Origin of the sequence: Methylocystis sp. ATCC 49242, from assembly GCF_000188155.2 — a bacterium.
Classification (GTDB): domain Bacteria; phylum Pseudomonadota; class Alphaproteobacteria; order Rhizobiales; family Beijerinckiaceae; genus Methylocystis.
The window spans coordinates 3,806,864-3,920,155 of sequence record NZ_KE124774.1; the positions used below are offsets into that span (position 1 = coordinate 3,806,864).

General features: G+C 64.9%; 100 protein-coding genes and 1 tRNA gene (1 of these 101 running past the window's edge). 51 read left to right on the forward strand and 50 right to left on the reverse strand.

The window, feature by feature from the left end:
* The 6 genes from MET49242_RS20750 to MET49242_RS25320 form a co-directional block, all read right to left on the reverse strand.
* Nucleotides 1-387, reverse strand: a protein-coding gene (locus tag MET49242_RS20750; RefSeq protein WP_371212559.1) for an IS3 family transposase whose coding sequence is annotated in 2 segments (ribosomal slippage) — nt 1-135 and nt 135-387 — 1,188 coding nt in all; it reaches 800 nt to the left of the window's first position. Because the reading frame shifts where the segments join, the coding sequence is not laid out codon by codon here.
* 26 nt (nt 388-413) lie between these two features.
* Nucleotides 414-614 carry a transposase gene (locus tag MET49242_RS26700; RefSeq protein ID WP_371212536.1) on the reverse strand — a complete coding sequence of 67 codons (201 nt, stop codon included), beginning with the start codon at nt 612-614 and terminating at the stop codon, nt 414-416.
* Nucleotides 615-633: 19 nt separating this feature from the next.
* Nucleotides 634-828: a hypothetical protein gene (locus tag MET49242_RS26705; protein ID WP_371212537.1), complete on the reverse strand. Its 195-nt coding sequence runs from the start codon at nt 826-828 to the stop codon at nt 634-636.
* Between the two features lie 94 nt (nt 829-922).
* The gene (locus MET49242_RS26710) at nt 923-1,297 is read right to left on the reverse strand and encodes a transposase (protein WP_036280265.1); all 375 of its coding nucleotides are present in this window, start codon (nt 1,295-1,297) and stop codon (nt 923-925) included.
* 460 nt (nt 1,298-1,757) lie between these two features.
* Nucleotides 1,758-1,985 (reverse strand): hypothetical protein, encoded by a 228-nt coding sequence (locus MET49242_RS20775; protein WP_036289002.1) that lies wholly within the window; start codon nt 1,983-1,985, stop codon nt 1,758-1,760.
* 503 nt (nt 1,986-2,488) lie between these two features.
* Nucleotides 2,489-4,390, reverse strand: a complete 1,902-nt coding sequence (locus MET49242_RS25320) for a hypothetical protein (RefSeq protein ID WP_144259733.1) — start codon at nt 4,388-4,390, stop codon at nt 2,489-2,491.
* A gap of 690 nt (nt 4,391-5,080) precedes the next feature.
* Between MET49242_RS25320 and MET49242_RS20785 the strand changes: the two genes are divergently transcribed.
* The 4 genes from MET49242_RS20785 to MET49242_RS20800 all read left to right on the forward strand — a co-directional run bounded on the left by MET49242_RS20785 (nt 5,081) and on the right by MET49242_RS20800 (nt 6,817).
* Nucleotides 5,081-5,431 carry a hypothetical protein gene (locus MET49242_RS20785; RefSeq protein ID WP_036285769.1) on the forward strand — a complete coding sequence of 117 codons (351 nt, stop codon included), beginning with the start codon at nt 5,081-5,083 and terminating at the stop codon, nt 5,429-5,431.
* A gap of 225 nt (nt 5,432-5,656) precedes the next feature.
* A complete protein-coding gene (locus MET49242_RS20790; RefSeq protein ID WP_036285770.1) occupies nt 5,657-6,004 on the forward strand; it encodes a hypothetical protein in 348 nt (115 codons plus the stop codon).
* Nucleotides 6,005-6,063: 59 nt separating this feature from the next.
* Nucleotides 6,064-6,246, forward strand: a complete 183-nt coding sequence (locus tag MET49242_RS20795; protein ID WP_051134372.1) for a glycine zipper domain-containing protein — start codon at nt 6,064-6,066, stop codon at nt 6,244-6,246.
* Nucleotides 6,247-6,481: 235 nt separating this feature from the next.
* Nucleotides 6,482-6,817 carry a hypothetical protein gene (locus MET49242_RS20800; RefSeq protein WP_144259735.1) on the forward strand — a complete coding sequence of 112 codons (336 nt, stop codon included), beginning with the start codon at nt 6,482-6,484 and terminating at the stop codon, nt 6,815-6,817.
* Between the two features lie 25 nt (nt 6,818-6,842).
* On the opposite strand, the gene MET49242_RS20805 is transcribed toward MET49242_RS20800, so the two are convergent.
* Nucleotides 6,843-6,919, reverse strand: a tRNA-Asp gene (locus MET49242_RS20805).
* Nucleotides 6,920-7,109: 190 nt separating this feature from the next.
* Here MET49242_RS20805 and MET49242_RS20810 point away from each other — a divergent pair.
* From MET49242_RS20810 to MET49242_RS20825, 4 genes are all read left to right on the forward strand, one after another.
* Nucleotides 7,110-7,412 carry a succinate dehydrogenase assembly factor 2 gene (locus MET49242_RS20810; protein ID WP_244430864.1) on the forward strand — a complete coding sequence of 101 codons (303 nt, stop codon included), beginning with the start codon at nt 7,110-7,112 and terminating at the stop codon, nt 7,410-7,412.
* Entirely contained in the window at nt 7,409-10,954 is a 3,546-nt protein-coding gene (gene mfd, locus MET49242_RS20815) for a transcription-repair coupling factor (protein ID WP_036285776.1), read from the forward strand. Before MET49242_RS20810 ends, mfd begins: the two co-directional genes overlap by 4 nt.
* Before the next feature lie 181 nt (nt 10,955-11,135).
* On the forward strand, nt 11,136-12,071 hold the full coding sequence (locus MET49242_RS20820; protein WP_036285778.1) for a Spy/CpxP family protein refolding chaperone: 936 nt from the start codon (nt 11,136-11,138) through the stop codon (nt 12,069-12,071).
* A 271-nt stretch (nt 12,072-12,342) separates the two neighbouring features.
* Nucleotides 12,343-12,630: a hypothetical protein gene (locus tag MET49242_RS20825; protein ID WP_036285780.1), complete on the forward strand. Its 288-nt coding sequence runs from the start codon at nt 12,343-12,345 to the stop codon at nt 12,628-12,630.
* 77 nt (nt 12,631-12,707) lie between these two features.
* Here the strand turns inward: MET49242_RS20825 and MET49242_RS20830 are convergent, their stop codons facing one another.
* Nucleotides 12,708-14,375: a multicopper oxidase family protein gene (locus MET49242_RS20830; protein WP_036285782.1), complete on the reverse strand. Its 1,668-nt coding sequence runs from the start codon at nt 14,373-14,375 to the stop codon at nt 12,708-12,710.
* 294 nt (nt 14,376-14,669) lie between these two features.
* Here MET49242_RS20830 and MET49242_RS20835 point away from each other — a divergent pair, with 294 nt between their 5' ends.
* Nucleotides 14,670-15,686: a TonB family protein gene (locus MET49242_RS20835; protein ID WP_036285784.1), complete on the forward strand. Its 1,017-nt coding sequence runs from the start codon at nt 14,670-14,672 to the stop codon at nt 15,684-15,686.
* Here MET49242_RS20835 and MET49242_RS20840 read toward each other — a convergent pair whose 3' ends face one another.
* From MET49242_RS20840 to MET49242_RS20865, 6 genes are all read right to left on the reverse strand, one after another.
* Nucleotides 15,687-16,463: a polyphenol oxidase family protein gene (locus MET49242_RS20840; protein WP_051134373.1), complete on the reverse strand. Its 777-nt coding sequence runs from the start codon at nt 16,461-16,463 to the stop codon at nt 15,687-15,689.
* 15 nt (nt 16,464-16,478) lie between these two features.
* Nucleotides 16,479-17,561, reverse strand: coding sequence for a class I SAM-dependent methyltransferase (locus tag MET49242_RS20845; protein ID WP_036285786.1), 1,083 nt, complete (start codon nt 17,559-17,561; stop codon nt 16,479-16,481).
* On the reverse strand, nt 17,558-18,382 hold the full coding sequence (lgt, locus tag MET49242_RS20850; RefSeq protein WP_036285788.1) for a prolipoprotein diacylglyceryl transferase: 825 nt from the start codon (nt 18,380-18,382) through the stop codon (nt 17,558-17,560). Before lgt ends, MET49242_RS20845 begins: the two co-directional genes overlap by 4 nt.
* A gap of 138 nt (nt 18,383-18,520) precedes the next feature.
* The gene (locus MET49242_RS20855) at nt 18,521-20,728 is read right to left on the reverse strand and encodes a 3-hydroxyacyl-CoA dehydrogenase NAD-binding domain-containing protein (protein WP_036285790.1); all 2,208 of its coding nucleotides are present in this window, start codon (nt 20,726-20,728) and stop codon (nt 18,521-18,523) included.
* A gap of 152 nt (nt 20,729-20,880) precedes the next feature.
* On the reverse strand, nt 20,881-22,089 hold the full coding sequence (locus MET49242_RS20860; protein ID WP_036285792.1) for an acetyl-CoA C-acetyltransferase: 1,209 nt from the start codon (nt 22,087-22,089) through the stop codon (nt 20,881-20,883).
* A gap of 57 nt (nt 22,090-22,146) precedes the next feature.
* On the reverse strand, nt 22,147-23,940 hold the full coding sequence (locus tag MET49242_RS20865) for an acyl-CoA dehydrogenase C-terminal domain-containing protein (protein ID WP_036289009.1): 1,794 nt from the start codon (nt 23,938-23,940) through the stop codon (nt 22,147-22,149).
* A 373-nt stretch (nt 23,941-24,313) separates the two neighbouring features.
* On the opposite strand from MET49242_RS20865, the gene MET49242_RS20870 reads away from it, so the two are divergent.
* The 4 genes from MET49242_RS20870 (at nt 24,314) to MET49242_RS20885 (ending at nt 31,571) form a co-directional block, all read left to right on the forward strand.
* Nucleotides 24,314-29,005, forward strand: a complete 4,692-nt coding sequence (locus tag MET49242_RS20870) for an SEL1-like repeat protein (protein ID WP_051134374.1) — start codon at nt 24,314-24,316, stop codon at nt 29,003-29,005.
* Nucleotides 29,006-29,107: 102 nt separating this feature from the next.
* Entirely contained in the window at nt 29,108-29,407 is a 300-nt protein-coding gene (locus tag MET49242_RS20875; RefSeq protein WP_036285794.1) for a hypothetical protein, read from the forward strand.
* A gap of 110 nt (nt 29,408-29,517) precedes the next feature.
* Nucleotides 29,518-30,693, forward strand: coding sequence for a lytic murein transglycosylase (locus MET49242_RS20880; protein ID WP_036285796.1), 1,176 nt, complete (start codon nt 29,518-29,520; stop codon nt 30,691-30,693).
* A gap of 152 nt (nt 30,694-30,845) precedes the next feature.
* Complete coding sequence (locus MET49242_RS20885; RefSeq protein WP_036285798.1) at nt 30,846-31,571, forward strand: sulfotransferase family 2 domain-containing protein; 726 nt, start codon at nt 30,846-30,848, stop codon at nt 31,569-31,571.
* A gap of 54 nt (nt 31,572-31,625) precedes the next feature.
* Here the strand turns inward: MET49242_RS20885 and MET49242_RS20890 are convergent, their stop codons facing one another.
* Both MET49242_RS20890 and MET49242_RS20895 read right to left on the reverse strand, forming a co-directional pair.
* The gene (locus MET49242_RS20890; RefSeq protein WP_036285800.1) at nt 31,626-32,786 is read right to left on the reverse strand and encodes an AI-2E family transporter; all 1,161 of its coding nucleotides are present in this window, start codon (nt 32,784-32,786) and stop codon (nt 31,626-31,628) included.
* Nucleotides 32,787-32,847: 61 nt separating this feature from the next.
* Nucleotides 32,848-34,563 carry a hypothetical protein gene (locus tag MET49242_RS20895; protein ID WP_144259736.1) on the reverse strand — a complete coding sequence of 572 codons (1,716 nt, stop codon included), beginning with the start codon at nt 34,561-34,563 and terminating at the stop codon, nt 32,848-32,850.
* A 147-nt stretch (nt 34,564-34,710) separates the two neighbouring features.
* On the opposite strand from MET49242_RS20895, the gene MET49242_RS20900 reads away from it, so the two are divergent.
* From MET49242_RS20900 to lptA, 4 genes are all read left to right on the forward strand, one after another.
* Nucleotides 34,711-34,965: a hypothetical protein gene (locus tag MET49242_RS20900; protein WP_144259737.1), complete on the forward strand. Its 255-nt coding sequence runs from the start codon at nt 34,711-34,713 to the stop codon at nt 34,963-34,965.
* Between the two features lie 67 nt (nt 34,966-35,032).
* On the forward strand, nt 35,033-35,647 hold the full coding sequence (locus MET49242_RS20905; RefSeq protein ID WP_036285806.1) for a ribonuclease D: 615 nt from the start codon (nt 35,033-35,035) through the stop codon (nt 35,645-35,647).
* Nucleotides 35,648-35,698: 51 nt separating this feature from the next.
* Complete coding sequence (gene lptC, locus MET49242_RS20910; RefSeq protein ID WP_036285808.1) at nt 35,699-36,409, forward strand: LPS export ABC transporter periplasmic protein LptC; 711 nt, start codon at nt 35,699-35,701, stop codon at nt 36,407-36,409.
* 8 nt (nt 36,410-36,417) lie between these two features.
* On the forward strand, nt 36,418-36,960 hold the full coding sequence (gene lptA, locus MET49242_RS20915; protein ID WP_036285810.1) for a lipopolysaccharide transport periplasmic protein LptA: 543 nt from the start codon (nt 36,418-36,420) through the stop codon (nt 36,958-36,960).
* Nucleotides 36,961-36,964: 4 nt separating this feature from the next.
* On the opposite strand, the gene MET49242_RS20920 is transcribed toward lptA, so the two are convergent.
* On the reverse strand, nt 36,965-37,465 hold the full coding sequence (locus MET49242_RS20920) for a lytic transglycosylase domain-containing protein (RefSeq protein ID WP_036285812.1): 501 nt from the start codon (nt 37,463-37,465) through the stop codon (nt 36,965-36,967).
* A 153-nt stretch (nt 37,466-37,618) separates the two neighbouring features.
* On the opposite strand from MET49242_RS20920, the gene MET49242_RS20925 reads away from it, so the two are divergent.
* Nucleotides 37,619-37,963: a DUF3175 domain-containing protein gene (locus MET49242_RS20925; RefSeq protein WP_036285814.1), complete on the forward strand. Its 345-nt coding sequence runs from the start codon at nt 37,619-37,621 to the stop codon at nt 37,961-37,963.
* Between the two features lie 274 nt (nt 37,964-38,237).
* Nucleotides 38,238-39,515 carry an acyltransferase gene (locus MET49242_RS20930; protein ID WP_158497346.1) on the forward strand — a complete coding sequence of 426 codons (1,278 nt, stop codon included), beginning with the start codon at nt 38,238-38,240 and terminating at the stop codon, nt 39,513-39,515.
* A 62-nt stretch (nt 39,516-39,577) separates the two neighbouring features.
* On the opposite strand, the gene MET49242_RS20935 is transcribed toward MET49242_RS20930, so the two are convergent.
* Together MET49242_RS20935 and ettA are read right to left on the reverse strand one after the other, a co-directional pair.
* Complete coding sequence (locus tag MET49242_RS20935) at nt 39,578-40,225, reverse strand: hypothetical protein (RefSeq protein WP_036285818.1); 648 nt, start codon at nt 40,223-40,225, stop codon at nt 39,578-39,580.
* Nucleotides 40,226-40,331: 106 nt separating this feature from the next.
* Complete coding sequence (gene ettA / locus MET49242_RS20940; protein WP_036285820.1) at nt 40,332-41,984, reverse strand: energy-dependent translational throttle protein EttA; 1,653 nt, start codon at nt 41,982-41,984, stop codon at nt 40,332-40,334.
* A gap of 133 nt (nt 41,985-42,117) precedes the next feature.
* Here ettA and purD point away from each other — a divergent pair, with 133 nt between their 5' ends.
* Both purD and MET49242_RS20950 read left to right on the forward strand, forming a co-directional pair.
* Complete coding sequence (gene purD, locus MET49242_RS20945) at nt 42,118-43,416, forward strand: phosphoribosylamine--glycine ligase (protein WP_036285822.1); 1,299 nt, start codon at nt 42,118-42,120, stop codon at nt 43,414-43,416.
* Between the two features lie 235 nt (nt 43,417-43,651).
* Complete coding sequence (locus tag MET49242_RS20950) at nt 43,652-45,619, forward strand: methyl-accepting chemotaxis protein (protein ID WP_036285824.1); 1,968 nt, start codon at nt 43,652-43,654, stop codon at nt 45,617-45,619.
* A 63-nt stretch (nt 45,620-45,682) separates the two neighbouring features.
* Here MET49242_RS20950 and MET49242_RS20955 read toward each other — a convergent pair whose 3' ends face one another.
* Nucleotides 45,683-46,930: an argininosuccinate synthase gene (locus MET49242_RS20955; protein WP_036285826.1), complete on the reverse strand. Its 1,248-nt coding sequence runs from the start codon at nt 46,928-46,930 to the stop codon at nt 45,683-45,685.
* 291 nt (nt 46,931-47,221) lie between these two features.
* Between MET49242_RS20955 and MET49242_RS20960 the strand changes: the two genes are divergently transcribed.
* Nucleotides 47,222-48,364 carry an acyltransferase gene (locus MET49242_RS20960; RefSeq protein WP_158497347.1) on the forward strand — a complete coding sequence of 381 codons (1,143 nt, stop codon included), beginning with the start codon at nt 47,222-47,224 and terminating at the stop codon, nt 48,362-48,364.
* Here the strand turns inward: MET49242_RS20960 and MET49242_RS20965 are convergent.
* Nucleotides 48,311-49,231, reverse strand: coding sequence for a hypothetical protein (locus MET49242_RS20965; protein WP_036285830.1), 921 nt, complete (start codon nt 49,229-49,231; stop codon nt 48,311-48,313). The two genes, MET49242_RS20960 and MET49242_RS20965, sit on opposite strands and share 54 nt — an antisense overlap.
* A gap of 96 nt (nt 49,232-49,327) precedes the next feature.
* Here MET49242_RS20965 and MET49242_RS20970 point away from each other — a divergent pair, with 96 nt between their 5' ends.
* The gene (locus MET49242_RS20970) at nt 49,328-49,828 is read left to right on the forward strand and encodes a hypothetical protein (RefSeq protein WP_036285832.1); all 501 of its coding nucleotides are present in this window, start codon (nt 49,328-49,330) and stop codon (nt 49,826-49,828) included.
* On the opposite strand, the gene MET49242_RS20975 is transcribed toward MET49242_RS20970, so the two are convergent.
* Nucleotides 49,829-50,290, reverse strand: coding sequence for a hypothetical protein (locus MET49242_RS20975; RefSeq protein ID WP_036285834.1), 462 nt, complete (start codon nt 50,288-50,290; stop codon nt 49,829-49,831).
* 265 nt (nt 50,291-50,555) lie between these two features.
* On the opposite strand from MET49242_RS20975, the gene MET49242_RS20980 reads away from it, so the two are divergent.
* From MET49242_RS20980 to typA, 5 genes are all read left to right on the forward strand, one after another.
* Nucleotides 50,556-50,990, forward strand: a complete 435-nt coding sequence (locus MET49242_RS20980) for a Fur family transcriptional regulator (RefSeq protein WP_036285836.1) — start codon at nt 50,556-50,558, stop codon at nt 50,988-50,990.
* 1 nt (nt 50,991) lies between these two features.
* A complete protein-coding gene (locus MET49242_RS20985) occupies nt 50,992-51,828 on the forward strand; it encodes a YgcG family protein (protein WP_036285838.1) in 837 nt (278 codons plus the stop codon).
* Nucleotides 51,828-52,436, forward strand: a complete 609-nt coding sequence (locus tag MET49242_RS20990; protein ID WP_036285840.1) for a TPM domain-containing protein — start codon at nt 51,828-51,830, stop codon at nt 52,434-52,436. Before MET49242_RS20985 ends, MET49242_RS20990 begins: the two co-directional genes overlap by 1 nt.
* A 70-nt stretch (nt 52,437-52,506) precedes the next feature.
* Nucleotides 52,507-53,832, forward strand: coding sequence for a TAXI family TRAP transporter solute-binding subunit (locus tag MET49242_RS20995; RefSeq protein WP_036285841.1), 1,326 nt, complete (start codon nt 52,507-52,509; stop codon nt 53,830-53,832).
* A gap of 211 nt (nt 53,833-54,043) precedes the next feature.
* Nucleotides 54,044-55,867, forward strand: a complete 1,824-nt coding sequence (gene typA, locus MET49242_RS21000; RefSeq protein ID WP_036285843.1) for a translational GTPase TypA — start codon at nt 54,044-54,046, stop codon at nt 55,865-55,867.
* A gap of 93 nt (nt 55,868-55,960) precedes the next feature.
* On the opposite strand, the gene MET49242_RS21005 is transcribed toward typA, so the two are convergent.
* The 3 genes from MET49242_RS21005 to MET49242_RS21010 all read right to left on the reverse strand — a co-directional run bounded on the left by MET49242_RS21005 (nt 55,961) and on the right by MET49242_RS21010 (nt 60,193).
* Nucleotides 55,961-58,138: a DNA methyltransferase gene (locus tag MET49242_RS21005; RefSeq protein WP_144259738.1), complete on the reverse strand. Its 2,178-nt coding sequence runs from the start codon at nt 58,136-58,138 to the stop codon at nt 55,961-55,963.
* Between the two features lie 377 nt (nt 58,139-58,515).
* Nucleotides 58,516-59,145 carry a type IIL restriction-modification enzyme MmeI gene (locus MET49242_RS23630; protein ID WP_051134376.1) on the reverse strand — a complete coding sequence of 210 codons (630 nt, stop codon included), beginning with the start codon at nt 59,143-59,145 and terminating at the stop codon, nt 58,516-58,518.
* 28 nt (nt 59,146-59,173) lie between these two features.
* Nucleotides 59,174-60,193, reverse strand: coding sequence for an RluA family pseudouridine synthase (locus MET49242_RS21010; RefSeq protein WP_051134377.1), 1,020 nt, complete (start codon nt 60,191-60,193; stop codon nt 59,174-59,176).
* A gap of 78 nt (nt 60,194-60,271) precedes the next feature.
* On the opposite strand from MET49242_RS21010, the gene MET49242_RS21015 reads away from it, so the two are divergent.
* A complete protein-coding gene (locus MET49242_RS21015) occupies nt 60,272-61,654 on the forward strand; it encodes a TIGR03862 family flavoprotein (protein ID WP_036285845.1) in 1,383 nt (460 codons plus the stop codon).
* Here MET49242_RS21015 and MET49242_RS21020 read toward each other — a convergent pair.
* Complete coding sequence (locus tag MET49242_RS21020; protein WP_051134564.1) at nt 61,582-62,055, reverse strand: DUF411 domain-containing protein; 474 nt, start codon at nt 62,053-62,055, stop codon at nt 61,582-61,584. The genes MET49242_RS21015 and MET49242_RS21020 overlap by 73 nt on opposite strands.
* A gap of 127 nt (nt 62,056-62,182) precedes the next feature.
* Here MET49242_RS21020 and MET49242_RS21025 point away from each other — a divergent pair, with 127 nt between their 5' ends.
* Genes MET49242_RS21025 through MET49242_RS25660 form a run of 3 tightly spaced genes read left to right on the forward strand, consistent with a single transcriptional unit; the run spans nt 62,183 to nt 63,700 of the window.
* Nucleotides 62,183-62,689, forward strand: coding sequence for a Spy/CpxP family protein refolding chaperone (locus MET49242_RS21025; protein WP_084679252.1), 507 nt, complete (start codon nt 62,183-62,185; stop codon nt 62,687-62,689).
* Nucleotides 62,690-62,746: 57 nt separating this feature from the next.
* Complete coding sequence (locus MET49242_RS21030) at nt 62,747-63,538, forward strand: creatininase family protein (RefSeq protein ID WP_036285847.1); 792 nt, start codon at nt 62,747-62,749, stop codon at nt 63,536-63,538.
* A gap of 18 nt (nt 63,539-63,556) precedes the next feature.
* Nucleotides 63,557-63,700, forward strand: a complete 144-nt coding sequence (locus tag MET49242_RS25660; protein ID WP_158497348.1) for a hypothetical protein — start codon at nt 63,557-63,559, stop codon at nt 63,698-63,700.
* Nucleotide 63,701: 1 nt separating this feature from the next.
* Here MET49242_RS25660 and MET49242_RS21035 read toward each other — a convergent pair whose 3' ends face one another.
* Nucleotides 63,702-65,261: a glucan biosynthesis protein gene (locus MET49242_RS21035; RefSeq protein WP_036289021.1), complete on the reverse strand. Its 1,560-nt coding sequence runs from the start codon at nt 65,259-65,261 to the stop codon at nt 63,702-63,704.
* A 750-nt stretch (nt 65,262-66,011) separates the two neighbouring features.
* Between MET49242_RS21035 and MET49242_RS21040 the strand changes: the two genes are divergently transcribed.
* Complete coding sequence (locus tag MET49242_RS21040; protein ID WP_036289024.1) at nt 66,012-67,157, forward strand: type III PLP-dependent enzyme; 1,146 nt, start codon at nt 66,012-66,014, stop codon at nt 67,155-67,157.
* A 162-nt stretch (nt 67,158-67,319) separates the two neighbouring features.
* Nucleotides 67,320-67,913, forward strand: a complete 594-nt coding sequence (locus tag MET49242_RS21045) for a GNAT family N-acetyltransferase (RefSeq protein WP_084679341.1) — start codon at nt 67,320-67,322, stop codon at nt 67,911-67,913.
* Nucleotides 67,914-67,919: 6 nt separating this feature from the next.
* Here the strand turns inward: MET49242_RS21045 and MET49242_RS21050 are convergent, their stop codons facing one another.
* Nucleotides 67,920-68,702: a GGDEF domain-containing protein gene (locus MET49242_RS21050; RefSeq protein WP_051134379.1), complete on the reverse strand. Its 783-nt coding sequence runs from the start codon at nt 68,700-68,702 to the stop codon at nt 67,920-67,922.
* A gap of 115 nt (nt 68,703-68,817) precedes the next feature.
* Here MET49242_RS21050 and MET49242_RS24555 point away from each other — a divergent pair, with 115 nt between their 5' ends.
* Entirely contained in the window at nt 68,818-69,009 is a 192-nt protein-coding gene (locus tag MET49242_RS24555) for a DUF2256 domain-containing protein (RefSeq protein ID WP_084679254.1), read from the forward strand.
* Here MET49242_RS24555 and MET49242_RS21060 read toward each other — a convergent pair.
* The 3 genes from MET49242_RS21060 to MET49242_RS21070 form a co-directional block, all read right to left on the reverse strand.
* The gene (locus MET49242_RS21060; RefSeq protein ID WP_036285849.1) at nt 68,988-69,593 is read right to left on the reverse strand and encodes a phosphatase PAP2 family protein; all 606 of its coding nucleotides are present in this window, start codon (nt 69,591-69,593) and stop codon (nt 68,988-68,990) included. The two genes, MET49242_RS24555 and MET49242_RS21060, sit on opposite strands and share 22 nt — an antisense overlap.
* 507 nt (nt 69,594-70,100) lie before the next feature.
* A complete protein-coding gene (locus tag MET49242_RS21065) occupies nt 70,101-71,915 on the reverse strand; it encodes an aminopeptidase P family protein (RefSeq protein WP_036285850.1) in 1,815 nt (604 codons plus the stop codon).
* A 91-nt stretch (nt 71,916-72,006) separates the two neighbouring features.
* On the reverse strand, nt 72,007-72,906 hold the full coding sequence (locus tag MET49242_RS21070) for a 50S ribosomal protein L11 methyltransferase (protein ID WP_036285851.1): 900 nt from the start codon (nt 72,904-72,906) through the stop codon (nt 72,007-72,009).
* A 93-nt stretch (nt 72,907-72,999) separates the two neighbouring features.
* Here MET49242_RS21070 and MET49242_RS21075 point away from each other — a divergent pair, with 93 nt between their 5' ends.
* Together MET49242_RS21075 and MET49242_RS21080 are read left to right on the forward strand one after the other, a co-directional pair.
* The gene (locus tag MET49242_RS21075; RefSeq protein WP_036285853.1) at nt 73,000-73,995 is read left to right on the forward strand and encodes a hypothetical protein; all 996 of its coding nucleotides are present in this window, start codon (nt 73,000-73,002) and stop codon (nt 73,993-73,995) included.
* A gap of 55 nt (nt 73,996-74,050) precedes the next feature.
* Nucleotides 74,051-74,845, forward strand: coding sequence for a hypothetical protein (locus tag MET49242_RS21080; RefSeq protein ID WP_036285855.1), 795 nt, complete (start codon nt 74,051-74,053; stop codon nt 74,843-74,845).
* An 85-nt stretch (nt 74,846-74,930) separates the two neighbouring features.
* On the opposite strand, the gene MET49242_RS21085 is transcribed toward MET49242_RS21080, so the two are convergent.
* Nucleotides 74,931-77,141 (reverse strand): hypothetical protein, encoded by a 2,211-nt coding sequence (locus tag MET49242_RS21085; RefSeq protein WP_036285857.1) that lies wholly within the window; start codon nt 77,139-77,141, stop codon nt 74,931-74,933.
* A gap of 177 nt (nt 77,142-77,318) precedes the next feature.
* Nucleotides 77,319-78,983, reverse strand: a complete 1,665-nt coding sequence (locus MET49242_RS21090; protein ID WP_036285859.1) for a hypothetical protein — start codon at nt 78,981-78,983, stop codon at nt 77,319-77,321.
* Between the two features lie 375 nt (nt 78,984-79,358).
* Here MET49242_RS21090 and hpnH point away from each other — a divergent pair, with 375 nt between their 5' ends.
* A complete protein-coding gene (hpnH, locus tag MET49242_RS21095; protein WP_036289039.1) occupies nt 79,359-80,510 on the forward strand; it encodes an adenosyl-hopene transferase HpnH in 1,152 nt (383 codons plus the stop codon).
* Here hpnH and MET49242_RS21100 read toward each other — a convergent pair.
* From MET49242_RS21100 to MET49242_RS21110, 3 genes are read right to left on the reverse strand one after another with little or no spacing between them, the layout of a single operon-like run.
* Nucleotides 80,451-81,182 carry a phosphorylase gene (locus MET49242_RS21100; RefSeq protein ID WP_036285861.1) on the reverse strand — a complete coding sequence of 244 codons (732 nt, stop codon included), beginning with the start codon at nt 81,180-81,182 and terminating at the stop codon, nt 80,451-80,453. The genes hpnH and MET49242_RS21100 overlap by 60 nt on opposite strands.
* 25 nt (nt 81,183-81,207) lie before the next feature.
* A complete protein-coding gene (gene shc, locus MET49242_RS21105) occupies nt 81,208-83,181 on the reverse strand; it encodes a squalene--hopene cyclase (protein ID WP_036285863.1) in 1,974 nt (657 codons plus the stop codon).
* 34 nt (nt 83,182-83,215) lie between these two features.
* On the reverse strand, nt 83,216-83,536 hold the full coding sequence (locus tag MET49242_RS21110) for a helix-turn-helix domain-containing protein (RefSeq protein WP_036285865.1): 321 nt from the start codon (nt 83,534-83,536) through the stop codon (nt 83,216-83,218).
* 187 nt (nt 83,537-83,723) lie between these two features.
* On the opposite strand from MET49242_RS21110, the gene MET49242_RS21115 reads away from it, so the two are divergent.
* The gene (locus MET49242_RS21115) at nt 83,724-84,476 is read left to right on the forward strand and encodes a hypothetical protein (protein WP_036285867.1); all 753 of its coding nucleotides are present in this window, start codon (nt 83,724-83,726) and stop codon (nt 84,474-84,476) included.
* A gap of 7 nt (nt 84,477-84,483) precedes the next feature.
* Here the strand turns inward: MET49242_RS21115 and hpnE are convergent, their stop codons facing one another.
* From hpnE to MET49242_RS21140, 5 genes are all read right to left on the reverse strand, one after another.
* The gene (gene hpnE / locus MET49242_RS21120) at nt 84,484-85,731 is read right to left on the reverse strand and encodes a hydroxysqualene dehydroxylase HpnE (protein ID WP_036285869.1); all 1,248 of its coding nucleotides are present in this window, start codon (nt 85,729-85,731) and stop codon (nt 84,484-84,486) included.
* On the reverse strand, nt 85,728-86,591 hold the full coding sequence (gene hpnD, locus MET49242_RS21125) for a presqualene diphosphate synthase HpnD (RefSeq protein ID WP_192815610.1): 864 nt from the start codon (nt 86,589-86,591) through the stop codon (nt 85,728-85,730). The genes hpnE and hpnD overlap by 4 nt, the downstream gene beginning before the upstream one ends.
* On the reverse strand, nt 86,588-87,466 hold the full coding sequence (hpnC, locus tag MET49242_RS21130; protein ID WP_036285871.1) for a squalene synthase HpnC: 879 nt from the start codon (nt 87,464-87,466) through the stop codon (nt 86,588-86,590). Before hpnC ends, hpnD begins: the two co-directional genes overlap by 4 nt.
* Nucleotides 87,467-87,549: 83 nt before the next feature.
* On the reverse strand, nt 87,550-88,722 hold the full coding sequence (locus tag MET49242_RS21135; RefSeq protein WP_036289048.1) for a glycosyltransferase: 1,173 nt from the start codon (nt 88,720-88,722) through the stop codon (nt 87,550-87,552).
* Between the two features lie 98 nt (nt 88,723-88,820).
* A complete protein-coding gene (locus tag MET49242_RS21140; RefSeq protein WP_036289051.1) occupies nt 88,821-89,039 on the reverse strand; it encodes a ChaB family protein in 219 nt (72 codons plus the stop codon).
* A 135-nt stretch (nt 89,040-89,174) separates the two neighbouring features.
* On the opposite strand from MET49242_RS21140, the gene MET49242_RS21145 reads away from it, so the two are divergent.
* Nucleotides 89,175-89,672, forward strand: a complete 498-nt coding sequence (locus MET49242_RS21145) for a hypothetical protein (protein WP_144259739.1) — start codon at nt 89,175-89,177, stop codon at nt 89,670-89,672.
* Here MET49242_RS21145 and pyrF read toward each other — a convergent pair.
* From pyrF to dnaK, 6 genes are all read right to left on the reverse strand, one after another.
* Nucleotides 89,665-90,369 (reverse strand): orotidine-5'-phosphate decarboxylase, encoded by a 705-nt coding sequence (pyrF, locus tag MET49242_RS21150; RefSeq protein ID WP_036285875.1) that lies wholly within the window; start codon nt 90,367-90,369, stop codon nt 89,665-89,667. The two genes, MET49242_RS21145 and pyrF, sit on opposite strands and share 8 nt — an antisense overlap.
* Nucleotides 90,366-90,983 (reverse strand): class I SAM-dependent methyltransferase, encoded by a 618-nt coding sequence (locus MET49242_RS21155; RefSeq protein ID WP_036285877.1) that lies wholly within the window; start codon nt 90,981-90,983, stop codon nt 90,366-90,368. Before MET49242_RS21155 ends, pyrF begins: the two co-directional genes overlap by 4 nt.
* A gap of 79 nt (nt 90,984-91,062) precedes the next feature.
* Nucleotides 91,063-92,181, reverse strand: a complete 1,119-nt coding sequence (dnaJ, locus tag MET49242_RS21160) for a molecular chaperone DnaJ (RefSeq protein ID WP_036285879.1) — start codon at nt 92,179-92,181, stop codon at nt 91,063-91,065.
* Between the two features lie 18 nt (nt 92,182-92,199).
* Entirely contained in the window at nt 92,200-92,577 is a 378-nt protein-coding gene (locus tag MET49242_RS21165) for a DUF86 domain-containing protein (protein WP_036285881.1), read from the reverse strand.
* On the reverse strand, nt 92,574-92,864 hold the full coding sequence (locus MET49242_RS21170) for a nucleotidyltransferase family protein (RefSeq protein WP_036285883.1): 291 nt from the start codon (nt 92,862-92,864) through the stop codon (nt 92,574-92,576). Before MET49242_RS21170 ends, MET49242_RS21165 begins: the two co-directional genes overlap by 4 nt.
* A gap of 121 nt (nt 92,865-92,985) precedes the next feature.
* Nucleotides 92,986-94,881, reverse strand: a complete 1,896-nt coding sequence (gene dnaK / locus MET49242_RS21175) for a molecular chaperone DnaK (RefSeq protein ID WP_036289055.1) — start codon at nt 94,879-94,881, stop codon at nt 92,986-92,988.
* A 353-nt stretch (nt 94,882-95,234) separates the two neighbouring features.
* Here dnaK and MET49242_RS21180 point away from each other — a divergent pair, with 353 nt between their 5' ends.
* The 8 genes from MET49242_RS21180 (at nt 95,235) to MET49242_RS21215 (ending at nt 106,979) form a co-directional block, all read left to right on the forward strand.
* Nucleotides 95,235-96,332, forward strand: coding sequence for an efflux RND transporter periplasmic adaptor subunit (locus MET49242_RS21180; protein WP_036285885.1), 1,098 nt, complete (start codon nt 95,235-95,237; stop codon nt 96,330-96,332).
* 13 nt (nt 96,333-96,345) lie between these two features.
* Complete coding sequence (locus tag MET49242_RS21185; protein WP_036285887.1) at nt 96,346-99,474, forward strand: efflux RND transporter permease subunit; 3,129 nt, start codon at nt 96,346-96,348, stop codon at nt 99,472-99,474.
* On the forward strand, nt 99,471-100,100 hold the full coding sequence (locus tag MET49242_RS21190; protein WP_036285889.1) for a TetR/AcrR family transcriptional regulator: 630 nt from the start codon (nt 99,471-99,473) through the stop codon (nt 100,098-100,100). The genes MET49242_RS21185 and MET49242_RS21190 overlap by 4 nt, the downstream gene beginning before the upstream one ends.
* Nucleotides 100,101-100,191: 91 nt before the next feature.
* Nucleotides 100,192-101,016 (forward strand): carbon-nitrogen hydrolase family protein, encoded by an 825-nt coding sequence (locus tag MET49242_RS21195; RefSeq protein ID WP_036285891.1) that lies wholly within the window; start codon nt 100,192-100,194, stop codon nt 101,014-101,016.
* Between the two features lie 258 nt (nt 101,017-101,274).
* Nucleotides 101,275-101,604: an integration host factor subunit alpha gene (locus tag MET49242_RS21200; protein WP_036289057.1), complete on the forward strand. Its 330-nt coding sequence runs from the start codon at nt 101,275-101,277 to the stop codon at nt 101,602-101,604.
* Nucleotides 101,605-101,691: 87 nt separating this feature from the next.
* Complete coding sequence (locus MET49242_RS21205; RefSeq protein WP_084679255.1) at nt 101,692-103,791, forward strand: ABC transporter ATP-binding protein/permease; 2,100 nt, start codon at nt 101,692-101,694, stop codon at nt 103,789-103,791.
* A complete protein-coding gene (locus tag MET49242_RS21210; protein ID WP_036285893.1) occupies nt 103,788-104,516 on the forward strand; it encodes an RlmE family RNA methyltransferase in 729 nt (242 codons plus the stop codon). Before MET49242_RS21205 ends, MET49242_RS21210 begins: the two co-directional genes overlap by 4 nt.
* A 111-nt stretch (nt 104,517-104,627) precedes the next feature.
* The gene (locus MET49242_RS21215; RefSeq protein WP_036285895.1) at nt 104,628-106,979 is read left to right on the forward strand and encodes a hypothetical protein; all 2,352 of its coding nucleotides are present in this window, start codon (nt 104,628-104,630) and stop codon (nt 106,977-106,979) included.
* 14 nt (nt 106,980-106,993) lie between these two features.
* Here MET49242_RS21215 and MET49242_RS21220 read toward each other — a convergent pair whose 3' ends face one another.
* From MET49242_RS21220 to map, 3 genes are read right to left on the reverse strand one after another with little or no spacing between them, the layout of a single operon-like run.
* The gene (locus tag MET49242_RS21220) at nt 106,994-108,400 is read right to left on the reverse strand and encodes a DHA2 family efflux MFS transporter permease subunit (RefSeq protein WP_036285897.1); all 1,407 of its coding nucleotides are present in this window, start codon (nt 108,398-108,400) and stop codon (nt 106,994-106,996) included.
* A 49-nt stretch (nt 108,401-108,449) separates the two neighbouring features.
* The gene (gene radC / locus MET49242_RS21225) at nt 108,450-109,184 is read right to left on the reverse strand and encodes a DNA repair protein RadC (protein WP_051134380.1); all 735 of its coding nucleotides are present in this window, start codon (nt 109,182-109,184) and stop codon (nt 108,450-108,452) included.
* Nucleotides 109,181-110,020: a type I methionyl aminopeptidase gene (map, locus tag MET49242_RS21230; RefSeq protein WP_036285899.1), complete on the reverse strand. Its 840-nt coding sequence runs from the start codon at nt 110,018-110,020 to the stop codon at nt 109,181-109,183. Before map ends, radC begins: the two co-directional genes overlap by 4 nt.
* Nucleotides 110,021-110,221: 201 nt before the next feature.
* On the opposite strand from map, the gene MET49242_RS21235 reads away from it, so the two are divergent.
* From MET49242_RS21235 to gpt, 3 genes are all read left to right on the forward strand, one after another.
* Complete coding sequence (locus tag MET49242_RS21235) at nt 110,222-111,337, forward strand: OpgC family protein (protein WP_244430865.1); 1,116 nt, start codon at nt 110,222-110,224, stop codon at nt 111,335-111,337.
* A 104-nt stretch (nt 111,338-111,441) separates the two neighbouring features.
* A complete protein-coding gene (locus MET49242_RS21240) occupies nt 111,442-112,206 on the forward strand; it encodes a molybdopterin-binding protein (RefSeq protein WP_036285901.1) in 765 nt (254 codons plus the stop codon).
* A 26-nt stretch (nt 112,207-112,232) separates the two neighbouring features.
* Nucleotides 112,233-112,742: a xanthine phosphoribosyltransferase gene (gene gpt / locus MET49242_RS21245; RefSeq protein ID WP_036285903.1), complete on the forward strand. Its 510-nt coding sequence runs from the start codon at nt 112,233-112,235 to the stop codon at nt 112,740-112,742.
* Nucleotides 112,743-113,292 lie beyond the last annotated feature (550 nt).

Genomic DNA, 113,292 nt, shown 5'->3' on the forward strand with positions numbered 1-113,292 from the left:
GCCGCTTCGAGATGTAGCGGACGGTCGCGCGATCGACGGCGACAATCTGGCAGGCCCGACGCTCCGACAGAGCCATGGCGGCTCGCAGATGCACAACGGCTGCGCGCTTGGCGGCGGGCCCTACCATTTTTTTGACAAAAGCTCCTTCAGCGCCGCGGCTTCCAGCATCTGATCGGCCAGAAGCTTCTTCAGCCGCGCATTCTCTTCTTCGAGCGCTTTCAACCGCTTGGCCTCGGAGACGTCCATGCCGCCATATTTGGCCTTCCAGTTGTAAAGCGTCGTCTCCGACACAGCATATTTGCGAGCCAGATCCGCCGCCTTCGCGCCCGCCTCGTGCTCCCGCAAAATCCCGATGATCTGCTCTTCCGTGAACCGCTTCTTCTTCATCTCGTCCGTCCCGATATGGCCGGACTCTAATCGCATCTGGTCGAGTTTCTCAGGGGCAGGTCAATGGTTCGCTGCTGCGCCTGTCGCATCCAGTGTTTGAGCTTGGAAAAGGTCTGTTCGATTGGATTGAGGTCGGGCGAATAGGGTGGCAGAAACCACAGTCTGGCTCCGGCGGAGCGGATCGCGCGTCGCACCGCCTCGCCCTTGTGACTGCCGAGATTGTCCATAATGACAATATCGCCCTGCTTAAGCGCGGGGACGAGTTGTTGTTCGACATAGGCGCGGAAACACGCGCCGTTGATTGGCCCGTCGAAGACGCAGGGCGCGTCGAGACGATCGCACGCGCAGCGCGCCGAGAAAGGTCAACGTGCGCCAATGGCCGTGCGGCGCGAGGCCGCGCAAGCGCTTGCCCTTGGGGTCCCAGCCGCGCAGCGGCGTCATGTTCGTCTTGATCCAGGTCTCGTCGATGAAGACCAGCCGCCTGGGATCGAGGCGCGCTTGCAGCGATTGCCAGCGCTTGCGCCGTCGCGCAATGTCAGCGCGGCCTTGTTCGAGCGCCAGCAGCGTTTTTTTTGAACCGCAGCCCCTCGCGGCGCAGGAACATCCAAATGGCGTTGTGCGAAACCTTGACCCCGCGCGCCAGCAGCTCGTCCTTGAGGCCATGCAACGTCAAATGCGGCGTCTGCGCCAGACGCTCGACAATGAAAGCGCGATGCGGCTCCAGCACGCGCTTGCGATAGCCGCCCATTTTCGCCGGCGCGACCGAGCCCGTCTCGCGCTGGCGCTGCGACCACTTCACGACCGATGACACGGCCACGCCAAAGCGCAAAGCCACGGCGCGGCAACTCTCGCCAGCCAAAACCGACGCAACCACACGCTCTCGAAGATCATTGGAGAGAGGTCGAACCATTGGATGCTGGCCTCCGCCCAGCCAGCATCTTGAATCACACTCCTGCTAAAACAGGAATCCCTCCCGATTCAGAAATACAGGGAAATGCTCTAATTTGGCGTTCTGATAAAGAAATGGCGTCAAGCGATGTTCTGTAGCGAACCCAACGGTCGCAAGGACAAAAGACCATCTTTTTCGGACAAAAGGGCCGAAGCTAAAACTGCGTAAATGCCTTATTTGAAGTCGTGTGACGTCGTGGTTTCAAACACAAGAACGAACGCAGGGGATACGGTCAGATTCGCATGACCATAAGAGGTGCTGATCATCGATTCCGGCAACATACGCCGGCGTCAATTTTAGCGCGATGGGGTTCAGGTGTGGTCTGTCGATGTTTGATTGGCCGTCGGCGGTCGCACTGCTCTTCGGCTGCCCACCATGCGACCGGGCCTTTCGTCGTGCGCCAGCGAATGCAGCGCGCTTACTAATCGCGCGCTGAAAGGATCATATCCAACTGCGCCAGCGCCCGGAGGAGAAAATCCCCAAATGGCAAACGCCCAAGAAATTCCTCGGTGCGTTGCGGCTGCTGACCCCACGCGATCAAGGCGGTCGCCAGCAGCAAAAACAGCACAGCCAGCCAACGGAACGCGAGGCCGGCAATAACTGCTACAGCTAAGGTGATCCCCCGTTTGGAGCGATTGCTCAAGTTCATGCTGGCCTCCTCGGTGCCGTCTTGGTCGCGGTCTTCCGTATAACACAGCCGTCGACAAATGGCCCAGTGACGACGGTGACGACGCTGTCGGCGCTCCCGCGCGGGCGAGGGCGAGCCGGTCCGCCTCATGGAGATCTCCGCTCCATTTCTCGTTTGCGCCGTTGAAGCTCCTCGAGCGGAATTTCACTCCCCAATGGCGCTTCCTGTTGCTTGATTTCGGGCGGAGGCGACCTTCCAGCCCCATCCGTCGATTGTTCGACGCCCTTGTTTTCGCCGCCCCATCCTGCCGGTGGCGTAGAGCCCGCCTGTGCAGGCGCGATAGCAATGAAGGCGCCTAAGCTCGCTGAAATGGGCGTCATTGAAAATATCGCAAGCGTTCCGGCATGCATCAGCGTTTTCCTTCACATTGAAAGCGGCGGGACGGCCGCCAAAAATGGCGTAGCCCCGTCGCTAACAAATCTCAGTTCTAATTGACTCGCTTCAGAGCAAGAGAATTAAGGGCGCTACCATGTTACGCGTCCGAACCGCGTTCCCCACACATTATTGCTGCAGGTCGTGCTCGTGCCGGAGGCGTATTCGCTATAGATCCATGTCCGCCTTTCGTCGGTGGGATCGAGTCCGATGCCGTTGTAGTCACCCCACCGATTGCGGCCCGAGGTATCGAGTCTCACGTAACACCCTTGCCCTGACGCCAAGTTTGCGCTTCCCTGCAACGTATTTGGCGGATCGGCTGAGCGCCTGCCGGTATACCTTGCGCCGGCATATTCAGTCGATCCAGACCGGTTAAAGACGATCGTGGCGTTGCCCGTGGCAGTGGCTGTGATGGCCGGATAATAATAATACGAGCCCGAATTGCCAAAGCTTCGCTGTTGCGAAATCACGTTCGTCCCAGGATTGATGTTGTACCAACGGATGCAGGAGCGAGTCGTCGGGTCGCCCGCAAATGTGCATCCGACGGTGTGAGTCGTCCACAATCCGCTCGCGCGCCAAACCGCATCCAGCAGACGAGCATCGCCAGTGTTTATGCGGGTCGACGACCCTCTTTGCACAGCATTCGGCCCAAGAGTATAGGACAGCGGGAATAGTGTAGATTGGCGCACCAACGACGGAGGCCAGGAAGGAGTGCCAAAGCGCCAGAGCGTCAACCTGGCGCCGCCGCCGGAGTAAGAGTTGATCCCATAGCTCGTGGTAGAGGCAAAATAGCTGAGTGCAGGCTGGACAGTGAAGGCCGTGCTGTTATCAGCATTGCGCAGGTTCCAGAAGTCCCACCACGACACGGCCGGGCAAGATGTGCTGTAGATCTGGGATTTCCGAATAAACCGGACTTTCGTGTATTGGAAAGATTGATTGGGGTTTGGAAAATTGAATTGGTTCGAGGTAACCACAATGGCGTTGCTCGTTGTTCCCACTTTGGCGTAATCGGCCCAGTTGTTTGTATTCGTCGATCCGTTCACGCTCGCGTTCAATGACCAGTTACACCAGTTGCCGCTCGCGGTGCTATTGTCTGAGACAGAGATCAAGTATCGGCTGAACTTGTCGCTGTTACGTTTCGCCAGCGCCAGCAAGACGAAGCGACTGCTGACTCGGTCATATATAACCCATGGATCGAAAACGCTGATCCCCGTCTGGTTGGCGGGGAGGACGTTGGCGAACCAGGAACCGAGCGTCCGCGAGAACACCTGTCCCCCAAATTTATTGTAAATCCGCCATGTCGAATTCACCGCGAGAATAAGGTCCGACGGGCCCACCGCGAGGTGCGGATCCGGCGGGATCCAGCCGGTGTAAGGAGTGCCCGCGAAACTCGACAACAGCACGGGCGCTTTCGGATTCAAGGCAAAGGGATTGGGCGTCCCATTCGAATCTTGCTGCGAGACTGCTTCTCCGTCTGCTTTGAAAGCTCGGGAGCTGGTGGAAACTTCGTTCTTCAGTCTTTCGATTACGGCGGGTGGGAACTCGTACGCCATCGGCGCGTCGCCGCCGGCTGGCTCGGCCCATGGCGCAAGTGATTGTCCTTTCGCGTTCGTCGAAGTGACATGCCCTCTCGTACCCGACTCGGCGCTTGGCGCGCGTTTCGCCGCGCCCGCCATGAAAGCCTCTCCTTCGCCGGGAGGCGAAACTACGGTTCCTTGCCGTTCTCGAGCTGCTGCGGCCTCCGGAGTTTCCGCCGCTCTCGCGGTAACCGTCGATCCTGCCCAAAGTGGAATGCTCGTCAGGGATGCAACGCCAAGCGCCGTCGCCCTAAGCCATAGATATTTTCCGGTCGCGCTACGCGACCGCTCTGAAAAGGTCATTGTTGGCCCCTCCACGATCAAATTGCCCCGGCCATGGCTGGCAAAATCAAAGATTTCCTCTAAAATCTCACCCGCCCCGCCGGAGACTTCTACGGGATGTAAACGCGCAAACATTTTAAGTGTTCCAGATGCATTGCCCGTAAACGAAGGCCGCCTGCAACCGCACAGATGCAGGCAGCCGTCGCTCCTTCAAGGCAGCTCGTGAACGGGTGATAGCTGTAGCCGTCAGAACAAGACACAGTCACAACAATTTCGCTGCAAAGGCCGCAAAAAACCTCGCGCCGACGAAGACATCTTGCCTGCCGTGTTTTGAATCAATGTTGAACCCAAAACGGAGAGTTCCATAGTCCGATCAGATTAAATGAGGCGCGCGAGGGTGAAAAGTTCCGCGGCAATCTTCCAAGGCATCGGGCAAGTCTCCAGCGTTCGCGAGAATGATAACGCCTTGAGCGATAAAACAGCCGGGGCGCCGGGTTCATCTCCAGGAACGGAGGCGGAGCGGGTGCGCGGCTTCAGAAAGCGAAGGCTGAATGCGCGAGTGTCGTAGAAAACTGATTTCGAGATTGGCTCTGCTGTGCCTTTTGAGCATCATGGCGGCGTCATGCCAGTCGACGCCTGACGCGGAGCAGCAGTCCAGAGCCGCCAGGCGAGCCTATAATGAGCGACTGGATGCTCTGTGTGGCCGATTGCCGGAAGTTCAGAGGAATGTTTGCGCCAGCAAGGTGCCAGAAGACTAATCGCCGTCGTCTTCATCGGGTAGAACGGCGGGGGGCCGGAGTCGCGACTCAAAACGGAAATATCAGAATGAGCAAACCCTTTCTGACCATACTGTTCAGCAGCGCGCTCATTGCGCAGGCTCTGGCGGGAGGCGTGGAGAGACCCGAGGGTTGGTGGGTCGTTTTGGGATCGTTTGCAAATCCCGATCTCTCGGCGGCGCATGACAAGGAAATCAGAAGCCTGCGCAGTCGAGCGGCCCGCTGCGGGGTCGATCCATTCAACGACTTTTCCAACAAATTCCGCGGCTTTGCTCCCCGCTTCGACGTCGTTGCCGTTGGGGCCTACAAGACCCGGAAGAGCGCCCAGTCCGTTCTTCATCGCGTGCGCGCCTGTGTTCCCGAAGCCTATATCAAATTCGGCAGACATCTTGGAGAATAGCTGCGCGTCCCATCCTGCCTGCGCGGCTGATTCACGGGCTTGCGCTATGGTCGCGGCAAGTTCTCGCTTGGCGCCCTGACCGAGCCCTGTCGCGCTTGTGTGGCGCTCCCGCGAGGGCAAGCGCTCCATAACCCAGATTGCAGGAGGACCGCCTCCAGGCAGGGCGAGCGGCGATGACCATCGCCGGATAGGGACTTCTGCGAGGCTGATATAGGACGCGAGCAAATGACCCGAATTGTCGAGCATCGCAGCGCCATCCCGAACGGCCCGGTGATCGAGGTCCACGTCCGCCGCGACGCCAGCGCCGATCCACCCGTTATCGCCTCGGTCAACATCAACGTCTTCGGGCAGGATCCGGACCCCACCGCTTTCCCTGCGCGTATGCCGGTCATGGAGGCGTTCCTGCAGGCGCTCGCCTATGCCGAGCGCGCGGGAATTGCGGTCTTGTGGATTGACGACCCAGGTGGATTTTTCCGCCCGAAAAGCGCCTTGCGAAGGACGTCGGCGAAAACGAGGGGTGAGCCCCTCGCCGATCCTGACGCTCCAGCGGCCAATTGCCAAAGTGCGCCCTAAATAACGCTGATGAAACGATCAGGCGCAACGTTTGATCAGCGCACCAAGGCATCAGAAAAATGGCCAAAACATACGACCACGATAGCGACACAACGACTATCCTCGCCCTCAGCGGAATCGGCGCGGCGATCGGAGCGGCTCTTGGCGTTCTCGTTGCAAGATTTGACGGCGCCTTTGTTGGCGCCATCGTCGGAGCGATCGGCGGCGCAATCCTGGCAAGATGGCTGGAGCGAGCGGCCTGAATCGTTGAGCCGACTTTAGGACTGTTTGAGCACGGCCGGCAGGACGCTTGACGCCAGACAAAAAGGCCGCCCCTTCGCTCCGCGGCGGCCTCCGTGTCCTTCACATCACGGCTCGGGGTCAAGATGGGCGAGAGAGCCACGACCCGGGGGGGCGGGGGCGGCGCATTTGCAGCGCTCCGTCATGTCGCATCCCTGCCGCAAGGATTTGCCGCGTCTATCGGGAGATCAATGGGACTTGCTGCAGGCCGACGCAATATGGATGGACGCCTCAATCGTCCTCGCGGGGCGGCGCGGGCGGGCGATCGTCTTCGGGGAAGCGGAAAGGCGCAGGCTGCCGGATTTCAGACGCGCCGGGGGCGGTCGAAGCCTCGCGGGGCGGGAGCGGGCCGAGCAGATCGAAACGAAGCTCGCCAACGACTTCGAATCGGGCGCGTTCCTTGATCAGACCTGCGCTCCCGTCGCTCCGACGACGGAGCGAAAAGTTGATGAAGCGAGAAAGAAGGGCCGCAAGCAGAGCAAGAGTCTGAATTTCAGAAAATCAGTCGGCCAAAATCGTCTGAAAAGACGCTGACTATGATGGAAGCGATTGAATTATATGGCGAGAGAGACGGGGCTCGAACCCGCGACCTCCGGCGTGACAGGCCGGCGCTCTAACCAACTGAGCTACTCCCCCGCGCGGCGCGTTGTTCGCGCGAGGACTGCGGGATAGGGCAGCGGCATTTTGAAGTCAAGCGATTCCGACAGCCGTCGTCACGCCGGAGGAATTTTCCACCGCCGCGACCCCTGGCCGGGCGCAGGAATCGCCGCGCCGGCGGAACGCGCCCGCGCTTCCCTTTCCCGCCCGGCTGGGCTAAGCCGCGCGCATGACAGACGATCCCGCAGCCGCCGCTGGCGGGCTGAGCGAAAGCGAGCTCCGCCGCCGCCGTATAAAGATTCGCGCCTGGCGCCGCGGCATGCGGGAGCTGGACATTCTCCTGGGCGGATTCGTCGACGCGCAGCTTTCGGCGCTCTCCGACCCGGAATTGAGCGAATTCGAGGGGCTGCTCGACCTTCCAGACGCCGAGCTCCTCGACTGGCTCTCGGGCGCGACGCCGCCGCCGGAGCGGGACACCGCGCTACTTAGACGAATCATCGCCTTTCACACCCATGAGGGACCGATCCATTGAGCGCGCCCGCGGCGAAGACAGGAAGCGGGGCGGCTGAGCTCGCGGCCGCGAAAAAGCGCCTCGCTAAGGGAGAGAAGCTGCTTTTCTCTCATGCGCCGGAGGGCTTCGACGCCTTTCTCTGCGCCGATCTCGCCCGGGCGCTCGCCCGCGAGGCGGAGGGGCGCCCGGTGGTCTTCGTGCATGTCGCCCGTGATTCGACCCGTTCGGCGGCCTTCCGCGAGGCGCTGCGATTCGCCAATCCGGACGTCGAGATTCTGGACATCCCCGGCTGGGACTGCCAGCCCTACGACCGCGTCTCGCCGCACGCCAATGTCGTCGCGCGGCGAATGACGGCGCTCTCGCGCCTCGCCCGCGCGAGCTCGTCGGAGGAGCGCCCGCGCGTCGTGACCACGACGGCCGACTGCCTTTTGCAGCGCGTGCCGCCGCGAAAAATGGTCGCCGCCGAGAGTTTTTCCGCCGCCCCCGGCAATGTGGTGAAGCTCGACGAACTGGCGTTGTGGCTGGAGGCGAACGGCTTCCTGCGCGCCAGCACCGTGCGCGAGACCAGCGAATACGCCCAGCGCGGCGGCATCATCGATCTCTTCTCGCCGGGCATGCCGGCGCCGATCCGGCTCGACTTCTTCGGCGACACGCTCGAATCGATCCGAAGCTTCGACCCCGAGACGCAACGCGCGACGGGGCAGTTGCGCGCGCTCGATCTCACGCCGATGAGCGAGCTGCGGCTCACCTCTGACACCATGCGCCGCTTCCGCCAGAATTACGCGGCGCGCTTCGGCGGGCAGACGCGGGGCGACGCGCTTTACGAGGCGGTGAGCGAGGGGCGGCGACATCACGGCATGGAGCACTGGCTGCCGTTGTTCTACGAGCGGATGGACACGCTCTTCGACTATCTCGGCGACGCGCCGCTGATGCTCGACGCTTTGGTCGAAGACGCGGCGAGCGAGCGCCTCAAGCAGATCGCGGATTATTACGACGCGCGCAAATTCTCGCACGACCTCGATCCTGCCGCTTCGAATTACAAGCCGCTCGAACCGCGTGAACTTTATCTCACGAGCGAGGAGTGGAGCGACGCGCTCGCCGAGCGCGCCAGCGCGCAATTCTCGCCTTTTGCCTCGGAGCGCGGCGACGCGATCGATTGCGGCGCGCGTCCGGGACGAGATTTCGCGCCAGAGCGCAACGAACCCGACGTCAATGTCTTTCAGGCTGCGGCCGACCATGTGCAGGCGCTGCGCGGCTCCGGCAGAAACGTCATCGTCGCCGGCTGGTCGGACGGCTCCTGCGAGCGTCTCGGGCATGTGCTCGAAGAACATGGCCTGCGCGATCTCAAGACCGTCTCCTCGCTTCCGGGAGCGCTTGCGCAAGGGCCGGGCGGCGTCGCGCTCGCGGTGCTCGGCGTCGAGCATGGTTTCGAGACGGACGCCTATGTTCTGCTCGGCGAGCAGGACATCCTCGGCGACCGCCTCGTGCGTCGCCGTCGCAAGCGCAAGCCCACCGAAAATCTTCTCGGCGAAGTCGCCGCGCTCACAGCCGGCGATCTCGTGGTGCATGTCGATCACGGCATCGGCCGTTTCATCGGTCTCGAGACGATCACCGCGGCCGGCGCGCCGCATGATTGTCTGGAGCTGCATTACGCCGGCGGCGACAAGCTCTATCTGCCGGTCGAGAACATCGAGCTTCTGACCCGCTACGGCGGCGAGGACGCCGAGGCGCAGCTCGACAGGCTCGGCGGCGTCGGCTGGCAGACGCGCAAGGCTCGGATGAAGAATCGCATCCGCGAGATGGCGAAGGGTCTCATCGCCATCGCCGCGCAGCGCCAGCTGCGCCAGGCGCCGAAGCTCGCGCCGCCGGAAGGGCTATACGACGAATTCTGCGCGCGCTTCCCCTATGACGAGACGGAAGACCAGCTTGCCGCCATCGAGGCGGTGCTCGACGATCTCGCCTCGGGCCGTCCGATGGATCGGCTGGTCTGCGGCGACGTCGGCTTCGGCAAGACGGAAGTCGCGCTGCGCGCCGCTTTCTGCGCGGCGATCAACGGCAAGCAGGTCGCCGTCGTCGCGCCGACGACGCTGCTTGCGCGCCAGCATTACAAGACATTCTCCGAGCGTTTCGCGGGCCTGCCGATAAAAATCGGCCGCCTGTCGCGCATGGTCGGCGCTGCCGAAGCGCGCGAGACGAAGAAGGAGCTTGGCGAAGGCAAGGTCGATATTCTCGTCGGCACCCACGCCATTCTCGGCAAGGGCGTCAATTTCAAGGATCTCGGCCTCGTCATCATCGACGAGGAGCAGCATTTCGGCGTCGGGCACAAGGAGCGTCTGAAAGAGCTGCGCGCCGAAGTCCATGTGCTCACGCTCTCCGCGACGCCGATTCCGCGCACTTTGCAACTCGCCATGACCGGCGTGCGCGAACTCTCGCTCATCACGACGCCGCCGGTCGATCGTCTCGCGGTGCGCAGTTTCATTTCTCCATTTGATCCGCTGATCGTGCGCGAAGCCTTGCTGCGCGAACGCTATCGCGGCGGACAGGCCTTCTTCGTCTGCCCGCGTATCGAGGATCTGGAGGAAGCCGCCGCCTTCCTGCGCGAGAATCTGGCCGAAGCGAAATTCGTCATCGCGCATGGCCAGATGAGCCCGAGCGAACTCGAAGACAAGATGTCGGCCTTCTATGACGGCAGGTTCGATATTCTTCTCTCCACGACCATCGTCGAATCGGGGCTCGACATTCCGTCGGCCAATACGCTGATCGTCTGGCGCGCGGACATGTTCGGCCTTGCGCAGCTCTACCAGTTGCGCGGCCGCGTCGGACGCTCGAAGACGCGCGCCTATGCGCTCTTCACCACGCCCGCCAATCGCGCCATCACGCCGCAGGCGCAGAAGCGTCTCGAAGTCTTGCAGACGCTCGATACGCTCGGCGCCGGCTTCCAGCTCGCCAGCCACGATCTCGACATTCGCGGCGCCGGCAATCTGCTCGGCGAGGAACAGTCCGGCCACATCAAGGAGGTCGGCTACGAACTCTATCAGCAGATGCTCGGCGACGCGATCACGCTGCTGAAGGCTGGCGTCGAGGAGCCGCAGGAGGAGGTCTGGTCGCCGACGATCGCGATCGGCGCGCCGGTCACGATACCGGAGGATTACATCTCCGATCTCACCCTGCGCCTGCAGCTTTATCGTCGTCTCTCGACGCTCGAAACGGATCACGACATCGAGGCTTTCGCCGCCGAAATGATCGACCGTTTCGGCCCCATCCCGCCGGAGGTCGAGCAGCTTCTGGAGATCGTCGCCATCAAGGCCATGTGCCGTCGTGCGCATGTCGAGAAGGTCGACGCCGGGCCGAAGGGCGTCATCGTCTCTTTCCGCGACAATCATTTCGCCGATCCGGCGGGCCTGGTGCGCTATGTCGCGGAGCAGGGGACTCAGGCCAAGGTGCGGCCCGACATGCGCATCGTCTTCATCCGAGAATTCGAGACGATGAAGCAGCGCCTCGCCGGAACACGCCGTATCATGCGCGCGCTCGTCGGCATTGCGGAGAAGGGCAAGGCCGCCTGAATGGTGCGGCGCGACGATTCGTCGGCTCGCAAGATTGCTTGATTTGTGACAAAGTTACGGACCTTCGCGCGCGATGCGCGCAGGCTGCGAATCGGATTGTCAGGCGCCCGGCCAGACATTTGAACGCGCCAGCGTTCGTGGTCGCCGCGTCGAACAAAATACATAAGCTAGGGAGGGTCTCATGACGACGCAGAACAGATTCTTGCGCGGCAAATGTTTCACGGCCAGCGCGGCCGCCTTGCTGCTCGGGGCGGGCCTCTCCATCGCGCAGGCGCAGCAGGCCGGCGATCACGCCGGAATGGATCACAGCAAGATGGATCACAGCGGCCACGGCGCCGCGAATGCGCCGATCCAGTGGGCCGACCCCGGCAAGGCCCAGTCCGGCGCCGCGCCCGAAACGGCCGCGGCGCCCGAAGCGCCGAAGGCGGACGCGGGCAAGGCCGACGAGCATTCGGGTCATCATGGCGGCATGGGCGGCATGAAGCATGACGGTGGCATGGGTGGAATGGGCGGCATGGGCGGCGGAATGTCGGGCATGAACCATGGCGGCGGCGGCGCAGGCGGCGGCATGGGCGGCATGAAGCATGACGGCGGAATGGGCGGTGGAATGTCGGGCATGAGCCACGGCGGCGGCGGCATGGGCGGCATGATGAAGAACATGATGTGCGGCTTCACCGAACATCTCGAGGGTCGCCTCGCCTATCTGAAGGCCGAGCTGAAGCTGACCGACGAGCAGGCGTCGTCCTGGAACACATTCGCCGAGGGATGGCGCGCGGCCGCGCAGAAGGCCAGCGCCAAATGCGCCGCCACGGACGAGCGCATGGACCATTCTAAACCCCCGGTGCTGCACAAGCTGTCGATGATGGAAAACCATATGGTCGATCATCTCGACATCGTGCGCGCGCAAAAGGCCGCGATCGAGCCCTTCTTCACGACGCTCAGCGATGAACAGAAGAAGATCGCGAGCGAGACGATGACGAGCATCATGAAAGTCGGCATGTCCATGGGCGGCGGCGGCATGGGCGGTATGATGGGCGGAATGGGTGGAATGATGGGCGGCATGGGCGGCATGAGCCACGGCGGCGGCGGTGGCGGCATGGGCGGCATGCAGCACTGAAGCCCGCGACAATGAACGAGACGGCCTCGCATCTTCGGGTGCGGGGCCATTTCTTTGAGCGGCCGCGACCTCGCCGCTTCCAAGCAGGGCAGAATTGCCGGATCATAATTGCTTGTAGATTCGCCCAAATTTCGATCGGCTGACGACGGCCCTAAAGTCGTCACAATGTTGGCGGCTAAAATTGGCCTGTCGCCTTGCGGATGATGTTCCCGTCGCGGCTTTCGGACTTGCCGGCGTTGATGTCGCGTCCGTTCAACCATGAAGGACACTAATGACGAAGATCCGCGTTTTCGCGTGCTGCGCGCTTGTCATGGCGGCCGCCCCGGCCCTTGCAAAATCTTCCGCCGCCGACGCCGTCGGCGCCGTTTTTTCCCGCCCGACTCCGGTCGCGCGCAAGGCGGAGATTGGCCGTCAGGTCGCGCGTGTGTGCAACCTGTCCCTCTCCGAGGATCAGCTGAACAGGGCGTCTGCCTTCATCGAGGCGAACCGCGCCAAGGGCGTCGCCTGGGTCGCCGATCAGATCAGCAGAAGCGAACTCAGCTACGTCTGCAATATCTGACGTCCGAGTCCCTCGGATCGTGGGTCTCCGTGCTCGCATCGATCGGCGCGCCTTCGGGAGCGCCGTCCGGGAAGGCGTTACTCCACCGAAAACTCGCGCATCATGCCCATGTCCTCATGTTCGAGGTTGTGGCAGTGATACATGAAGCGCCCCTTGAAATCCTGGAACGGTTTGACGATGCGGATGCGCTCGCCCGGCGCGACGAGCACCGTATCCTTTAGCCCGCTGTCGACGAATCCGTCGCGGACGGTGGCGTAAGCCTCTTCATCGTCGCCTTCGTAAATGCGGCTGACAATCTCGAACTGTTGTCCGTGAAGATGGATGGGATGCGCCATCGACATGCCCATCATTCCCATGCCGCGCATGCCGCCGCCCATGCCCATGCGGCCGCGCATCATGCCCATGCCGCCCATTCCCATGCCGCGGCCCATTCCCATTCCGCCCATTCCCCTGCCGCCCATCATTCCGCCCATGCCCATGTGGCCGTGCCCGTGGAAGATTTCCAGCAATTGCACCGTATCGACGGGGATGTGCTCCTGTGGCAGCAGGTCGTCGTGTCCGAAGGTGCCACCGTTCAGCAGCATCGACATGTGCGCCATGGTGATCTCGATCGGGATCGGATCATTCCGATTGGCGACCTCCTCCATCCGGTAGTGTTTGATCGTCGAAAGTTTCTCGGGCAGCCTCGGGCTCTCGCCGACGGCGCGCGTCACCGTCGCGGAGAAGATCGGGAAGCCGTCGGTCATGGAGATCGCGCTGCCCATCATGCGCTCCGCCATCGGCGGAACGAGGCCATAGAAGCCGCCGCTCCACATCACGAGTTTCGACCCGACGGCGCGGCCGCTGAAATCGACCCAGAGATCCACGCGCTCCGCCGGCGCGAGCATCACATATGGTTTCGTCTCGGGCCTCTCCAGAAGGCCGCCGTCGACGCCGATCACGGTGAGCGGCGTTCCGTCGTCCCACCCGAGCTTGTATATGCGCGCGTTGGAGCCGTTGAGAATGCGTAGCCGATAGGCGCGGCTCGCGACTTCGAGCTTGTAGTCGGGACGTCCGTTGACCAGCACGCGATCGGCGTAAAAGCCGAACATGCTGGTGTGCATGTCGTCGCCATAGACGAGCTGGTTTTCGCTATCGAAGGAGCGGTCCTGCAGAACGAGCGGAATTTCATATTCGCCGGAAGGCAGACCCAGCGCGCGCTCCTCCGCGTCCTCGACGATGAGGCCGCCCGCGAGGCCGCGATAGACCTGAGTCGCCGTCGCCTCATGCGTATGCGGATGGTAGAAATTCATGCCCGCGCGATTGCGCACCTCGAACTCGTAGACATAGGTCTGCCCCGGCTCGATCGCGGCGGAAGGATGGCCGTCCGCCGCCATCGGAACATGCAGCCCATGCCAATGGGTGATGGTGTGCTCCGGAAGTTCGTTGCGCAGGCGGATGCGCACCTTCTGCCCCTTCACGAGGCGCATCAGCGGGCCGAGATAGCTGTTGGGCAGGCTGGTCAGCGTATTCGGCGGCCCTTTCACAAGATTGCCGACGTAGCGCCACACCTGCGTGGGCTTTCCGCCCAGAATTGGAATCGCGTCGCGTTTGCAAACGAGTTCGATCTCGACGTCGGGATTGAAGTTCGCGGAGGCGACATTCGGGACCCCCTGTCCACCGTGGTCGAGAGCGAAGGACGGAGTCGCCGCAGCCGCCGCCGAAAGCAGAAATCCGCGCCGCGTGAACTCGATTCTGTTGAGCATCGATCCCCCTTGCGCGCGTTTTACACCGCGCGAGGCTTAAATTAGCTGCCTCTTATATAAGCAGGGGCGGAGCCGAAAAAACTGCGGCAAATGGCGTCATTGCGCGAGGAAAGGACGCAGCCATTTCAGCCCCATGCGCGGAAGGTTTGCGAAGCGGCCACGGACTGTGCCAAAATTACAGCGCTTTCGCCGTGTTCAAGGCATGAGTGACGCCAGGGCGGCGACAGCGGCGACGATGCAATCCGTATATGGCGCGCGGCTTGCGCGTGAACGGCGGCGGGTTTCTCCATCGCGATGAATGAGACTGTTCGACAAAAAGCGTTCGGCGCGAGCCTGGCCGCGGCTGCGATGGATCGGCTGTTCGAGCCGCGCCGCGACGGCCGACTCATGCCGCGTCCGCGCTTTGCGGCCTTTATTCTGCTGTGCCTGCTGCTGCACGCCGCCATTCTCGCCTTCCTGCTGTGGGAGGATCAGCGCAATGCGCTTCTTCCGCCCGCGATCGAGGAAATCCCCGTCGAGGTGATCACCGAGCCGCCGCCCCAGCCAAAGGAGGAGCCGCCTCCGCCGGAGCCGCCGCAGCCCGAGCAAAAGGCCGAGGAACAGAAGCAGAAGCCTCCGCCGCCGCCGACCGAAATCGAGGAGCCTGCCTTCGATGCGCCCAAGCTCGAGAGCAAGGAGAAGAGCGAGCAGAACGCCCCCGAGGAGGCGAAGGAGGCCAAGACCAAGCGCAACGAGCCGGAAAAGCTCGCGCCGAAGGACGAGAAGCCTCAGGGCCTGAAGGACGCGCAGGACGACGCGGACGGCGACAAGCCGCCAGAGCCCGCGCCCGAAAAGCAGGTGGAGGACAAGCCCGACGCCGAGATCATCGAGCGCGCGGAGAAGACGCCCACGCCCACCGAGAAGCCCGACACGAAGGACACGAAGCCGGCGAAGAAAGGCGACGCAAAGTCGATCGCCGATCAGGTCGCCGCGCTGGCGCCGCTGCCGGATTTCAAGCTGGCCGCGCCGCCCAAGCAGTCGCCTGTCGGCGGCGGGCAGGCGAAGACGACCTATCTCACCATCCTCTATGGCCTCATCATGCCGCATATGCAGATCCCGGCGCGGGTCCGCGCGAGCCAGATTTCGTCGAGGGGCGTGGTCGCCTTCTATATCGACGAGATGGGCAATCTCACCCATCAGGCGGTCTATAAATCGAGCGGCATGCCCGATCTCGACGCCGCCGCGCTTTCCGCCGTGCGCAGGGCCGCGCCCTTCCCGCCGCCCCCGCGCGGCCTGCCGCATTCGATGCTGTTCACCTACGCCACGAAATGATCACGTGAGCGCTATTGCGGACACCAGCCGCCCGTAGTCCGGCTCCCGCCGATGCACGCTGCGCCGGTAGCTGAAGCAGCGCGTTTCATCCGTATAGGTGTCGACGGCAAGGCTCTCGAAGGAGGCGACGCCGAGCGCCTCGACCCGCGACGCGATGAAGCCCGGCAGGTCGAACATCGAATGGCCCTCGCGCGGCGAGGGCGCGAAGAAGCGCGCAAAGGCGCGGTCGGACTCGATGAAGCGCGCGGAAAATTCCGGCCCCACCTCATAGCTCTCCGGGTGGATCGCCGGTCCCAGCGCAACATGGATGTCCGCGCGCCGCGCACCCTGTTTTTCCATGGCGACGACGGTCGCCTCGATCATGCCGCCGAGCGCGCCTTTCCAGCCCGAGTGGCAGGCGCCGATCACGCCCGCGCGCGCGTCCGCGAAAAGCAACATGCCGCAATCGGCTCCCGTGACGCCCAGGGCGAGCGACGCCTCGCGCGTGACAAGCCCGTCGCAGCGCGGCCGATCCTCGGGCGCCCAGGGCTCGCTGACCGTCATCGCGTCGGCCGAGTGGATCTGGAACGGCACCAGCAGCCGCTCCGGCGCGACGCCGACCCGCGCCGCCATGCGCGCGCGGTTTTCGCCGACGCGGGCCGCCTCGTCCCTGGAGCCGACGCCGCCGTTGAGAGATGCGTAAACGCCCTCCGACACGCCGCCCTCGCGGGTGAAGAAAGCGTGGCGCACGCCGGGCAGATCGAGATTTCGCGCGCTGAGCGCGGGCGGATGGGTCACTCGCCGCTCCTGTGATTACACGAAGAAGCCCGGCAGGTCGGGCATGTCGGGATGCGTCACCGCCATCACCTTGAAGAGCGCGCCCATGTGGCGCCGCGGGTCCTGCGTTCCGGTCAGCCGGTCGAAAGCGCTGGCGATCTCCTCCGCCTGTTCGGCCGTCGCCTTCTTCGACAATGATTGCGCCCGCCGCTCGATGCCGAGCTGAAGCAGGAAATGCGCCTGCGTCACCGGCCCCATCACCTTTGCGCCCTGCGCGCGCGCCGCGCGGCCGAGCGCGGCGAAATCGACATGGGCGGTCAGATCGGCCTCGCCCGGCGCGGAGAGAGGATCGACATAGGTATGGCGGGCGACCGCCTGAAGGCTGTCGCCGAGCGAGGTCTGCGTATAGCCATAGTCGATGACCAGCATCGCGCCGCCTTCCGCGACCAGTCTCGCGGCGATGTCGCCCATCAGGCGCTGGCCCGCGGGGCAGACTTCGATGATCGAGCCCTCGCGCGCCGCTGCGGTCAGCGTCGGTTCGACGCGATCCGAAAGGCCGAAGGCGAGTTCGGCGCCGGCGTCGAGCCCCACGAGCCGCTCGCGCCAGCCTCCGATCGTCTTGACGAAATGGCGCACGGGCAGGGCGTCGAAAAACTCGTTGGCGAGAATGAAGGCCGGCCCATGCGGCGTATGTGCGAAATCCGTCGCCCAATCCACCGGCTTCGCGGCGCTGGCGAGCGTCTGCCGCTGGATGTCGCGCAGCGCCGGGCTCATTTCGACGAGATGCGCCGTGATCGCGTCGAGAAATTGCGGCGATATGCGCGCGACGCGCAGCACATCCGACATCAGCGTGCCTCGGCCGGGGCCAAGCTCGATGAGCCGCGCAGGCGAGGGCGACCCCGCCGCGCGCCAGGCTTCGCTCGCCCATACGCCGATGAGTTCGCCGAACATCTGGCTGATCTCCGGCGCTGTGATGAAATCGCCGCCCGCGCCGAAGGGATCGCGCGTCATGTAATAGCCATGGAGCGGATGGCCGAGGCAGAGCGACATGAAATGTTCGAGCGTCATAGGCCCGTCATGCGCGATGGCCGCGGCGATCTCCTGTTTGAGCGGATTCATGCCGGGACGCTCCTTTTGCGCAGCGCGTTCAGCATGGCGAGCGCTCCCAGAAGAACGAGCGGCAGCGACAGAACCATGCCCATCGTGAGCCCGTGCGGCAGCGCCTCCTGCACGGGGTCGGGCTCGCGGAAGAATTCGCAGAAAATGCGCGCGAGGCCATAGCCGACGCCGAAAAGCCCCGTGATGAGGCCCGGCCGCTTCAGCGCGCCGCCGCGCGCGGCGAACCACAGCAGAAGCCCGAGCGCAACGCCCTCTAGCCCTGCTTCATAAAGCTGGCTCGGATGGCGCGGCGCGTCGCCGGCGCCCGGAAACACCATGCCCCAGGGGACATCGGTTTCGCGGCCCCACATCTCTGGCTTGATGAAATTGGCGAGCCGCCCGAAGAACAGACCCACAGGCGCCACGGCCGCGCAGATGTCGCTGATGGTGAGGAAGGGGATGGCTCCGCGCCGCGCATAAAGCGCCATGCCGATGATTGCGCCGATGAGCCCGCCATGGAAGGCCATGCCGCCTTTCCACGTCTGAAAGATTTCCAGCGGATGGGCGAGATAGAAGCCCGGATCATAGATCAGCACATGGCCGAGGCGCCCGCCGATGATGATTCCGAGCGCGACATTGACGAGAAGATCGTCGATCCCCTCCCGCGTCGGCCGCGCCTGTCCGCTCGACCAAAGCGACTCCTTGCCGACAAGCGCGCGCATGCCGAACCAGGCGAAGACGAAGCCGCCGATATAGGCCAGCGCATACCAGCGCAGCGGCAGGGGCCCGATATTGACCGCGACCGGATCGACCACCGGAAAGGGAAGGGCGAAAATGGGCATGAGAGGCTGAAGTCCGAACGCGCGGCGCGGGTGGTGAGTCGCGCTTCGTTAACCTTTTTAGCCGTCGCTTATGGAGATGTCATGTCCCGCGGGAGCGTCCCTCGGCCTACGGACGAGGGACGCAGACATCTGGCGGTTTCACGCCGCCTTCTGTTTCGGCATGAACCGGCCGTAGAAAGTATCCCCCTTCGCCGCCATGTCGCGCAGCAACTGCGGGGGCTCGAAGCGCGGGCCGAACTTTGCCGCGAGCCTGTCGCAGAGCGCCACGAAAGCCTTTGCGCCCATGCCGTCGATGTAGGAGATCGTGCCGCCGGTGAAGGGCGCGAAGCCGAAGCCGAGGATGGACCCGACGTCCGCCTCGCGCGGATCGGTGACGACGCCCTCCGCCATGGTGCGCGCCGCCTCCACCGCCTGAACGACAAGCAGCCGGTGCTTCAGCTCCTCTATGTCTATCGTGTCAGTATCGAGCTGCTTTTCCGCGAGGGCGGAAAGGCCGGGCCAGAGCGATTTCTTGCCGTCGGCGGGATAGTCATAGAAACCCTTGCCATTTTTGCGGCCGAAGCGACCCTGCTCCTCGACCATGTAACGCAGCACGCGCTCCTGACGCGGATCGACCGCCTTCTCGCCCAGATCCTTCTTCGCGGCGCAAAGGATTTTCCAGCCGAGGTCGAGCGCGACTTCGTCGTTCAATGACAGCGGACCCACAGGCATGCCGGCCATGCGCGCGACATTCTCGATCATCGCCGGCGGCACGCCTTCGGTCAGCATGATCTGGCCTTCGCGCACGAAGTTCAGCACGCAGCGATTGGCGTAAAAACCGCGCGTGTCGTTGACGACGATCGGCGTCTTCCTGATGATCCGCACGAAATCGAGCGCCGTCGCCAGCGCGCGGTCGCCCGTCTTTTCGCCCATGATCACTTCCACGAGCAGCATCTTCTCGACCGGGGAGAAGAAGTGAACGCCAATGAAATTCTCCGCCTTCTGCGAGGTCTCGGCGAGCGATGTGATCGGCAGCGTCGAGGTGTTGGAGGCGAAGATCACGTCCCCGCCCACAACGTCCTGCGCGCGTTTCGTCACATCGGCCTTCACCGCGCGGTCCTCGAACACGGCTTCGAGCACGAGATCGCAGCCCTTGAGCGACGCATAGTCGGCAGTGGCGTTCACCCGAGCCATCAACGCCTCCTTGTCGGCGGCGGTCGCGCGGCCTTTCATGACGGAGCCGGAAATGAGCTTGTCGATGACCGCCTTGCCCTTGTCGGCGCTCTCCTGATCGCGATCGATCAGGACGACGTCGAGCCCATTGAGCGCGCTGACATAGGCGACGCCGGCGCCCATGAAGCCCGCGCCGATAACGCCGATTTTCCTGAGATTGGTCGGCGGAACATTCGCCGGACGATGCGCGCCCTTCTCCAACTCGCCCTTGGAAAGAAACAGCGAGCGGATCATCGCCGCGGCTTCCTTCGAGCGCAGTATATGCGCAAACCAGCGCGCCTCGACCGTCAGCGCCTGATCCATGGGCAATTGCAGGCCTTCGTACACGGCGTGCAGAATGGCCCTTGCGGCGGGATAGTTGTTGTATGTCTCGCGGCGCAGGATGGCGTTCGCGGCGGGCCAGATCATCATGCCCGTCGGCGAGAAAACCTTGCCGGACGGGTTCTTGAAGTCCTTCGCGTCCCATGGCGCGAGCGCCTTGCCGCCATTGACGATCCACGCCTTTGCGCGATCGACGATCTCCGCTTTTGGCGCAATCTCATGCACGAGCTTCGCGCCGAGCGCCGCCTTCGGCTTGACCTGATCGCCCCGGAACAGGAACTGAAGCGCGTCGCCGGTCTGCATGATGCGCGCGACGCGCTGCGTGCCGCCGGCGCCGGGGAAGAGGCCGACCTTGATTTCCGGCAGGCCGACTTTCGTTTTGTCGTCATCCGCCATCACGCGATAATGGCAGGCGAGCGCGAGTTCGAAGGCGCCGCCGAGGCACACGCCGTGAATGGCGATGGCGAAGGGTTTGCCGCAGGTCTCGAGTTTCCGATAGAGCAGGGAGAGCCGCCGCGCATTCTCGAGGAAAAGCCTGTTCGCCGCTTCCTCGCCCTGCTCCTTCAGCGCCCTGGCGTATTGCGCGGCGCCCTGCTGCAGCATGGTCAGATCCGCCCCGCCGGAAAAGGCGCTCTTGCCGGACGCAATCACGCAGCCCTTGATCGCGGCGTCGCTCGCGACCTTGTCGACGACCTGTTCGAGTTCGTTCATCACTTCGGGCGTGATGACGTTCATCGAGCGCTCGGGCATGTCCCATGTCAGGAGCGCAACGCCGTCGGCGCCGGTCTCGAAGCGGAAATTGACGAGGTTCATTGACTGCTCCCAAAATTCTTCTCAAGCCGCTTTCGAGCCTCGTCCTTCGATACGCCGCGCTTCGCGGGCTCCTCAGGATGAGGCTCGAGAGTGTTTCCTCATCCTGAGGAGCGAGCGACGCTCGCGTCTCGAAGGACGAGGAAACGCCGCATTCACACCCGCTCGATGATCGTCGCCGTGCCCATGCCGGCGCCGATGCAGAGCGTCACCAGCGCGATGGATTTGCCCGAGCGCTCCAGTTCGTCCATCGCCGTTCCCATCAGCATGGCGCCCGTCGCGCCGAGCGGATGGCCGAGCGCGATGGCGCCGCCATTGACGTTGACTTTCGCTGCGTCGAGTTCGAAAGCCTGCAGGTAGCGCAGCACGACCGCCGCGAAAGCTTCGTTGACCTCGAAGAGATCGATGTCCGAAAGCGACATGCCCGCGCGCTTCAGCACCTTCTTCGTCACATCGACGGGGCCGGTCAGCATGATCGCGGGTTCGGAGCCGATATTGGCGAAGGCGCGGATGCGCGCGCGCGGCTTCACGCCGATCTTTTCGCCCGCTTCCTTCGAGCCCACGAGCACGGCGGCCGCGCCGTCGACGATGCCCGACGAATTGCCGGCGTGATGCACGTAGTTGAGCTTCTCGATTTCAGGATAGGCCTGTATCGCGACGGCGTCGAAACCGCCCTGTTCGGCATAGAAGGCGAAGGAGGGCTTCAGGCTCGCGAGCGACTGCATGTCGGTTCCCGGCCGCATATGTTCGTCGCGGTCGAGGATCGTTATGCCGTTCACGTCCTTCACGGGGGTGATGGATTTCCTGAAGCGCCCTTCCTCCCACGCCTTCGCGGCGCGCCTTTGGGATTCGACGGCGTAGGCGTCGACGTCGTCGCGGGAGAAACCGTATTTCGTCGCGATGAGATCGGCGGAAACGCCCTGCGGCATGAAATAGGAGGGAATGGCGATCGTCGGATCGACGGGCCAGGCGCCGCCCGAGGCGCCGATGCCGACGCGGCTCATGCTCTCGACGCCGCCGCCGATCGCGAGGTCATGCTGGCCCGACATGATCTCGGCTGCGGCGAAATTCACCGAGTCGAGCCCCGAGGCGCAGAAGCGGTTGATCTGCACGCCGGGAACCTTGTACGAATAGCCCGAGGCGATCGCCGCCGCGCGGGCGATGTCGCCGCCCGCTTCGCCGACGGGGTCGACGCAGCCGAGGATGACATCGTCGACTTCGGGGCCGGCGAGATTGTTGCGCTCCCTGATCGCCTTCAGCGCCGTATTGGCGAGGCCGAGCGAGGAGACTTCATGCAGCGAACCGTCCGGCTTGCCGCGTCCGCGCGGCGTGCGCACGGCGTCGTAGATATAGGCTTCGGGCATGGGGTCTCCTCAGATGGGCGCATGGCGACGCGCGCGCCTCACGCGCCGCCTTATTTCCTAGAACATGTCCTCGGGTAACGACATCATCGTGTCGGCTCCGGTCGAAATGCGCGCGAGGCGCAGGCTCGTCTCGGGCAGCATGCGCTCCATGTAGAAGCGCGCCGTCGTGAGCTTTGCGTCCATCCACGCGGCCGCGTCTGGCTCGCGCGCCTTCTTCTCGATCGCCGCACGGGCGATTCTCACCCACATCAGCCCGAGCGCCACGCGGCCGAAGAGATGCATGTAGTCGTAGGACGCGGCGCCGGCGTTGTCGGGCTTGGCCATGGCGTTCTGCATCAGCCACATGGTCGCCTTCTGCAGGTCGGCGAGCGCTGACTGCGCCGGGGTCACAAAGGGCTTCATCGCTTCATCGCCGCTGAGCGAACCGAGAAATTCGGCCGAGTCCTTGAAATAGGCCATGATCGCGCGGCCGCCGTCTCGCGGCAGCTTGCGGCCGACGAGGTCGAGCGCCTGAATGCCGTTGGCGCCCTCGTAGATCATGGCGATGCGGGCGTCGCGGACGAACTGCTCCATGCCCCATTCGCGGATATAGCCGTGCCCGCCGAAGACCTGCTGCGCCTTCACGGCGTTGTCGAACCCGACATCCGTGAAGACGCCCTTCAGCACCGGCGTCAGCAGGCCTAGGCGATCCTCCGCCGCCTGACGCGCCGCCGGATCGTCGGAACGATGGGCGATGTCGCTGTCGAGCGCCGCCGCGAGCGCGAGGCCGCGCGCCGCCTCGTTGAACGACCTGATCTCGAGCAGCATGCGGCGGATGTCGGGATGCACGATGATCGGATCGGCGTTCTTGCCGGGGTTCTTCGGCCCGGTGAGCGCGCGGCCCTGCAGGCGCTCCCGCGCATAGGCGACGGCGTTCTGATAGGCGACCTCGGACTGGGAGAGGCCTTGCACGGCGACGCCCAGCCGCGCCTCGTTCATCATCACGAACATGGCGTTCAGGCCACGATTGGCCTCGCCGACGAGAAAGCCCTGCGCGCCGTCGTAGTTCATCACGCAGGTGGCGTTGCCGTGGATGCCCATCTTTTCTTCGATGGAGCCGCAGGCGACGCCATTGCGCGCGCCGAGCGAGCCGTCCGGGTTCACCAGAATCTTCGGCACGATGAAGAGCGAAATGCCCTTCACGCCGGCCGGGGCGCCCTCGATCCGGGCCAGCACGAGATGTATGATGTTTTCGGCCAGATCATGCTCGCCGGCCGAGATGAAGATCTTCTGACCGGTGATCGAATAGCTGCCGTCGGCGCGCGGGACGGCCTTGGTCGTGAGCAGGCCGAGGTCCGTGCCGCATTGCGGCTCGGTCAGGTTCATCGTGCCGGTCCAGCGGCCTTCGGTCATTTTCGGCGCGTAGAGGCGCTTCTGTTCGTCGGAGCCATGGGTCAGCAGCGCCGCGAGCGCGCCCTGCGTCAGGCCGGGATACATGGCGAAAGCCATGTTCGCCGAGGAGGCGAATTCGCTCATCGGCATGGTCAGCGTATAGGGTAGGCCCTGTCCGCCATATTCTTCCGGCACGGGCAGGCCGATCCAGCCGCCCTGCGCATAGGCGTCGAAGGCCGCCTTGAAGCCCGGCGGCGCAGCGACGCTTGCGTCAGGCTTGCGCGTGCAACCCACGGCGTCGCCCGACTGGTTCAGCGGCGTGAGAACCTCCTCGCAAAGCTTCCCCGCCTCGGAGAGAATCTGCGCCGCCACGTCCGGGGTGACGTCCGCGAAACCGGGAAGACTTCCGAACTGCTGGAAATTCAGCACGTCGTTGAGGAGAAAAAGCGTGTCGTCGACCGGCGCCCTATAGCTCGGCATATACGCCTCCTTGAAAGTCAACGCTTTTCCGCCGCGCCGCGCGCGCCGGCGAAGCGCCGACGCGTCATAGGTAGATAGGCGAGCGGAGCCGCGCAATAGGCGGTGAACGTCGCTCACAACTCTTGATGCGGCGGCAGGATAGATGTTTCAATGGTTAAGCTTACGAATCACAGCCACGGCAGGGTCGGCCGCAAAGGTGAATGAAACGGCGCCGGTTGAGCTAAATCTTAACCGCTTATTTACCTTGATTGACGGAAAGTCGTCGCCGTTGGCGCCCCGCGCCCCGAGTTAAGCGCGATTCGCGCGGTTCCGAGTCGGTTCCCTTCGTCTCTTCAACATCTTGCCCACGGGCCTCGACCCGCCGGACACCCACATGACCAAGGCTCTTTCGCGCAATCTCCGTGGCCTCGATTACGACACGCGCGAGGCGGCCCGGGCGGCCGCGCGCCGCTCTGGAAAGAGCCTGGGCGACTGGCTCGACGACGCGATTCGCGAGAAAGCGGACGAACTCCCGGAGGAGGATTTCGACTCCGACGAGGATGGCGACGGCGACCGTCTCGACGCCGCCGCGCGCCGGCTCGCCCGTTCGCGGCGCGAGCCCGAGCCGCCGCGCGAAACCCGCCGCTGGCGCGACGACGCCGAGGATCGTCGCGAAGCCTCGCAGCGGTGCCAAAGCCGCCGGGAGCCGGAATTCGACCATGAGCCGCGCCACAAGGAGCCGCGCGGCGGCGCGCATCGCGGTCGGGAGCGCCGTGACTGGGAAAGCGAGGGCGACGCTCCGCGCCGCTGGCGCGACGAGGAGCCGCCGCGGATCGATCCGCGCGCGATCGTCGACGACGCCGCCGCCATCGTCGAGAAGCGCCTCGCCGAGAGCGAGCGCCAGACCGCCCGCGCGCTCGACAATCTCGCGGGGCTCATCAAGCGCAGCCAGCGCCGCGACGACGGCGCGGACGTCAAAAAGGTGATCGCCGCCTTCGCCCAGCGCACGGAGGAAAGCGAGCGCCAGACCGCCCATGCCCTGAACGACATCGCCGCCGTTCTCGAAAACGGCCAGCGCGAACGCGACGCGGCCGAGAGCGGGATCGCCGCGCTCGCCGACAGGCTCGGCCGCATCGAAAGCCGGCTCAGCGAGCAGCCGGGCGCGAACGCCACTGTTCGTCCGATCCGCAGCGCGCTCGCGCGTCTCGAGTCACGCCTCGACAAGCTGTCGAGCGAGGATCGCACAGCTGACTTCGAGGACGCGTTGAGCGGACTCGACAAGCGCCTCGCCGACATCGCCCGCCGGCTCGACGAGGACGCCCGCGAACGCGAGGAGCGCGAGCGCCAGGCCAGGCTCGCGCCAGTCGCGCCGCCCGCGCCCGCGGCTCCGCAGCCGGTCGCGCCCGCCCTCGACATGAACGGGGCCAGCGCCGCCGCGCTGGAGCAGGGCCTGCGCCGCGTCGAGCCGCGCACGCGCCGTCCGCTCGTCGACGCCATCGCTGAAATCACGCAACGACAGCGCATTCTCGACGAGGACATCGTCCGCGCCAGCGCGCCGATTCCCGCCCCCGCTCCCGAGCCGGACGTCTGGGGCGGCGAGCCGCCGGCCCAGCGCTTCGCGTCCCTGCAGGCGACGCTCGACGCGATCGCGCAACAGCTCGACACGGTTCGTCAGGACTCCGGCGAACGCGCCGACCAGCAGATGGTCGTCATGCGCCAGGTCGAAGGTCTTCGGCGCGAGGTCGAGGACATGTCGCGCGCCATCGACGATCTCGCGCCGCGCGCCTCCGTCGCCGCCGTCGAAACCGCGCTGCGCGATCTCGCGCATCGCATCGAGTCGCAGCGCCATCGCGGCGTCGCCGACGATCTCCTCGCCCCGGCCGAGCGCATCGCCGGCGAATTGCGCGCGGTGATCAGGGAGCTCGATCCGAGCCCGATCGTGCGTAACCTTCATGCCGATGTGGAAACCATCGGCCGCCGTCTCGACGCCATGCAGGCGTCGAACCCCGACGATTCGATCGCCCTGCGCGAACTCTCCCTGCAGACGCGCGAATTGTCGGAGCAGACGCACGAAATCAAGCAGCAGCTTTCCGCGCTCGCGGCGCGCCCCCTGCCGCTCGAAAAGCTCGAGACGCGGCTCTTCGATCTGAGCCAGCGCGTCGACGCTCTGGCGCTCGCCCACAGCAACGCCTCCAAGGCCGCCGCCGCGCTCGACATGGGCGAACTCGTGCGCGCGATCCGCGCCATTGTCGCGGCGGAGACGGGCAGCGGCTTCGAGACCTTCAATCATCGTCTGGACCAGCTCGCCGGCAAGCTCGACGACGCCGTCGCGCGCGTCGGCGGCAAACGCTTCGACGAACTCGGCGAGCGCATCGACGCGCTCGGCAAGTCGCTCGCGCAGCGCATCGACAAGAGCGCCGCGCAGCAGAAGCCCGTGGATACGGGGCCGCTGGAGCAGCTCGTCGCCAAGCTCGCCAAGAAGATCGACTCGGCGCTCGATCATAAATCCCATGCGCCGGCCTTCGAGGAAATCGGCCGCAAGATCGAGCGTCTCGAAACCCGCTTTGCCGATCCCGCGCCCAAGGAATCCATCGCCCGTATCGAGGCGATGCTGGCGAAGCCTGTCGCCGACCGGCAGTTCGCCGAACTCGCCCAGCGCATCGACCTCGTGCACAAGACGCTGGCGCAGCGGCTTGAGCAGGGCGTCGGCCCGAGCGAAGCCGCCGACGTGCGCTACATCGAGGAGCTGGTGCGCGGCCTCGACCAGAAGATCGAGACCGCGCTCGAAGCGGGCGTGAGGCAGCCCGAGCTGCAGGCGATCGAAAACCAGATCGGCCAGCTCTCCCGCAAGATCGACCGGCTCGAGGACCCGACCGCCAATCCGAAGCTGGGCGCGCTGCTCGCGCGGCCGCAGCACAATCCGCAACTCGACGACATTTCCGATCGTCTCGAACGCATGCAGCTCGCGCTGGCTCAGCGCGCGGAAGAGGGCGCGCGCGTCGAGGCGCGTCAGAGCGATCTCGCGGCGCTCGTTTCGGAACTCGCCGACCGCATGAATCAGGCGCTCGATCCGCGCGACGACACAGCGGCGCTGAAAGCTCTGGAGAGCCAGATCGGCGCGCTGTCGCAGCGTCTCGACCGCAATGACCACAACGGCGCCGCGCTCGCCGCGATCGAATCGAAGATCGGCGGGCTCGTCGCCCAGATCGAGGACGCGCGCACGGCGACGACTCTCGCGGCCGAAGAGGCCGTCCGCCGCGCGACGCAGGACATTCTGCGCGAAGCGTCGAGCGCCGATCCCTCCGCCCTGCGCGCCGCGGTCGAACGTGAACTCACCGACATCCGCAAGACGCAGGACGAGAGCGGCCAGCGGACGCATGAAACGCTGCTCGCCGTGCATGAGACGCTGGAGCGCGTGGTCGACCGGCTCGCCATGTTCGAGGACGAGCTGAGCGAAATCCGCAGCGCGCCCGCGCCCGCCTCTGTCGCCGCGCCCGCGGCGCCTGCGCCGTCGCCAGCGCCCGAGCCCGTGACGGCGACCCGCAGACGCGCGGAGGATTGGCCGGCCGTGAACTCGCCGCGCCAGCCCAACGCGCGCCTGATCGCCGAGCCCGTGGCTCCTGCGGCCGAGCCGCGCCGTGGCCGGGTAGAGACGAGCGACGACGAAGACCTGATGGACTTTCTGCTGCCGCCGGGCGGCGGCGGCGGGCGGCGCGAGCCCCCACTGTCCGCGCCCGCGTCGGTCGAGGAGGAGGAGGAGGACGTCGCCCCGGTCGGCCCGCGTTCGGTGCAGTCGGACTTCATCGCCGCCGCCCGCCGCGCCGCCCAGCAGGCGGCGCTCGACGCCAGCGCGGCGGAGTCGCAGCACGCCCGCCGCGCCGCCGCGCGCGCCAGGGTCGACGCTCCCGAAGCCCGCGAAGGCGGGAAGATCGCGAAGTTCGGCTCGATCGGCGCCGCCATTCAGGAGCGCAAGCGCCCCCTGCTTCTCGGTCTCGGCGCGATCGTGCTGCTGATTGGCGCCTATCAGATCGCCCGCGTCAGCATCCAGGGCGTCGATAACGGCGCCTCGACCCATCAGGAGCATCAGGAGGCCGAAGCCGCCGCGCCGGCGCCGACGACCGCCGACGCGGCTCCGAAGGCCGAGGCCCCCGAGACTCCGGCGGCGCCCGTCGCCACGCCGAAAGACGCGCCGCCGCCGCGCATGATCTCCCCACCGCAGGCGACCGATCCGACAAAGCCCCAAACGCGCGGCGCCCCGCCGCGTATGATCTCTCCCCCGCGCGCCGAGGATTCGAGCCCCGCGCAGACGCCGGCAGGCGCCGCAAGCCTCGAAACGCCGGTCGATCCGACGCCGACCGGCGCGATCAGCCCCGCGCCGGTCAATCCGCTGTCCGCGACCGACGCGACCAACGCCATCAAGGCGCTCGCAGCCGGGGGCGACGCCGCCGCGCAGTACGAGATGGGCGTCCGCTACGCCGATGGCCGAGGCGTCGGCCGCGACGCGCGGACCGCCGCACAATGGTTCGAGAAGGCGGCGGCGCAGGGTCTTGCGCCGGCGCAGTATCGGCTGGGCTCGCTCTACGAGAAGGGCGTCGGCGTCGAGCGCGACTTTGCGAGCGCCAGGAAATGGTATCAATCCGCCGCGGACGCCGGCAACGCTCGCGCCATGCACAATCTCGCCGTGCTTGTCGCCGAGGGCGGCGACGGCAAGCCGGATTACACGGCGGCGGCGCAATGGTTCCGAAAGGCGGCGGAATTCGGCGTTCGCGACAGCCAGTTCAATCTCGCGATCCTCTATGCCAGAGGACTCGGCGTCGAGCAGAATCTAATCCAGTCCTATCTCTGGTTCGCCGCCGCCGCCCAGCAGGGCGACGCCGACGCCGGCAAAAAGCGCGATGAGGTCGGGGCGCGGCTGGACTCGAAGGAACTCGCGACGGCGAAGGCGCTCGCCGAGGGCTTCCACGCCAGGGAGCCGATCCGCGACGCCAACGACGTGCTCCCTCCGAAACTCGGCGGGCAGGCGGTGAAGGACCCCGTGAAGGCGCCGGTCAAGCCGGGCGCGAAGGCGAAGGTTTCGCAGATTTGACGGGGCAGGGGCGACGGTTTTCGAGGCGTTAATGATTCGTCTACGAAATCGCTTCTATTGTCCTGATCCAGCGGGCCTGATGACCCTGTTGGAGAGTGAGAGATGAGAAAGACCCTCGCCGCCCTTCCCGCCGCTCTTGCGATCGGGACGCTTGCGCTGGCGCCGTCGACGCCTGCGCGGGCGGACTCCGCCGGCCCCGCCATTGCGGCCGGGATCGGCGGCTTCGCGCTCGGCGCCATCGCAGGCGGCGCGCTCGCCCAGCCGCGACCGCCCGTCGTCTACGCCGAGCCGGTCTATGTCGCGCCGCCGCCGCCTCCGCCGCATTGCTGGGTCGAGCGCCGTCCGGTGTTCGACGAATGGGGCTATCAGGTCGGCTTCCGCCCGCGCCGCATCTGCGACTGAGGCGCGACCGTCGCTGTGTCCCTTGGAACTCCCGCGGAGAAATTTGCGGGAGCTTTCGTTTTTGGCGCGCCTTCCATGAAAATTAACCATGTGCGAGGTAATCTCCCGGCATGAAGGCGAATCACCTGCTTGCGGCCGGGGCCGCGCTTCTCTTCGCTTCGGCGCCGGCGCGCGCCGACTGGTCCTCCTGTCTGGGCGGCCTGCGCCATTCGGCGGCCGGGGCCGGCGTGAGCCAGCAGACCATTGTCTCGGCGACCGACGGGCTGGAGCCCAATGACGCGGTCAGCTTCATGGACAAGCAGCCGGAGTTCACGACGCCGGTCTGGGATTATGTCGCGGGGCTCGTCGATGAGGAGCGCGTCGAGGAAGGCCGCGCCATGCTGCACAAGCACGCGGCCGCGCTGCACGCCGCCGAGAGCCGCTTCGGCGTCGATCCGGCGACCGTGGTGGCCGTCTGGGGCGTCGAATCCGATTTCGGCAAGAGTTTCGGCAAGCGGCCTGTGGTGCAGTCGCTGGCGACGCTCGCCTGCGAGGCGCCGCGCCGTAACGATTACTGGCGCAAGGAATTCGTCGCCGCGCTGAAGATTCTCGACAGCGGCGACATTCGCGCCGACGAATTCATGGGCTCATGGGCGGGCGCCTTCGGGCACACGCAATTCATGCCGTCGACATTCCTGGGCGCGGCGGTCGATCACGACGGAGACGGACGGCGCAACATCGCGAGCTCGGCCGCCGACTCGCTCGGCTCGACGGCGAATTACCTGCGCCGTAGCGGCTGGCGCTCCGGCGAGCGCTGGGGCTTCGAGGTGCGGCTGCCGGAGGGCTATTCGGGCCCGAGCGGCCGGACGCGCAAGCAGCCCATGTCCTTCTGGGAAGCGCGCGGGATCACGCGGCTCGACGGCGGCGGGCTGGGCGGCGGCTCGGCGGGGCTGCTGTTGCCGGCCGGACGCAACGGCCCGGCCTTCCTGGTGACGAAGAATTTCGACGCGGTCTACGCCTACAACGCCGCCGAGTCCTATGCGCTGGCGATCTGCGTGCTCTCCGACCGCCTTCGCGGCCGCCCCGGCATCCAGACGCCCTGGCCGACGGACGATCCGGGGCTTTCGCGCGCCGAACGCCGCGAGTTGCAATCGCTGCTTATCCGCGCGGGTTACGAAGTTGGCGATCCTGACGGCGTGATCGGGACCAAGACCAAAGAGGCGATCGCCGACTTCCAGGGCCGCGTCGGCCTGCCGCGAAATGGCCGCGCGAGTCTGAAAGTGCTCAACGCGCTACGCGGGCGGTGAGCGAACCGGGCGATGACGCGCCCGCCTCGCCGCTCAGTTCCAGCGTTCACTGGAAGGTGATCTGCGGTCTTCCATCCGAACGCGCAACAATTTATGAAGTTGAAGCACGTTCGGCGCGCCCGGAGTCGATGTGGAGTGGATGAACACGACGCATGCAAGACAGTCTGATTGTGTTCAACCATATTCCGAGAACCTCCGGTTCTTCGATCCACGCATCTTTCGACGAGGCGTTGAAGTCAAGAAACTTTTTTGTTTTCAACGGATCTCTTGAAGACGAGCAGAAATTTGCTGCGGCCTTTAATGACAGAGGCGCGGGCGTCTTCTACACGGGCGGTCACATCGGGTTCCAACGTCTGCAAAAACTCGGTCTGCTGAACGACGAGAATTTGCTGTTTTCGATCGTCCGCGATCCAGTCGAACGCATGCTTTCGCTGTATTACCTGATGCGGCGCAGTCCCGATTGGCAACCGCACATCGCCGCACATGTCGGCGACAGGGATTTTGCCTATTATTACGACTTCTGTCGTGAAAAAGGCTTTCACACCGGCAACGCCCAGTGCCGGGCGATCGCCGGCGTCGAGAGCTTCGAGGCGGCGCGCGAAAGGGTTTCGCAGCATTATTCCCTCGTCGGCTGCCTGTCGCATGTGGCGATGACATACAACGCGCTGGAAGTGATTGTTCGCAACTTTTTGCCCGAATTCCGTTACCTCGGCCCCATGAACGAAGCCCCGAGAGACGGACAGACAATCAGCTCCGGACTGGCGGAGCGGATCAGGCAGGACAGCTCCGAAGACTGCCTGCTCGTCGATTTCATCGAGCGCGATTGCGGCGGCCTGTTTTCCCGTTCTCTGCAGCGCTGGAGCCTCGCCCGAGGCTGAGTCCGGCAAGTCGGGACATTCGACCTGCGTTTCGCCCCGATCGGAGCCGGCGTCTCAATCTTTCGCGGAAATGGAAAGCGTCTGCGACGACGAAAGCGGACTTTCGGCCGCCGCGTCATTGCGCGTCTCGTCGAGATCGTCGGCGATCCACGCCTTGCCCAGCTCCCACACGACGGCGAGCACGACGGGACCGACGAAGAGGCCGGCGACCCCATGCGCCAGAACGCCGCCGATGACGCCGATGAAGATGACGCCCATCGGCGTCGAGAGCCCATGCGCAAGAAGGAATGGTTTCAATACGTTATCCATGTAATTAACGGTCGCCATACATATCGTGAGGGCCAGCGCGGGTCCGGTCGTCATATGCGTCCAGGCCCAGAAGATCACCGGGGCGACAATGAGCAGCGGCCCTATCTGAACGATACCGAGCACGAGAATGGCGAGGGTCAGCAGACTTGCGCCAGGCACGCCGGCAAGCGACATGCCCAGGCCGCCGATCACCGCCTGCATCAGCGACAGGCCCATCACGCCGCGTGAGACGGCGTTGATCGTGTCGCCGGCGAGATTGACGAATTTGTCGCCATTGGTTGGGTCGATCCGGCGGGCGAGCGCCCTTATGCCGACCAGCAATTGCGGGCCGGAGGCGAGCAGGAATCCGGCGAGCGCCACCGACAGCAGGAATTTGAGAGTGCCCAGGCCGGCGTTTCGGGCCCCGGCGAGCAGATATTCGCCGACCGGCTTCAGTTGCGGAAGGATCTGCGCGAGGGCGCCGTGGATGTTCGTCGACGCGAGTTCCCAATAGGAGAAGAGCCAGTCGCCGATCAGCGGCCAGTCCTTGACGGCCTCGGGAGGCGGCGGAACCGACAGGTCGCCGTTCTCGAAGCCGGCGAGGACGCCCTTGAGCGGGTCGATGACGCCCACGCCCATCCATGTGACGGGGCCGATGATGAGAACAAGGCCCGCGATGGTCATCAGCGCTGCGGCGAGGATCGGCCGCCCGCCGAGCCAGCCGGAAACCTTTTCGAACACCGGATCGAAGGCGACGGCGAGCACCACGCTCCAGACGATCATCGCCGCGAAGGGCTGGATGATGATGAAGGTCCAATAGGCGAGAAAGCCGATAACGAAGAGCCGGATCGACAATTCGATGAACATGGCGTTGAAGCGCCGTTCGACGCCGTTGAAGCCAAACAGGCCGTTGGATTCCTCGTCCACGCGACAGATCCGTTCTGCTGGAGATGATTTCGGGCGATTCTAGCGGGCCGGCGCGCCGGCGTCACTCTCCGCGCGCATTCCGGAAAGCGGCGACCGCCCTCGATTTCACGAGATCGCGAATGCTTCGCGACCAGCAGGTGGTGTCCAGCGCCTCGGCGATCGATTTTTCGTCCGCAAACCCAAGATCGGACAGGCGCCGTCGCATTTTCGTGGTCTCTTCGACGTCGCCGCGCGCCGCCGCCAGCGCCATTTCGACGATCAGCACGACGGCCGAGTCGGTGCGCGCCGCCGCGCGGCGCAGGCGCGGCCGGTCGGCGTATTCGCCGCGTCGCAGCGCGTCGACGGCGATGGCGACGGTGTCGAGCGGGGTGAGGTCGGGGGCGATGGCGCGGGCGCGTTCGATCAGCGCCGCGCCTTCGGCGTAATCCCCGGAGCCCAGGATAAAGCGGGAGCCGATGTCGGCCAGGGCGAGAGGGTTGTTGGGAAAACGCTCGACGGTCTCGTGGGCGACCTGCCGGAAGCCGTCTGTGTCGCCGGTGCAGATCGCGGCGCTGTATCGCGCGACTCTGGGAATGAATTCGGAACTGTCGAGTTCATAGGCGCGCGCGGCGGTCGCCGCCGCCTCGGCGCGCGCTTCCTCGCGGGACCGGTCGGCATAGCGGGCGTTGTGCGCGTCGAAGCTCAGGAGCGAGGCGATGGCGAGCGTGTTGGCGTCGACCGCGCCGCGAGCCTTGACCGCCTCGAGGCACCGCCAGGCCGGCCCATAATCCTGTGATTTGAAGGTTTTCCAGTAGTGGAAGGCGCGCAGCTGGCAGGTGAGGGCCTCGTCGGAGAGTTTCTCGTTGCGCGTCCTCTGGGCCAGCGCGATATCGGCGACGATGCCGAAGGGATTGCCGACGTCCCGGCCGATATTTCTGACGAGGTCGCTCTGCATGGCCAGAACCTCGCCGGCGCGCAGGCTCAGTTCGTAACGGTTCGTCCAGCGCACGGCCCCTGTTCGGCCGTCGAGCAGAAGAACGGTCGCCTTCAGCTGGTCGCCAACCAGCCGCAGTGAGCCGCGCACCACGAAGTCGGGCGTGGCGATCGAGTCGCCGCCCGGCCCCGCTCCGTTTTCGTCGGTCAGCGGAATGACCGTCAGCCATTGATATTCGGATAGAATGTCGGCGAGATCGGCCTGCAGGCCGCCGCCGATATAGGATTGTCCCTCCCTGTCGGCGTGGAAGTCGAAAGGCGCGATGGCGACGACAGGGCCGCGCCGGGCAAGGGAGGCGGTCTGTCGGGGCGCCGGCCCGGCGGCGAATTTCCAGAAAACGGCGGCGAGGAGGCCGGCCGCTAACATGACCAGCGCCGCGAGCATGGCGTGGCGGCCGAACCGCCGCGTCGGCGGCGTGGCCGCCTCCGGCGGGGGCGGCGGATCGATCTGCGCGCGCGTGAAAACGGGGCGGTATTGCCCCTTGGGGATCGAAATGACGACAGACGCATTCTTGCCGTCCATCAGGTAATAGCGTTCGAGCGCCTGCCGCAGCCGGCCGATCTCCACCCGGACGATGCTGTCCTGCTGGGGATCGAAATCGTCGGGCCGGCCGAGCACTTCCGTCGCGATCGAATAGGCCTTGAGCCGCTCGCCGCGCCCCTCCAGCTCCTCCGTGACGAGATAGGAAAGGAGATTGCGCTGGCGGTCGCTCGCGCCCTCCAGCCCGGCGTCGCAGGCGCGGTGCAACTCCTCGAGAATCGAGAGCTTCAAGTCCTGCGCCGGGGTCGTCACGACACTGCTCAAACCAACGCTCTCCGAGGCCCCCCAACGGGGGCACGTCACCTGTTAACGCAGCGCACGTGCCTGAATCTGTGCGGTTTCGACGCCATTCTCAACGTCGTGGAAACGTTCCGTCCGGCGCCGCCGGCGCCACGACAAAAGGGGTTCAGAATGAAAATGCACTATGAAGGCGCGAGGGAAAACGTCAAGCTCGAGCAACTGCTGATCGAGGCGCATTACCTCGGCCTGTCGATGCGGCTGGTCGCGGGGGAGCGCAATTACCGTTACGCCTCGCTCACCGCCTTCGTGAGCTCCCTGCTCATCGGCTGGGCGCGATTCATCGGCGCAAGGCTGCAGGAGGGCGAATGCGTCTTCCCGCGCGACGGCGATCCGGAGGCTGCGCCGCGGCCGCGCGAGGGGCGGTAGGTCGGCTTTCGACAAGCTTTCCCCTTTTCGGCTAGGATGGAGCCTCGAAATCAACGAATCGGGCTCCATGACCATACGTCTGCATCAGGGCGACCTCCCCGCGGGTGTCGCGGTCGCCCCCATTGTCGCGATCGACACCGAAACCCTCGGCCTCAATCATCGTCGCGACCGGCTCTGCGTCGTGCAGCTCTCCATCGGGGACGGCGACGCCGAACTGGTGCAGATCGCCAAGGGACAGACGCAGGCGGAGAATCTCGTAAAGCTCCTCGTCGATCCCAAGGTGCTGAAACTGTTTCATTTCGCCCGGTTCGACATGGGCATACTGGCCAAGACCTTCGGCGTCATGCCGGCCCCGGTCTATTGCACCAAGATCGCCTCCAAACTCACCCGCACCTACACCGACCGGCATGGGCTGAAGGATCTGGCGCGGGAGCTGGCCGGGGTCGAAATCTCCAAGCAGCAGCAGTCGTCCGATTGGGGCGCCGCGACGCTCACCGACGCGCAGCAGGCCTACGCCGCCTCCGACGTGCTCTATCTGCACCAGCTCAAGGAGAAGCTCGACGCCATGCTCGCGCGCGAGGGCCGGACCGAACTCGCCCAGGCCTGCTTCGATTTCCTGCCGACGCGCACCCGGCTCGATCTCGCCGGCTGGCCCGAGTCGGATATTTTCTCGCATGAATGACGCCGCTCTTGGCGCCTCGAATTCGCCACCGGCTCGCCTCATGATGGCGCGATGACCGACGCCCAGCAGACCCAGATCGCCCGAGAACGCAGTCGCAGCCGACTGGGCGCGCTTGCGGCGCCGCGTGAGAGCGCCTTTCCCGAGGCGCTTCGCCACACTGCGCGGGTGACGCGCTTGCGGCGATGGATGCTCTGGGGAGCTGGCGGCGTGGTGGCGCTCGTGGGGCTCGGGCTTCTCATCGGCTCGCTGAGCTTCCTTCCCGTCGACCTGAATCTCGCGCGCGTCGCGCTCAAGGGCACGCGCATCGTCATCGAGACCCCGAAGCTCGTCGGCTATCGCAAGGACGGTCGTCCATATGAAGTGCGCGCCCGCGTCGGCGTGCAGGACATCGCCAAGCCGGACATTTTCGAGCTCGAAGGGCTCGACGTGCGCGTCGAGAACACGCAGGACAACTCCATCGTGCTCACCGCCGAGAAAGGCGTCTACAGCACGAAGTCAGATTACGCCGATCTGTCGGGCGGCGTGACTATTCGCGACGACAAGAATTTCGACATGCGGCTCGACTCGGCGTCCATGGATTTCAAGAGCTCCGTGATGAAATCCGACAAGCCGGTGACTCTCAGGATCGATGGCGGCGAGGTTGTCGCAAAGTCAGTCGAATTCGTGCAGAAGGAGCGGCGCGCGACCTTCGTCGGCGACGTCCATTCCGTGCTTTACGGCGAGGGCGACGTCCCGCCGGATGGATTGCGCCCGGCCCAATGAAAAGAGCCATGATGCGTCACACCGCTTTCGCCGTTCTCGCGGCGTTTCTCCTCGCCGGCGTCGCGCCGGCTCAGGCCGCGGGCCGTTCGGGCGGCATATTGCCCGGCGCCACCGCGAAGGACCCGCTCAACATCGACGCCGGCAAGCTCGACTTCTTCGACAAGGAGCAGAAGCTCGTCTATTCCGGCAGCGTGATCGTGACGAATGGGCCCTCGACGCTGAAGGCCTCGAAGATCACCATTTTCCTCGAGAACAAGGGCGCCGCCGCCGCGGGGGCGACCAGCAACGATCGCGTGAAGCACATCGACGCGGACGGGCCCGTGACGCTCGTCTCCAAAGATCAGATCGGCACAGGCGACCGCGCGAGCTACGACAAGGCCGAGAACAAGGTCTATCTCACCGGCAATGTCACGCTCACGCAGGGGGAGAACGTCGTGAAGGGCGAACGCCTCGTCTATGACGTGACGACCGCAATAGCGACGGTGCAGGGCGGCGGCGCGCAGGGCGGTCGCGTGCGAAGCACTTTCACGCCGGGCAGCGCGAAGCCGTAAACGGCTATTCCTGCGCGGAAGTATAGAGCTCGCTCAGCATGTGGCGGCGCTTGGCTTCGTAATAATAGCCGCCGGCGTAGAGCTGGATTGCGCGCGCCTCGTTCCCGCCCGAGAGCTTGTAGGCGTTGGCGAGATAGGGCACGGCGTAGGTGAGGTTCGTATCGGCGTCGAGCAGACCGCTCGCCGGCCCGTGATAGCCCATGCCTTTTGCCGTATCGTGGCGGATCTGCATCAGGCCCCAGTAAGGTCCGTGGCGGGCTGCGGGATTGTAATTGCTCTCCCGACGGACCGACCGATGGATGAGCGATTCCGGAATGTCATATTTGCGCGCGAAATGCGCAATTCGCGCGTTCAGCGCGTCCTTGCCGGAAAGGCCCGTCTCGGAGCGCGGTTCGTCGACATAGGATTGCGGCGCCGAGGCCACCGGCGATTCGGTCGGCGCGCAGCCTCCGAGAGCGAGGGCGCCGAGAATGGCGAGCGCGGCCGCGCAAGTTGCTGATTTCATGAACGCAGGATCCCCTCGATCGCGCCGCTGATCTATTCTGCCCAGTAAAGCGCCACGGCGAAGTGGCGAAATAGTGGCAATAGGGCGCTCGCGTTGATCCGGCCCGCGGAAATCCTAGTTTTGCGGGCTCATGGCCCGAAGAGGGAATGCGCCATGGCGCGGAAGGCCGCAAAAGACCGGGACAAGAGGGCGGCCTATTGGTCAGGCGACGTAACGCGCCGCAGCAACGCCCTCAACCTCGAGGCGGGCGTCTTCACGCTCGACGACCCGCGGGAGATCGCCTTGTCGCTCAAGCGTTCGGCGGAAGAGAGCGAGCGCCGCAAATCGACGCCCTTCCGCTCCGCCATGTCGATGCTGACCTTCTACATCAACCGCGCAGGCAAAAATCTGCCCGATTCGCGCCGCCGCGTGCTCGAGCAGGCGAAGGCGGAACTGCGGCGGGCTTTCGAGCGGCCCGCTGTGGACAATAAAACTGTTGTTCCTGCGCAACAAAACTGAAAAAATGGTTTAATTCTCATAAGTTGGATTGCTCATTCGATTGTCATGATTTCTGGACTGTTTCATAAAGTAACAGTCGAGGTCGAAACCGGCCTGTCGGGGCGGTCGGGAATCCAGACATTTTGCGTGGGGGCGCAAAGCGATGAAAAAGCTGACATTGTCTGAGCGTTCCGTTGCTGTCCCGTCCTGCGCGGGAACCGAATTCGCAGGCGATCCCCTGTCCCGCACAGCGCGGACGGCGACCGTCCGCCGTCCGTCCGTTTCGACGGCGCCCGTGGCGCGAAAGGAATCCGCGGAGCGCCGTTTTGCGACGAAACGGCCGGAGCCCGCTCCTTTCAAGCTCGGATACAGGAGCGAACTCGAGGGCGTTCGCGCGATCGCCGTCCTTTCCGTGATGGCGGTGCATGCGCATTGGATCGGCAGCGGCGCCGATCTGTCGAAGGCGACGCTCGATCTCTACCCGATGGGGTTCGCCGGCGGCCTGTTCGGCGTCGACGTCTTTTTCGTGCTGAGCGGCTTTCTGATCACCTCGCTGCTGCTTCAGGAGCACAGGACGTGGGGGCAGATCGACCTCAGGGCCTTCTATACGAGACGTATCATGCGTCTGTCGCCGGCGATGCTGATGATGCTCGGCGCCTGCTCGGTCTATTTGTTGTCGCGGGGCGGCTCGTCCGGGAGTTTCGATTGGTCCGCCGTGCTCTACGCTTCGTTCTATCTGTCCAATTTCGCGCTCATCTTCGGCGGATTCGCGTTGGGCATGCTCACGCCGACATGGACGCTTTCCGTCGAAGAGCAGTTCTATTCGATGTGGCCGCTGGCCATGACGCGACTGGCCGCCATTCCGCGGCGGGCGACCGTGGTCAAAATATTGCTGACCGCGATCTTGGGGGCCTGGGCGCTTCGGATGCTGCTTCACGAGAGCGCCTACGCTTTCGGAGCCTGGTCGCTCGGCACCTCCGCGCTGTATCTGATCTTCGCGCGCGCGGACGGGTTGCTGTGCGGCGCCCTCGTCGCCTTCGTCGCTCATTGGGGATGGCTGCCCGACGCCGCTCGTCACGGCGCGAAGCTGCAATTGCTTGGATGGTTCTGCGCGCTCACGATCGCGGCGCTGATCTGGTTCGGGCCGGGACCGCTGACGGACGGGCTGCCCAACGCCGTCGTTCTTTACAATTGCTACGCCTATCTGTCCGTGGCGACGGCCCTGCTCATCGTCGTTCTGCTGGTCGCGCCGCCGAAGGCGATGCTGACGCTGCTGCGCTGGCGCCCGCTGGCGTGGACCGGCAAGATTTCCTACGGGCTGTATCTCTACCACATGTTCATCTTCGTCATGATCCCCGTGGCGACGCTCGGGCAGGGACTGTCCTTCGTGCTCGCTTTCGCGCTGTCCTTCGCCGTAGCGACAGTTTCCTATTTCGCCGTCGAAAAGCGTTTTCTCGATCTCAGGGGAACGCTCGGTCTTCCGCGGCTTGCCCGTCTTGCGCGCGCAATCCAGGGTGAGACGCCGGCGCCGCTTGCCGCTGCGGAGAGGGGTCTGGGCGGCGCGCGCGGGTAATTCGCGCCTCCTGCGCATGGCGTCGAGGATCGTGCGCGGCCCGCGTCCCGATCACTCCGGCGCTATTCGACAAAATAGGCGCGGAACGGACTGTCGCTGAAACAGTCCCGCAATTCGTCATAGTTCTCGAGCGCGTCGCGCTGCCCGCCGCTCCTCTGGCGCGAGAACCGGCTCTTCAGGGCGCAGGGTGAAAGATCGAGGAAACGCAGCGCCTCGTCGGCGCCTTCCTTCGTCGTGATGCGCTCGTAAGTCATCGGCAAGTGCAGGAAGCCGGACAGCGCCGCCTCCACGCTTTTGTCGTTTGTGAGGTACGAATTTATGTAGTCCCTCATTTCATCGGGCGTCGCCGTGAAACGGACAATGTCATGGGCGCCGTGAAGAGAGGTCCATTTATTGTTCAATTGCGCCAGCCGCATCGAAATGAACTGGTCGAGCTTGTTCTCGCGCCACAGGCGAATCGCCCGATAGCCTTTCTCTGAAAGGAACTGCATGGTCGCGGGCGACATCTGCCCGACCGGCAATTTGAATCCCGAAACGCGTTTTCCCGAATTGTGGACCATGGCGTCGAGACGTTCGCCGACGGAACAGCCGGCGGGCATGATTGCCGGCGTCAATATTTCGCCCGCGCAGGCGGCGTCGGGGTGTGAGTCCAGCAGGCCGCGAAGATAGGACGATCCCGACCTGCCGACGAAAGCGATGAAGAAATACATTTGGCGCCCGGTTTCGTGACAGTTCTCCTGCGAATGACCGCCGCCTCACGACAAACGCGGGCTCCGCGCCGGCGGAGGGCGGAGCCTACGCTCCGCCCGCGCCGAGTCATCTCGTGAACTTCTTGTATTTCAGCCGGTGCGGAATGACCGAATCCACGCCCAGACGGCGCTTCTTGTCTTCCTCGTAATCGGCGAAGTTTCCTTCGAACCACTCGACATGCGAGTCGCCCTCATATGCGAGGATATGCGTCGCGATGCGGTCGAGGAAGAAGCGGTCGTGCGAGATGATGACGGCGCAGCCGGCGAAGTCGACGAGGGCTTCCTCCAGCGCGCGCAGCGTGTCGACGTCGAGATCGTTGGTCGGTTCGTCGAGCAGCAGGACGTTGGCGCCGCTCTTGAGCATCTTGGCGAGATGCACGCGGTTGCGTTCGCCGCCCGAGAGCTGGCCGACCTTCTTCTGCTGGTCCGCGCCTTTGAAGTTGAAGGCCGAGCAATAGGCCCGCGAATTGATCTCGCGCTTGCCGAGATAGATCACCTCATTGCCTTCGGAAATCTCCTCCCAAACGGTCTTGTTGGCGTGCAGCGCGTCGCGCGACTGATCGACATAGCCGAGCTGCACGCTCTCGCCGATCTCGATCGTGCCATTGTCGGGCTTCTCCTGACCGGTGATCATGCGGAAGAGCGTGGTCTTGCCGGCGCCGTTCGGGCCGATCACGCCCACGATGCCGCCCGGCGGCAGCTTGAAGGAGAGGTCGTCGATCAGAAGCTTGTCGCCAAACGCCTTCGAGATGTGCTCGAAGTCGATGACATTGGCGCCGAGGCGCTCCGCCACCGGAATGATGATCTGCGCGGTCGTCGGCGCCTTGTCGTTCTGCTTGGCGACGAGCTCCTCGTAGCGCTGGATGCGGGCCTTGCTCTTGGCCTGACGGGCCTTGGGGCTGGCGGCGATCCACTCGCTTTCGGCTTCCAGCGCGCGCTGGCGGGCCTTGTCTTCGGAGGCTTCCTGCATGAGGCGCTTCTGTTTCTGCTTCAGCCAGCTCGTGTAATTGCCCTCATAGGGAATGCCGCGGCCGCGATCGAGCTCCAGAATCCAGCCCGTGACATTGTCGAGGAAGTAGCGGTCGTGGGTGACGATCAGGATCGCGCCCGGATAGTTGCGCAAATGGCCCTCGAGCCAGTTCACCGTCTCGGCGTCGAGATGGTTCGTCGGCTCGTCGAGCAGCAGCATCTCGGGCTGTTCGAGCAGAAGGCGGCACAGCGCCACGCGGCGGCGCTCGCCGCCCGAAAGCTTGGTCACGTCCGCGTCATCCGGCGGGCAGCCGAGCGCCTCCATGGCCTGGTCGACCTGGCTGTCGAGATCCCACAGGCCCTTGGCCTCGATCTCGTCCTGCAGCTTCGTCATCTCATCGGCGGTCTCGTCCGAATAATTCATGGCGAGATCGTTGTAGCGGTCGAGAATGGCCTTCTTTTCCGCCACGCCAAGCATGACGTTTTCGCGGACGTTGAGCGCGGGATCGAGCTGCGGCTCCTGCGGCAGATAGCCGACGCGGGCGCCCTCCGCCACGAAGCCGTCGCCGGTGAACTCCTTGTCGATGCCGGCCATGATGCGCAGGAGCGTGGATTTACCCGCGCCGTTGACGCCCAGCACGCCGATCTTCGCGTCCGGGTAGAAGGAGAGGTGGATGTTGTCCAGGACCTTCTTGCCGCCCGGATAGGTCTTGGTGAGGCCCTGCATGTGGTAGATGAACTGGCGCGCCATTCTGTTTCTCGGTGTTTGGAAAAGTTGGGCCCGTGTTTAGAGCATTTGCCGGCGCGGAGGGAAGCGGTTTCCTTTCGGACCCGGAGCGCGTAAACCGGGCGGCGTCGCGGATGGGCGCAGGGAACGACCAGTCATGAACGTGCTTCTCATCGGATCGGGCGGGCGCGAGCACGCCATGGCCAATGCGCTGGCCAAGAGCCCGCGCCTCCGGCGCCTTTTCATCGCGCCCGGCAATCCGGGGACGGCGCGGGTGGGAACGAATGTCGATCTCGACGCGTCCGACCATGGCGCAGTCGTGCGCTTCTGCCGGGAGGAGGGGATCGCCCTCGTCGTCGTGGGGCCGGAGCAGCCGCTGATCGGCGGTCTCGTCGACGCGCTCGACCGGGCGGAGATCCTCGCCTTCGGGCCGACCCGGGCGGCGGCGCAGCTCGAGGGCTCCAAGGGCTTCACCAAGGACATGTGTCGTGAGGCCCGCATCCCGACAGCCGCTTATGAGCGTTTCGACGACAAGGACAAGGCGCTCGCCTATCTGCGCGAAAAGGGCGCGCCGATCGTGGTGAAGGCCGACGGGCTCGCCGCCGGCAAGGGCGTGGTCGTGGCCATGACGCTGGACGAGGCCGAGCGGGCGGTTGCGGCGATGTTCGCCGGCGCCTTCGGCAAATCTGGCGCGGAAGTGGTGATCGAGGAATATCTCGAGGGCGAGGAAGCCTCCTTCTTCGCGATATGCGACGGCGTCCGCGCGCTGCCTTTCGCGACCGCGCAGGACCATAAGCGCGTCGGCGACGGCGATACGGGACCGAACACGGGCGGCATGGGCGCCTATTCGCCGGCGTCGGTCGTCACTCCCGAGATCGAGGCGCGCGTGATGCGCGAAATCATAGAGCCGACCATGGCCGCCATGTCGAGAATGGGCTCGCCTTTCAAGGGCGTCCTCTACGCCGGGCTGATGCTGACGAAGGACGGGCCGAAGCTCATCGAATACAACAACCGCTTCGGCGATCCGGAAGCGCAGGTGATCCTGCCGCGCTTCGAGGGCGATTTGCTCGATCTCATGATCGCCGCCGCCCGCGGCGCGCTGCCCGACGCGCTTCCGCGCTTTTCGACACAGGCGGCGCTCACCGTCGTTCTCGCGGCGAAAAACTATCCCGGCGCGCCGATGACGGGCTCCGAGATTCGTGGAGTCGAGCGCGCCGAGACCATGGCGAATGTCATCGTCACCCACGCCGGAACGCGCGAGGAAGGCGGCCGGCTCATCGCCGCAGGCGGGCGCGTGCTGAACGTCACAGCTCTTGGCGAAAATGTCGCGCAGGCTCAGGAACGCGCCTATGCGGCCGTCGACGCGATCGACTGGCCCGGCGGCTTTTACCGGCGGGACATCGGCTGGCGGGAAGTCGCGCGGGAGCGCGCTCCGGGCGGTTCGCAACACTCTTAAAGCCTCTGCCGCGCCTTTCCTGACCTTCGGTAACAGGATGGAAAGGTCGGGCGCCTATAAAGACAATTGATTTGCTGCGTCCGGCCGCGCGCCGGTGACGCGGAGGCATGACGCCGCCAAATCGCGCTCCCAGCATGTCACATCCCCCGAGGGTCATCTCCCTGCGCCGTGGCGTTCGTCGCCGCGCGCGGCCCCTCGCCGCATTGGCGTCGCCGACATCCATGGAAAATGAATCATGAGACTCGATCTGGACAATCTGAAACTGAGTACGAAGACTCTCATTCCATTGGGCGGCGTCGCGGCGCTGTTTGCGCTCGTGCTCGGTCTCGGAATCTACCGGCTGCACACGATCAGCGGCGAATACGCCAATCTCGTCGAGCGCTCCAATGTCGCGATCGTCAAGGTGATGCGCGCAAACCGCCTTGCGGCCGAGATCGGTTATTCGACGCATGTCATTCTGGATTTCCAGGCGGATAATCCTCAATCGATCGCCGCGCAGGAATCGTTCAAGAAATCGCCGCCCGCCGCTCAGGCGCTGCTGAAGGAGGCGGCTGAACTCTGGCCCGAATATTCGAAGGAGCTGGCCGATTTTTCGCAACGAATTAGGACAATCGCCACGGATGCGAAACAGCCCAACGCCCTTGCGCTGGCAGTTCCCGGCGTCGACGCCGGAACAAGGCTGACGCCGAACGAACTCAATGAGCTCTCCAAGGCCGCCAAGCTGCTCGACCCGATCGACGTCAAGGTGCAGAAACTCGCCGCGGACATGACGGCGTTCAACGACAAGCGCCTTGCCGAAATCAATAAGATGAGCGCCGATTTGCACCACACGGCCGATCAGGCGATCTGGATCATGCTCGCCGCCGGGGCGGCCGCCCTCATCGGCGGCGTTGCGGCGTCACTGTGGATGACGAGGACGAAGGTCGTTCAGCCTATCATCAAACTGTCGGCGCAGATGAAGCGGATTGCAAAAAATGATCTGAAAATCGAGGTCGAAGGCGTGAATCGCGCCGACGAAGTCGGAGAAATGGCGCGCGCGCTGCAGACCTTCAAGCAGATCTGCCTCGATGTCCAGGCGGCGGAGGTCCGCGCGACCGAGGAGCGGCGCCGAAACGAGGAAGAGCGTCGCGAGTCGGAAGCGAGACTCATCCAGAACGAGCGCGACGTCGTGGCGCAGTCGATCGGCGGCGGCCTTGCGCGCCTCTCCGAAAAGGATCTCACATTCCGCATGACCGACGACCTGCCGGAGGCCTATCGGCGCCTGCAGGCCGATTTTAACGCCGCCATCGCGCAGCTCGAGAGCGCGCTGAGCGACGTCTCCACCGGCGCCAACACCATCGGCGCGGCGACGCTCGAAATCGCCGCCGCCGCCGACGATCTGTCCCAGCGCACAGAGCAGCAGGCCGCCAATCTCGAAGAGACGGTCGCCGCGTTGAAGGAAATCACCATCACTGTCGGCAAGACGGCCGAGGGCGCGCGCCACGCCAATGAGATCGTGTCCTCGACAAAGACCGACGCGGAGAAAAGCGGCGACATCGTGCGCCGCGCCGTCGATGCGATGAACCGCATCGAGAAGTCTTCGCAAAACATTGCGCAGATCATCGGCGTCATCGACGAGATCGCGTTTCAGACGAATCTTCTGGCGCTCAACGCCGGCGTCGAGGCGGCGCGCGCGGGAGAGGCGGGCAAGGGCTTCGCGGTCGTCGCCTCCGAAGTGCGCGGCCTCGCGCAGCGCTGCACCGAGGCGGCGAAGGAAATCAAGGGGCTCATCTCCACCTCGACCGGCGAAGTGGGCGAGGGCGTCACGCTCGTCGTCGAAACCGGCAAGGCGCTCGATCGTATCGTCGCCTCCGTCGTCGAGATCAATCACGTCGTCTCCGACATTACCAACGGCGCGACGGAACAGTCGACGGCGCTGCAGCAGATCAACGCCGCCATCTCGCAGATGGATCACGACACGCAGAAGAATGCGGCGATGGTCGAGGAGACGACGGCGGCGACGCATAGTCTGAAGCGCGAGACGGAAGACCTCGTGTCCTCCATCGCGAGCTTCAGGATCGCGCAGGGCGCGAGCGCGAACGGCCGCGTCGAGAAGCGTCCGGCGCAGGTTGCGCGCCCGGCGTTGAAGACGATGGGCGGCCGCGCGGCGACGGCGCGCAAGCTCGAAACCGCCGCCGACGAGGAGAACTGGGCGGAGTTCTGAGTTCCGCTCGAATGAAAAAGAGCGGCGCGCGCCATGCCTTGCTCGCAGCGCGCGCCTTTTGCGTCACTTCTTGGCGCCGCGGGCGGCGCGTTTGGCGAGGGTGCGCAGGCGCAGCGCGTTTAGCTTGATGAAGCCTTCCGCGTCGCGCTGGTCGTACGTCCCCCCTTCCTCGAAGGTCACGAGATCCTGGTCGTAGAGCGACCATGGGCTCTCGCGGCCGACGAGCGTCGCGTTGCCCTTGTAGAGTTTCAGGCGTACGCTGCCGGTGACATGTTCCTGGCTCCTGTCGATCGCCGCCTGCAGCATTTCGCGCTCCGGCGAGAACCAGAGGCCGTTGTAGATCAGCTCGGCATAGCGCGGCATCAGCTCGTCCTTGAGATGCGCGGCGCCGCGGTCGAGCGTCAGGCTCTCGACGCCGCGATGCGCGACGAGCAGGATCGTGCCGCCGGGCGTCTCATACATGCCGCGCGACTTCATGCCGACGAAGCGGTTTTCGACGAGGTCGAGACGGCCGACGCCATGAGTGCGGCCGAGATCATTGAGCTTCGCGAGCAGCGCCGCCGGCGACAGCTTCACGCCGTCGATCGCGACAGGGTCGCCCTTCTCGAAGTCGATGGTGATGTATTGCGGCGCGTCCGGCGCATCCTCGGGATTGCCGGTGCGCGAATAGACGTAGTCCGGCGTCTCCTCGTTCGGGTTTTCCAGCACCTTGCCCTCGGAGGAGGTGTGCAAAAGATTGGCGTCGGTGGAGAAGGGCGCCTCGCCGCGCTTGTCCTTGGCGATCGGAATCTGGTTCGCCTCGGCAAAGGCGATGAGGTCGGCGCGCGAGACGAAATCCCACTCGCGCCAGGGCGCGATCACATTGATGTCGGGCTCCAGCGCATAATAGCCGAGCTCGAAGCGCACCTGATCGTTGCCCTTGCCGGTCGCGCCGTGGCAGACGGCGTCCGCGCCCATCTTGCGGGCAATCTCGATCTGCTTCTTGGCGATCAGCGGGCGGGCGATGGAGGTGCCCAGCAGATAGAGGCCCTCATATTGGGCGTTGGCGCGAAACATCGGGAAGACATAGTCCCGCACGAATTCCTCGCGCAGATCCTCGATGAAGATGTTCTCGGGCTTCACGCCGAGCAGCAGCGCCTTCTCGCGCGCCGGCCCCAGCTCCTCGCCCTGGCCGAGGTCGGCGGTGAAGGTCACGACCTCCGCGCCATAGGTCGTCTGCAGCCATTTGAGAATGATGGAGGTGTCGAGACCGCCCGAATAGGCGAGGACGACTTTCTTGACGGTTTTCCTGCTCGTGTCTTGCTTGCTCATGTCTTGCCCGGGCCTGGCGCGCTTTCCGCTCGCACGGAATCATGCGAGCGACAAGAAATCGCGCGAAATCATAAAGTTGGAGCGCATTCTGACCGCAAAGGTCTGTCGGCTTTTGCGGAATGCGCTCTAGCGCTTGAGTCGGGGCCGTTATAACGGGGCGACGGGCCTGCGCAACTGCGGGAAAAAGGCGCGCGGCGGAAAATGGGCGCGTCGTCGCGACCGGGCGCGCCGGCGGTCATTAAAATAATTTCAATGCGCGCGCGCGACCATGGCGAAGCTGGAGCTTCGTTCATGTCGAGAATTGCAAGACTTGACGCCTTGCGCGCCTATTGCGTCATTGGTGTTTTCCTTTTCCACGCGCATTTGTTCGATAACGGCTGGATCGGCGTGCAAGTTTTTTTCGTCCTTTCCGGCTTTCTGATTACCGGTATTCTTGTCGACTACAAAAACAGAATGTCGGCTGGAGATTTTTTTATCAATTTCTACGCCCGCCGCACCTTGAGAATATTCCCGCCCTTTTATTTCTTTCTCTGCGTCTTCGCGGTTCTTGCGGCGACCAGCCTTGTTCCGGGTCGTGAAATCGGCGCCCGATATTTGGCCGAGCTTCCATATCTCGCTTCCTACACGGAGAATATACGCGCGCTTGCGGGCGATTACGTGAATTCGGATTATTATTCCCATTTGTGGACGCTCTCCGTCGAGGAGCAGTTCTATCTCGTCTGGCCGCTGGCGCTGTGGCTGACCCCGGCCGCAAGGCTGACGCGGCTCTGCCTCGGCGCCGTCGTCGCCGCCATCGCTTTTCGCACGGGGTTGACCGGCTATGCGCTGCTCGTCGCTCAGGACGACAATCTGTTCCAGATCGCTGTCCCGCGGGCGCCGCTCAGCAATGTCGACGCCTTCGCGACCGGAGCGCTTGCGCTGATCGCGCAGCGCGAGAAGAGCGACATGTTTCAGCGCGCGATCAGGTTTTCCTTCGCCGCCGCCTTCGGCGCGACGGCTGTCGTCTTGGCGCTCGCGTTGTGCAAGGCGTCGGCGCGCGGCGCCCTGTTCGCGCTCACGCAGGATCAGGTGACGCAGGCCGCCATGTATGTATGGGGGCTGATGTTCCTCAATATCAGCGCCGCGAGACTCATCGACGCGCTGTCTCTGCCCGGAGACGCGGCGTCATCGACAGCGCTACGACTGTTCGACGGCCGGGCGCTGCAATATCTGGGGATGATTTCTTACGGCTTCTACATCTACCACGATCCGATGCTCGCCCTCGCACAGAATGTGACGAGCGGGTCGCGGGCGGCGGGCGCCTATCCGCTCGTCGCCTTCGCAATGACTTTTGCGGCGGCGCATCTCAGCTACCGATATGTCGAAACGCCTTTCCTCGCCTTAAAGGACAGGCTGCCGCGGCGCATCGGCGTCGCCGGACTCCATCAGCGCTGACAGCGCCGGCGCGATGGCCGGAGATTCATCGCGCAGAAAACGCAGAAGGCGCCTTTCCGCGTTCGAGATCACGCCGTCGCGGCGCAGCCGGGCGATGAGCCAGTCGGCTTCGCCAGCGTCGATGACTTCCGCTTTGGCGGTCGCCTCGGCGTCGGCGGCGTTTTGCGCGGTGTCGGGATCGACGTCGTCCGGGATGCGGCTGAAATCGAGCATCGACGAAAAGAAGCCGCCAATGCCCGGCGCCGGCGCGTCGAGCCAGTTTTCGTTTCGCTTCGCCTCGGCGGCCGTGGAGGTCCAGCGGAAGGCGACGCCCATCAGATAATTGCCGATCGACTGCGCAAAGAACTCCTCGAAAGCGGGATCGTTATCGGCGTCTATCGTAGCGTCGGCGATGCGAAACAGCGCCTCAGCCGACTCGCGCGTGACATGCAGCGCGCTGTCCTGCGTCGCGGCGTAGACGACTATGCGCAGCGCTTCGAGATCGTCGGGCGTGACGCGGCCGGCGCCAGAGACGATGGCGCGCTCGATTTGCGTTACCCCGAAAGCAGCAAGCGACGGCGGGACGGAAACCGCGCTGCGGATCACGCGCGTCAGCATGTCGAGCGCGAGAGGGCCGGGAACGCCGCCCTCGGTCGTAAGCTGCGCGACCAGCCAGTCGGCGTCGGCCTGCCCGATGTATTTCGGCGGATCGACTTCATTCACCAAGACGTCGGTCGCCACTTCGGCGAGCAGGTCGGCGAAGGCCTCGGAGGCGGGGCCTTGCGCGCGGCTCATGTCGAGCAGGCGGCTGAGATCCGTCTTTATCGCCGCCCCCTTGCCGTAGATGTCGCGCCGGAGCGTCATTGCAGTCTGGTCGTCGAGCGGCATAAGTCTTCCCCATTATTGATGGATCGGAAAAGTCGCGTACAATCTTGCGGCGAAAGCTTTACCGTCTATGAAACCCGGATATGCGGGGAGGAAGCCGTGAGTCGGAAAACGCGCCGAATAGTGAATCTCGCCTTGATCCTCGCCGCGGTCGGGGCGGGAACGCCCGTCGTGCACGCCGCCGACGAGCGCGTCTGGACGCTCTCCGGCGTCGAGGAGAAGAAGCCCGACAGCATCTACCTCGGCTATGGCGTGCCGGAGACCGATGACAGTTTCGGCGGCTTCTCCTGCAAGCCGGGAAGCGGCGTGGTGAAACTCTGGATCAGCGAGACGGGCGAAAAGTTGAAGCCCGGGAAAAGCGCGACCGCGATCCTCTCCGTGGGCGAGACCAGGGCGAAGGTCGCCGGAAAGCTCATGCCCAATGAGGAGGCCGGCGTACCGAGTTTCGAAGGGCGCCTGCCGGCCAATGATCCGATTTTCGCGGCGCTTGCTGGCGGAGAGACGCTTGCGGTCGCCGTCGGCCCGTCGAAGCAGACGGCGCCCCTGAAGGGCGCCGCCGAGAAGTTCAGGCGGTTCGCGGAGAAATGCGCGAAGCCCTGATCAGTCGAAAGCCAGCTGCGCCGTCGTGATCGCGCGGTCGAACCAGGCGGCCGGCTCGTAGCAATAGCCATTGGTCGCCACCGGCGCTTCCTGGCAGCGCGGCGCGGCGTCCGTCCACCGGAATCCGGCGGCGTTCATGCAGGCGACGATGTGGCGGCCGATCACGCCCGTCTTGCCGCCGCGAGCGTCGGGATGCGCGCTCTCGCCTTCGAGTTCGCATGTCGAGGCGCGCGCCATCTGGCCCTTGAGGAAGGCCGTATTGCTGCTGCCGGTGAAATGCACGCCGATCCCGGCGACGAACATGGCGCCGGCCAGCGCAAAGACGGTTCCCTGCGCGAGCTTCGAGCGCGTCTGCATCAGCACGAGATTGCTGCGCATGAAACCGACGCCGCCGGCGACGATCATGACGACGCCCAGTGCGAATGCGACGATCATGATAAAGGCGGACAGTTCTGCGGTCATGAGTTTTTCTCCATGAGTTCTCGTTCGCGAGAAGTCGAGGCAACGACTTCCCGCGAGATGGCCAAGTAGTATTTTATGGATGACAGCGTTTATTGTTTCAGGCTGAAGCGATATGGCCTGATCTTTGTCGGATATTTCCAGACGTGAGCCCGAGCGTCTGTGACTTTGTCTTTCTCGAAAGATTTTTTTCAGCTATCGGCGACGCGTCTCTCGCCAGGCCCGCGCCGGCCTCGTTTTTCGCGTCCCGCCCCGCTACAATAGCTCCATGACCAGCCATTCGACGCAGGACGCCGCGCTGCAGGCGAAGATCGCGAGCCTCACGCCGGCGCGCCGCCGCGCGCTCGACATTCTTACCCAGGCCAATCGGCCGGTCGGCGCCTATGAGATGATCGACCTCATGGCCGATGCCGACGGCAAGCGCCCCGCGCCCGTATCTGTCTATCGCGCGCTCGCGTTTCTGCTCGACAATGGGCTCGCGCACCGCCTCGAATCGAAGAACGCCTTCGTCGTCTGCGGTCATTCGCACGGCGCCGAGGAGCCGGTCGTGTTTCTCATCTGCGAACAATGCGGAGAGGTGAAGGAGGCGACCTCGACGGGTCTTGCGCGCGAGCTTTCAGCGCTGACCGGCGAGGCCGGCTTCAAGGCGCGCACCCGCGTCGTCGAGATCGCCGGGCGCTGCGCGCGTTGCGCGGGCGGCTGACATGAGCGGCGCCCCCGCCTCCGTCCCAACGCGCGTTCGCCCGTCGGCGGCTCCATTGCGCGCGTTGCTCGTAATTGTCTTCACGCTCTTCGCCGCGCTCGCCTTCGCCGCGCCGAATTACCCGGAACTCACCGGCCGCATTGTCGATCAGGCGGGGATTCTTCAGGCGTCCACGCGGGCGGGGCTCGAGTCGAAACTCAGGGATCTCGAGAACAAGTCCGGCATCCAGCTCGTCGTCGCTTCGCTCAAATCGCTCGACGGTTACGACATCGAGACCTACGCCAACGGCCTTTTCCGCTATTGGAAACTCGGCGAGGCCAAGAAAAATAACGGCGTGCTGTTTCTCGTCGCGCCCAATGAGCGCAAGATGCGCATCGAGGTTGGCTATGGGCTGGAGGGCTCGCTCACCGACGCGCTCTCCAAGGTCATTCTGACGAGCGCCGTCGCGCCCCGCTTCAAGGCGGGCGATTACAATGGCGGCGTCGAACGCGGCGTCGAGGGGATTATCGAAGTCCTGAGCGGCGACTCGGCGGAATGGGTGAAGAAGGTTCCGCCCCAACCGACGTTGTTCGATCAGCTGTTTCCGCTGCTGATCTTCGCCCTGTTCATTTTCATCTTCATCTATATGGCGCGAAATGCGGGCGGGCGGCCGACTCATTACCGCCGCTACCGGCGCGGCGGACCGCCGATCATCATCATTCCGCCCGGCGGCGATACATGGGGCGGCGACAATTTCGGCGGCGGCTCCTGGGGAGGCGGCGGCGGTTTCGGCGACGGCGGCGGCTTTTCCGGCGGCGGCGGCTCGTCGGGCGGCGGCGGCGCATCGGGGGATTGGTGATGCAGTTCACGACCGCCGACTATGAGCGCATCGCGGAGGCGATCCGGGAGGCCGAAAAGGAAACCTCGGGCGAGATCGTCTGCGCCCTCGCGCGGCGCTCTTCCGACTATGCCTATGCGCCGCCGCTCTGGGCGGCCTTCATCGCGCTTGTCGCGCCCTGGCCGATGGCGGTCTTCACCGATCTTTCGACGAAGACGATCTACGCCGCGCAGATCGCAATCTTCATATTTTCGGCGGCGATCATCTCCTGGCCGCCGCTGCGTTTCGCGCTGACGCCGCGCCTCGTGAAGCGCACGCGCGCGCAGCGCGCCGCGATCGAGCAATTCCACCTGCTCGGCGTCGCGGGAACGAAGGGGCGCACCGGCGTGCTGATCTTCGTCTCCTTCGCCGAACATTATGCGCGCATCGTCGCCGATGACGGTCTTGCGGGCAAAATCTCCAATGAGGAGTGGCAGAGCGCGCTAGACCCCTTGCTCGCCTGCATGCGCGAAGGGCGCTGCGCCGACGGTTTTGTCGCCGCTATCCGGGAATGTGCGCGGCTGCTCGCCCGCTGCGCGCCGCCGGGCGCGGGGGAGAACGAATTGCCCGACAAAATTCACGTCATGTGACCGAACTGCCTTCAAGAAACCCGGATTTTGCATAGTTTACCCCTTGTGAGCGTTTCACCGGGGCTCCTCGATGCGCAAAGCGCTTTTCGCCATCATCGCCGCTCTTCTGGTCTCCGTTGGCGGCGCGGCGGCGGCCCTCTATTTTTACACCCGGCCGACGGTGCTGCGCGTCGCCGTCCCGCAGGGCGCCGAGGATTTCCGCCTGCTGTCGGCGGCGGCCCATGTCTTCGCCCGGCAGCGCGAACAGTTTCGCCTTCATCTCGTGCCCGTTCAGGACGCCGCCGCCGCGCTCGATTCCGGAACGACAGAGCTTGCGGTCGTTCACGCCGACGATGCGCTGTCGCCGGCCACGCAGGCGCTGGTCATTCTTCATCGCGACACCGCGTTGCTCGTCGCGCCGGGCGGTTCGAGGCTGAAGAAAGTCGCGGATCTGCGCGGCAAGCGCGTCGGCTTGATCGTGGAGGCGGGCGCGCCGGAGCGCAGCGCACGGATTTTCGAGCGCATTCTCGCGCAGTCCGACGTGCCTATGAAAGCCGTGAAGCTGACGACGGTTTCGCCCGCCGAGATCAGAATGGCGCTGAAGGATAAGCGCGTCGACGCCTTCTTCACGGTGGCGCCCATGCAGAGCGCCGTCGCGCATGACGCCGTCGCGGCCATCGCCGCGGCGAATCTCAAGGCGCCCGTCTTCATCCCCATCAGCGAGGCGAAGGCCATCGCCAATCACACGCCCGCGCTGGAGCCGACGGAGGTGATGCAGGGCGCCTTCGGCGGCGATCCGCCGCGCCCGGCCGAAAATATCGAGAGCTCCAGCGTCAGCGTCCTCCTCGCCGCGCGCCGCGAGCTTCCCAACGACTGGGCGGGGGAAGTGACGCGGCTCTTTTTCGCCGGCCGCGCCGCTATTGCGGTGGCGGCGCCCCTCGCCAACGCCATGGAGGCGCCTTCGACCGAAAAGAGCGCCGTGGTTCCGGCGCATGCGGGGACGGCCGAATTTCTCAAAGACGAATCCGAGAGCTTTTTCGACAAATATGGCGACTTTTTCTATATCGGCGCGATGCTGCTCTCGCTCGTCGGCTCGGGCGCGGCGGCGCTGGCGAGCCGGTTCAACACGAGCGTCCACCGCCACACCGAGCAGCTCGCCGAGCAATTGCTCGAAATCCTGCAGGCGGCGCGCAACGCCGCGACCGTCGCCGAACTCGACGAATATGAGCGCACGGTGGACGATGTTCTCGCCCATGCGCTCGCCGACCGCAGCCTGCGCAGCGCCGAGGCGCCGGGACTGCATGTGGTTTCGCTGGCGCTGGATCAGGCCCGCCGCGCCATTCGCGAGCGCCGCCGGGTTCTGGCCAAGGAGGGGAAGGTGGTGAGCTTCCCGGCTCATCAGCTGCCGCGCGCCTGATCCATTTTCACCCCGACCGGCTGCCGGCGCGCCCCTTTTCCGAGGGCCCGCCGGGCCGGACGGGCGATTCTTGTTCCAAATTCCCGCGCTTTGGGATAAGAGACGCTGCATCGCAACATAAGCCGCGCCTCCGTCTTCCTCCGAAGCTTCGCCCCGACCGGGCGCGACAGGAAGCGTTCGCGGCTGTTTTCATTGAAGGCCGGCCGGTTACATGCAGCTGCGCAACATCGCCATCATCGCCCACGTCGACCACGGCAAGACCACGCTCGTCGACAGGCTCCTCCAGCAGTCGGGCGCCTTCCGCGAAAACCAGCGCGTCGCCGAACGCGTCATGGATTCGAACGATCTCGAAAAGGAACGCGGCATCACCATCATGGCTAAGGCGACCTCGATCGCCTGGAAGGATGTCCGCATCAACATCGTCGACACGCCCGGCCACGCCGATTTCGGCGGCGAGGTGGAGCGCATCCTCTCCATGGTCGACGGCGCCATCGTGCTCGTCGACGCCGCCGAAGGCCCGATGCCGCAGACGAAATTCGTCGTCGGCAAGGCGCTGAAGATCGGCCTCAAGCCCATCGTCTGCGTCAACAAGGTCGACAAGCCGGACGCCCGCGTTTCCGAGGTCGTCAACGAGGTCTTCGACCTCTTCGCCGCGCTCGACGCGACCGACGAGCAACTCGATTTCCCGATCATCTACGGCTCCGCCAAGCAGGGCTGGATGGCCGAGGAGCCGGAGGGGCCGCAGGACGGCATGGCGCCTCTGTTCGATCTCGTCGTGAGGCATGTGCCGCCGCCGAAGGTCGAGGAGGGCGGGTTCCGCATGCTCGGCACGCTGCTCGAAGCGAATCCCTATCTCGGCCGCATCATCACCGGCCGCGTTTTCTCCGGCTCGGTGAAGCCGAACCAGCCGGTGAAGGTGCTGGACCGCACGGGCAAGGTGGTCGAGCAGGGCCGCGTCTCCAAGATTCTCGCCTTCCGCGGCATCGAGCGTCAGCCGATCGAGGAGGCGGAGGCCGGCGACATCGTCGCCATTGCGGGCCTCGAAAAATTCAACGTCGCCGACACGCTCGCCGCGCTCGACGTGAACGAGCCGCTGCAGGCGCAGCCGATCGATCCGCCGACCCTGTCCATGACCTTCCTCGTCAACGACAGCCCGCTCGCGGGCACGGAGGGCGACAAGGTGACGAGCCGCATGATCCGCGCGCGGCTCTATAAGGAAGCCGAGGGCAATGTCGCGCTGCGCGTCGAGGACTCGCCTCAGGGCGACGCCTACATCGTCTCGGGTCGCGGCGAGTTGCAGCTCGGCATCCTGATCGAAAACATGCGCCGCGAGGGCTTCGAGCTCGGCGTCTCGCGTCCGCAGGTGGTGTTCAAGAAGGGCGAGGACGGCGAAATTCTCGAACCGATCGAGGAAGTCGTCATCGACGTCGACGAGGAGCATTCGGGCGTCGTCGTGCAGAAGATGGCCGAGCGCAAAGCCGAGATGATCGAGATGCGCCCCTCCGGCGGCGGGCGCCTGCGCCTCGTTTTCTACGCCCCGACCCGCGGCCTCATCGGCTATCAGGGCGAGCTTCTGACCGACACGCGCGGCACGGCGATCATGAACCGGCTGTTCCACGAATATGCCCCGCATCGCGGCGAGATTCAGGGTCGCCGCAACGGCGTGCTGATCTCCAACGATCAGGGCGAGGCGGTCGCCTACGCCATGTGGAAGCTCGAGGATCGCGGCCCGATGATGATCGAGCCGGGCTGGAAGGTCTATCGCGGCATGATCGTCGGCGAGCACACGCGCGACAATGATCTCGAAATCAACGTGTTGAAGGGCAAGCAGCTCACCAACATCCGCACGCAGTCGAAGGACGAGGCCGTGCGCCTGACGCCGCCGATCCAGATGACGCTCGAAAAGGCGCTGGCCTATATCGAGGATGACGAGCGCGTGGAAGTGACGCCGAAATCGATCCGCCTGCGCAAGGTCTATCTGGACCCCAACGACCGCAAGAAGTTCGGCAAAAAGGCCGGCGCGCTGGTGGAGTAAGCGGGGACCCGGCGCGGGCCGCCACCTTTTCCCTCCCCCTCGCGGGGAGGGCGGGGGCGGCGCTTCAGCAGCGCCGTCGACGATGGCGGCGGCTCATTCTGCCGCTCGTTGCAGATTCAGCTCCAGCAATTTCGCCAGCGCGTCCTCGGTCGAAATATCCTCCGGCCAGCCATAGGCGGCCGCGACGGCCTTATCGAGTTCGGCGTGGGCGTTGACGAGCCATTGGGGGCGCTCGTTGTAGAGATTGGTGAGCGTGCGCGTCTTCAGGATCGCCGCCGCCTGCGCGTCTTTCGGCAATATGCGGTCCGGGTAGCCGGGAACGACCTCGGGTTCGATCACGACGAGATCGAGCGGGTTGAGCCAGTTGCGGCGCAACTCGTCGAGCTTCTTCGCGGCCTGCGCGATACGTTTCGCGCGGGGGTCGCCGGCGTATTTCTCCGCGGGGATGTCTGGCGTGAGTCCTTCCGGGAAGGGGAAGGTCTCGAAAGTGGTGGTGGGCGTGTAGCGGGGGCGGTCTTCGAGCGAGGTGCCGAGGCGCAGCGACCAGGCTTCGTGAAAGCGCGAGTGGAGAATGCCGAAGGTCGTGTCGTCGTCGCGCGCGATGGCATCAAGAAGATTTGCGATCAAGCAACGACTATCCAACCAGATGAAAGTGCGATGCTTGGCCACAACAGGCGTTGCGATGAAGCGTTGCATAGTGCGAAGCTTTTTGCGCAACGCGGGGCGGTCTCGTTCAAAGAGCCACCAATTTTCTCTCGTTCTTTTTGCACGATCATATGCGCGGATAGGAAAAACATTGGCTTGCGCATATTTGAATGGCTCTTGAAAGAACGCCGCCTCTTTTTCTGAAAGCCCAGAGAAATCTATAACCCAAGTGTCGGAGTTATTGCGCATCACGTCCATGGCGTTTAGCCACGGCTTGATCACGTCCGAGTTTGGCCGCGTGTTCGCATTTTGCGGCTCACGTAGCCATGCTCGCGCGACACCACCGGAAACATCGAACGGCCCGTACTTCTTGAAGCCTTCGAAGCAAATATCTTCATTTTCCGAAAGTCGCTTCGCTTCGATTATGTTGAGCCCTACGCTCAGATCCGCATTGATCCTCGCAACCGCAACGCCGTCGAGCCGACAAGCAACCTCATCCTGAGGAGGCTCCGAAGGAGCCGTCTCGAAGGACGAGGTTGCGGCGCCGACCCTCGTGCTTCGAGACGGGCGCTGCGCGCCCTCCTCAGCATGAGGGTCGGTGGAGGATGTTGCGGCCCTCGTGCTTCGAGACGGGCGCTGCGCGCCCTCCTCGGCATGAGGGTCGGTGGAGGAGGTTGCCGCCCCCGTGCTTCGAGACGGGCGCTGCGCGCCCTCCTCGGCATGAGGGTCGGTGGAGGAGGTTGCGGCCCTCGTGCTTCGAGACGGCTGCTCCGCAGCCTCCTCAGCATGAGGGTCTTGTGGAGCGGCTCGCGCGCTTTCTTGGGGCGCATGGAAACACACAATGCTCACCCGCACCGCCGCGCCGTCGAGAATCCAGGGCTCGTCGCTCCACGCCTCGAAAATCGCGCCCGCCTGCGCGATGGGCTCCAGCAGGCGCCGGTTGGCGCCGCCGCGAATGGAATTGGTGGAGACGAGCCCGACGCGCCGCGCCTTTCCGCTCACAACCGCGCGCCATGCTTTCGAAAACCAGTAACAGACGAGATCGGCCTCGGCGGGAACGGCGCCGTCATAGGCCTTGAAAAGCATATCGACGTAAGCGTCGCCCAGGCCCTTGCGCTGCAGCTTGCCGCCAAGAAACGGCGGATTGCCGACGATGAAATCCGCGTCCGGCCATTCGGCTTCTTTCCCCTCCGGCGTCAGCACCGCGTCGCGGCACTCGATCGAATCGAGCTTGCGCAAGATCGGCGAGGGGCGCGAATAGATCGCGTTCTTGATCCCCCACTGAATGTCGCCGATCCAGATCGTCGTGCGGGCAAGTTCGGCCGCGAAGGGGTTGATCTCGATTCCGTGCAAAATCTCCGGCCCGACGCGCATCATGGCGGGGCGGTCGAGGCCCAAAGTCTCGCATTCATTGACGACGCGATATTCGAGGTCCTTGACCCCCTGCAGCGCGAGATAAAGAAAATTGCCCGAGCCGCAGGCGGGATCGAGAATGCGCAGATTCGCGAGCCGCTCGATAAAGTCGTCGCGCAGCCGCGCGGCCTTCGCGCGCGCCTCGGCGATTTTCTTGCCCTGCTGCGCCTGCCCCTTGCGTCCCGCCAGCCCCGCCTCGCGCGCGGGCGCCATGACCGCTTCGATTTCCGCCCGCAACGCCTCCCATTCGCGCCGCAGCGGGCGCAGAACGACCGGCTCGACGTCAGCATGATCTTGTCGGGGTCGGTGTAATGGGCGCCGATCTGCGCGCGCTTGTCGGGATCGAGAAAGCGTTCGAACAGCGTGCCGAAAATGGTGGGGTCGATGAGGCTCCAGTCGAGGCCCGTCGCCGCGAAGAGAAGCTGGATTTCCCCATGTTGCAGCGGCAGCGCGCGCCGCCCGTCGAAAAGGCCGCCGTTGAACCACGCAATGTCGGTCAGGTCGAACTCGCCGCCCTTCTCCATCTGCTCGAAGAGCTTGTCGAAATAATCCTTCGACTTCGCCGGGCGCCGCTCGGCCGTGTTCAGCAGCTACTTGAGCAACCCCTCGGGCAAAAGCTTCACGCTGTCGGCGAAAAAGCAGAAGACGAGCTGGTTGACGAAATGCGCCACAGCCTCGCGGTCGGGATGGCGCTGTTGCAGCGCGTCGGAGATCGTCTGGAACTTGCTCGCCGCGTCCGCGGTGATCATCGCGCGGGTGCGCTTGGGCTTCAGCGCCTCCGGGTCGTGGAAGACGGCGCGCAGGAGCCTGAATTTCTCCGGCTCCGCGAGGTCCTCTAACTCGAACTCGTATTTCTTGGTTTCGAGATTCGTCCAGGTCGTGAGGATCTGGAAGCGGATCGTGTCGCAGGCGACGAGCAGCGGCGGATGCTCCAGCGCCGCCGCATAGCGCGCAAGCTGCGCCATCGCCTCGTCGAGATTGCGCCGGCGCTTCTTGTATTCCCAGGCGAAATGGCCCTTCTTCCAGACGTCGGCCCAGCCGTCGCCGCCCCCCGTGATGGCGGCGCCTTTCTCGAAGGCGAATTCCTTGCCTTCCGGGTCCGCTTCCGCGGGCGTCGGGTGCGAGAAGAGCCGGCAGAGATCGATGAAATGCTCCTGCGCCGACGCCCGTTCGGTCAGCGCGTGGTTCTTCCATTTCCTGATGAAATCCTGCGGCGTCATGGCCGTTTTGTTACCATGATTCGGCGGACTACCCTTCCAGCGCCGCCATCAGCGCGGCCAGATCGTCCGGCAGCTCGCTCGTAAACATCATCTCCTCGCCGGTGATCGGATGCTCGAATCCGAGCGTCGCGGCATGGAGCGCCTGCCGGCCGAGCTTCTCCACAGCCGCGCGCGCCGCCTCCGGCAGTTTGGCGACCTTGGTCTTGAACCCGGCGCCATAGGTCGAGTCCCCGATCAGCGGATGGCCGATATGGGCCATGTGCACGCGGATCTGATGCGTGCGGCCGGTCTCGAGCTGGCAGCGCACAAGAGAGGCCACGCCGTAATCGGCGACCTTCTCCCAATGGGTGATCGCCTCGCGCCCGCGCGCTTCCGGCACCACCGCCATCTTCTCGCGCTGGATCGAATGACGACCGAGCGAGGTTTCGATCGTCCCATGCGCGCGGTCGGGAACGCCCCAGACGAAAGCGAGATACTCGCGCGTCAGCGATAGCGTGCGGCCATGGTCGGCGAAGAGGCGCGACAGGCCGTGGTGCGCCGCGTCGGTCTTGGCGACGACGAGCAGCCCCGTCGTATCCTTGTCGATGCGATGCACGATGCCGGGCTTCTTCACGCCGCCGACGCCGGAAAGGCTCTCGCCGCAATGGGCGATCAGCGCATTGACCAGCGTGCCGCTCTCATGTCCGCTCGCCGGATGGACGACGAGACCCGCCGGCTTGTCGATGACAATGAGATGCGCGTCCTCGTAAACGATGTCGAGCGCGATTTCCTCGGCCTGCGGTTCGGCGGGCTCGGGGGGCGGCACGTCCAGCGACACCGCGTCGCCCGCCGCAAGTTTCTTCGCCGGGTCGCGTATTGCGGCGCCGCGAAGGCTGACGCGGCCCGATTCGATCAGCGCCTTGATGCGGCTGCGCGAAAGATGCGCGTCCACGATTTCCGGACGCTCGGCTAGGAAGCGGTCGAGCCGGGCGCCGGCCGCCTCTGGCGCCACGAGAAAATCGAAGCGCGCGCCGGCTGCGTCAATTTGCTGCACGTCATTGCTGGTCATTCAAGATTTCTTCCGCCTTTGGGAGCGCCATGCTAACTGAAGTGGGAGACCAACGCCGGCGAACAGGCGCTAGAAGAGATGGGCGAACGCCATCCGCCATTGAACCGTTTGACCGCCGCCGCTCCAGTGGAGGCCGCTCTCATTAAGGACGCCGTCGCTCCGTTCTGCGCCGTGATCGGCGCGGGGCCCGCCGGGCTTTTCGCGGCCGAGGCGCTCGCCCGCGCTGGCGCCCGCGTGACCATCTATGAGCACAAGGCGAGCCCCGCGCGCAAATTTCTCATGGCCGGCCGCGGCGGTCTGAACATCACCCACAGCGAAAATCTCGACCGCTTCATCTCACGCTATGGCGCGGGAGCAAAGCGCGTCGCGCCCTTCATCCGCGCCTGGCCGCCGCAGGCCCTGCGCGACTTTTGCGCGGAGCTGGGGGAGGCCACTTTCGTGGGCACCAGCGGCCGCGTCTTCCCCGCAAGCTTCAAGGCGTCCCCCCTCCTGCGCGCCTGGCTCTTGCGGCTGCAGAGCCTCGGGGTGACGATCGCGACGCGCCACGCCTTCCGGGGTTTCGCAGGCGAGAGGGTTTTGCGGCTGCAGGGGCCGGACGGCGACGAAATCATCCGCCGCGTCGACGCGGTCGTGCTGGCGCTCGGGGGCGCTTCCTGGCCCAAGCTCGGCTCCGACGGCGTCTGGGCCGGGCGGCTCCGTTCCGTGGGCGTCGCGGTGACGCCGCTGTCGGCCGCCAACAGCGGGGCGCTGGTGGAATGGAGTTCGCTGTTTCGCAGTGATTTCGAGGGCCAACCGATCAAGACCGTCATGCTGCGCCACGGCGGCGCGGGCGCGCGCGGCGACATGGTCGTCACGCGCACGGGTCTCGAGGGCGGACCGGTCTACGCCCTGTCGTCCCGCCTTCGAGAGGCGGTCGAGCGCGAGGGCAGGGCGACGCTTTTCGTCGATCTGCGGCCCGACACCTCGCCCGCCTGTCTGACCCGCAAGCTCTCGCGCCGGCCGCCGAAACAGTCGCATGCGACTTTTCTGCGCCGCGCCGGCTTCTCGAAGGCAGAGATTGGCCTCCTGCGCGAAGCGCGACCCGAGGGTCTGCCGCGCGACGCGGAGGCGATGGCCGAGCTGATCAAGAACGCGCCGCTGACCGTGACGGGCGTCGCCGGGCTGGAGCGCGCCATTTCTTCGGCCGGCGGCGTCTGCTTCGACGAGGTCGACTCCGATCTGATGCTGAAGAGGCTGCCGGGCGTTTTCGTTGCGGGCGAAATGCTCGACTTCGACGCGCCGACCGGCGGCTATCTGCTGCAGGCGGCTTTCGCCACCGGATTCGCGGCGGGCAGGGGCGCCGCCCGCTATCTGGGGCTGAACCTGGCGGACGATCAGGCTGGCGGGACTCAGGCCGGCTTGTCGCCCACCCATTTGCCGAATTCACGCGCGCCGGCGGCGTCGAACAAATACAGCGTATAAACCTCCGCTTCGCCCATCTCCATGCCGGGCGAGCCCGCGGGCATGCCGGGCGCGGCGATCCCGACGACCTTCGGGCGATCCTTCAGCAATTGCGCGATGGCCTGCGCCGGCACATGGCCTTCGACGATGTAGCCGTCGATTTCCGCCGTGTGGCAGGAGGCCATTTTCTCAGGAACCCCGAGTTTGGCCTTCACCGCCTTCATGTCGGTCTCGATGATTTCCTCGACGACATAGCCGGCCTCGCGCATCCTCGCCGCCCATTTGCCGCAACAGCCGCAGGTCGCGCTCTTGTGAACGACCATTTTTTTCGCGTCGTCAGCGCGCGCGGCGCCGATGCAGAGCGCGCAGGCCGCTGCGCCGAGGAAACGCACGCTCTCGCGACGGGAGAAGTTTTTCGACATGATCCTGTCCATTATCTCTTGGGCGCTGCGGCGCCTGCCCTAGATATAGCGAGCGATCGCAGAAGTTTAAATTGCCCGCCGCCAGAGGACGAAATTTTGGCGCGCGCGAAAGGGAGACAGAGCCATCATGAGAAAATTCATATTCGTCGCAGCCGCCGCCATTTCAGTCGTTTGTTTTTCTCCGGCGCTTGCGGCGCCCGCCGAGCCATTTTCGAGCCGGCGGCATTTTTCGTCCGAGGACATGTCCGCCTTCGCCGACGCGCGCATCGCCGCCCTGAAGGCGGGGCTGAAGCTCACCCCCGAGCAGGAAAAGAATTGGCCGGCGCTGGAGACCGCGATGCGCGACATAGCCAAGGCGCGGATCGCCCGAGTGGAGGAAATGCGCGAAACGGGTCCCGGCCTGTTCGACACGGACCCGATCGGCGCGCTGCAGCGGCGCGCGCGAAACCTCGCCGCGCGCTCCGGCGAAATGGAGAAGCTCTCGACCGCCGCCAAGCCGCTCTATGACAGTCTCGACGACGCGCAGAAGCGCCGTTTCGGAGCCCTTCTGAGATCGGCGATTCGGGAACGCATGGGCCGGGGGCATGGTCGCGGCCCGATGGGCGGCGGCATGGGCGGGCCGGGCATGGAGTGAGCGCGGGCCCGATCGCGCTTTTGACCTTTCGGGCGCGATGGGGCTTATGATCGCGGCATGCTTGCGTCGCCTTACTGGTCCGAACTCTCCTTGCGCGACATGCGCGCGCACGACATGGCGAACGTCATCGCCGTGCTCCCGATCGCGGCCGTCGAGCAGCATGGGCCCCATCTGCCCCTCGGCGTCGACGCCATGATCATGGAAGGCTGCATCGAGCGCGTATCGATGCGGCTGCCCGAAGATCTGGAAGCGGTCTTCCTGCCGGTCCAGAGCGTCGGCGTCTCGATCGAGCATCGCGATTTTCCCGGCACCTTGTCGCTGTCACAGGAGACGGCGGCGCGAATGCTGGGCGAGATCGCCGAAGGCGTCGTTCGCGCGGGCGTGAAAAAGCTCGTGCTGATGAATTCGCATGGCGGCAATTCGGCGCTCATTTCGCAGGTCGCGCTCGACCTGCGCGCTCGCTTCGGCGTCCTCGCCGTCACCTGCTCATGGGCGCGCTTCGGCTATCCGGACGGGCTTTTCCCGGCGCAGGAGCAGCGCCACGGCATCCATGGCGGCGAGATCGAGACGTCGCTGATGCTCGCTTTCCGCCCCGAACTGGTCGACATGGCGCGAGCGAAGAACTTCCCGCCCGCGACGCTCGATTTCGAGCGCGATTTCGCCTGGCTGCGCGCGGACAGACCCGCGGGCTTCGGCTGGATGGCGCAGGATCTGTCGCCCGCCGGCGCCATGGGCGACGCCACGAAAGCCACGGCCGGTAAGGGCGAGGCGGTCGCTGACTATTGGGCGACCGCCTTCATAGAGTTGCTGCGCGACATCGAGAGCTTCGACCTGGAGCGGTTTCGTTGATGACAAAGCGAGAAGACAGTGACGCCTGAACAGCAAACCGACCCCGCGCTCATGGCCATGATGCGCTGCTACATGTCGAGGCCGAGGATCGCCTGGCCCTATCTGGCGCTTCTCTTCGTCGCCATGGCCGTTCTCGTCGGCGGGCTGTTCCTGCCCGCCTGACTCACGCCGCCGGCGCCGTCCAGGGATAGGTCCAGGTCTCCGTGAGCGTGCGGCCGTTCGCGCGCAGGAAAACACGGATGTCCGTCGTTTCTCCCGGCTTGCAGCCGATGTCGATCATGGCGCGCACGCCGCCGATATTCACGTTCGGCGCAATGCCCGTTCGAAGCACGCGTCCGCAGGTCGTCGTGGCGACGACCTCGATCTGGCCGGGGTCCGAAACGTAATAGGAGAGATCGCCGCCGGCGAAATCGACGAGGAAGCGATTCGCGGTCGGATTGTCCGGCTCGGCCGAGCCGAGCGCGCGGGCAGGCGCCTCGAAGGTGTTCACGACATGGCCGTTCGGCGTAAGGCGCGGCATGTCGAGCCCCGCTGTAATCCGATAGCTGAACGTATAGGGCTTGCCCGGCTCCAGCGGATTTGCCGGAGTCCATGCAGCGACGACATTGTCGTTCGTTTCGTCCGTCGTCGGCAGCTCGATCAGCTCCACGCGGCCGGCGCCCCAGTCGCCCGCCGGTTCGACGAAATAGGTGGGACGGTTCTGATAGGCGAGATCGAGATCCTGATAGGATTCGAAGGTCCGGTCGCGCTGCAGCAGGCCGAATCCGCGAATGTTGGAGTCGAAGAAGGACGTCGAGCGCACGCGCGTCGGATTGGCGAGCGGCCGCCAGAGCCATTCGCCCGAGGCGTTGTGAACAAGAAGCCCGTCCGAATCATGCAGCTCGTTGCGATAGCCGTCGTGCACGTGACGGTCGTTCTCGCCGGTGAGATACATCGACGTCAGCGGCGCCAGGCCGAACTTCACGCCGGCGCGGCGCGCAAACAGCGTCGCCTGCACGTCCATCGTGCTTTCCTGGCCGACAGTGAGATCGAACTTGTAGGCTCCGGTCGCCGCCTCGCCGTCGAGCAGCGCGTAGATCGTGACGTGATTGCTTCCCGCCGTCGGCGTCTCGACCCAGAATTCGCGGAAGAAGGGGAAGGTCTCCTTCGGGGTGCCCGCCTCGACGCAGAGTCCACGCGCCGACAGGCCATATTGCTGGTCGCGGCCGAGGAAGCGAAAATAGCTCGCGCCGAGAAAGGAGATCGCCTCGTCATGGGCGTGGGGGTCGTTCACCGGAAAGTTCAGGCGGAAGCCGGCGAAACCCATGTTGACCGGCGGCGCCTTTTCAACCTTCAGCTTGCCGTAGTCAAACAACGACGGCGAATAGGGGATCGGCGAGGCAATGCCGTCGCGAATCACATTGATGGTGACGCCGCGCCGGTACAGGAAGCCGCGGTGAAAGGTATGGAGACGGAAACCGCCCGCGACATTGGAGAAGATCGCGTGGTCTTCCTTGAAACGCAGGTCGCGCCAGGTGTCGAAATCCAGCGAATCGAAGGGATCGGGCAGTTTCGCGTCGGCGTCCTCGAAGGGCGCTTTCACGAGATCCTGAGCGCGCCGAAGGACGTCGTCGAAGCCAAACTGCGGAGCAGGATTGGCGGGTTGAGCCTGGGATGGCAGCGTCATCTGTAAGCCGGCTGCCGCGGCGGCGCCGATGAAATGGCGCCGGGTAAATTCGGTCATTTTCGTTTCCGGAAGGTGGCGCCCCGCCGCGCGGGGCGCAATGCGCGGAAGTCGCTGCTGTAACGACATCGCTGAAGCTGCGCAAGCACTTGTAAGTTTATGTAACTCCGCCCGGGATCGCGCGACTGCGGAGTAATGCGGCGCATTCCGCCGCCGATCCCGCAGCGCACTTGGGCTTGGCGGCTGTTGCAGTTCTGCGCCCCTCGCGAATTTATTGCGGCGCACGGTCAAAAAGCTCTTGTGTTCGCTGCAAAAGCGCGTATCTACCGACTTGCCCAAATCGCACGTGCCTGTGGTCGTGTGTCGGTCGGCGGGGATCCGGACAAGAGGCCGGTCAACCGTCGGAATAAAACCGGCAGCCGGAGGCGAACCGGCGAACTCCGCCCTCAACGGAGGATCGCGACTTAAAGCAACGACGGACCGGGCTTTTTTGGTCTCTGTCGGCCCTCCAAAGGTCGACGCACCGAAGAGGCTTGTCTTTCTTGCCGGGCGTGCGGAAAGGGAACTTCCCCTTCCAATCGATGGCTGTTCGGATCGAAACGCATGCGCTGACGCGCGTGATTTTCGTCGTCTGACCGGCCTACGGCGCATCACCGGATCGTTTGCGCGCAAGCGTGACGCGGTCCTGGATTGCTGGCGCATCAGCGTTCGTCGCGTCTCCACCACGCGCGAACGAAGGACGTCGTGCATCCGCCGAAGCAACTGGTTCCTGGCGCGCCTCGCATCGCGCCCTTCGAAGGGGATGCCGCAATGACCGACCGTATCCACGAATTCCTCGCCGACCGTCGCCGCGCAGGCCGCGACACGGGCCCCTGCCTCGTCGTCGATCTCGACGTCGTGCGCGAAAACTATCTCGGCTTCGCGAAGGCGTTGCCCGACACGCGCGTCTTTTACGCGGTGAAGGCCAATCCGGCGCCGGAAGTGCTGTCGCTGCTCGCTTCGCTGGGCTCCTGCTTCGACACGGCCTCCGTCGTCGAGATCGAGCAGACGCTGGCCGCCGGCGCGACGCCCGACCGCATCTCCTTCGGCAACACGATCAAGAAGGAGCGCGACATCGCGCGCGCCTATGAACTCGGCATTCGCCTCTTCGCTGTCGACAGCGAAGCGGAAGTCGAGAAGATCGCGCGCGCCGCGCCGGGCTCGAAGGTCTTCTGCCGCATTCTCTGCGACGGAGCCGGCGCCGAATGGCCGCTGTCGCGCAAGTTCGGCTGCGTCCCGGAGATGGCGACCGGCGTGCTGGAGCATGCGCATCGTCTCGGCCTCAACGCCTATGGCGTGTCCTTCCATGTAGGCTCGCAGCAGACCAACCCGCGTATGTGGGACGGCGCGCTGAAGTCGGCGGCGGATATTTTCCGCGATCTCGCGGAGCGCGGAATCACGCTGCAGATGGTCAATCTCGGCGGCGGCTTCCCGACGAAATATCTGAAGAACGTGCCGGCGGTGAAGCAGTACGGCAACGCCATCTTCCGCGCGCTCTCGAAGCATTTCGGCAACCGCATTCCGGAAACGATCATCGAGCCGGGCCGCGGCATGGTCGGCAACGCCGGGATCATCGAGGCGGAAGTCGTGCTGATCTCGAAGAAGTCGGAAGCCGAGGGCGAATTGCGCTGGGTCTATCTCGACATCGGCAAGTTCAGCGGCCTTGCGGAGACGATCGACGAGATGATTCGTTATCCCATCCGCACGCCCGCCGATGGCGCGCCCACGTCGCCTTGCGTGATCGCGGGTCCGAGCTGCGATTCGGTCGACGTGCTTTACGAGAAGCATCCCTATGATCTGCCGATCTCGCTTGAAATCGGCGCCAAGGTGCTGATCGAGGGAACGGGCGCCTATACGACCACCTATTCGGCGGTCGGCTTCAACGGCTTCCCGCCGCTGGAGACGTTCATCATCTGAGCGCGCCGCCGCTCTCCGACAAGCGTGATGGCCGGGCCTGTCCCGGCCGTGCGTCCGCGCAAGCGCGAGCGCGATAGCGATCACCCAAGTAACCAGTCCCGTACGGCGGGCGCGTAACCGCGCCAGGCGCGAGGGTCGCTTGTCCTCTTGAAGGAGGAACAGATGACCTTTGATCTTCACCCTCACATCCTCGCGCCCGTCGCCGCTCCCGCGCCGCTGCCGCGTCCACCTTTCGCGATTCTCGATGAGACGCAGGCCGATGCGCCCGCGCGCGAGGCGCTGCTCGACGCCGCTTTCGGTCCCGCGCGCTTTCTCAAGACCTGCGAGCGTCTGCGTGAAGGGCGCAGGCCCGCGCCGGGTCTCGCGCTCATGGCAAAGGATGACGAGGGCGAGCTGATCGCGACGATTCGCCTGTGGCCGATCTTCGCGGGCGGTCGCCGCCCCGCGTTGCTGCTGGGCCCGCTTGCTGTTGCCGAGCATGCTCGCTCGCTGGGTTTGGGCGGGGAAATGATTCGCGCCTCGCTCGCCCGCGCCGAGGCGCTCGGCCATCGCGCGGTGCTGCTCGTGGGCGACGAGCCCTATTATCGCCGCTTCGGCTTCGAGCGGCGCTTCACCGAGAAGCTCGCCTTGCCGGGGCCGGTGGAGCGCGCGCGCTTTCTGGGTCTGGAGCTTGCGCCGGGCGCGCTCGAGGGCGCGCGCGGGCGCGTGACGGCGGCGCCGGACCTTGCGCCGGTCGGCCTGCCATTCGCAGCCTGAGGATTCTCAGGCCGCGGTCGCGTCGGCGCGTGGTTCGAGCGCGGTGACGCCTTCGATGAAGGCTCGGTCGCGGCCCGCGCGCTTCGCCGCATAGAGCAGCATGTCGGCCGCCTTGATCGCGTCGTCGAGCGAGCGGCCGGGGCGACGCTCGGCGGCGCCTATGCTCACCGTGAGGCCGATCGCGCGCCCATCGATGACGGCGCCGCTGGCGCGCACCGTCGTCCTGATCGTTTGCGCCATCAGCAGGGCGAGCGCGCTCGTGGCGCGCGGCAGGAAGACGCCGAACTCTTCGCCCCCCAGCCGCCCGACAAATCCCGAATCGCCGACGCTCGCAGTCAGAGAGGACGCCAGAGTCTTGAGCGCCGAGTCTCCGAGGTCGTGGCCGTAGGTGTCGTTGATTTTCTTGAAATGGTCGGCGTCGACCATCATGAACACGCCGCCCTGAGAAAAAGCCCTTTGCGTCTCGCCGAGGAAATGCGCGCGCGTCAAAACGCCGGTGAGCGGATCGAACTGTATGAGCGCCCCGACACGGTCGATCGTCCGGGTGATCAGCAGCAGCATATAGAACACGACGAATGCGAGCGGGACGGTGATGAAGATTGGAATAAAGGCCGCGATGCCGACGCCGAAGTAAAAGACGACATCGGGCATGGGCCAAAGCGCGCCGCCCACGACGCAGACTGCGACCAGGGTCGTGAAAATGGTGCAGACGATCGTATAGCCGACGACCTGTCGGAACGACTCCATCCGCAGCCAGCGTGAAATAATCCGGTCAAACGCTTCGAGCATCCCCCCATCCTGGGCGCGATGCATTAAAGCCGTCTGATGGAAGACGGTTAATGATCGTCTTCCGGTTCAGAAGAGCGCAACTTGCGCGCTGAGATTCGCGCGCCATGTTTGGCTCATGTCCAAGCCTCGACAGAGTCCTGCACGCAGCAAGACGGATTTGCCCGAGAAAATCTGCCTTGCCTGTGGAAGGCCATTCGCCTGGCGCAAGAAATGGCGCGAGTGCTGGGAAGAGGTGAAAACCTGCTCCGAGCGCTGCAAGGGCGATTTGCGTCGCGCGCGCCGCGCTCAGAAAAAGGAGAGCGCGTAGCTCGACAGCGGAAAGGCAATCACGACGGCGAGCGCAACGCCGGCAATGACGTCGGTGGGATAATGATGCGCCGTGGCGATGCGCGACCATGCCATGGAAAGGACGATGATCCCCGACGAGACCGTCATCGCCGGCCAGGCCAGCACGATCGGCGCAAGCACGCCGGTGATGGTCATGGCGTGGCCGCTCGGGAATGAGTGCTCGTCGAGCGTCTTCAAGAGCGACGGCAGCCGCGCGTCGACATGACAGGGGCGCTTGCGCCGGAAGCGGCGCTTGATGATCGGATAGAGAATGTGCAGCAGCGCGGCGTTGAGGCCCGCGAGCAGGACCACATGCCAGCCGTTCCAGCCGAGGCCCCAGAATACGAGCGGCAGCAGAATGAGATAGATCCAGCCATTTCCAAGCTTGCTCACGCCGATGGCGAGATATCGGATCGCCCTGGGCTGCGCCATGCGGGAGAAGAGGTGAACGACGGCGAGATCAGCGTCGGCAAGACGTTGCAGCCAGGAAGCCTGAAGGCCATTTTGCGGAATGGATGACGCGTCGCGCGTCAGCTTCGTCGCGAGGTCTGTTGTAAACGCCATGATGCAAGGCTAGGCGCGCTGCGCTGCATTTTCACGACGTTGCGACTGCGTTTCGGTGACAGTTGGATTGAGGATGTGTGACGGGTGGATGATGGTTTGGTGACAATAGCGATCCTCAAATATCCACTATAATCCATTCGACTAACCAATCGTTCAAAGGTATCGCATGCGGTCTCTGAGAGAGGAATCGGCATGAGCGATTATGGACACTCTGTAGGATTCAGAAACGAAATTTGGGCTGAGATTTCGCGTGGCGCGGCGAAGGGCGGCATCTTGGTCCCCCATCGGAATCAGCGTGGGCGCTTCGCTGGGCTTTACATTGCCAGCAGGTCCAGATTCCAGCGAGACTACATAGGCGTTGGAAGCATTGAAGAACTCAAAGAGTACATCAAAAAAGGTTATTCGATCAGGATGTCGCCGCGCGATTGCGGAGGAGCGCCCAGCCTTGTTGCGCCCGAATCTATCAAGGGGTGGCGTTAGGAGGGCGGGCGCTATGCGTCCGCCAATTCAAATCGCCCGTGTCGCCTCCCGCAGCCACTTCCGCGTCGTCGCATCCACTAGCGGCGCGAGCGTCTTGCGCACATGGGCGTGATAGGTGTTGAGCCAGCCGATCTCCTCCGGCGTCATTAGTTTCGGCTCGACGCAATTGAGGTCGAAGGGCGCGAGCGTGATGGTCTCGAAACCATACATCTCGCGCTCGCCGCCCTTGATCTCGCGTTTTTCGACAATGACGAGATTTTCGAGGCGAATTCCATATTCGCCTGCGCGGTAATATCCGGGTTCGTTCGACAGGATCATGCCGGGAACGAGCGGCGTCGTTCCGAGTTTGGAGATGCGCTGCGGGCCTTCGTGCACGGAGAGATAGGCGCCGACGCCATGTCCTGTCCCGTGATCGAAATCGAGTCCCGCCTCCCACAGATAGCGGCGCGCGAAGGCGTCGAGCTGCGCGCCCGACACGCCTTTCGGAAACACCGCGCGCGCAATCGCGATATGGCCCTTCAGCACGCGCGTGAAATGTTCGCGCAACTGTTTCGACGCGCGGCCCACGCAGACGGTGCGCGTCACATCGGTCGTGCCGTCGAGATATTGCGCGCCGCTGTCGACGAGATAAACGCCCCTGCCGATTTTCAGATTGCTCTTTTCGGTCACGCGATAATGCGGGATCGCGGCGTGCGCGCCGAAGGCGGAAATCGTCGGGAAGGAAATGTCGCGCAGATCGCCGTTCTCGCGGCGGAACGTCTCCAGCGCTTCGGCCGCGGAAATCTCCGTCAGCCTGCCCTTGGGCGCAGCCTCCGCGAACCATGCGAGAAAGCGCGTCAGCGCCGCGCCGTCGCGAATATGCGCCTCGCGTGCGCCGGCGAGTTCGGCCTTGTTCTTGATCGCTTTCGGGAGCGACGCCGGGTCGTCGGCGAGGCGCGGCTTTCCGCCCGCCGCGCGTAGCGTCTCGACGAGTTTCGCGGGCGCGGTGACAGTGTCGAACATGACCGTCTCGCCGCGCCGACCCGCTTCCGTCAGATCATCGATGAGCGTGGAAGGCTCGCGCAGTGTGAGAAATTTCTCCAGCGCCGCGCGCGTCTTCGCGTCGAGTTTGGCGCCGTCGATATAGAGCCTCGGCGCGCCGTCCTTTGGCAGCAGCGCGAAGGCGAGCGCAATCGGCGTATGCGCGACGTCCGAGCCGCGAATGTTGAAGGCCCAGCAGATCGCGTGCGGATCGGACATCAGCGCCGCGTCGGCGCCCTTGAGGCCGTCGCGCAGCTTCCTGATCTTCGCGGCCGCGCTTTCACCCGCATAGCGCGGCGGATGGATGACGACGGCGCCGACCGGCTCGCCGGGGCGCTCGGACCACAGCGCGTCGATCGGATTGGCGTCGAGCGGAACGAGCGTGACTTCCTTGCCTTCCAGCGCCTTTGCGAAGCGCTCGATCTGGGCGCTGGTGTGCACCCACGGATCGTAGCCGATTCGGGCGCCGTGATGCGCGTGATCGGCGAGCCAGTTTGCGGGCGAGGTCTCGGAGATGTCGAGCGGCCTGAACAGTTTCTCGTCGATTTCCTGACGGACCTGAATCACGTAGCGGCCGTCGACGAAGATCGCGGCCTGTTTCTCCAGCACGACGGCGAAGCCGGCCGAGCCGGTGAAGCCCGTGAGCCACGCGAGGCGCTCGGCGCATTTGGGCACATATTCGTTCTGATGCGCGTCGGCGCGCGGAACGAGGAAACCGTCGAGCCCCTGTCGTTTGAGTTCCTGACGCAGGGAGGCGAGCCGCGCGGCGCTGTCGCTGGAGGAGGAGGCGTCGGCGAAGGTCTGGAATTTTGCTTCGAACATAGCGCAAAGCTAGTCGCGCGAGCGGCCGTCGGCAATGGTCTCACGCCTTGATCCGCGGCCTTTCTGCCCGTCCCCGCCAGGCGCGAGAGCGTTACGCGCCGCCCCGTCGCAGCACCAGCGTTGCCCAGCCGTCGATGTCGCGGCGCCCGGCGAGCGAGAAGCCTTGCGCCCGGTATGCGGAAAGCACGCCCGCGACGTCGCGCGCGAGAAGGCCCGAGAGCACCAGCTCGGCGTCTGGCTTCGCCGCGCGGGCGATGGCCGGCGCCATGAGCCGCAGGGGCTTCGCCAGAATATTCGCGAATATTAGGTCGTATCTGCCCGAGAGCGCCGTATGGCGCAGGCCGACGGCGGTAACGGGCCGCACGAAGGCGCGGGCGGCGTTGGCGACGGCGTTGGCGCGGGCGGTATCGACCGCCACGGGGTCGATGTCGCCGCAGGCGACCTTCTGGCGCAGCAGCCTGGCGGCGGCGATGGCGAGCACGCCCGTGCCCGTGCCGACGTCGAGAATGCGGCGCGGACGGCGCCGCTTCGTGATGCGGTCCAGCGCGCGCAGGCAGCCGAGCGTCGTGCCGTGATGGCCGGTGCCGAAGGCGAGCGCGGCCTCTATCTCGACGCCGATGTCGTTCGGCTTCAACCGGTCGCGGTCGTGCGAGCCATGCACCAGAACGCGGCCGGCGCGCACGGGCTCCAGGCCCGAGAGCGATTTCTGCACCCAGTCTTCCTTGGCGATCTGGGAAAATTCGGCGCGCGCGGCGGTTTCCGCGTCGCTCACGGCCTCGATCAGCCCGCGGATTTCGTCCTCGTCGGGTTCGTCCGCGAAATAGACCTCGACCGCCCAGACTGGCCCGTCGTCCACCTCGAAGGCGGCGGCGGCGGTTTCGGTCGGGTCGAATGTCTCGACGATGATGTCGGCGACGGCGCGCGCGCGCCGCTCGTCGCAGGAGAGGCGCAGCACATGGCTGGCGCCGTTGGGGGGCAGGCCTTCTAGCATGGGACCGCGCTTATCACGGCGGACGCCGCCCCGTCACCTTTCCCGCGCCGCGCCCGCCCTGTATGGTCGGCGGCGGATTTCCGGGAAGAGGATATGACGGAGAGAGTCGCGATTTGTCTCGTCGGGCCGAAGAAGGGCGGCAAGACCTCCCTGCTGGCGTCGTTGACGGATTGCGTCGCGCAAAGCGCCTTCGGCTACTCGCCGCGCCTGCGGCCGACGCTGCAGCCGATCACGCAGGCCGAGTTCCGCGCCGAGACGGTCGAGTCGCGCAAGGCGGATTTTCTCACGATCGAGCAGGGCGACTACGAAAGGCTCAAGCGCGATTTCGCCGATGGCGGCGTCGCCACAGACACGCTCGACACCTACGAATATTATTTCCGGCTCTCGGTGAATGGCGAGGCGCCGCCGGCGGTCGTGACGCGCGGCCCCTGGCTCCTCGAAATCGTCGATTCGGCCGGCGAGATCGCCGTGCCGCCGGATGGCGCCGAGGTCGCGATCCTCAATGACGTGAAGGCCAAGCTCGCCGGGCAGATGCTCATGTCGGAGGCCATCGTGATGGTGCTGCCGATGGTGCGGCTGGAGGATTCCGCCTGGACGGGCACGCTTGCGCGGCTCATCGACCGGCTGGCGCTGGCGCAGGACAGGAAGCTCAGGCGGCTCGTCGTCGTCTTTTCGCAATATGAGCGGCTGTTCACGCGGCTCGGCCCAAGCGCCTTCACCTACGCCTGCGATCCCGACGTGGCGCTGCATGTGCTGCGCAAGACGCTGCGCGCCGCGCAGTGGATGGACCGGCTTCGCGCGCTGGAGGCGCCGCGGGGCAATGTCTCGGTGCGTTTCACCGTCTGCTCCGCCTATGGCTTCACCAAGCGCTTCCAGAACCCCAACATCGACCCGCATCAGCTGGGCGAGCGGCGCTTTCGCCGCGCGGGGCTCGAGGGCGCGCGCGCCTATGCGGAATATTGGCGCCCTTTTCTCACCGCCGAACCAGTTCTTTATGCGGCGCTCGGCCTCGACAGCGCCTTTACCTTTTCCTACGAACAGCTCGACGCGCTCGCCGAAGAAAATGCGTTAACGTCAATTCTTGCTTAAGCAGCCGCACGTAACCTCGCAGGCGTGTGAGTAAGCTTAAGCGAGGGTTCCGCCGATGCGCACGGGCTCGACGGTCGGCGACGCCGAAACAGCTGTGATTTCCTTTTACCGCCTGCATTACGGCAAGCTCGCCGAAGGACACGCGCTGAGCGTTCCCGCGACGGCGGGCTATGGCGTCACGCGGCGTTCGCGCGAACTCGATCCCGCATATGATCGGCGGCTTTCGCCGTCGCTTCTGATGGGCCTGCGGCGTTTCGAGCCCGACTTCGTCGACGAGGCGGCGCGGCGCGCGGGCTGTTTCCTGGCGCGCGCGGGCGCTGGCGGGAGCGCGGTGATGATGCGCGCGCGCTTTCGTCCCGAGGACGGCGAGGACGGCCACGGGCGGCTGCATCAGCAGTCCGCGATCTGGGTCGCGGCCTTCGACGACTGGCGGCAAAATCCGGCGGCTTGCCTCGCGGTCGCGGCGGGAGAGCTGAAGGCGACGCCCGACCTGGTGAGCGAAGACGAATCCGCGCGCTTCGGCGAAGGACCGCTGCGCTGGCGCGTCGCGCGGCCCGATCCCGTCGCCGTGCGTCGTGTGCTGGAGCGCGCGCGCTGGGGCGCCGCCATGCTGGAGGTTTTCGCCAGAGGCGTCGAGACGGGCGGCGATCTCACACTGGATTTCGACGCGGCGGATTTTGCCGGAGAAAGCGATTTCCTCGCCGCTGTCGGCTTCGCGTTGCAGTTTCTGCCGGGCGATTATCCGCGCTGGCGCGAGATCAGCATTGTTTCGGGCCTGCGTCACGCGCCGACGGGATTGTGTCTGCGCTACCTTCCCTCGGGCCGTCAGGCGACGCCTGTCGCGGCGTAGAGCGCGCTCACGACATGCATGGCTTTTTCGCCGAACGCGCGCCATGAGGTGAATCCGGAGCGAAGCCGGATTCGCTGAATTTCCCTCAGGACGTCGGCCCCACGCCCGGCGCCGAAGCCGTATTGTCCGGCGTGAGATAGCGCTCGAGCGCCGTCGGGCGTCGCCGGCGCGCGCCGGCCATGGCGGGGTCGGCGTAATAGGCCCGCGGCCCGCCGCCGGGTCCGCCTTCCGCAGCGAAGCGCAAGGCGCGGGCGGCGCGCGGCTTCATCGCCGCATAGAGCCTCGAATCGATCTGCGAGACGGTGACGTTGTCGACGATGTAATTGCCCTTGCGATCGACATGGGCGATCTCGTCGCGCACCAGACGGTTGAGAATCGCAACGAGATTTTCGCGCACGCTGGGCGCCATGGCGGAAAGCGCGGGCGATTTCGGGTCGATCTCGCTCATGTCGCCCGGCGCCGGCTTCGCCACGCGCAGCATGGCCTTCATCGCGCGCATTTCGACGGGCTCTTCCTCGTCGTCGGTGAGATCGAAGGGCGCGGAGAACTGCCGTCGCTCGCGCGCCTCGTAACTGCGTTTGAAGATCTCCGACAGGAATTTCATGATGAAGAGGAAGGCGTCCTGCGCCATGGCGACGCCGATCGCCATCGTCGAATCCGGCGTGAAGCTCCAGAAGGCCTCGCGCGCGAGTTCGAACTTGTTGCGCTCCGTGGAGTGGGCGCGCAGAAAGGCGTCGCTCTTCTTCAAAAGCTCGCGCACATCGTCTTCGGACAGTCCCGCGGCCTTGCCGGAGACGACGCAGGCGTCGATCAGCCCTTTCGCCGCGTTGAAGCCATTGGCTGCGGCGGCCTTGTCCGATGCGGGAGCGGCGCGGATCTTCGCGACGATCGCCGAAAGCTCGTCGCGCAGGCCAGTCTCCAGACCGCATTTGGCGTCGAAGGCGGCGCGGGCGGCGATGACCTCGTCGCGGGCGGAAAGCAGATCGCGCGCTTCCCCCTGCGGCTCGCAGGCGAAGTCGCGCGGAACGATGGATGGCGTCGCATTCGACTGGCGCGCGGCGGTCAGGATCGGTTCGCAGAGCGGCTTCGCCTCGCGCGCTTTCGCCCATGTCGGATCGACGCGCAGCTGGTCGCGCAGCGCGGTGAGATCGCGCAGGGTCGCGTCGAGATCGAGCGCGGCTTCGCCCTTCGGCGCGGGGCGGCCGGCGGCTGCGGCGAAGGCTTCGGCCTTCTGTTTCAGCGCGATCGACTGCGCGGCGAGCGCGTCGCGTTTTTTCAAGGCGGCCGCGCGTTCGGTCGTCGGCCCGGCGAGCGTCTGGCGAATGGTCGCCGCGCGCCGCATCGCTTCTTCGGCCTTCGCGCGATGCGACCTGCAATTGGGTCCGCAGGTCGCGCCCCGGTTGTCGAGGCCGTGCTCGGCGTCGATGGCGAGCTGCTCCTCCCGCCGCGCCGTCGCCGAGAGCGCGTTGATCTCCTCCTGCTTGGATTTGATGATGGCGTCGAGATCGGCGACGCTATGCTCGAGCGTCGCGATCTCGGCGAGGGCGTCTTCGAGCTGGCGGGTCGCGGCGCGGGCGCTTTCGATCTCGGCGGCGGCCTGTCTCGCGGCCTGCGCCAGAACCGCCTGCTGCGCCTCCTGGCTCTTGCGGATGGCCTCGCGCAGCGCCGGACCGGCGGTCCGCGCGGCGTCGATCAGCCCGTCGAGCGAATCGAGATAGGCCTTGAACGATGCGTTCGCGACGATCTTCGCGGAGGCCGCGTCATAGGCGGCGCCGATCTGCTTGGTCGCCGGGAGCACGACTTCCGCCGCAAGCTCCATCGGCTGCAGCTCGGCGACGATCTTGCGGGAGGAGAGCTTGAAGATGTTGTTGTAATAATAGGTGAAGGAAAAGAAGGCCGAGATCGAGAAGACGAAAGCGAAGACGACCGCCGTCACGATCGTCTTGATGATCACGCGTTCACGCGCCATGCGGCGGCGGGCGATCAGCGCGGCGAGATCGGCGCCGAGCGACCAGGAGGTCGCGGCCAGCATGACCAGCACGGCGGTGGTCGCGACGAAGGTGCCGCCGAGGCCGACGAGGTCGCCGGGCTCCTTCTGCATGATGTCGATCATGCCCGACGAGGTCGTGTAGAACACCCAGGCCAGCACCGGCAGGGCCACGGCCATTCCGACGCGCCCCAGATCCAGTTCGCCGGCCCAAAGCCGCCTCAGCGGCGCGAAAAGCGCCCGCAGCCATCCGAATCGGCGCGGCGGCTGCGCCTCCGGCCGCGCGGAAGGGGAGGCTGGGGCGTTCAATGCGCGGCTCCGCGGAGGGCGCAGGGGCGCGGGATGGAAACAGGCTGCGTCATTGCAAAGTCACCTCGAACCGCCCCCGATCTTTCTGGGACAGAAATGAGACCGATTTGCGCTCGCGCGCAAGCGGGGCGGGCGCCGTTCCGAGACGACTTTGGTTGAGCGCTTACAGGGTCGCTTTCATGGAACCGTGTAATGGACGGTTCGCGTCGCGACATTCCCCGCGAGATCGGCGGCGTTGACGGTGAAGCCGTGAACGCCGCTCGCCGAAGTGTCGATCGGCGCGCCGTTCGGCACGGTTCCCACACAGCTCCTGATCCCCGGACCGCCCGGGTCTGCACAGGAATAGCTTGCGGCTATCCTGCTGCCCCTCGCATAGTTGGCGCCGTCTGCCGGCGTCGTAATGGTGATCGTCGGCGCCGAATTGGGCGAGACGGCGGCCTTGATGTAGGTGCTCAGCTCGGGGTTCGGATAGGGACCGAGCCAGGCCGCGAGCGCTGTTCCCACGGGATTGACCCCGACCACGGGGTTCAATTCCTCCGCCGCGGGCGGCGACAAGTTCTGTACTATCGCCCACGAGCCGTTGACGAGGCGCACCCTGGCGAAAACGCCGCCGCAGTTACAAGATGCTCTGCGCATGTGCCATACGACGACGGTATAGGCCGATGGATTCATGGCGAGACGCAGGCCAAGGAAATCGGGCGACGCGGTGGGGTCGCCGACCGGCGAGAGATTCTGGATCGGGCCCAGCGCGCCCGAGAGTCCGCGCGCCCGCGCCTGGACCTGCGCGGTGGCGGGGAATACATTCGTGTCATGGCGGCCCCAGACGACGAGCGCGCCGCCGTTGCGGTCGACGCCGACACGCGGCGACCGGATATGCATACCGGCGCCGGGCGCGGCCGATAGTCTTTGGACGGGCGCGAAGCCGCCCCCGAAGGGTCGGAACCGGCCAAGCACGGTCGAGGCGTTGGTGGGGAGTGGCCCGCCGTAACTGCCGGCGAAATGTCGCCACGCCACGAGCGCGTCGCCCCTTGCGTTGATTGCGGCCTCCGGGGCCTCGTTCCAGTCTCCGCAACTATTCGGCGGGCAGTCCGTCGCCGGCGTAAGTTGCTGGATTGGTCCCCATGATCCGTTTGTCGCCCGCAGTCGCGCCTGTATCTCCTTGTCGTAGGAATTGTATCCAATCTCCCAAACCACCAGTCCGGCGCCGTTGGGGGCAACCGTGACATGCGGGTTTCCGGCGTTCGCCGGCGTTCGGAGGCCCCCGAGATTCGACAGATGGGCGATGGAGCCCAGCGCGCCGTCGAGCGCGATGGTGCGGGTCATGATCCTGATCTGGACTGGATCGGGAATGCGCCCCTGCCATACGACGACGGCCGGACCCGAGTCGCCGACCGCCACGTCCGGATTGGCGCGCTCCGGCATTACGCCCGGAGCGTAAAGCAATTTGAACGCGCCTGCCGCGCCGTTTGCGGGCCAGACGCGCGCATAGACGCGCCAATTACCCGAAACGTTGGCGGACCAGACCACGAACACGTCTCCGGCCCTGTTGATCGCGACCCGGGGCTGACTGGTGTCGGGCAGGGCGGGAGACAGGGTCGTGACGGGTCCGTAAACGCCCGCCGCGCTTCGTCGCCGAGCTTGAATGACGGGATAGGTTCCCCCATGTCGCCGCCAGACGATAACCGCCGCGCCTTGGGCGTTTATCGCGACCTGTTGTTGAGTGGCGCCGGGAGCTGAAACAGTGGTCGGGGGCTGAAACCCGGCCGCGGATGCGGGCGCCGCCGAAATTAATGTCAATGAGAGCGCAAGCGCGGCGGAAAAATGAATGATAATGCGCGGCATGACTTTTCGTCCTTATGGAAAAGCTTTGCGCGGATCGGGCGATGTCGGTTGAATTTGTAAACGTTATCAGTCGGTAAACGTTCCCCGACCACTGCTCGCGATTGTCGTGCGGCCCCAAAAACGATCGTTGGGCGTTCCGGCGGTGGGCCTCGAGCGAATTCAGCAGCCCAGGCGGTCGTTCCATTCGCCGATTACCGAAATTTTGGCGACGAGTTCGTCGTTTCCCCATTCGCCGCCTGCGCCCCGCCCGGGTTTCCCTTGCGGGGCAATCATGATAGAGGCGCAGGGTCGGCGCGACGCTCGCGGCGTGATCCGCGCGGACGCCTTTTGTCTCGCGGCCCCTTGAAGGTTCGCGCAACACAACAGGAATTTGCCGTGTCCATACCCTTCCGTTACGTCGCGAAGATCGGCGCCTATATCGTCAAGCAGCATCTCATGGGCGTGAAGCGCTACCCGCTCGTTCTCATGATGGAGCCGCTGTTTCGCTGCAATCTCGCCTGCTCCGGCTGCGGCAAGATCGATTACCCCGACCATATTCTGAACAAGCGGCTCTCGGTCGAGGACGCGCTGGCGTCCGTGGACGAGTGCGGCGCGCCGGTCGTCGTGATCGCAGGCGGCGAGCCGCTGCTGCACAAGGACCTGCCGCAGATCGTCGAGGGCGTCATCGCGCGCGGCAAATTCGCGATCGTCTGCACCAATGCGCTTCTGCTTGCCAAGAAGATCGACCAGTTCAAGCCCAGCCCCTATTTCACCTGGTCGATCCATCTCGACGGCGACAAGGAGATGCACGACCACGCCGTGAGCCAGGAAGGCGTCTACGAACGCGCGATCGAGGCGATCAAGCTCGCCAAGTCCAAGGGCTTCCGCGTCACGACGAACAGCACCTTCTTCTCCGACGCCGATCCGGCGCGGGTCGCCAAATTCCTCGACGACACGACAGCGCTCGGCGTGGACGGCATGACGGTGTCGCCGGGCTACGCCTATGAGCGCGCGCCGGACCAGACCCACTTCCTCAACCGCCAGAAAACCAAGGAGCTGTTCCGCGCCATTCTCGCACGCGGCCGCGGCGGCAGGAACTGGGCCTTCGAACAGTCCGGCCTGTTCATGAATTTCCTCGCCGGCAACGAGTCATACGCCTGCACGCCCTGGGGCAATCCGCTGCGCACGGTCTTCGGCTGGCAGCGCCCCTGCTATCTCCTCGGCGAAGGCTATGTGCCGACGTTCAAGCAGCTCATGGAAGAAACCAACTGGGATTCCTATGGCGTCGGCAATTACGAGAAATGCGCCGACTGCATGGTCCATTGCGGGTTCGAGGCCAGCGCCGTGAAGGACACGGTGCAGCGCCCCTGGAAGGCGGCGATGGTGGCGCTCTTCGGGGTGCGCACGACCGGCCCGATGGCGCCCGACATCCCGCTCGATAATCAGCGCCCGGCCGAATATGTCTTCGACGAGAATGTCGCGAAGCTCTCAGAGATCCGCGAGCACGAGGCGAAGCAGCGGGCCGAGGAGCGGCCCACAGCGGCCTAGGGAGCCGAAGGCCGCGCGGGAATCGAGGCCCGCGAGGATCAGTCCCCCGATCTGGCCGGGCGCGCGGAACAGTTCGCGCGCCACGGTCGCATTATCGATGTCGCCGGAGGGCGTTAGAGCCTTGGCGGCAAGCGGCGGCAGGGCGCGCGCGGCGGGATCGCTGATCGCGCGCATGACGCCGAGGGGAATTTTGCGCGCCTGCGCGAACTCCAGCGCGACATGCGACTCCATATCCACGGCGACGGCGCGATTCGCCTCCCGGAGAACGGTCTTTGCGCCGGTGTCCATGGCCGGCTGATCGACGCCGACGACAGCGCCGGGGATCGGCTTGCAGCCGCCGGCGACGACGGCCTCCGTCAGCACGTCGGAAAGGCGCAGATGCGTCGGATGCCGCCGCTCGCCCGCGACCACCGTATCGGCGATCACCACATCGCCGGGGCGCAGCGAATAATCGAGCCCGCCGGCGAGGCCGAAGCTGACCACGGCGGAAAACTCCATCCCGCGCAGCTCGTCGAGCGCCTTGCGCAGCCGCGCGACATTGGCGCCGCTGCATAGCGGCACGACACCGTCGCCCGCAACGCAGGCGGCCTCCCGCTTCATGCCCGTGACAACGAGAATCGGCGCGGCGGCGCTCGCCCGCGCCGCCTCTCTTCTGCGGTTGAATACGCGCATATTCGCCCCTCCGGGGGCTCTTTCGTTAGAGGCCGACCTGCACGAGCTTGCTGTTCGCCCGCCGGAGATTGCGATAGCGCGCCAGCGCCCAGAGCGGGAAGAATTTCGCATAACCATGGTAGCGCAGGTAGAACACGCGCGGGAAACCCGTCGCGGTGAAACGCGCCTCGTTCCACAGCCCATGCTCCGCCTGCGTCGCCTGAAGATAGGCGATCCCGCGCGCCACGGCCGGATGATCGACGTCGCCGGCGGCCATCATCGCCAGCAGCGCCCAGGCGGTCTGCGAGGCGGTCGAGGGGGCCTGCTCATAGCCCTTGTAGTCCATCTTGTAGCTCGAAAGGTCTTCGCCCCAGCCTCCGTCGGGATTCTGGATCGAGACGAGCCAGTTCACCGCGAGGCGATAGGCTTCGTGCTCATGGGGCAGGCCGGCGGCGTTGAGCGCGCAGAGCGACGACCAAGCGCCATAGATGTAATTGGCTCCCCAGCGGCCGAACCAGGAACCGTCCTTCTCCTGCTCCTTGATGAGATATTCGACGCCGCGGCGCAGGCATTCGCTGGATTCCACCGTGTCGCCGAGCTGCGCCAGCATGGAGACGCAGCGCGCCGAAACGTCCACCGTCGGCGGGTCGAGCAGCGCGCCGTGGTCCGCGAAGGGGATGTGGTTCAGATAGTGACAGACGTTGTCGGCGTCGAAGGCGCCCCAGCCGCCGTTCTTCGACTGCATGCCGACGATCCATTCCTTCGCGCGGGCGATGCGTTCGGCGTAGGGCTTCTTCTCCTCTCCGCTGGTCAGGCGATCCATGGCGGTCGCCACAACGGCGGTGTCGTCGACGTCGGGATAATACGCGTTGGCGTATTGGAACGCCCAGCCGCCGGGGCGGAGGTCCGGGCGCTGCGCGGCCCAGTCGCCCTTCACGTCGAGCACCTGCAGCGGCGCGAGCCACTCGCAGGCTTCGCGGGCGCGTTCGCGCGCGTCCTCGTCGCCGGTTTCGAGGAGCGCGTGGGCGACGAGCGACGTGTCCCACACCGGCGAGACACAGGGCTGACAATAGGCCTCGGTTTCATTGACGACCAGCAGGCGCTCGATCGACTCACGCGCATCCTTCACGCGCTGGTCGGTTTCCGGCACGCCGAGCACGTCGTACATGAGCAGACTATTGACCATTGCCGGGAAGATGGCGCCGAGACCGTCGACGCCGTTGAGGCGCTCCGTCGTCCAGCGTTCCGCGAGCTCGATCGAATATTTGCGCGAGCGCTTCGGCATATAGGGCTCGATGAGGCGCAGCAGCTTGTCGATCTCGCCGAAGACATGCGCCCATGGCCATGTCTGATGTTCGCCCTTCGGCCAGACTTTCACATCTTCGGGCGGCGTCGTGAAGAGTTCCTGGATGCGCACGCCTTTGGGGTTCTTGGCGCGCGGCTTGTATGTCATCAGCACGAGCAGCGGCACGAGAACGGTGCGGCCCCAATAGGAGATCTTGTCGAGGTGGAAGGGAAACCACTTCGGCAGCAGCATGATTTCGACGGGCATCACCGGCACGCCGCGCCAGGGGATTTCGCCATAGAGCGCGAGCAGCGAGCGCGTGAAGACATTGCTCGTCGCCGCGCCGCCATGGGCGAGAATCGCCTCTCTCGCCCGCGCCATATGCGGCGCGTCGACATCGTCGCCAATCATCTTGAGCGCATAATAAGCCTTCACGCTCGCGCTGATGTTGAAGGCGCCGTCCTGAAACAGCGGCCAGCCGCCGTGCGCGCCCTGCGTGCGGCGCAGATAGACGGCGATCTTGCGTTCGAGTTCGGCGTCGACAGGTTCGGCGCGATAATGGCGCATCAGCACATATTCGGCCGGGATCGTGCAGTCGGCCTCCAGCTCGAAACACCAGTGGCCATCGCCCTTGCCGAGATTCAGCAGCGCCTTTTTTGCGTTCTGAATGCTGCTTTCCAGCGCCTCGGGGCCCAGCGGAGTGAAATTGTGGTCAACGCGCGCGGCTGCGGTCATCGTGAATCCTTTTTCGTGAATCTGCGTGTGTGGCTCAGGCGATGCGTAGCGATGCGGCTTCGGCGGCGTCGCGTCGCGGCTTCACGACAATTTCCACGTCCTGTCCGAGCGCGACGAGGAAACGCAGCAGCCTCTCGACCGAAAACTGCCTGAAGTCGCCATGCAGCATCTTCGAGACGTCCGGTTGCTTCACGCCGAAAAGCCGGGCGGCCTCCACCTGTTTCAGGCCGCGCTCCTTCAGCAGCGCATCGATCATGCGAACGAGCTTCGCCTTGAGGAGATGGTCCTCCGCGTTTGGCGCTCTCGAATTGGAAAAATCGCCGTCCGTCGCGACGGGGCCGGATCTGAGGGTCATCGTCTTCCTGCTCGACGCTGATCGCCGACTGGCACCCGAATATAGTGATCTGGCTATAACGTCAAGGAAGGCCGTCGTCTGGCTCGTCGATTGCTAAATCAGTCCCGCGCCCGCCTCCTCGCGCTCGGCGAGGGGCCTTTTGTGATTTGTCGGACAAGCGGGATCAGAGCCGGACGGAGAGGCTTTCATGACGGACATGGCGGAACTGCAAAGGCGAAAGCAGCCTCTCAATCTGGCAATCGTCCATGTCGATCCGGAAGCCTTCATCGCCAATTATCTCGGCTGGCTGGAGATCACCGCCTTCATCACGGCGCTGCGAGCCTCAGACGCGCAGGCTCCCGTCAACGGAGCGACGCCGAAACTGACGCCGCAGCAGCTCAAGGGCGGCGTCGCGGCCAAATACGGCAATGACGCGGTCTTCTCTTTCTGCATGACGGCGGCGCTGAAAGGCGACAAGGCGGCGGTGGACCGGGTCGACGCGGCGCTGACGGAGAACCTCGGCAAGGACTATCCCGGCTCGGTCGCCTTCTGGAGCTTCCGGTCGGCGATGGATTCGCCTGTGAGCCTCGAGGATCACGTCGGTCAGGCGGCGAGGAAAATGCTCGCGGGCGATATCCCGCCGCCGCCCATGCGCGCGCGGGAGAACTGGAACGCTGGCCTGCGCTTCTTCGAGAAGGCGCGCCAGTCCAATTTCGTTCACGAGATCACATATCCGCTGGCGCTCTGGAGCCGCGCGCGCTGGACCGAGACACTGGAGAAGGGCGTCGCCTTTCTCGCCCACATCGAGGACAGCGTGCCGGCCCTGCAGGACGCTCTCGCGGAGCCGCGCAACGATCAGGCTTTCATCGCCAATCTGCTGCTGAAGACGGCCCCCGCGATCGAGCAGGATCTAAGCGACGACGCGCAGGGTTTCCTGCGGTCTCTGGCGCGACGGGCGTAGTGCCCGCTCAGGGTCTCCGCGACGTCAGCCCCGCGGCCTTATAGCCGGAGCGGATGGAGCCCTCGATCGTCGCGGGCAGTCCCGTCGCCGTCCAGTCGCCGGCGAGGAAAAGATTGGTCCAGGCCGTCGCCGCGCCGGGGCGGCGCGCTTCCTGAGTGGGCGTGGCGGCGAAGGTCGCGCGCTTCTCCTTCACGATCTGCCACGGCGGCGACTCCGGCGGCAGGCCGGATGCGGCGGCGACCTCGCGCCAGATTTGCCCGGCCAGCTCCTCACGCGGCTCGTCCATCAGGCGGTCGGCGCCGCTGATCGTCACGGAAAGGCGGTCGTCGAAGGCGAAGAGCCATTCCGTCAGCGAGCCGATCATGCCGAGCAGCAACGGCTGGCCGGGCGGGGGCGCAATCTTGAAATGGACATTGAGGATCGCGCGAAACTCGTCGGGCGCGACGAGATCGGGAACCAGCTCCTGCGCGATCCATGGGGGGACGGCGAGGACGACGCTGTCGTCTTCCCGCAGCGGAATCTCCACGTCTCCAAAGCGCAGGCCGCGCGCGCGCCAGTCGTCGAAGGTGATTTCGCGCAGGCGCGCCCCGAAATGCGGTTCGACGCCCTTCGCCGCGAGCGTGCGCAGCGCCGGCTCGATGAAGGCGTGGCCGAGCCCGCCCTTGGCGACGAGCGGCCGGCAGGCGGCGCCGCCGGCGGCCAGCGTCTCGCGCAACACGGCGCCGGCGAGGACGGCGGATGCGTCGCGCGGCTCGGTGTTGAGCGCGGAAAGCATCACCGGGCGCCAGAGCTTTTCATAAAGCGCGCCGTCGCAATTCATGATCTCGCCGATGGTCGCGTCGCCCGTGGCGAAGAGGAGCTTCGCGGCGTCGAGATAGTCGAGCGGCCCCGTGCCGGGCACGCGGCGGTCCTTGACGAAAATCCACCATGGGAGGCGGGAGGCGTTGGGCCGAAGCCGCCAGCGCTCGCCGCTTCGCGCGTCGAGAAAGTCGAATTCGCATTCGTCGGGACCGACGAGCGTGCCGCCGGCGCCGATGCGCCGCGCATAATCGCGCGCGGCCGTGTTGCCCGACAGGAGCAGATGATTGCCGTTGTCGATCGTGAGGCCGAGCGTCGCGTCGAAATAGGAGCGGCAACGGCCGCCAGCCATGCGCGCGGCCTCATAAAGCGCGATGTCGCGGCCTTCGTCCGCAAGGCGCACGGCGCAGGCGAGGCCGGCGAGCCCCGCGCCGACGATGTGGATCGTTCCGCTCACGTGAGGGCGTGACGGAAATAGGCGCCGATGAGCTTCATCCGCGACATGTGCACAGGCGCGCGCGGCGGCGCGAATCCGCGCGTGGCGAGCCTGTCCAGAATGGAGCGATAGCCGGCGGACATGAGATAGGGCGCCTTCACGGCGGCCTTGGGCATTCCCGCCATGACGAGGTCGGCCTGTTCGTAATGTTCGCGGGCGCGATGCAGGACCGGCGCGCAGACGTCGCCGAGCGCGGGATGGGACAGCGCGGCGTGGGGCGCGAGGTTTTCCACGCCCGCTTCCGCAAGCGCCTCGCGCGGCAGATAAAGGCGCCCGCGGGCGGCGTCCTCGTCGAGATCGCGCAGGATGTTGGTGAGTTGCAGGGCGCGGCCGAGGTGATGGGCGAGGAGCTTCGGCCCCGTGGGCAATTCGCTTTCGCCATCGTCGACAAGCCCGAAGGCGCGAACGGAAAGGCGGCCGACGGCGCTCGCCACCCGGTCGCAATAGATTTCGAGCTTCTCCCACTCGGGCGCGCGAATGTCTTCCTCGACGTCCATCAGCATGCCGTCGATGATGGCCTCGAAATCGGAGCGGTCGAGACTGAACCGGCGCACCGGCTCGGCAAGAAAGGCGGCGGCCGGACGAATGCGGCCGGCGTAGAGTTCGTCGAGTTCGTAACGCCACTTGTCGAGCGCGGCGCGGCGCATGGCGCGATCGCCCTCGTCGTCGGCGATGTCGTCGACCTCGCGGCAGAAGGCGTAGATTGCGAACATCGCGTCGCGGCGCGCGGGCTCGAGAATGCGCATCGCGAGATAGAAAGAGCTCTTCGTCGCGATCGCGCGGGTCTTCAATGGGGCGGTGTCGGTCAGGTCCATGGTCATGAGGCGGCGTCCGCCGTTGCCCGGCGCGGGCGCGAGAAGCGACGAATCAGCGCCGCGACGGCGCCCTGCGTTCCGGCGAGGGCGAAGCCGAATTTATCGGCATGCACATTCTCGCTCAGCGGATCGGCGACGCGCAGCCGCGCGACGAGCTTTTCGGCGAGCGCCTGAATGGCGCCGACTTCCATCGCAAGCCGGACGTCGTCGATGAGATCGGCGAAGGGGCGCGACTGGTCGAGTAGTCCGGCGGTCTTTTCGTTGAGGTCCCGGATCGTCGCAAGCAGGGGCGCGGGCGCGCGGGCTTCGCCCAGCATCTCCACTTCCGCGCCATGGGCCGCGAGCGACTCCTGCGTGAGATAGACGCGATCGAGGTCGCGATAGTCCTTGCCGCAGTCCTGAAGATGATTGATCACCTGCAACGCCGCGCAGAGCGCGTCATTCGCCGCCCAGGTGCGGCCGGCGTTCTCCCCATGGACGTCGAGCACGAAACGCCCGACCGGCATGGCCGAATAGCGGCAGTAGAAGATGAGGTCGTCCCAGTCGCGGTAGCGGAGATAGTCGACGTCGCGCTTGAAGGCGATGATGAGGTCGCGGGCGTGCTGGCGGTCGAGGCGGCGCTCGACGCAGGTTTCGCGGAGGCGCGCCGCGACGGGTTCGTCCGGGCCGGATCCCATCAGCGCCGCGTCGAGGCGATCGAGCAGGTCCAGCTTTTCCTGCGGCGTGAGCGTGGGATGATCCGAGATGTCGTCGGCCGCGCGCACGAAGTTATAGAAGGCCATGATCGGGGCGCGAAAGCGCGGCGCGATAAGGACCGACGCGACGGGGAAATTCTCGTCGCGGTGGGTCTTGCCCGAGCCTGTGTCGGCGATGTCGATCATGACGCCGTTGATGCCTCGATATGGCGGAGACGCAAAAAGCGCTTTCCGTCTTTGCTTCAATGTCTGCGCCGGACCGGGCCCCGCTAGGGGGTGGGCTGCTCCTGGCGCGCCTGGTACCGGCCTTTCCATTCGCCGCCGCGGCCCCGGAGGTGCCGCCAGGCCGACAGGGCGGTAAACCACGTATAGCACGCCGCGACCGCAGGCAAAGCAAAGGCGTGCATTCGCGACAGGCCATAAAACCGCAGGGAGGGCATATAGGCCTGCGCCATGATGAGCCAGGCGACGAGCGTCATCTCCCGGGCCGGGGACTCGCCGAAGATCGTCAGCACCGGCGGGGCGAGATAGACGACGCTCATTCCCGCCATGGCGCCAAGGAGTTGAAACGGCGAATAGTCGAGCTGCGCATAGGCCGAGCGCGTCACCATCCGCTCGATATCGGCAAAGCTGGGATAGGCGCGCAGACTGAACACGTCGTCGGTGAGTCCGAGCCAGATCGGGCCCTGCGTCTTCATCAGCGCGCCGAGCGCGCAGTCGTCGATCAGCGCATCGCGGATGGCGGCGAGGCCGCCGGCGCGGGCGAGAGCCTCGGGCCGCACCAGCATGACGCCGCCGGCGGCGCCGGCGACCTTGCTTCTCGGGTCGTTCACCCGGGTGAAGGGATAGAGCTTCTGGAAGAAGAAGATGAAGGCGGGGACGAACCAGCGTTCGACGCGACTCTCGCAGCGGAGCTTGACCATGAGCGAGGAGAGCACGGTTCCCCGCGCCATGGCGCCGGCGACGAGACGGGCGAGCACAGGCGGCTCGAATGCGATGTCGGCGTCGCAGAACAATACGAAATCGGGCTGCTCGGGCAAAGCGAGGACGTGATCGAAACCGCGATGCATCGCGGCGAGCTTGCCGGTCCAGCCTCTGTCGGGGCCGCGCGACGACAGAACCGTCAGACGGTCGGCGCCGCCCTCGGCCGCCGCGCAGGCGCGCGCGACGTCGGCGGTGCCGTCGGCGCTCTCGTCGTCGACGAGGACGATGTCGAAACGGCCGGGAAAGTCCTGGCGCAGCAGCGAACGCAGGCTCGTCGCGATGACGTCGGCCTCGTCGCGCGCGGGGACGATGGCGACGACGCGGGTTCCAGGCGGAATCGTCGCATCCGCGGGGGCGAAGCGTCGGTCATGTTCCGTCAGCCGCCAGAAACCGCCGTGGAAGGCGATGAGGTAAAGTCCGGCGGCGAGCGCGGCGAGGGCGATCAGCGTTGAAATCATGGGCGTTCGGTCGGTCGAGCGGCGCACGAATCGCATTACGGCGACCGTCGGCTTTTACCATCCGGCGCGGTCGCTTGGCCAGAGCGCGACAGCCACGTTCACGCCGGCTCATCCCGACGACGCCAGCCGCCGGCAGTCTTCGCATAGCTCCGCTTCACCGCCGCCCAGGCGATGCGATGCGCTGCCTCCTCCCGCCTGGGATCGCCTTCATGCGCCGCATAGGCGTGGTTGAAGGCCTCGCGAAAAATGTCCTGCGCATGCTCGGGTAGAAGCCGCTGGAGATTCTCGGGGAGATCGGCGTTGCTGGCGTAGGGCATGGCTTTGCTCGTGGGTCGGCTCGTCGTTGTGGCGCCCGCCGGCGGCAAGTATGATGGGTCGTTGATCGTCATTTGCCCAGAACGATTTTTATCGGCGACGAAGGCCGGGCCAGCCGTGAAATGCGGAGGATCGCCATGATCTATTGGACAATTTTCTTCGGCGCCGCCGCCTCTCTCGTCAGTTTTCTCCCCGGCATGTTCGCCAAAGGCTCGACTGAGGTCGAGCTCCGGTTTCTCGAGCGCGGCAACGCATTTTCCGCCGAGACGCTCGCGTCATGGATCAGCGCCAATCCGGAGGCCGCAAGGGCTTACGCCTTCCCGATCCTGCTCGGATTCGATCTCCTCTTTCTGCTGTGTCTCGGTTGCTTTCTCTCGCTCGGGTCGCTGCTGGCCGCAGGGGCGGCGCAATGGCCGGGCGCGCTGCAGTGTGCGGTCGTTATTCTGCCCATCGTCTTCATGATGGCCGACGCGACGGAGGATTTGACGCTTGCGCGCTTTCTGCTGACGCCGGAGAAGATCGACGCCGCCGCCGTCGCCTTCGTTCAAAAGGTCACGCAGGTGAAGATATACGCCTGCGGGGCGGCGATGGCGCAGACGGCGGCGCTGTCGTTCTATGCGGCGCTTTTCAAATGACGCGGGATTGCGCGCCCGCAATCTCCGCCACGATCGCCTGCGCGGCCGCGCGCGGGTCGGCGGCGCGGGTGATCGGGCGGCCGACGACGAGATGGTTCGCCGACGCGGCGATCGCCTGCGCCGGGGTGAGGATGCGCTTCTGGTCGCCGGCGTCGGCGCCCGCCGGGCGCACGCCGGGTGTGACGAGCAGCATCTGCGGCCCGACGATGGGGCGGATCGACGAAAGCTCCAGCGGCGAAAGAATGAGGCCGTCGATTCCCGCAGCCTTCGCCTGCGCCGCCCGGCGCGCCACGAGCTCCGCGACGCCAAGGGCGTAACCCGCCTCCTTCAGATCGGCGTCGTCATAGGAAGTCATCACGGTCACGGCGAGGAGCCTGAGGTCGCCGGCGCCGGCGCGGGCCGCAGCCATGGTCTGCGGATAGGCGTGGATCGTGAGGAAATCCATCCCCATGCGGGCGATCTGCCGCGTCGCGCGCTCCACCGTCGCGCCGATGTCGTGGAGTTTCAGGTCGATGAAGACGCGCTTGCCCGCGTCCTTCAGCTCACGCGCGAGGTCGAGCCCGCCGCCATAGGCCAGCTCCATGCCGATCTTGTAGAAGGAGACCGCATCGCCGAGTTGCGCGATGAGCGCGCGCGCCGCCTCGACGCTTTCGACGTCGAGGGCGACGATGAGGCGGTCGCGTGCGTCCGCCGTCACGGCCGGCCGCCGTGGCCGGCCTTGCGGTAACGCCAGACACGCGCCGGCGGGACGTTGAGCAGGATCGGCGCCGAGCCCTTGCCGACATAGGAGCCCTTGACGCTGTGGGCGTGGAGCGGCATCGGCGATTTGGTCAGGCCGTAGGTGAACTGGATGAAGAGGCCGTCGTCGCCCATCAGCTCGAAGGCCTGGTGCAGCAGCTCGACGCGGTCGCGCTCCGGCCGCACGAGCAGCGGGAGGCTGGAGACGACGGTCGCAACCCGGCCGTCGATCTTGCCGTCGAGCGTGGCTTTCAGGCCATAGGCGTCGCCCTGGATGATCTTCACGCCGGGGTAACGCTCCTCCAGCATGTGGCAGAAACGCCCTTCATATTCGACGAGCACCAGCCGCTCCGGCTCGATGCCGCGCGCGAGGAGCGCTTTGGTCACGGGGCCGGTGCCGGGTCCGAGCTCCACGATCGGCCCCTCGCGGTCGAGATCGACAAAGCTCGCCATGGTCCTGGCCAAGGCGGGTCCCGAGGGCGAAACAGCCCCGATCAGGCGCGGATTCTCGATCCACTGCTTGATGAAGCGGGCATTGTCGGCGAGCGAGCTTTTCTGCTGTTTGTTCGGCACGGCGAAGAGAGCCCTTTTTCTGCGAGGTTACTGTCGCGGCGCCGGCGGCCCGCCCGGCGCCGTATAAGCGGAAAGCCGGTCAGCCGCCAAACAAATCTTTCATGCGCGCGAAGAAGCCATGCTCCTCGGGGTGAGTCTCCTGCGAGGACTCCTTCTCGAATTCCTGCAGAAGCTCCTTCTGGCGTTTGGTGAGCTTTTGCGGCGTTTCGACGTTGATCTGCACGTGCAGGTCGCCATGGTCGCGTCCGCGCAGGACGGGCATGCCCTTACCCTTGGCCTTGATCTGCCTGCCGGACTGCGTGCCCTCGGGCACCTTGAGTTTCACCTCGGACCCGTCCAGCGCATGGACGGCGATTTCGCCGCCCAGCGCCGCGCGCACCATGGAGATCGGCACGCGGCAATAGAGGTCGGCCCCGTCGCGCTGAAAGAAGGGGTGGGGTTTCACCGAGAGGAAAATGTAAAGGTCGCCGGGCGGCCCGCCGCGCAGGCCGGCCTCGCCCTCGCCGGCGAGACGGATGCGCGTGCCGTCCTCGACGCCGGGCGGCACATTGACGGAAAGCGACCGCTCCACAGTCTTGCGGCCCGTGCCGGCGCAACCCGGGCAGGGGTTGTCGATGGTCTCGCCGCGGCCATGGCAGGACGGGCAGGTGCGCTCGATGGAGAAGAAGCCCTGCTGCGCGCGCACGCGGCCATGGCCGGCGCAGGTCATGCAGGTCTTGGGCTTGGAGCCCTTTTTGGCGCCCGTGCCGGTGCAGGCGTCGCAGGTGACGGAGGTCGGGATCTTGAGCGAGGCGGCCTTGCCCTGATAGGCCTCGTCCAGAGTGATTTCCATGTTGTAGCGCAGGTCCGAGCCGCGCTCGCGCCCGCCGGAGCGGCCGCGCCGACCCATCACGTCGCCGAACAGATCCTCGAAAATATCAGCCATGGATGCGCCGAAGCCCTCGGCCCCAAATCCGCCCATGCCGCCGCCCTGTTCGAAGGCCGCATGGCCGAAGCGGTCATAGGCGGCGCGCTTCTGCGGATCGCAGAGGCATTGATAGGCCTCGTTCAGTTCCTTGAACCGCGCCTCCGCCTCCTGATCGCCGGGGTGACGGTCGGGATGGCACTGCATCGCCGCCTTGCGGAAGGCGATCTTCATCTCGACTTCGGTGGCTGTCTTCGAGACGCCGAGGATCTCGTAATAGTCGCGCTTTGACATCAGGAAGGAAGTCGCTCGTCAGGAATGTTGTTGGTCGTCCGCGCCCACCGTGGCGGCCCGGACAGAAGGAAGCCGGGAAACGAGTTCGGGAACGCAGGCGCGCGTTGTTTCCCAGACAACTCGCATGTTCGGATCGAAATAGCCATGTGCGATCCTGTTCCGCATTCCCGTCATCTGTCTCCAGGGAAGATCAGGATGGGCCTCCGCGAATGTCGGGTCGTCCTTCAGGAGCCTCGCAACGGCCTCGCCAATTATGATCAGGTTCATGGCGTCCGCTTGCTGCGTTCTCGTGTCCGTCAGAAAATCGCGTTCGTCCATGCCCTCGACATAGGACGCCGCCAGGCGGGCGGCTTCCAGCATCCGGTCGATGTGCAGAAGATTCCTGTCGCGTCTCATATCGGGACCGCCTCGGAGACCACCTTGGCGCGGATCTGGCGCGGTATTTCTTCCGGGGTGAGAAGGTCCACCCGAACTCCGAGGATGTCCTGCAGGTCCATCTGCAGGCCGCCGAGATCGAGCAGTGTCGCTCCCGGCAGCGCGTCGACAAGGATGTCGATGTCGCTTCCTTCACGATCTTCGCCCCTCGAGACCGACCCAAAGACACGCGGGTTGGCCGCCCGGCAACGGCTCACGGCCGCGCGTATGGCTTCCCGGTTTCTTTCAAGGGCCGCGGAGGGTTTCATCTGAGGGCCTTTCCGTGACTTGAAACAAAGCCGTCGAAAACGCAAGGAAACCCGGCGCTCTCACGCCGGGTTCCCGTTTCGCTAGCGCATCGGGACAGTCAAATCCATCCCCGAGCGCCGCTTACTTCTTGTCGTCGCCGACGTCCTTGAACTCCGCGTCGATCACGTCGTCCTTGGGGGCCTCGGTTGCGCCGGCGCCGGAGGCGTCGGCCTGCTGGGCCTTGTACATCGCCTCGCCGAGCTTCATCGAGGCCTGGGCCAGTTCGTTGGTCTTGGCCTTGATGGTCTCGACGTCGCCGCCTTCGACCGCCGTCTTCAGCGACGCGATGGCCGCTTCGATCGCGCTCTTGTCGGCGGCGGAGACCTTGTCGCCGAATTCGGCGACCGACTTCTCGGCCGAGTGAATCGACGCTTCCGCGTGGTTCTTGGCGTCGACCAGCTCGCGACGGACCTTGTCCTCGGCGGCGTGCGCCTCCGCGTCCTTGACCATCTTGTCGATGTCGGCGTCCGACAGACCGCCCGAGGCCTGGATGCGGATCTGCTGCTCCTTGTTGGTGGCCTTGTCCTTCGCCGTGACGTTCACGATGCCGTTGGCGTCGATGTCGAAGGTCACTTCCACCTGCGGCATGCCGCGCGGCGCCGGCGGGATGCCGACGAGGTCGAACTGTCCGAGCAGCTTGTTGTCGGCCGCCATCTCGCGCTCGCCCTGGAAGACCCGGATGGTGACGGCGGTCTGGTTGTCTTCGGCCGTCGAGAACACCTGGCTCTTCTTGGTCGGGATCGTCGTGTTGCGGTCGATGAGGCGCGTAAACACGCCGCCGAGCGTCTCGATGCCCAGCGACAGCGGGGTCACGTCGAGCAGCAGCACATCCTTCACGTCGCCCTGCAGAACGCCCGCCTGGACCGCCGCGCCGATGGCGACGACTTCATCCGGGTTGACGCCCTTGTGCGGCTCCTTGCCGAAAAACTGCTTCACGACCTCCTGCACCTTCGGCATGCGGGTCATGCCGCCGACGAGAACCACCTCGCCGATCTCGGCCGCGGAAAGGCCCGCGTCCTTGAGCGCCTTGCGGCAGGGCTCGACCGTGCGCTGGATCAGATCGTCGACCAGCGCCTCGAACTTGGCGCGCGTCAGCTTCAGGGTCAGATGCTTCGGACCCGTGGCGTCGGCGGTGATATAGGGCAGGTTGATCTCCGTCTGCGTCGCGGACGAGAGTTCGATCTTGGCCTTTTCCGCCGCTTCCTTCAGGCGCTGCAGGGCGAGCTTGTCCTTGGTCAGGTCGATGCCCTGCTCCTTCTTGAACTCGGCCGCCAGATATTCGACGATCCGGTTGTCGAAGTCCTCGCCGCCGAGGAAGGTGTCGCCGTTGGTCGACTTCACCTCGAAGACGCCGTCGCCGATTTCGAGAATCGACACGTCGAAGGTGCCGCCGCCGAGGTCATAGACCGCGATGGTGCCGGACTGCTTCTTGTCCAGGCCGTAGGCGAGGGCGGCCGCCGTCGGCTCGTTGATGATGCGCAGAACCTCGAGGCCCGCGATCTTGCCGGCGTCCTTGGTCGCCTGACGCTGGGCGTCGTTGAAATATGCGGGAACCGTGATGACGGCCTGCGTAACGGTCGAACCGAGATAAGCCTCCGCCGTCTCCTTCATCTTCTGGAGGATGAAGGCCGAAATCTGCGAGGGCGAATACTGCTTGCCCGCCGCCTCGACCCAGGCGTCGCCATTGTTGGCCTTGACGATTTTATAGGGGACGAGACCGATGTCCTTCTTGGTCATCGGATCTTCGAAGGTGCGGCCGATCAGGCGCTTGATGGCGAAGAAGGTCTTGTCGGGGTTCGTCACCGCCTGACGTTTCGCCGGCTGACCGACGAGACGCTCTCCGTCGTCCGTGAAGGCGACGATCGAGGGCGTCGTGCGGGCGCCTTCCGCGTTTTCAATTACTTTCGGGTTCGACCCGTCCATGACGGCCACGCAGGAATTGGTCGTGCCAAGGTCGATGCCGATAATTTTGGCCATATTGTCTTCCTTTCGCTCGCGAATTTTGGACCCCGAAGCGGTCCCTTGAAACGCCGAAGACAGCGGCTCGCCATGAGCCCGCCGCGCGATCCTCGACGCTTTGCTGTTCCCAAGATTGTGTGCGCCCCAGCCAGCCGCAAGGGCAAGCCGCATATAGAAGACAGATTCCTTCACGACAAGCGCCCGGGGTCGACGAAGCCGACCGAAAGGCCCGGCGGGGCGGAATGATTCCTCCGGGGGCTTGACCCTGCGTGACGAGTGATAAATATTGAATTTCGTCAGACGATATACGTCATTACAACGGCGCTGTCACGCTCCAGCCGTGAAGATGGCGCTACTCAGGCGGCGGCAATATGGCACTCAGCTTTTCTCGATCCCTGACTGTGGTTGCGTGCGTCACCGCCGCGCTGCTGCTCGCCGGCTGCGACAGGCGTCCGGCGCAATCGGCCGAGGCGCCGCCGGAGCGGCCTGTGCTCGTCGCGCCGGCGCGCTTCGCTGCGCAGTCCCAAGTGCGCGACTTCGTTGCGACGATCCGGCCGCGGGTCGAATCGGACCTCGGCTTTCGTGTCACCGGCAAGGTGGTGAAACGCCTCGTTCAGGTCGGCCAGCGGGTGAAGGCGGGCGATCCGCTCGCGCTGCTCGACGAGAAGGATCTCCGGCTGCAGAAAGAACAGTCCGAAGCTGAATTTTCATCGGCGAAAATGGCGCTGACGCAGGCGGAGGGCGACGAAAAGCGCACGCTCGCCCTGCGAAAGAACGGCTGGACGGCGCAAGCCGCTGTCGACCGCGTTCGCGCGGCGGCCGAGGAAGCGCGCGGCCGCTTCCAGCGCGCGCAGCGCGCCGTCGAACTCTCGCGCAATTCGCTGGACTACGCGACGCTGCGCGCCGACGGCGACGGCGTCGTGACGCAGACCCTCATCGAGCCGGGCCAAGTCGTGTCCGCGGGCCAGACCGCGATTCGCGTCGCCCGCGCCGGCGAACTGGAGGCGGCCGTTTCGCTGCCGGAGGATTTCACGTCCTTTGCAGACAAGGGCGCGGCGACGCTGACGCTCTGGTCCAACAAGGGCAAGACCTACAAGGCGAGGCTGCGTGAGTTGAGCCCCTCCGCGGATGCGGCCACGCGCACCTTCGCCGCGCGCTACTCGATCCTCGATCCCGATCCGGCGATCTCCATTGGAATGAGCGCGACGCTCGCCATCGCCGCGCCGGGCGCGGAGCCGATGCTGAGCGTGCCGCTCGCGGCGCTCTTCAATCAGGGCGACGGTCCGGCCCTGTGGCGGGTCGACGCCGACGACCGCCTGCAACTCGTCCCCGTGAAGCTCGTGCGCTACGAGGCCGATGCGGCTCTCGTCACCGGCCCCGTCAACGAGGGCGACCAGATCGTCATTCTCGGCGTCCACAAGCTCGAGGCCGGCCGCAAGGTCCGCGTCATGGCTGCGAAAGCGCACTAGGGAGGCCTTGCGGATGGGCGGCTTCAACCTGTCGAAATGGGCCGTAGCGCGGCCGACGCTCATGCTCTTCCTGATGCTGGCGATCAGCGCGGCGGGGGCGGTTTCCTATTGGCGCCTCGGGCGTGCGGAAGACCCGTCCTTCACCATCAAGGTCGCCAATATTACCGCGACCTGGCCCGGCGCGACGGCGGAGGAGGTGCGCGACCAGGTCGCGGACCTGATGGAAAAGAAAATCCAGAGCCTCCCCTATCTCGACAAGATCGAGACCTATACGAAGCCCGGCTTTCTGGCGATGCAGGTGACGTTGAAGGATTTCACGCCGCCCAGGGAAGTACCCCAGCTCTTTTATCAGCTGCGCAAGAAGCTTAGTGACATCCAGCCTTATCTGCCGGCGGGCGTGCATGGCCCGGCGGTCAATGACGAATATGGCGACGTCGACACCGTCATGTATGCGGTGAGCGGCGACGGCGCGGACTATCACCAGCTCGATCAGGTCGTCGAAGTTCTTCGCCAGCGGCTGCTCGAGGTGCCGGACGCCGTGAAGGTCGATATCGTCGGCGAGCAGATGCGCCGAATCTACGTCGAGTTCAGCGAGGCGAAGATCGCCAATCTCGGCGTCGAGCCGCAGGCGATCTTCGATTCCCTTTCCAAGCAGAACGCGATCAACGACGCCGGCGTTTTCGAAACCTCCGCCAATCGCGTGCGCGTGCTGGTGACGGAGGAGCTCAAAGGCGCGAATGCGATCGCCGCAATTCCGATCCCCGCGAACGGCAAGGTGATCCGGCTCGGCGACATTGCCCGGGTTTACGCCGGTTTCGAGGATCCGCCGACGATGCTCGCCCGATACAAGGGGCGGCCCGCGATGGTGGTTGGCGCCGTCATGGCCAAGGGCGGCAATGTCCTGAACTTCGGAAAAAACGTCGACGCGGCGGTCGAGGAAATCCGCGCCAAGGTTCCGATCGGCATCGATATTGAACAGATCGCCGATCAGCCGAAGGTCGTCGACGAGGCGATCAGCGAATTCACGCGCTCCTTCATCGAGGCGCTGGTCATCGTGCTCGGCGTCAGTTTCGTGTCGCTGGGTTTTCGCACCGGAATCGTCGTCGCCCTTTCCGTGCCCGTGGTGCTCGCCATCGTCTTCATCGCAATGAACATGATGGGCATCGATCTGCAGCGCATTTCGCTCGGCGCGCTGATCATTGCGCTCGGCCTTCTCGTCGACGACGCCATCATCGCCGTCGAAATGATGATGGTGAAGATGGAGCAGGGGTTCAACCGCATAAAGGCGGCGACCTTCGCCTGGGAGTCGACGGCATTTCCGATGCTCACCGGCACGCTCATCACGGCGGCCGGCTTTCTGCCGGTGGGCTTCGCGAACTCGGCGGTGGGCGAATATACGGGCTCTATGTTCTGGGTGCTGCTGATCGCGCTCATCGCCTCCTGGTTCGTCGCGGTGACATTCACGCCCTATCTCGGCGTGAAGCTTTTGCCCGATTTCGGCAAGCTGCATCCGCACCACGACCCCGACGAGATATATCAGACGCCCTTCTATCGGCGGCTGCGCGCGGTTATCACATGGGCCGTCGACAACCGCCTGCAGGTCATCGGCGGAACGATCGGCGTTTTTGCGCTCGCGATCGTCGGCTTCTTCTTCGTGCAGAAGCAGTTCTTCCCTTACGCCGAACGCCTCGAACTCTTCTTCCAGCTGCGCCTGCCCGAAGGCTCGTCGATCGGCGCCTCGCTCGAGGCGGCGAAACAGGCCGAGGCGCTCATCAAGGACGACCCGGACGCCGCGCTTTATACGACCTATGTGGGTCAGGGGCCGCCGCGCTTCTGGCTCGGCCTCAATCCGCAATTGCCGAACGAGGCCTATTCGGAAATCGTCATCGTCGCGAAGGACATTGAAGCGCGCGAGAGGCTGAAGAAAAAACTCGAAACGGCCATTGCAAATGGCGCCGTGCCGCAGGCGCGCGCCCGCGTCGACCGTTTCACCTACGGCCCGCCGGTCGGATTCGCCGTGCAGTTTCGCGTCGTCGGCGACGATCCGCAGAAAGTGCGCGCCATCGCCTATCAGGTGCGCGACGTGATGCGTGAGGACGAAGGCGTCGACGATCCGCATCTTTCCTGGAACGAGCAGACGCCGAGCGTGCGGCTCGTGATCGATCAGGATCGCGCGCGACTCCTCGGCGTGACTCCGCAGGATGTGTCGAACCGGCTGCGCATGGCGATTTCGGGCGTGACCGTCACGACGTTGCGCGACGGCATCGACCAGATCGACGTGGTCGCCCGTTCGGTTCCGGAGGAGCGCGGCGACCTCGGCCGGCTCGGCGACATCGTCGTCTATTCGCGCGACGGCAAGCCTGTCACCGTCTCGCAGGTCGCGAAGATCTCCTATGAGCACGAGGAGCCGATCATCTGGCGACGCAATCGCAACATGATGATCACCGTGCGCGCCGGCGTGAAGGACGGCGTGCAGGCGCCGGACGTCTCGAATCGCATCTGGCCGAAGCTCGCCGAAATTCGCGACCATCTTCCGCAAGGCTACCGGATCGAGATGGGCGGCGGCGTCGAGGAGTCTGCGAAGGGCAACACTTCTATCTTCGCCGTCTTCCCGCTCGTCGGCCTGGCCATGCTGACGATCGTGATGTTCCAGTTGCAGAACTTCACGCGTGTTGCGCTCGTCATGATGAGCGCGCCGCTCGGAATCATCGGCGCGTCGCTCGCGCTCAATGTCGCGCATGCGCCCTTCGGTTTCGTCGCGCTGCTCGGGCTGTTCGCGCTTTCCGGCATGGACATGCGCAATTCGATCATTCTCGTCGATCAGGTCCGTCAGGATCTCGAGCGCGGCGACAGTTACCGCGAAGCGATCATCGGCGCGACGGTGCGGCGCGCGCGTCCTGTCGCGCTAACCGCGCTCGCAGCGATTCTCGCCATGATTCCGCTGTCGCGTTCCGCCTTCTGGGGGCCGATGGCGCTGACGATCATGGGCGGACTCTTCGTCGCGACTTTCCTCACCGTGCTTTTTCTGCCCGCGCTTTACGCGACATGGTTCCGGCGGCATCTTAATGAGGGCATCGCCGTTTCGCCGTCGCGCACTGTCGCGCTCTCGGCGTCGAGGCTTGCGGGGGAGGCGGCGGAATGACATTGGTTGCAGATGCGTCGAACGCCCGCGAAGCCGAGCAGCGCGCAAGGATTATCGCCACGGCCGAGCGCCTTTTTCGCGAGATCGGCTTCCAGAAAACGACGGTCGCCGACATTGCGCGCGATTTGCGCATGTCGCCGGCGAACGTCTATCGCTTCTTCAGCGCCAAGTCCGAGATCAACGCCGCCGTCGCGAGCCATCTGATGGGCGAGGTGGAGGCGGCGGCGGAGCGGATCGCGAAGGGACCGGGTTCGGCCGCCGAGCGGCTGCGCGCGCTCATCGTCGCCAATGAGTCGATGAACGCCGAGCGCTATGTCGCCGACCGCAAGATTCACGACATGGTCGAGGCGGCGCTCATCGAAAACTGGCCGATCATCTCGGACCATATCGAGCGGATCGATTCGATCATCGAATCCGTGGTCGCCTCCGGCATGGCGAGCGGGGAGTTCGCGGCCGGCGACGCGCATCTCGCAGCGCGCCTCGTGCATGTAGCCTGCATCCGCTTCTGCCACCCGCGCCTGATGGTGGAATGCGCCGACCGCCCCGAGCCGACGAGCGCGCAGATGATCGATTTCTGCATTGCAGCATTGCGCGCGGGATGGGCCGCTCCCTCCCCCGGCAAATAGCCGCCCGGAGGATTGGGCTATACGCCGACCGCCTCGCTTGTGTAGTATGACAGGCCGATGAACGGCGGAAGGTAAGGAAGCAGAGCGGTCAATGAAGGTCACACTGGTTCAGATGAATTCGATCGGCGACAAGGCCGTCAATCTCGCCAACGCCAGCAAGCTCATCGAGCAGGCCGTCGCGCAGGAGAAGCCGGACTGGATCTGTCTGCCGGAGGTCTTCGACTTCATCGGCGGCTCGCGGGCCGAGAAAATGGCGGCGGCCGAGGAGTTGCCGGGCGGGCCGGCCTACGAGATGTGCAGCAAGCTTGCGCGCGAGCACAAGGTGTTCATCCACGCAGGCTCCATCCTCGAGAAGATCCCGGGCGAGGAGCGCCTGCACAACACCAGCGTCGCCTTCAACCGGGAGGGCAAGGAGGTCGCGCGCTACCGCAAGATCCATATGTTCGACATCACTGCGCCCGATGGCGCGAAGTATCACGAGAGCGCCGCCTTCAAGGCTGGCGACGAGGTCGTGACCTATGACGTCGAGGGGGTCACGGTCGGCTGCGCCATCTGCTACGATCTGCGCTTCTCCTATCTTTTCCAGGCGCTCGCGGATAAGGGCGCGGACATTGTCGCGCTGCCGGCGGCCTTCACGCTCGTCACCGGCAAGGATCACTGGGAAGTTCTGTGCCGCGCCCGCGCCATCGAGATGCAGGCCTATCTCTGCGCGCCCGCGCAGACCGGCGCTCACAGGGCGGGGCACGAAACACGGTTCACCTACGGCAATTCCCTGATCGCCGACCCTTGGGGCCATGTCGTCGCTAAGGCGTCGGAGGGGCCGGGCCTCGTCTCCTCATATGTTGACATAGAACGTATCAGGAAAGTCCGCGCGATGATCCCTGTCGCGCAACACAAGGTAAAACTTGCGGTTTGAGCCGCCGCCCGGCCGCGCCGCCGCGACATCGCTTCGCGGCGGGGCCGGGTGTTTTCCGCGGCGAATTATAAGCCCGCGCTCGCCGCGAGCGGACCGGCTTGGCCTTGCATCTCTATGAATTATGGATACTATGTGGTGCCCAAGCATTTGCTTGTGCAGTTTTTTCACGTTGTCGTCATCGTTCGGGAGCTTGGGGGCGCGAGTGCACGAGCCATTCAGTCGACCGGCGACGAGTCCAGCATGTTGCGTCCGTCAGGCATGGTAAGAAAGAACGCTCCCGGAAGCACGTTGACACGCGCCGCGTTGCGGGAAGCCGTCTATGGCTGCTGCCCCTCGCTGTCCCGCGCCGAGGCGCGCAAGATCCTCGACGCGACTTTCGAGGAAATCAGCGACGCCCTCTTGCGCGGCGAATCCGTAAAATTGCGATCCTTCGGCACTTTCAACGTCCGGTCCAAGCGCGAGCGCGTTGGCCGCAACCCCAAGACAGGCGTGGAGGCGACCATCACGCCCCGTCGCGTATTGACCTTCAAGGCGTCGCCAGTACTCGTCGCGCATGTCAACGGCGACCCCATTCCCGAGGAAGATTGAGTCCTCTTACGCCGTCACGCGCGGTCCTGGCCGTCGCGGCTCCCGTGTCGCGCGCGATGACGGTGTCCGTCCCTCAAAGGAATTCAAATGCATAGATTGAGCGTGGCTGTCGCCGCCTTCGCCGCCCTTGCTGCGATGGTCGGCGCGCACAAGGCCGACTCCGACCTCTTCGTGCTCGCCGTAGCCGCGGCGCTCTGCGCCTATACGACCTGGCGCGGCGTCGGCATGTCGAGCTTCATGAAAATCTTCGCCGGCATCTTCTCCACCGAGACCGTGGTCTTCGGACTCGTGCGGCTGCTGCAGGGGGAAGGTCTGTGGCCCGCCGCGCTCGCGAGTTACGCGCCCCCGGAAAGCATGGCGCTTACCGTCGCCATCTTCTCGGTTGTCGTCTACGCCGTCTCGAACATCCCAGTCGTGCGCGAGATGACGCGCATCGCCGACCTCTATTTCGACTCGCACAATCGCGGCGAAGGCCGCATCTGGCCGTTCCCCCGCTTCGCGGCGCGGGAAAGCTCCATCGCCATTGCGATGATCGTGTTTCTCGTCCTGATCAACCAGGCCCAGGTCGGCATTTCCGTGCGCCTGTCCTTCTTCAACCGGGACTGGTTCAACGCGATCCAGGAGAAAAACGGGCCCGAATTCTGGCGTCAGCTGCTTTACGTCTTCACGCCCTGGGCCTTCACCTATGTCGCGAGCGCCGTCATCGAATTCGTCGTGCAGTCGCTGCTCGTCATCCGCTGGCGCCGCTGGCTGACGGAGCATTATGTCGAGCGCTGGCTGGGAAGGCATACGCATTACGGCATGGCGCTTGCGGGCGGCGAGGCCGACAACCCCGACCAGCGCATCGCCGAGGACGTCAACCGTTTCATCAGCGGCGGCGAGGAGGGATACGGCATCTACTCCTATTCGATCCTGCTGATCTCAACCATCAGCTCGCTCGTGTCCTTCTCCTATGTGCTGTGGGATCTCTCGGGCAACTATCCTTTGCCGGGAACGGATATCCATGTTCCGGGATTTCTGTTCTGGGTCGTCTTTCTTTATGCGGCGCTCGGCACGCTCATCACGCATCTCATCGGCCGTTCGCTGACAGTTCTTTACTTCGACCGTCAGCGTCGCGAAGCTGATTTCCGCTTCTCGCTCGCCCGCCTGCGCGAGTATAGCGAGCAGATCGCCCTGCTTTCGGGCGAGACTGCAGAGCGCGGCACGCTCCTGCAGCGCTTCGGCGGCATCGTGTTCAACTATCTGGCGATCGTGCGCAAGCGCAAGGAGCTGATGGCCTTCACCGCCGCCTATGGCCAGCTTTCGCCGATCATCCCTTATGTCATCACCGCGCCCTTCTATTTCGCGGGCCGCATCCAGCTCGGCGTCATGACGCAGACGGCGAGCACATTCGGCCATGTGCAGGGCGCGCTGACCTTCTTCATCAGCTATTACACCTCGCTGGCGAATTTCAAATCCGTGCTCGACCGTCTGTCTTCGTTCGACAGCGCGATCGACGCCGCGCAGGCGCAGGCCAACCGGACGAAGGTTCTTTCGCGCGGCGCCGCGCCGCAGCTCGAACTGAAGGATCTGACGCTGTCGCTTCCGGACGGGCGCAGGATCGTCCGCGCCGAGGAGCTGGCCTTCGCGCGCGGGCAATCCGTGCTGCTCACGGGCCCGTCAGGCTCCGGCAAGTCGACGCTGTTTCGCTCTATCGCCGGCATATGGCCGCATGCCGCGGGCCATATCATCCTGCCTCAGGGCGCGAGCGTGATGCTTGCGCCGCAGCGTCCCTACATTCCGATGGGCGCGCTCGCGCAGGCGATCGTCTATCCGGGGGAAAAGGCGGAATATTCGCGAGCCGACATCGAGGAAGCGTTGCGCGCGGCGCGTCTTGCGCCCTTCATCGACCGGCTCGACGAGGACAACAATTGGGGTCAGCGCCTGTCGGGCGGCGAGCAGCAGCGCGTCGCCATCGCGCGCGCGCTTCTCGCGAAGCCGGACTGGCTGTTCCTCGACGAAGCGACATCCGCGCTGGATGAAAAGCTCGAGGGCGATATTTACCGGATGCTTCGCGAGCGCGTGCCGAACACGACGATCATCTCGATCGGCCATCGTTCGACGCTGCTCGATTACCACGAGAGGCATATCGCCATGGAGCCCGGCGCCGACGGCGTGTTCGCGCCAAGCGACAAGGTTCTCGCGTGAGCGGCGGCGACAAGATCTCCGGGCGAGAGGGCGGCCGCTCGCTCAAGACGCGCGTGAAGACTGCGCGCAAGCGTTCACTGTCCTCGACGCTGTGGCTCGAGCGGCAGCTCAACGATCCATATGTCGCGCGCGCGAAGCGCGAGGGTTACCGCTCGCGCGCGGCGTACAAGCTGATCGAGATGGACGACCGCTATCACCTGTTCAAACCGGGCGGCCGCATCGTTGATCTCGGCGCCGCTCCGGGCGGCTGGTCGCAGGTCGCCGCCGACCGTGTGAAGGCGAAGGACGGCAGGGGAAAAGTCGTCGGGGTCGATCTTCTCGACATGGAGCCGATCACGGGCGTCACATTCGCTGTGAAGGATTTCAACGACGACGATGCGCCCGATTTCGTCAAGGCGATGCTGGGCGGCGAGGCGGACGGCGTGATGTCGGACATGGCGGCCAACGCCACGGGACACAAGCAGACCGACCATCTGCGCATCGTCGCGCTGGCGGAGCTTGCCGCCGAGTTCGCCATGGACGTGCTCGCGGCCGGCGGCTTCTTCGTCGCCAAGGTCTTGCAGGGCGGAACGGAAGGTCAGCTGCTGACGCGGCTGAAACGCGATTTCGCAACCGTGCGTCATGTGAAGCCGGCGGCAAGCCGAGCGGACTCGGCCGAGCTTTACGTGCTGGCGACGGGATTTCGCGGGCGGCGGGACGTGAGCGAACGATCCGGACGGGAATAAATCGAGCCGTCAGGAATCTTGACGCGCTATCGCCACGCGATATTTCCATAACTGGATGCAGCTATTTTCTTATGAGAGACGCCGTTCGCCGCTCGGCGAGGGAGGCGTTCGATGCCGAATTTTGCAAGTTATATTTTTTGTTTTCGTCGATCGCGTCGGCCCGTTCTGATCACGGCGCTGTTTTTGCTCGCATGCGACATGCTGACTCCCGTGAAATCAGCGGTCGTCAGCCCGCGTGACAGCGGCTCTGCTTCCGTACAGGAGCAGCCTGTCCCGGTAAAAACCAAATATTGTTCCGACCGCGGCAAAGGCTTGGTCCAGGTAGATTTCACCGAAAGCTACGGAGAAGTGTGCGAGGCGCCGGGCGAGACCATGCTGGCGCGCGTCGCCGTCTGTATGGCGCGCGGAATGGAGGCGGTGCTCGTTCCGGATCTCAATGGCGTCGTCTGCGCCGCCGCGTCGCGGGGCGGCTTCTTTCTCGAATCGACAGTTGCAGGGAAACCGCGTTACGAAGCGCCAAAATATGTGAAGGCCGCACAGATTTGCGCCGATGCCCAAACATCCGACAGGCGGGTTCTGCCCAGGGGGTTCGTCAAGGATCTGGTCCGCGAGACGAAAGACAAGGTCGATCCCAAAGGAATAAGGCTGATCGGCGCGATTTTTTGTGAAGGCCTAGATTTGTCTGGCCTGGATATTCCATACACGCTCGCCTTGGACCGTTCGACTTTCAGATGCGGCAAATCCACCGAGTGCAGGCGCTCGCCCGTCGAGGTCAGAAATTTTCGTACGAAAGGCGACTTTTCTCTCGATACCGTTCTCTCCTATGAAAGAATTCTGATTACCAGAGCCGAAATTTCGGGTTCATTGTGGATGGAATTTGCCTATGCGCAGAAACTTGTCATTTCAGATACGACGGTAAAGGGCTCGCTCAGACTGAAAGGCTCTCTCTATCGTGAAGAACTGAACATCGAGAACGTGGCCATATCAGGCGACGTCGATTTGTCTGCAAGCTTCTTTTCCAACGTGTCGCTGCTGAAGAACCAAATTGATGGCGCGCTGGACCTGACCCAAAGCCAGGCGCGCTGCAGCTTCGATATTCGAAAGAACGAAATTGCCGATATTGTCGGAGTGGAATTTGGTTTCGGCAGCGTAAAATCCCCTTCTTCATTTCAAAAAAAGGACGATGCGGTTTACGGCTTCAAGGACCATGAAACAGAGCCCATCGGCGCCGCCGGCGACGAGAACGCTTTTGAAAGATACGCCAATTCCGGAGAGGTCATCAGCAAGAATGAAATGCGCCACACGCCCTGCAAGGCGTATCGGGCTATCGTTCCCGGCGTCCTCGTTTTCATAAATAATCATGTGAAATATTCGATGTGTCTGAGGGATTTCAGATGGCTCTCCGACTATGCCGGTCGTCCGCGAGACAGCATCATTTATCTGAACGAGGATGTCGTCGACGGAGCCGCCTGGCTGGATCTCGACAAGACGCTGGAGGCTTCGACAGGCGCGGGCGTTGCCGACGAGGGCAAGCCAATATTGAGCATCTTCAATTTTCGGACCGGAACGCTGGTTCTGGATTTTGGAGTCGCAACCAGGAATGTCGTGGTCAAGGTCAATGGTCTGCACTTTCAGCGCGTTTACAGCGCGAAAGATCGTTGCGAGACGGCCTTGTCGCCGCGCTCGAGCGCTCGTCAATCCCTGACGACGCCGACTGCCGGCGGCAAACCGCTTTTCCCGCCCGATCTGCATCTTCCCGACGCCGAAGATGTGACAGCCTGGGTGACAAAGAACGAGTTCATCGGCACCCAGCCGTTTCAGGAATTCGTGGCCGTTTTTGAAAAAGCCGGCGATCTCAACGGCGCCCGCGACCTCAAGATCAAAGGTGAGACCGCAGCGGTGAAAGCCAATCTTTGCATGAGCTGGGGCGTTCATTGTGATGGGGTTGGACGACAAGTCGGCGATGCGACGCAAAACGCCGAAACCAACATCCTGCGTCGTATCGAAGGGAGGTTTGTCTCGATCGTGCAATACGCCCTCTGGTGGCTGGCGGATCACGGCTATAGACCAGAGAGGGTCATCTGGTTCGTTGCGCTCGCGCTCCTCCTCTTCTGGCTTTTCATTCAGACCGTGCTTGGAATTGTGGGCTACAGCGTCGATGGCGAAACGGACCCTGCCGCGCCACGCCGGATCAAGGCGATCAGCTTCATCTTTCTTTTCGACAAGCTCGTGCCCGCATACAGGATCAGGGAGGAGCACTCGAAGCCGCTAATATTTTATGTTCTTCCCACCAGCGAGTACGAAAAGACATATCCCTTCCGCAGATTTTTGAGGGAATGGAGCGTCACGGAAGCCAGCGAGAAACAGCGGCGCCAGATCGAACTTTCTTTTGACTGGCTCAGATTCCTCGGCCTTATCTTCGCGATCTTCCTCGTTGCTGCGATAAGCAGGCTGGTGCGGTGAGGGTTCACAGACGTTCATGATCGCGGGGGCGCGAGAGGCCGAGTGCGCCCCACCAGCTCGTCGCCTGCATCGGGCGCGAGGCGCCAGAAAAGGGCCGCCGATAGCGCGGAAATTGTCGCGACTACGTAAAACGCCGGCGCGAAATCTTCCGCGCGCAATGCGCCGCCGCCATCCAGCGCGCGAGACGCTTCAAGGGCGGCGGCGCCGATCGCGACGCCGGTGGAGAGCGACAATTGCTGGCCGACCGCGGTGAAGCTCGTCGCATTGCTCATCGATTCCTGGCTGATGTCCGCATAGCCGATGGCGTTGAGCGCAGTGAATTGCAGCGAACGATAGAAGCCGCCGACGAGCAGCACGGACATGATGAGCCAATGCGGCGTCGCCGCCGTGAAACAGGCGTTGACGACGAGAAAGGTCGACGAGATCACCGCATTGACGATCAATACGCGGCGAAACCCGAAACGCTTCAGTATCGGCTGCGCCGTCGTCTTCATCGCCATGGCGCCCGCCGCCGCAACAAAGGTCAGCAGGCCGGACTGATAGGCGGAGAGATTGAAGCCGGCCTGCAGCATCAGCGGCAGCAGGAAGGGCAGGGCGCCGAGTCCGATGCGAAACAGAAACCCGCCATAGATCGCCGCCGCAAATGTGGGGATGCGAAGGAGCCGCAAATCGATGATCGGATGCTCGGCGCGCCGGGCATGCCGGACATAGGCGAGCAGGGCGGTTGCGCCGATGGCGATGACCAGCGCCGCGACGGGCGCCGGCGCGAAGCCGCGTCCCGCGATGGTGAATCCGAACACGAGACACGACAGGCCGACGCCCGACAGCACCGCGCCTTCCAGATCGAGCGGGCGCACGTTCTCCTCAAAAAGATCGGGTATGAAACGCGTCACGAGCGCCACGCCGAGAAGGCCGATCGGCACATTGATCCAGAAGATGTAGCGCCAGTGCAGATAGGTCGCGATGAAGCCGCCGAACGGCGGGCCGATCAGCGGCCCGATGAGCGCGGGGATGGTGAGCCAGGCCATGGCGCGCACGAGCTCATGACGCGGCGCCGTTCGCAGCAGCACGAGTCGTCCCACCGGCACCATCATCGCGCCGCCAAGCCCCTGCACGACGCGCGCAGCGACAATCGTCGCGAGCGAACCGGAGAAGCCGCAAAGGATCGAACCCAGTGTGAAGACGACGATCGCCGCGCGAAAAATGCGGCGTGCGCCGAACTTGTCCGCGGCCCAGCCCGAGAGGGGGATGAAGACCGCGAGCGAGAGCAGATAGGAGGTCAGCGCGAGTTTAAGCGCAACCGGGTCTTCATGGAGGTCCGCCGCCATCGCGGGCAACGCCGTCGCCAGCACGGAGCCGTCGAGCTGCTCCATGAACAGCGCGGTGGCGACGATGAGCGGCGTGACGAGGAAGGAAGACAAGGGCGCTGTTTCGCGATCGGACAGTGAAGACGACGCCCGTCTTACCGCATCAGATGAGCTTCAGCCCGCGAAAACTGGCCTGCCCGTTCCGGCCGACGATGAGATGATCATGGACGGCGATGCCGAAAGGCTGGGCGATCGCGATGATGTCCTTGGTCATGCGGATGTCGGCGGCCGAGGGCGTCGGGTCGCCCGAGGGGTGGTTGTGCGCGAGGATCAGCGCGCTCGCGCCGAGCTCCAGGGCGCGGCGAACCACCTCGCGCGGGTAGACGGGGGTGTGGTCGATCGTGCCGACGCCCTGAACCTCGTCGGCGATGAGCGCGTTGCGCTTGTCGAGAAAAAGGATGCGAAATTCCTCGCGCTCCGCATAGGCCATCGCCGTGCGGCAATAGTCCATCACATCCATGAAGGATGAGAGCACGGTGCGTTTTTCCAGCTTGCCGCGCGCAAGCCGCCTCGCGGCGGCCTCGACTAGCTTGAGCTCCACGATCGCAGCCTCGCCCAGCCCGTCGATCTCCCGCAGGCGCTCGGGCCGCGCGGCGACCGCCTCCGCGAAGGAGCCGAAGCGGTCGATCAGCGCCTTGGCGAGCGGCTTGACGTCGCGCCGCAGGATGGCGCGAAACAGCAGCAGCTCCATCAGCTCGTAGTCGGCGAGCGCGTTTTCGCCGGCCGCCATGAAGCGGTCGCGCAGCCGTTGCCGATGGCCATGATAGTGGATCGACTCTTCGCGCAGCCCGCTCGGCGTAGGGCCGTTCCGCTTTCTTGTCCGTCCCTCCGACGTCATGCGTCCGTGCGCGGCGCGCCGGCGGGATTGTCCAGCCCCAGCGGGGAGAGCGTGAAGATTTCCGCGCCGGTCTCGGTGACGCCGATCGAATGCTCGAACTGGGCCGACAGCGAGCGGTCGCGGGTCACGGCGGTCCAGCCGTCGGAGAGAATTTTCACCTGCGGGCGGCCGAGGTTGATCATCGGCTCGATGGTGAAGAACATGCCGGGCCGCAGCTCCACGCCCTGACCCTTCACCCCGTAATGCAGGATGTTGGGCTCGTCGTGGAAGACGCGGCCGAGACCGTGGCCGCAGAAGTCCCGAACGACCGAACAGCGTTCGGCCTCCGCATATTGCTGGATGGCCGCGCCGATGTCGCCGGTGGTCGCGCCGGGCTTCACCGCGGCGATGCCGCGCAAAAGCGATTCATAGGTCACGTCGATCAGCCGCTGCGCCTTGCGGGGTATTTCCCCGACCGCGAACATGCGGCTCGCGTCGCCATGCCATTCGTCGAGAATGAAGGTCACGTCGATATTGACGATGTCCCCCTCGCGCAGCGCCTTGTTGTCCGGCACGCCGTGGCAGACGACGTGATTGATCGAGGTGCAGATCGACTTGCGATAGCCGCGATAGTCGAGGGGGGCCGGATAGGCGCCGTGAGACAAGGCGAAGTCGAAGACGAGGTCGTCGAGCGCCTGCGTCGTCACGCCGGGCTTCACATGCGGGACGAGCATGTCGAGCGCCTCGGCCGTCAGGCGGCCGACCCGGCGCATGCCCTCGAAATCCTCCGGGCCGTGCAGCTTGATCTGCCCGCTCTTGCGGCCGGCGGGGGCGAGGTGTGACTCGATAAAGGTCATGAGGGCGTCTGTGGTTCCGTCGAGAGTGCTGATTTAATCAACAAGGTAATGGTTCGGCCGGCCAAAGCAAGCCGGGGGCGGGGCCTCGCGCGACTTTCGCACATCCCGCGGCAACACGCGCCATGGCGCGACTGGCGCGACTCTTGTATATGAAATGGGCGGAGCCTGGCGCCGCCGGATTCGGCGCGCCTTCAAAATTCGATGAAAGCCGACGTGCAGAAGAAGCGCATCGACTCGATAGATTTCTGGCGCGGCGTCGTCCTCGCCGTAATCCTGGTCAATCACATCCCCGGAAATGTGCTGGGCGCCTTCACGCCGCGCAATTTCAATTTTTCCGACGCGGCGGAGGTTTTCGTCTTCCTCTCCGGCGTTTCGGTCCAGCTCGCCTATGGCGAAAAGTTCAGGCGCAGTCCCGGCGTCGCCGCGGCGGCGTCGCTCGTGCGCCGCGCCGCGCGGCTCTATGGAGCGCATCTGATGCTGACCGCGGCGGCGCTGGCCCTCTTCTGGGTGGCGAAGGATTACACGCCATACGACCTGTTGCTCAGCGAGCGGGGCCGCGCTACGCCGTTCCTCGATCCGGCCCGCGGCGTCGTTGGCATTCTCGCGCTCAGCCATCAGGTCGCCTATTTCAATATCCTCCCGCTCTACATCGTCCTCATGGCGGCGGCGCCGCTGCTGCTCGCCCTGACGCTGCGCGGCCGTTTCGCCATGCTGGCGGCGTCTGTGGCGCTTTACGCCGGCGCACGCATGGCGGGCGTAAATCTGCCCTCATGGCCGGAGCCGGGCGGCTGGTATTTCAATCCGTTCACCTGGCAGCTGATGTTCGCTCTGGGGATTTTCTGCGGGGGCGCGCTGCAAGATAAAGGCGTGCCCTATCACCCCGTCGCCTATCATTTTTCGGTGGCTTTCACTTTCATCGGCGCCATGGTCGTTTCCAATGTTCTCGGCCTCGCGCCGGGCCTCGTTGAAGAGGCGGGCCTTTATCTGGACTGGGACAAGACCGACCTCGGCGTCGTGCGAATCATCGATTTTCTGACGCTCGCCTACATGATCCACTTCTCGAACCTGACGGCGCGCATCAGGGCGACGCGAGCCTTCAGCTTCTTCAGCCTGATGGGGAGAAACGCGCTGCCGATCTTCTGCGTCGGCAGTCTGATGAGCGCTGTGGGGCAGATGCTTCGTGATTCGAGCTTGGCGTCGCCGGTTCTCGACGTCCTTTATGTCGGCGCCTCGCTTGCGCTGCTGCACCGCCTCGCCGGTCACATCGACCGTGATCGGCCTGTGCTCCTCCTTCCCTATAGCCAGCCCGCCGAGTGAGGCTCCGGGGCCGGGCCTGCGCTGGCCCATGCCGGAAGATGTCCTGTGAGGCTTGGCGTTCGTCCGCGCGCCCGCCATAATTGACTCTCCAGGGAGGCGGGCGAATGGAAGACCCCAAAAAGGGCGAGGCGCCGGCGACGGCGGCGGTTCTTGTCATCGGCGACGAGATTCTGTCGGGCCGCACACAGGATGTAAACACTCGCTATATCGCCAATTATCTCGGCGAGATCGGCGTCGATCTGAAAGAAGCGCGCATCGTGCCGGACGACGAGGCGGCGATCGTCGCCGCGGTCAATGAACTGCGCGCGCGCTACACTTACCTGCTCACCACTGGCGGCATCGGCCCGACGCATGACGACATCACCGCGGATGCGGTGGCGAAGGCCTTCGGGGTCGAGATCGGCGAAGATCCCCGCGCCATTTCACTGTTGCGGGAGCGCTTTTCGGAGGAAGAGCTCAATCCCGCCCGCCGGCGCATGGCGCGGATACCAAAGGGGGCGGAACTCGTCCTCAACGCCATCTCCAAGGCGCCCGGCTTCTGGATCGGCAATGTGATCGTCATGGCCGGCGTGCCGGTCATCATGCAGGCGATGATGGACACGGTCGGGCCGCAGCTCAAATCCGGCGCGCGCATATTGGTCGAGACGGTCGCGGCGGGCGCGATTCCGGAGGGCAGCTACGCTGCGCGACTGGAGGAAATCGCCCGCGGGCGTCAGGGTGTCAGCGTCGGCTCCTATCCGTCCTTCACCAGCGCCGGCGTCCGCAACCAGATCGTGCTGCGCAGCCGCGACAAGGACGCGCTGGCCCAGGCCACCGAGGATGTGCGCAGGCTCCTGGCCGAATTGGCCGACCAGGACGGGCGGCGTTGACGACGACTGAAAGGAGCGAGGCTCACATGCATGGCGCCGGCAAGTCTTTCCCCGTCTCCTGGGACATGTTTCATCGCGACGCTCGCGCGCTCGCCTGGCGACTCGCCTCGATCGGCGGCTTTTCGGCGATCGTCGCGGTGACGCGCGGCGGGCTCGTCCCGGCTGGCATCGTCGCGCGCGAACTCGGGATCCGCGTCATCGAGACCGTGTGCGTCGCGAGTTATCACGAGGAGACGGAGCGGGACACGATAGAGGTGCTCAAGCCCCTGACGGAAACGATTCTCGAGCGCCCGAGCGCGGAAGTGCTGATCATCGACGATCTCGTCGACACCGGCGCCACGGCCAGGGCCGTGCGTAACATGCTTCCCAGGGCGCATTTCGCCACCGTCTACGCCAAACCGCAGGGCCTGCCGATGGTCGACACGTTCGTCACCGAGGTCTCGCAGGACACCTGGATCTATTTCCCGTGGGACACGGGGCTCAGCTTTCAGGCTCCGATTCAGAAAACGCAGGGGAGACCGACGCGGCGAGGGTAAAAACCCGCTTGTCGCGGCCGCGGAGCGCGCCCTATAACGGGCCGCGGCGTGATCCCGGAAATCGGATCATGCGTCATGCCGTGCGGGCGTGGCGAAACTGGTAGACGCAACGGACTTGAAGCAATTTGAGTGCTCCAGACGGGAAACCGAGGGAGTAGAACCGCTCAAAGTCGGGGAAACCTCCAAAAGTGGCGATCCCGAGCCAAGCCCGCCGGGCGGCGGGAAGGTGTAGAGACTAGACGGGCGGCGCCTAAGGCGTTTCACGCTAGGGCGAAGGTATAGTCCAGACCCCAAACCCGCGCGAGCGGGGCGGCGAAAGCCGTAGCGGGTACGAAAATCCGTAGGGCCGCAAGGCCTGTGCCGGTTCGATTCCGGCCGCCCGCACCAAATCTCCGCCGAATTGAAAAAGAAGACTCAGCGGACATCCGGGACTCGCCGGACGCCTCACGGCGCGCGACAATCCGCGTTTCCCGCAACAGGCCAAATTCGGCCGATGTCAGATTTCTTTGCGCGCTCTCGCGAATTCCCGGCGAAGGACCGTCCATTCGCT

Excerpts from the sequence above, each read along its gene's own strand:
- MET49242_RS21080 (WP_036285855.1), top strand. The coding sequence starts at position 74,051 with ATGCGCACGGGCTCGACGGTCGGCGACGCCGAAACAGCTGTGATTTCC.
- MET49242_RS21170 (WP_036285883.1), bottom strand. The coding sequence starts at position 92,864 with ATGAAACCCTCCGCGGCCCTTGAAAGAAACCGGGAAGCCATACGCGCG.
- MET49242_RS20775 (WP_036289002.1), bottom strand. The coding sequence starts at position 1,985 with ATGAACTTGAGCAATCGCTCCAAACGGGGGATCACCTTAGCTGTAGCA.
- MET49242_RS23630 (WP_051134376.1), bottom strand. The coding sequence starts at position 59,145 with ATGACGCCGCAGGATTTCATCAGGAAATGGAAGAACCACGCGCTGACC.
- MET49242_RS20925 (WP_036285814.1), top strand. The coding sequence starts at position 37,619 with ATGGCGCGGAAGGCCGCAAAAGACCGGGACAAGAGGGCGGCCTATTGG.
- MET49242_RS20985 (WP_036285838.1), top strand. The coding sequence starts at position 50,992 with ATGAGCGGCGCCCCCGCCTCCGTCCCAACGCGCGTTCGCCCGTCGGCG.
- ettA (WP_036285820.1), bottom strand. The coding sequence starts at position 41,984 with ATGGCGCGCCAGTTCATCTACCACATGCAGGGCCTCACCAAGACCTAT.
- MET49242_RS20920 (WP_036285812.1), bottom strand. The coding sequence starts at position 37,465 with ATGAAATCAGCAACTTGCGCGGCCGCGCTCGCCATTCTCGGCGCCCTC.
- MET49242_RS25320 (WP_144259733.1), bottom strand. The coding sequence starts at position 4,390 with ATGTTTGCGCGTTTACATCCCGTAGAAGTCTCCGGCGGGGCGGGTGAG.
- MET49242_RS21005 (WP_144259738.1), bottom strand. The coding sequence starts at position 58,138 with ATGGCGCCCGCGCGCGAGGCGGGGCTGGCGGGACGCAAGGGGCAGGCG.
- MET49242_RS21215 (WP_036285895.1), top strand. The coding sequence starts at position 104,628 with ATGCCGAATTTTGCAAGTTATATTTTTTGTTTTCGTCGATCGCGTCGG.
- MET49242_RS26705 (WP_371212537.1), bottom strand. The coding sequence starts at position 828 with ATGACGCCGCTGCGCGGCTGGGACCCCAAGGGCAAGCGCTTGCGCGGC.
- MET49242_RS21100 (WP_036285861.1), bottom strand. The coding sequence starts at position 81,182 with ATGCGCGTATTCAACCGCAGAAGAGAGGCGGCGCGGGCGAGCGCCGCC.
- purD (WP_036285822.1), top strand. The coding sequence starts at position 42,118 with ATGAACGTGCTTCTCATCGGATCGGGCGGGCGCGAGCACGCCATGGCC.
- MET49242_RS21010 (WP_051134377.1), bottom strand. The coding sequence starts at position 60,193 with ATGACCAGCAATGACGTGCAGCAAATTGACGCAGCCGGCGCGCGCTTC.
- MET49242_RS20950 (WP_036285824.1), top strand. The coding sequence starts at position 43,652 with ATGAGACTCGATCTGGACAATCTGAAACTGAGTACGAAGACTCTCATT.
- MET49242_RS21065 (WP_036285850.1), bottom strand. The coding sequence starts at position 71,915 with ATGTTCGAAGCAAAATTCCAGACCTTCGCCGACGCCTCCTCCTCCAGC.
- MET49242_RS21140 (WP_036289051.1), bottom strand. The coding sequence starts at position 89,039 with ATGCCCTACGCCAGCAACGCCGATCTCCCCGAGAATCTCCAGCGGCTT.
- MET49242_RS20825 (WP_036285780.1), top strand. The coding sequence starts at position 12,343 with ATGACGAAGATCCGCGTTTTCGCGTGCTGCGCGCTTGTCATGGCGGCC.
- MET49242_RS20955 (WP_036285826.1), bottom strand. The coding sequence starts at position 46,930 with ATGAGCAAGCAAGACACGAGCAGGAAAACCGTCAAGAAAGTCGTCCTC.
- MET49242_RS26710 (WP_036280265.1), bottom strand. The coding sequence starts at position 1,297 with ATGGTTCGACCTCTCTCCAATGATCTTCGAGAGCGTGTGGTTGCGTCG.
- MET49242_RS20785 (WP_036285769.1), top strand. The coding sequence starts at position 5,081 with ATGAGCAAACCCTTTCTGACCATACTGTTCAGCAGCGCGCTCATTGCG.
- MET49242_RS20990 (WP_036285840.1), top strand. The coding sequence starts at position 51,828 with ATGCAGTTCACGACCGCCGACTATGAGCGCATCGCGGAGGCGATCCGG.
- MET49242_RS24555 (WP_084679254.1), top strand. The coding sequence starts at position 68,818 with ATGTCCAAGCCTCGACAGAGTCCTGCACGCAGCAAGACGGATTTGCCC.
- shc (WP_036285863.1), bottom strand. The coding sequence starts at position 83,181 with ATGACCGCAGCCGCGCGCGTTGACCACAATTTCACTCCGCTGGGCCCC.
- MET49242_RS21190 (WP_036285889.1), top strand. The coding sequence starts at position 99,471 with ATGACATTGGTTGCAGATGCGTCGAACGCCCGCGAAGCCGAGCAGCGC.
- MET49242_RS20820 (WP_036285778.1), top strand. The coding sequence starts at position 11,136 with ATGACGACGCAGAACAGATTCTTGCGCGGCAAATGTTTCACGGCCAGC.
- MET49242_RS21035 (WP_036289021.1), bottom strand. The coding sequence starts at position 65,261 with ATGACCGAATTTACCCGGCGCCATTTCATCGGCGCCGCCGCGGCAGCC.
- MET49242_RS20845 (WP_036285786.1), bottom strand. The coding sequence starts at position 17,561 with ATGAATCCGCTCAAACAGGAGATCGCCGCGGCCATCGCGCATGACGGG.
- MET49242_RS21240 (WP_036285901.1), top strand. The coding sequence starts at position 111,442 with ATGGAAGACCCCAAAAAGGGCGAGGCGCCGGCGACGGCGGCGGTTCTT.
- MET49242_RS20965 (WP_036285830.1), bottom strand. The coding sequence starts at position 49,231 with ATGCCGCTCGACGACCAGACTGCAATGACGCTCCGGCGCGACATCTAC.
- MET49242_RS21045 (WP_084679341.1), top strand. The coding sequence starts at position 67,320 with ATGACCTTTGATCTTCACCCTCACATCCTCGCGCCCGTCGCCGCTCCC.
- MET49242_RS20870 (WP_051134374.1), top strand. The coding sequence starts at position 24,314 with ATGACCAAGGCTCTTTCGCGCAATCTCCGTGGCCTCGATTACGACACG.
- MET49242_RS21195 (WP_036285891.1), top strand. The coding sequence starts at position 100,192 with ATGAAGGTCACACTGGTTCAGATGAATTCGATCGGCGACAAGGCCGTC.
- hpnC (WP_036285871.1), bottom strand. The coding sequence starts at position 87,466 with ATGATCGACATCGCCGACACAGGCTCGGGCAAGACCCACCGCGACGAG.
- MET49242_RS21020 (WP_051134564.1), bottom strand. The coding sequence starts at position 62,055 with ATGTCGAAAAACTTCTCCCGTCGCGAGAGCGTGCGTTTCCTCGGCGCA.
- MET49242_RS20980 (WP_036285836.1), top strand. The coding sequence starts at position 50,556 with ATGACCAGCCATTCGACGCAGGACGCCGCGCTGCAGGCGAAGATCGCG.
- MET49242_RS20880 (WP_036285796.1), top strand. The coding sequence starts at position 29,518 with ATGAAGGCGAATCACCTGCTTGCGGCCGGGGCCGCGCTTCTCTTCGCT.
- MET49242_RS21185 (WP_036285887.1), top strand. The coding sequence starts at position 96,346 with ATGGGCGGCTTCAACCTGTCGAAATGGGCCGTAGCGCGGCCGACGCTC.
- MET49242_RS26700 (WP_371212536.1), bottom strand. The coding sequence starts at position 614 with ATGGACAATCTCGGCAGTCACAAGGGCGAGGCGGTGCGACGCGCGATC.
- MET49242_RS20830 (WP_036285782.1), bottom strand. The coding sequence starts at position 14,375 with ATGCTCAACAGAATCGAGTTCACGCGGCGCGGATTTCTGCTTTCGGCG.
- map (WP_036285899.1), bottom strand. The coding sequence starts at position 110,020 with ATGACCTTTATCGAGTCACACCTCGCCCCCGCCGGCCGCAAGAGCGGG.
- MET49242_RS20960 (WP_158497347.1), top strand. The coding sequence starts at position 47,222 with ATGTCGAGAATTGCAAGACTTGACGCCTTGCGCGCCTATTGCGTCATT.
- MET49242_RS21030 (WP_036285847.1), top strand. The coding sequence starts at position 62,747 with ATGCTTGCGTCGCCTTACTGGTCCGAACTCTCCTTGCGCGACATGCGC.
- MET49242_RS21050 (WP_051134379.1), bottom strand. The coding sequence starts at position 68,702 with ATGCTCGAAGCGTTTGACCGGATTATTTCACGCTGGCTGCGGATGGAG.
- MET49242_RS20885 (WP_036285798.1), top strand. The coding sequence starts at position 30,846 with ATGCAAGACAGTCTGATTGTGTTCAACCATATTCCGAGAACCTCCGGT.
- MET49242_RS20995 (WP_036285841.1), top strand. The coding sequence starts at position 52,507 with ATGCGCAAAGCGCTTTTCGCCATCATCGCCGCTCTTCTGGTCTCCGTT.
- lptC (WP_036285808.1), top strand. The coding sequence starts at position 35,699 with ATGACCGACGCCCAGCAGACCCAGATCGCCCGAGAACGCAGTCGCAGC.
- MET49242_RS21070 (WP_036285851.1), bottom strand. The coding sequence starts at position 72,906 with ATGCTAGAAGGCCTGCCCCCCAACGGCGCCAGCCATGTGCTGCGCCTC.
- MET49242_RS21200 (WP_036289057.1), top strand. The coding sequence starts at position 101,275 with ATGGTAAGAAAGAACGCTCCCGGAAGCACGTTGACACGCGCCGCGTTG.
- MET49242_RS21110 (WP_036285865.1), bottom strand. The coding sequence starts at position 83,536 with ATGACCCTCAGATCCGGCCCCGTCGCGACGGACGGCGATTTTTCCAAT.
- MET49242_RS21015 (WP_036285845.1), top strand. The coding sequence starts at position 60,272 with ATGGGCGAACGCCATCCGCCATTGAACCGTTTGACCGCCGCCGCTCCA.
- MET49242_RS21145 (WP_144259739.1), top strand. The coding sequence starts at position 89,175 with ATGATCTATTGGACAATTTTCTTCGGCGCCGCCGCCTCTCTCGTCAGT.
- MET49242_RS21235 (WP_244430865.1), top strand. The coding sequence starts at position 110,222 with ATGAAAGCCGACGTGCAGAAGAAGCGCATCGACTCGATAGATTTCTGG.
- lptA (WP_036285810.1), top strand. The coding sequence starts at position 36,418 with ATGATGCGTCACACCGCTTTCGCCGTTCTCGCGGCGTTTCTCCTCGCC.
- MET49242_RS20935 (WP_036285818.1), bottom strand. The coding sequence starts at position 40,225 with ATGTATTTCTTCATCGCTTTCGTCGGCAGGTCGGGATCGTCCTATCTT.
- MET49242_RS20875 (WP_036285794.1), top strand. The coding sequence starts at position 29,108 with ATGAGAAAGACCCTCGCCGCCCTTCCCGCCGCTCTTGCGATCGGGACG.
- MET49242_RS20855 (WP_036285790.1), bottom strand. The coding sequence starts at position 20,728 with ATGAACCTCGTCAATTTCCGCTTCGAGACCGGCGCCGACGGCGTTGCG.
- gpt (WP_036285903.1), top strand. The coding sequence starts at position 112,233 with ATGCATGGCGCCGGCAAGTCTTTCCCCGTCTCCTGGGACATGTTTCAT.
- MET49242_RS20810 (WP_244430864.1), top strand. The coding sequence starts at position 7,110 with ATGACAGACGATCCCGCAGCCGCCGCTGGCGGGCTGAGCGAAAGCGAG.
- radC (WP_051134380.1), bottom strand. The coding sequence starts at position 109,184 with ATGACGTCGGAGGGACGGACAAGAAAGCGGAACGGCCCTACGCCGAGC.
- MET49242_RS21180 (WP_036285885.1), top strand. The coding sequence starts at position 95,235 with ATGGCACTCAGCTTTTCTCGATCCCTGACTGTGGTTGCGTGCGTCACC.
- dnaJ (WP_036285879.1), bottom strand. The coding sequence starts at position 92,181 with ATGTCAAAGCGCGACTATTACGAGATCCTCGGCGTCTCGAAGACAGCC.
- MET49242_RS21135 (WP_036289048.1), bottom strand. The coding sequence starts at position 88,722 with ATGATTTCAACGCTGATCGCCCTCGCCGCGCTCGCCGCCGGACTTTAC.
- MET49242_RS20860 (WP_036285792.1), bottom strand. The coding sequence starts at position 22,089 with ATGCCCGAAGCCTATATCTACGACGCCGTGCGCACGCCGCGCGGACGC.
- MET49242_RS20790 (WP_036285770.1), top strand. The coding sequence starts at position 5,657 with ATGACCCGAATTGTCGAGCATCGCAGCGCCATCCCGAACGGCCCGGTG.
- MET49242_RS20835 (WP_036285784.1), top strand. The coding sequence starts at position 14,670 with ATGAATGAGACTGTTCGACAAAAAGCGTTCGGCGCGAGCCTGGCCGCG.
- MET49242_RS21165 (WP_036285881.1), bottom strand. The coding sequence starts at position 92,577 with ATGAGACGCGACAGGAATCTTCTGCACATCGACCGGATGCTGGAAGCC.
- lgt (WP_036285788.1), bottom strand. The coding sequence starts at position 18,382 with ATGCCCATTTTCGCCCTTCCCTTTCCGGTGGTCGATCCGGTCGCGGTC.
- typA (WP_036285843.1), top strand. The coding sequence starts at position 54,044 with ATGCAGCTGCGCAACATCGCCATCATCGCCCACGTCGACCACGGCAAG.
- MET49242_RS20975 (WP_036285834.1), bottom strand. The coding sequence starts at position 50,290 with ATGACCGCAGAACTGTCCGCCTTTATCATGATCGTCGCATTCGCACTG.
- dnaK (WP_036289055.1), bottom strand. The coding sequence starts at position 94,881 with ATGGCCAAAATTATCGGCATCGACCTTGGCACGACCAATTCCTGCGTG.
- MET49242_RS21090 (WP_036285859.1), bottom strand. The coding sequence starts at position 78,983 with ATGCCGCGCATTATCATTCATTTTTCCGCCGCGCTTGCGCTCTCATTG.
- MET49242_RS20905 (WP_036285806.1), top strand. The coding sequence starts at position 35,033 with ATGACCATACGTCTGCATCAGGGCGACCTCCCCGCGGGTGTCGCGGTC.
- MET49242_RS20900 (WP_144259737.1), top strand. The coding sequence starts at position 34,711 with ATGAAAATGCACTATGAAGGCGCGAGGGAAAACGTCAAGCTCGAGCAA.
- MET49242_RS21025 (WP_084679252.1), top strand. The coding sequence starts at position 62,183 with ATGAGAAAATTCATATTCGTCGCAGCCGCCGCCATTTCAGTCGTTTGT.
- MET49242_RS21075 (WP_036285853.1), top strand. The coding sequence starts at position 73,000 with ATGACGGAGAGAGTCGCGATTTGTCTCGTCGGGCCGAAGAAGGGCGGC.
- MET49242_RS21205 (WP_084679255.1), top strand. The coding sequence starts at position 101,692 with ATGCATAGATTGAGCGTGGCTGTCGCCGCCTTCGCCGCCCTTGCTGCG.
- MET49242_RS21060 (WP_036285849.1), bottom strand. The coding sequence starts at position 69,593 with ATGGCGTTTACAACAGACCTCGCGACGAAGCTGACGCGCGACGCGTCA.
- MET49242_RS21115 (WP_036285867.1), top strand. The coding sequence starts at position 83,724 with ATGACGGACATGGCGGAACTGCAAAGGCGAAAGCAGCCTCTCAATCTG.
- MET49242_RS20795 (WP_051134372.1), top strand. The coding sequence starts at position 6,064 with ATGGCCAAAACATACGACCACGATAGCGACACAACGACTATCCTCGCC.
- MET49242_RS21040 (WP_036289024.1), top strand. The coding sequence starts at position 66,012 with ATGACCGACCGTATCCACGAATTCCTCGCCGACCGTCGCCGCGCAGGC.
- hpnD (WP_192815610.1), bottom strand. The coding sequence starts at position 86,591 with ATGACCATGGACCTGACCGACACCGCCCCATTGAAGACCCGCGCGATC.
- MET49242_RS20865 (WP_036289009.1), bottom strand. The coding sequence starts at position 23,940 with ATGCCGAGCTATAGGGCGCCGGTCGACGACACGCTTTTTCTCCTCAAC.